Raw genomic sequence first — 113,501 nt, 5'->3', positions numbered from 1 at the left:
GTGGCCGGTCACGGAGCCCGAGCGTGACCGCGGGCTGGATCGCGAACAGACGCTGTTGGAATACTTCGTGTTCCCGCAGAAATTCAACTTCGTCGATCTATGCGGCTTCGATGCGTCGATGCTGCCGATGGGTGAATCGCAAATGACCTTCGAGATCGAACTGAACGCTCGCGTGCCTGGCGACTATCCGGTCAGTCGCGACAGCTTTCGTCTCTTCTGCACGCCCGTGATCAATCTGTTCGAAGTGGACGCGTTGCCGCTGCGGCCGACAGACCGACATGACCGCGAGCATCGCGTACGTCTGCAGCAGGAGGTGGCGGGGCACGTCGAGCCGTATCACGTGCTCGCGGTGACGGCGGCCGATCCGGAAGACAGCGCGCGCCACGCCTACGGCGCATTCACGAGCTTCCGCCATCGCGGCTGGACGCTGCGCTACGAGAAGCCTGAGCGGTATTTCCATACCTCGATGCGCTTTGGCGTAACCGGCCGCGAACTCTGGGTGACGCTTTCCGGTTCGCTCTGGGAGCGCTTCCATGCGGATGCCCGACACGATGAGAATCGTCCAAAGCCGGACGGCTACCTGACGGTTCGCGCGCTCGCGAACAACGGACGCCTGCCGCGCATGGCGCTGTCCGAGGCGACGATCAACGAGACCGTGTCGGGTTTTACCGGCATCGCTTCCGTGCGCAATCTGACAGCGCCGACTTTGCCGCTCTATCCTCCGCGCTATCACCCGGAGTACGACTGGCGCGTGCTCGGGCACTACACGGCAGGCGGCGCGAATGAGTTGAACATGATCGGGATGGGCGGCGTGGTGGTGCTCCGTGAGGCGCTGGAGCTCTACGACTGGTCACACGACGAAAGCATCGCGCGACGCATCGATGCGATTCGAGACGTGCGGCTGTCCGAGCATGAAAGCGTGGGAAAGGGGCATATGCGCTTCGAGATTCGCGTTCACGTCCGGCTCGATGCGAGCGCGTTTGACGGACGCGGCGATGCGACGCTCTTCGGCGATGTGCTGAGCCGCTTCGTTGGCCGCTATGCAAGCTTCCATCACGCGACGCGGCTCGTGCTGAATATCGACGGCAAGGACACGCTTTTTCCGGTCATGGAATTCGAGGGTGCGCCTTTCTAATAGCCGCATCGCTCAGGGTTTTCCTGTATCCCTCCACGCCACAGCAATCCCAACCCAATGCCATACTCCCCGGAATAAATTTCCACGGAGCATCCGGTTTTGTTCGATCTCACGTCGCTGGCTCTCTTTCTGCGCGCCGTCGAAATGGGCAGCCTGTCCAAGGCGGCGCAGCAATCGCATATGTCGCTATCGACGGCGAGCCGGCGCATCGCGCTGCTCGAACATCACTTTCGCGTGGGGCTTCTGAATCGCACGTCGGCGGGTGTCGAGCCCACGCCGGCCGGCGAAGCGCTCGCGCGTCACGCCACGGAACTGCTGCTCAGGACCGACGCGATCTATAGCGAGCTATCCGATTACACGAAAGGCTCCGTCGGCCGCGTGCGCGTGTTCGCCAATATCTCCGCGATCAGCCAGGACTTGCCCGATCATCTGCGTGCGTTCTCCCAGCGCTATCAGGACATCAAGCTGCATATCAGCGAATTGCGCAGCATGGACATTCTTCAGGCGCTGCGCGAAGGGCGCGCGGATGTCGGCGTGGTGACGTCGCAGAGCGGCATGGAAGGCATTCGCCTCGCGCCGTATTGCACGGATCGCATCAGCGTCGTCGTGCCCGAAGATCACGTTCTGCAAGGCGATCAGATCGATTTCGCCGCGCTGCTCGAGCACGATATCGTCGGTCTGGACGATAAGGCCGAAGTCACGCGCATGCTCGTCAAGGAAGCCGCGCTCGCGGGCCGCGCGATCCGCTTTCGCGTACAGGTGCAAAGCTTCGAAGGCATGTGCAGGCTGATCGCGGCGGGGCAGGGCATCGGCGTGTTGCCCGAAGGCGCGGTGCGGCTCTTTCGCGAACCCATGCGTCTGCGCTTCATTCGCCTGACGAATCCGTGGGCCGAGCGCGTGATGTCGGTCGGCATACGCGTGGGCGCGGCGCCTTTGCCCGCGCGCAGGCTCTTCGATTATCTGAGCGGACTCGCGCCCGCATCGCTCGTCGCGCCCGGCGGGGAGCGCGCCGCAAGCTGAGCCCTTGCGGATATTCGAAGACTCCCGTTTCCGGATTCGCACTTCCGCAGCAACAACGCCTCCGCTAGATTTCCCCTCAGATCAAACGTCGAAAACTAGGAGACAGAGCGCAATGGCAACGACACATCACATCGCCGTCATTCCGGGCGATGGCATCGGCAAGGAAGTCATGGTCGAAGGGCTGCGCGTGCTGAAGGCCGCCGCCGCGCGCTACGACATCGCGCTCGATTTCGACGAGTTCGCATCATGGTGCACCGAGCATTACGTCCAGCACGGCACGATGATGCCCGCCGACTGGGACAAGCAGATCGGCAAGCACGACGCGATCTTCTTCGGCGCGGTCGGCACGCCCGACATCGTGCCGGACCATACGGCGGTGTGGGAATCGATCATCAGGATTCGCCGCGAGTTCGATCAATACGTGAACCTGCGTCCCGTGCGGCTGATGCCTGGCGTGCCTTCGCCGCTCGCCAATCGCAAGCCCGGCGACATCGACTTTCTGGTCGTGCGCGAGAACACCGAAGGCGAGTATTCGTCGGTCGGCGGACGCATGTTCGAAGGCACCGAGCGCGAGTTCGCGACGCAGCAGGCGGTCTTCACGCGCACGGGCGTCGATCGCATTCTCGACTTCGCGTTCAAGCTCGCGCGGAGCCGTCCGAAGCAGCAGCTCACCGCCGCGACCAAATCGAACGGCATCTCCATCACGATGCCGTACTGGGACGAGCGCCTTGCCGAAGCGGCGAAGCGCTATCCGGACATCGCGACGAACAAGTTTCACATCGACATTCTGTGCGCCCATTTCGTGCAGCATCCTGACCGTTTCGATGTCGTGGTCGCGTCGAATCTCTTCGGCGACATTCTTTCCGATCTCGGTCCCGCATGCACGGGCACCATCGGCATCGCGCCTTCGGCGAACCTGAATCCCGAGCGGCGCTTTCCATCGCTCTTCGAGCCGGTACATGGATCGGCACCCGATATCGCGGGCAAGGGCATCGCCAATCCGATCGGGCAGATCTGGTCGGCCGCGCTGATGCTCCAGCATCTCGGACGCGGCGACGCGCGCTACGAAGCGGCGGCGAAGACCATCCTGTCGGCCATCGAAAGCGTGCTCGAAAACGGCCCGCGCACGCCCGACATGGGCGGCACGGCGAACACCATCGAAGTCGGCAAGGCGATCGCCGAAGCCGTCACCGAACATGCACTGATCACGGAGTAAGCATGGATTACCGTCACTTCATCGGCAACGCGTGGAAAGCGGGCGACAACGGCGAATCGCTCGATGTCATCGATCCGAGCACCGGCGAGCCGTTCGCGGCGATCGCACGCGGCAACGCCGCCGATATCGCCACGGCTGTCCACGCAGCGCGCAGCGCAATGGGCGATGCGCTCGACGGTCCGTGGGCGAAGCTCTCGCCTGTCGAGCGCTCGAACCTGCTGTTCGCCTATGCGAACGCCGTTCTCGACCACGCCGACGAACTCGCGCAACTCGAAGCGCGCGACACCGGCAAGGCGCTCAAGACCGCGCGCACCGATGCGGCCGTGCTCGCGCGCTATCTGCAGTATTACGCGGGTTGCGTCGACAAGCTGCACGGCGAAACGCTGCCCTATACGACCGGCTTTACCGTGCTGACGGTACGCGAGCCGATCGGCGTGACGGGCCACATCATTCCGTGGAATTACCCGATGCAGATCTACGGCCGCAGCGTCGGCGCGTCGCTCGCGGCGGGCAATGCGTGCGTCGTGAAGCCCGCGGAGGACGCGAGTCTGTCGATCCTGCGGCTCGCAGAAATTGCCGCCGACGTCGGCTTTCCGGCTGGCGCGATCAACGTCGTCACCGGACTCGGCAGCGAGGCGGGCGCGGCGCTGTCGGCGAACGAAGGCATCGGTCATATCTCGTTCACCGGCTCGACCGCGACGGGCGCGCTCGTCGGACGCACGGCGGCGGAACGTCATTGCCCGAGCGTGCTCGAACTCGGCGGCAAGTCACCGCAACTCGTTTTCGACGATGCCGATCTCGACGAAGCCGTGCCCGTGATCCAGAACGCGATCGTGCAGAACGCCGGACAAACGTGTTCGGCGGGCAGCCGTCTGCTGGTTCAGCGCGGCATCTACGAAACCGTGATCGAACGTCTCGCGCAGCGTTTCGAAGCGCTGCGTTCCGGGCCGCCCGCGATGGACCTCGACATGGGCCCGCTCGTCAACGCGAAGCAACATGCGCGTGTGCGCAGCATCGTCGAGCAGGCGGAAGGCGAAGGCATACGCGTCGCGGCGCGCGGCAAGATCGTCGTGGAAGCGTCGCGCAATGGCTTCTTCCAGGAAGCGGTGCTGTTTCGCGACGTGCCGCCGCAAAGCCGGCTCGCGCAGGAGGAAGTCTTCGGCCCGGTGCTCGCGGTAATGCCCTTCGACGACGAAGCCGAAGCCGTGAAGCTCGCCAATGGCACGAACTACGGTCTCGTCGCGGGCGTGTGGACGCGTGACGGTTCGCGCGGCCTGCGACTCGCGCGCAAGCTGCAGGCGGGCCAGGTGTTCATCAACAACTATGGCGCGGGCGGCGGCGTCGAGTTGCCGTTCGGCGGCGTGAAGGCGAGCGGGCATGGACGCGAGAAGGGCTTCGAAGCGCTGTACGGCTTCACGAGCCTGAAGACCATCGCGATCAGGCACGGCTGAGTCTCGCGCGGGTTCACATCATCATGGCGACTCTCAACATCATCGGCGCGGGGCGGGTCGGCGCGACGCTCGGCAATCTGATCGTCGCGAACCGCGTGCTCGATATCGGCGATGTATGCGACAGCGATCTCGCGCATGCGCATGAAGCGGTCGATTTCATCGGCGCGGGCCGGGCGCTCGACGACATCGCCGCGATGCATCCCGCGGATATCTGGCTGCTCTCGGTGCCCGATGCACGCATCGCGGACGTAGCGCAAGCGCTTGCAGCGCATCGCAAGCATGATGCGCCGACGATTGCCGTGCATTGCAGCGGCGCGCTCGACGCCGACACGCTCGCGCCCTTGCGCGCGCTCGGCTGGAGCGTGGCGAGCGCGCATCCGATGCTGAGCTTCGCGAAGCCCGGCACGGCCGTGTTCCAGTTCGAAGGCACGCCATGCGGACTCGAAGGCGATCGCGCCGCCCGCGATGCATGGAGCGAGATTCTCGCGGCCATCGGCGCGCGCTGCTTCGATATCGAGCCGGGCAGCAAGGCGCTTTATCACGCGGCGGCGGTCGTCGCATCGAACTTTCTGCCGATACTGGCGGCGATGTCCGTCGAGATGTGGCAGGCGGCCGGCATTCCGCAAGCGCTCATCGAAGACATGATGCACACGCTCACGCGCAATGCCGCCACCAACGTCGTTTCGCTCGGGCCGAAGGATGCGTTGACCGGTCCGGCGGCGCGCGGCGATCGCGCGGTCGTGGAAGTGCAATCGCAGGCGATCGGCGCGTGGGACACGGTATCGCGCGATGCCTACGACGCGCTCTCGACGCTCGCCACGCGCCTCGCGCTGACGGGCAAGGTGCGAGGGTAATTGGCGCGATCAAACAGCGAAATCCGTCGAACTCGATGACTCACGCCACGCGTCCGTTTCGGCTTCGACATGCGCGTTCTTCTCCGCGATGGGCTTCAGCGTGTCGGTGCCGAGCGCGAGGCGCAGCGGCGGCGTTGCGCATCGGCGAGCGTGATGAGCGGCGTGCGGTCATTGATCAGGGGATATCGCCGCAAGCCACAGCGCCTGTTGCAGAGCGTCGAACCGGCGCTTGCGATGCTCACGTCTGCCATCGCGGATGCGAAGAACGCGAAGGAAGAGATCGCCGGGCCGTTGCGCATCAGCGCGCCGAAAGCGCTCGGTATTTTTTCGCCGTCGCGCATATCCGCGAAGGACGTCTCGTACCCTTGCTCACGCGTCAAATGACGCAGCGCGAATCGATCTACATCTACTATCGGCATCGAACGGAGCGGCCGCTTCGCGTGCGAACGTTCATCGACTTCATGATCGCAAAGCTCGCGGGAAACGCCGATTTCTGCCTTACGCCGACGCGATTGCGCGCGCTAGCGGAATGAGCGGCCCGATTCCCTGCGATATCGCGAAGCGCCGATTAGAATCCATCTTGCCTTTGCATCCTCCATTTCACGCAAGCTACCGGAGCCACGCAATGAAGATGATCAATGCGCTCAGATTTGCCGCCGTTGCATCAGCGATAGCCTTTTCCGTCAACGTATGGTCGCAGACCAGCGATGCGGGATCGACCCAGTCCGCGACGCCTTCGGCGAGCGCGGGAAGCTCCAAATCGACGGCGCGCAAAGCCAACCGCGCGCTCAGCAAGAAGGTGTCTCAGGCATTGCAAAAAGGCGGCATCGACACGAACGGCATGAATGTGATCGCCAAGAACGGCGCGATCACGCTCGCCGGTCACGCAGCCGATGGCGAGCAGATCGACCAGGCGGCGTCGATCGCGAAAGGCGTGGACGGCGTGAAGTCGGTGAAGAATGTTCTGACGATTCAGGAAGGCGGGCAGTAACGCACTGCTTCTGAGCGCGCGCTCGCGCATGTCATGAACTCGTTCCTGGATGTCGGCGATCGCGAACGGCAACGCCTGCCGTTTCGCGAATCGCTGCTCGCGATGCTCGGCATCGCGTTCGTCACGATGCTCGTCGCGCTCGATCAGACCATCGTCGGGACCGCGATGCCGCGCATCGTCGCCGAACTCAAGGGCTTCGATCTGTACGCGTGGGTCGCGACGTCGTACATGCTCGCGTCCGTCATCACGATTCCGATCTTCGGGCGGCTCGGCGACCTTTACGGACGAAAGCCGTTTCTGCTCGCGGCGATCGTGCTGTTCACGCTGGCGTCGGTGCTGTGCGGATTCGCCGACAGCATGCTGTTCCTGGTGATTGCGCGCGGCGTGCAGGGCATCGGCGGCGGCATTCTGCTCGGCACGGTGTTCGCCGCCGTCGCCGATCTCTTTCCCGATCCGAAGCTGCGTCTGCGCTGGCTCGTGCTCGTCACGTCGACGTTCGGCGTCGCCAACGTGATCGGCCCGACGCTCGGCGGCATGCTCACGCAGATGCGCGGCTGGCGGCTCGTGTTTTTCGTCAACGTGCCAATCGGCATCGTCTCGCTAATGTTCGTGCTGATGTTCGTGCCGAACCTGCATCATGCGAAGACGCGTGGACGGATTCAGCTCGACTGGCTCGGCGCGTGCGTCGTCGCGGTGACGCTCGGCGCATTGCAACTGCTGATCGAACTGCTGCCGAAAGAAGGCGTCTCGCGCACGACGATCGTGCTTGCGCTCGTCACGCTCCTGTTCGGCGCGACACTGTACTTCTGGGAAAAGCGCATGGGCTATCCCGTCGTGCCCGTCGACGTGCTGATGGACCGCAAGCTCGCCGCGCTTTTCGCGATCTCCGTGCTCGGCGGCTTCGCGCTCTTCTCGATGGCCTTCTACATTCCGCTGCTGTTTCAGGGCGGCTATGGCATGTCGCCGCACGATTCGGGCATGCTCATCACGCCGCTGCTGCTCGGCACGACCGTCGGCAGCATGATCAACAACCGCATCGTCACGCGCATCCCGCGTGCGAACGTGCTGATGTATGCGGGCTTCGCGCTTTCCGTGGCCGGCTGTCTCGCGCTCGTCTCGCTCGATGGTCACGAACCGCATGCCGTCTGGATGGCGTGCATGGGCGCGAGCGGACTCGGTCTCGGGCTCGTCGCGACGAATCTCACCATCTGCTCGCAACAGATCGTCGCGCGCGAGCAGATCGGCGCGGTCACGGCGTTGCTGCAATCGCTGCGCATTTTCGGCGGCATGCTGGGCACCGCGATCACCGGCGCGCTGCTCGGGCATCTCTATGCGCAAAACGTGCATCGTCCGCTCGATTCGTATCAGGCGACGCAGTGGCTCAAATCGTTCGCGAGCCCGGACCTGCTGATCGACCGTGCGGAACAGTCTGCGCTGATCGAACGCCTCGTCGCGGCGGGCCAAGCGGCCGATGCGATGACGATGATGCACTCGGCGCGCATGGCGCTCGTCGCGTCGATTCACGTCGGGCTCGTGGTCGCCGCGATGGCGGCGTTCGTCGGCCTCTGTCTCGCGTGGTTCGTGCCTGCGGTGCGCGTCGATTATGGCGATGCGAAAGGACAAAGCGCGTGACGTTTGCCGAACGACCATGCGAGAGTCCGATTATGACAAGAGGAGGTCGTGCCAATCGGTGTCAGCGTTTGCCGCCGAGCGCCTTCACAATTTGTCTCGTCGGATCGGTGGTCGCGAGTCGTGAAATTTGCGACATATGAACCCAGCGGCAGCGAGAGATTTCATTGCTCGCGCGCGGCTTTGCGTTCTTCGGCACATCGCAGAAGAAGACGTGATGATGCTTCTGCCTTCCACGATGCTGAAACAGGAATTTCGCCGACTTGCCCGCGAGACGCGTTTCTTCCTTGAGTTCGCGAAGCGCGGCGTCCGAAAGATGCTCGCCTCGCTTGAGCATGCCGCCGGGCAGCGCCCACTTGGTGCGACGTCGCGCCACCAGAAGTATCCGGTTGCCCTTCCGACAAATGACGGTGGCTCGCTTCCTCAAACCGACTCCGTTATCTATAAGCTATGTCCTGTCAACGGACCCAGTGTACCCAACCGTTTTTTCATTGTGGAGCATCCGATGACAGCGGCATTTTCCGTATTGCGCATGAAGCAAGACATGTTCCGCTCGCCCCGCGCAGCGGGTATGCATGTTGCGTAACCGGGTCATTCGGTAACAGGGAGCGATCATGGACGATCGAATGCGCATCACGGCCGAAGCCAGATTCGGCGATCTCGCGTCGCCGCTGATCGACGAGGCGATGCAGCACGCTGCCACGCTCGACGGAAACACGGACCCGGAAGTGCTTCACAAGCTGCGTGTTGCGTTGCGCAGGCTGCGCACTTTGTTCTGGGCATACCGGCCTTTGCTGGACGAAGAATTCGATACGCGTCAGCGCGCGCTGTTCAGGTATCTCGCGACATCGGCGGGCAGCGCGCGGGACTGGGACATTCTGATCGAATTGCTGCATGAACTCGATGTCGAAGGATTCGACGAAACGGTGAAGGCGCATCGGGCTAACGTGCTCGCGACGAGCATCGAAAATCTCGCCAACGCGGACATGAAGCATGTGCTGCTGAGCGGATTGAAGGAAGCGAATCATCAGCTCAACACGGGACCGCAACGCGTGCCGGTCGAACGGTTCGCGAAGAAGCGCATCGGCGCGGCGCGCAGTCAGCTGAAGAAGCGCATCAAGCGGGCGTTGCGCGCGAAACAGTCGGACTATGCTGCGTATCACGAAGTGCGCAAGGCGGGAAAGAAGGTGCGTTATCTGATCGAGTTTTTCGAGCCGGATATCCCGGCGAAACTGCGCGCCGAGGTGAAGAGCCTCAAGCGGCTTCAAAAGCGCTTCGGCGCGTTGAACGATGTCGTTGCGAGCCGCGATTTGCTTTCGAATTCACGAGGCGAATTCGCCGACGATGCCAGCGAAAAGCACGCGTTACGTGCGCTGAAGGCGGAGCAGAAACATCGCTTCAAAGCTGCGAGAAAAGCGATTCGTTGATATCGTCGTGATCGCATATCGGCCGAAAGGATGTTGTCATCATGGCGCGCAACGAATACGTTGTCTTCAAGGGCACGGTCAAGCTCGGCGTCCCCTTTCTTCAGGGCTATAAGGGCGATCCGCATTACGTGATCGTCAGCGAGGACGCGAACGGCAAGCCATTCGACATCGTCACCAACGTGAAATCCGATAGCTCGCTGACGGGGCCAGCGGGTTATCTCGTGCTGTATGTCTGGAATCGATACTTCGATCATCCGATGACGGCCGATCTCGACAAGCTGTCGGCGGGTGTGTCGACAGCGAACTTCCCGAAGCTCGATTACGTGCACGATTCGCGACTCGTCGATCTCGACGCGATGCGCCCGATCCCGCTCGACACCAAGGACGAGAAGAACGATATCAATGCGCTTCTCAACGAGATGCTGCAACTGGACATGTCGGCGAACGGCGTCGATTACGTCTATGAAACGCCGAGCTATAGCGACGATCGCCTCGGATGGAAGCCGACGAAAGACGTGACCGTCTATGGCTTTGGCTTCCTGTTCGAGCCGGGGAAGGACGGGCTGCACGAGACACATATGAATCAGGGCAACCCGAAGCCGGGCAAGGGCACGCATGTCAAGGACCACTCGAACGAGAACGGCGTGTTTCAGGACGGCGCGGTCATGATCGAAGTGGACGGCAAGTTTCAGGCGCTGTTCGTCGCGTTCCAGACGCAGCTCGTGCCGACCGACAGCCGTGGCCGCCCGATACCGGGCCAGTCGCATCCCATCCTGCATGGCAAGACGTGATCGATCGCGCGGGAAACGCGCAGGTTGACGTACGCGCGACGAGGGCTTTGAGCCGATTCGCGCGATGACAGGCACAATACGATGAATCCCCATCCGGATTGGCCCGCAGAGGCCGCCGGCCTTCGCTCATTCGTCGTTGTCATGAACCACGCTCATCCTTCGAAGAATACCCCGCAATTCCTGCTGTTTCTGGTTTGCCTGTTCGCGTCGGCGGGGCAGCTCGCCATCGATATCTACGTGCCCGCATTGCCCGCGATGGCGCGTTACTTCGCCACGTCGCCCCAGGCGATCCAGTCGAGCGTCTCCGGCTACATGGCGGCGTATGCGATCGGTCAACTGGTCTTCGGCCCCATCGCCGATGCGTACGGGCGCAAAAAAGTGCTGGCGTTCGGGCTCGTCGTCTTCACGCTCGGCTGCTTACTGTCGCTCGCGGCGACGAACCTCGAAACCTTCCTGCTCGCGCGGTGCCTGCAAGGCTTCGGCATCGCGGCGACCAACCTGCTCGCGAAGGCGATCATCACCGATTCGTTCAAGGGCCTGGCGCTGCTGCACGCGTTCACCTATATGTCGATCGCGTGGGGGCTCGCGCCGATCGTCGCGCCCGTGATCGGCGCGCACTTGCAGGAATGGTTCGGCTGGAAGTCGTGCCTCGTCTTTCTGCTCATCTATTCGATCGTGATGTGGACGCTCATATGGCGCTATCGCGAGACCTTGCAGAAGCCGGTGCATCTCGCGCCGCGCACGCTGTTCACGAATGCGGGCAAGGTGTTGTCGAGCCGCGTTTTCCAGAGCTGTTTTCTCGCGCAAGGGCTGTGCTACAGCATCCTGCTCGTATTCAACATCGTCGGCCCCTTCATGGTGCAGAACACGCTGCACAAGCCGCCGACGTACTTCGGCTATCTCGCGCTCGCCATCGGCATGATGTATTTCCTCGGCGGGCTGTCGAACCGCGTGCATGGCGCGCGTCTGCCGAGCGCGGAGCAACGGCTGCGCATCGGCGCGCGCGTGATGGCGGGCGCATCGGTCGTCATGCTGCTGCTCTCGCTGACGGTCGGCCTCACCGTATGGACGTTGTCCGCGCCGGTGCTCGTGATGGGCTTCTGCGCCGGCGCGATGTACCCGACGCTGATGGCAAAGGGCAATTCGCTCTTTCCGCATATCGCGGGCCTTACCGCGGCGATTCTCGGCTGCTCGCTCTTGCTCGTGTCGTCGGTGATGATGGGTCTCGCGGGCTTCGTGTCGGTGCAGATTCTCACGCCCCTCGCGGCGTTCTTCGTGATTCTCGCGTTCACCGTCGTCGCGATGGTGACGTTGCTGCTGCGCCATCTGGAGCAGTCGCAGGCCACGGGCACCGTGCGGGAAGGCGTCGACGCAGCCTGATGCGCCAAAGCGGTGCGGCCTGCAATGCATTGCAGAAAAGCTTGTTTGTCCAAGTCTTTTTGAAGGCTTAGATTCGAGCTGTTCATGCATCGAGGAGGCGAGCCATGCCGCACTTCCTGACTCACTACTGGCAGGCGCTTTCGGGCCCTTCGCAGCGTGCGCGTGAGCGTTCGGCCAACGACGCGCACGCCGCGAGCGAAACCACGCGCGCCGAGCAGCTCGAGCACATTTCCGTCTACGCGCGCGCGGGATATTTCAACATGGGCTATACCGTGGATGCGTTTCAGTTGCCCGGAGAATCGCCGCTGCACTGAAGCGCACGAACGAGACTCACCGCGCGGCGCGCATCGACAGGCCGTTCAGCAGCCGTTGCAACTCGTCGATATTGAAAGGCTTCGCGAGTATGGTGAAGCCGGTGCGGCGCGCCTCGTCGAGCTGATCGGCGTAACCCGTCATCAGCGTGACCGGCTGATTCGGGCGCGTCGACTTGATCCATTCCGCGAGCTTGATGCCGTCGTAACTACCGGGCATCTGGATGTCGGAAAGCACGAGATCGAATTCATCGCCGGCTTCGAGCATCTGTCTCGCGGCATCGCCTGACGATGCGTGGCGCGCTTGCCAGCCGAGCACGTCGATCACGGCGCACAGGCCCGCCGCGACTTCCTCGTTGTCTTCGACGATCAGCACGGTGGACGATGGCGCTTCGCGATCGACGGTCTCCACAGGCGGCGCATCCGCAGGCGCATCGACTTCGCCGGTCCAGTGCGGCAGATAGATGTCGACTGTCGTGCCGAAGCCCCATGCAGAATTCACGCGCGCCGTGCCGCCCGCCTGCTCGGACATCGCGAGCACTTGCGCGAGTCCGAGCCCTGTCCCGGCGCCCGCGCCCTTGGTGGTGAAAAGCGGTTCGAACGCTTGTTTTGCGACGTCGGTGCGCATGCCGACGCCGCTGTCCTTGCACGAGATCACGACGTATTCGCCGGCGCCGAGACCTTCATGCGTAGACGTAAAACGCACGTTGTTGCACTCGATGCGAAAGTCGCCGCCGTGAGGCATCGCGTCCTTCGCATTCACGGCGATGTTGATGAGCGCCGAGGTCAGCTCCGTCGCATCGACGCGCACGGTCCACGTCGATGGCGGCACGCGCGAGCCGAACGTGACCTTGTCGCCCACCGACGCGCGCACGAGCGGCTCGGAGTCCATCATCCAGCGATCGAGGCGGATGACCTGCATCTGAAGCGGCTGACGTCGCGCGACGCTCAGCAGGCGGCGTGCGAGCGATTGCGCATTCTTCGATGCGCGCTCGACCGCCGCGACTTCCTTCTCGAGGCCGTTGAAGCCCTTGCGCCGCGCCAGTTCCATGTTCGACGTGACGACCATCAGCAGGTTATTGAAGTCGTGCGCGACGCTCGCGACGAGATTGCCGAGCGCGCCCATGCGTTGAAGCCGCCGCGTGGCCGCGACGGCCGAGCGGCGCAGCGCAAGTTCGCCGCGCCAGTTGTGCCATGCCGCTTCTTCCGCTTTGAGGCGTCGCAGCGAGAAGCCGATCAGCACCCACAGCGCGATGCACGGAATCAGTGCGATCGACGCGATCGATACATCGCGCCGCCACCATGCGAGGCGCACGTCATGAATCGAAAAGCCCGCCGCCGCGTAGACGGGATAGTCGCCGACACGCCGCCACGCCGCGAGCTTTTCATCGTTGTCGAGCGGCGATATGTAACGCATCAGACCCGTGGGCTTGCCTTGCGCGAATGCGCTCGCCAGCACCGAATGGCGATCGGGCGCATTGGGCGCGGACGCTGGCGGAAAACGCGCGAGCACGGCGCCGTCGTCGCGATGTAGCGCGAGCGTGAGCGCGGGATCGCTCACAATGAGTTCGCGATAGAAATCGAACAGATAGTCGCGCCGCACGGCAATCGCGATTTCGCCGAGAAAGCGGCCGTCTTTCGCATAGCGTGCGCTCAGCGTGTTGACGATGTCCGTGTTCTTCACGCGCCCGCGCTCGGGCATGGAAACATGAAAGCTCGAATGCGTATCGCGCGTCGCGATGAAATCCGCACGATCGCTGACGGACACATCGGGCGCGGGAAAAAAGCGGCTGCTGAGCACGAGCCTGCCGCGACTGTCGAGCACGGAGAGCGCCGCGATCTGTTCATGAGCCGCGGCGAGACGCGCGAGCTTGTCGTGCAGCTCCGACTGGCTGCGCGCGATGAAATCCGCGTCGCCGCTGCCGAGCATCTCGTCGATGCGCGAGATCAGTTCGCGGTTGATGCTGAAAACGGTGTTGGCCTTTTCGTCGACGATACGCACGAGCCGTTCGAGCGACTCGCCGGTTTCGGCGAATGTGCGTCCGTAAGTGTAGTAACCGTACAGGCAGAAAAATGCGAAGGGAATGACGATCGACGCAACGAGTGCAGCGAAGAGCCGTCTGCGCGCCGCGCGAAAGTCGAGCGGTGGCAGAGAGGGCAGGGTCTCTGCGGTGCCTGAAGCGGAGTGTTCTTCAGATTCGTTCATGGCGCGTTGCAAGGCGTGCGCGAGCGCCGAAACGCTCGTTTCGATGGTAGCACGCAGGTCTGTCATCGCCATGCATGAGTGCGCATCGGTCGTCGCGCAATCAGGCTGTGGTATAAGCACCGCATGCGCGCGCCCGCTCGGGCGCGCAACGAACGTAACAGGAGCATGCAGTGAGAAGGACCGCCGAAAACAAGCTGAAGGTGGTCGCAGTGCGGGTCGATCCACAATTCGAACAACGGCTGCGACTTCTGGCGGAAGTGACGGGGCGCAAGCAATCGTTCTTCCTCCAGCAGATGATCGAGAACGGCATCGGCGCAATGGAAGAAACCTGGCTGCCGCCGGACGTGCTCGAACAAGTGAGGAGCGGTGCGTTGCCGCCGTTGCAGCAGGATCGCGTCTCGACCGCGGACCTCTTCGGCGATCAGGCCGATGAATGATCGATGATGGCGACGCCCCGATCGCGCTTCATCGCGCATGACGCGACATGCGAAGACGATGTGCTCGCGCGCATCGTCTTCGGTGCGGCGAGCGGCGGGCCGTGCATCGAAAGCGGTGTGCCGACGCTGCGCCTCGCGATGTGCGACGACTCTCACGACGGCTTCGCCGAAATCTGGACAGGCAACGGGCCGATCCGCAGCGGACGCTTCAACGATCTCGTCTTCGCGCACGACGACGAGTTTCTCTTTTGCGCGGGCTTCATCGCGTCGTCCGGCCGCTATACCGAAGCCACGCGACAAGCGTATGGCGATGCGTTCGCGCTCGTCGGCGAGCTGGACTTCCCGAAGATTTTCCGCATGTGGAATTTCATCCCGCACATCAACGGGGCGAATCGGGAAGGGCTCGAGGTGTATCGCGATTTCTGCCGTGGACGCGCCATCGCGTTCGAGCAGGATTACACGGGCGCATCGGGTATGCCGGCGGCGACCGGCATCGGCACGTCGGGCGATGGCGTCGGCTTCTATTTTCTGGCGTGCCGCGCAAATTCGCCGCGGCATATCGAGAACTCGCGACAGACGCCCGCGTATGAATATCCGCAGCGATACGGTCCGAAGTCGCCGAGCTTCGCGCGCGGCACCTTGTTGGACGATACGTTGTACGTCTCGGGCACCGCGAGCATTCTCGGACACGAGACCGTGCACGAAGGCGATCTCGACAAGCAATGGCATGTCGCGATCGGCAATATCGCGCATCTGATCGGCATCGAGAATCTCGAAGCGCAGGACGTGAGCGGCGGCTATACGCTGCGCGACCTCGATCAGATCAAGGTGTATTACCGTCATGCGGCGGACTTGCCGCGCGTGATGAAACTCGCGCAGACCGCGTTTCATGCGGATGCGAACATCCGCTATGTCAAGGCCGATATCTGCCGCGCCGATTTGCTCGTCGAGATCGAGGGCATTGCTTCATATCGTCGTCGATCAGACTGACGCCGATTGCCTGAGCGTCTTCACGAGGAGGCTATACAGGCCGTCCACCGCTTTGGAGCCGCGCGAATCGCGACTGCGATAGACAGCGACTTCCATCGGTTCGAGCGGACCCAGGCCTTCATCGTTGCCCAGAATGCGGAGATGGTCCGGCGCGCTGCATTGCGTCAGCACCGCGACCGCGAGACCGCTGTCGACGGCGGCAATCTGCCCGGCCAGACTCGAACTGTTGTAGACCACCTTGTAGCGGCGGCCTTGCTGCGCGAGCGAATGAATCGCGCTGCGCCGCGCGAGGCTCGCGCTTTCATAGACGGCGATCGGCAACGGATCGCGTCTCCATAATTCGAATTGCGCCGCGCCGACCCAGACCATCGGCTCATGGAACAGCAGCGTGCCGCGCCGGCCGTGATCGCGCGATACGAGCGCGATATCGAGCTCGCTATTCGCGATGCGCGGAATCAGCGATGTCGATTGCTCGCAGATCAACTCGATCTCGACGCCGCTGTGCCGCGGCGCAAAGCGCTTCAGCACGGGTGTCAGATATTTGGCCGCGTAGTCGTCGGGCACGCCGAGGCGCACGCGGCCGGTGAGTTGCTCGCCCTGAAGCGCGACCTGCGCCTCGGCATGCAGATCGAGAATGCGCCGTGCATAGCCGAGCAGCGTTTGCCCGTCGTGAGTCAGTTCGAGCGCGCGCGAGCCGCGTTCGATGAGCCGCAATCCGAGCGCGCTTTCGAGCTTCTTCAATTGCATGCTCACCGCCGATTGCGAACGATGCACTTCGCCCGCCGCGCTCGACAGCGAACCCGCATCGACGACGGCGACGAAGCACTTGAGCCAGTCCATCTGCAAATCGTGTTGTTTCATGGGTCTGATCGGCGATTTCGAAAATCGAATGGACGATCTTCGAATTATGCGCTTTTCGTTCTATCGATCGCGGCACACACTTGGGGCATGAACACGAACGCGTCATCCTCTTCCCGTACAACCGCGCGCAGTGAAGCACGATCTGCGGCAGGCGCGTTGCCCTTTATCGTCGGCTGCGCGCTGCTCGGCACGATCGGTGTTTTCCTGCACGAAGCGAATGCCGATCCGCTGACCGCGACATGGTTTCGCTGCGCTTTCGGGCTTCTGGGCATGAGCGCGTGGCTCATCTCGCGCGGACAGACCCGCTTTCTGCGCCTCACGCGCAGCAACGTTCTTTGGGTGCTCGCGGCGAGCCTGCTGATGGTGTCGAGCTGGGCGCTCTTCTTCAGCGCGGTCGAGCGCATATCGGCGGGCGTCGCCATCGTTCTGTTTCATGTGCAGCCGATGTGGGTGCTGCTATTCGCATCGTTGTGGCTCAAAGAGGCGATCGGCGGGCAGCGCGTCATGGCCGTGGCAGTCGCGATGTGCGGACTCGTGCTCGCGACGGGCATCGCCGGACACGCGTCGGACGGCTCTCTGCGGCCCGCGTACTGGACGGGCGTGGCCGCATGTCTGGCCGGTTCGCTGTGCATGGCGGGCGTGACGATCATCGCGCGACGGCTGCGCGATCTGCCTGCGGGCGTGCTCGCGTGGTGGCAGTGCGCCATCGGCACGCTGTCGTTATGGATCTGGCCGATGCAGCACGGGTGGCCCGCATGGGGCATGTCGTGGGCGTGGCTCGCGGGCCTCGGGCTGATTCACACGGGCTTTGCGTACACACTGATGTATATCGGCATGGCGCGGCTCGACACCGCGCGCGTCGCCGTGCTTCAGTTCGTCTACCCGGCGGTGGCCATCGTCATCGACTGGCTGGTTTTCGATCAGCGTTTGAGCGGCGCGCAGATGACGGGCATTGCGTTGATGTCGGTGGCGATAGGCTTTGCGGAGCGCGTCCGCAAGGCGTGACGCAGATGCTTCAATGACGCCCGCGCCCCGCCATTCGCGCGCGGTCGAGCATGAACTCGATGAACGCCAGCGTCGCGCGCGTGTGATGCCGGTTCGGCATGTAGAGCATGTACATGTGCGTGCCGAAGATGCTGAGCCGCCATTCGTCGAGCGCGGTGACGATCGCGCCGCGCCGCATGTCTTCCGACACGACGTAATCCGGCACGATGCCGACGCCGAGACCCGCGAGGATCGCATCGCGCAAAAACAGGAAGTTCTCGGAGATGAGGCTCGGTTCGAGGAGCACTTCGTGACGTTCATCGTCGAGATAGGCGGCGACGCGCGTCTGCTTGCCGACGACCGTCGCGGTGATCACCGGCACGACGCCCAGTTGCTCGAGCCGCGTGGGCATGCCGTGCGTTTCGGCATACGCGGACGATGCACACGCGACGTACCGCACCGGCCCCATGTCGCGCGCAACGAGACTCGGCGGCGGCTCGGGCATCACGCGCACGGCGATATCGACTTCGTCGCGCAGCAGGTCTTCGACGCGGTTTTCGAACATCACGTCGAGCACGATATCCGGGTACTCGCGCTTGAACGCGATCAGCCATTCCGACATCACGAGCTGTCCATAACCGCTCGGCACCGATAACCTCACGCGCCCCTGCAATCCTTGCCCGAGCGTCGATACCGATTCCTGCGCCGCGAAAAGCGCGTTGCGGATCGAACGGCCGTGCTCGTAGAGCTTGAGGCCGAGCTCGGTCGGCTCGACGCGTCGCGTGGTTCGCCGCACGAGCTGCAGGCCGACGGACTTTTCGAGCTGATTCAGGTGATAGCTGACATTCGCGCGCGTCATCTTGAGGCGGCGCGCCGCTTCGCTCAGATTGCCCGCATCGAGGATTTCGACCAGCAGCGTCAGTTCGTTGACGTCCACGGCATGGTTCGATTGTCAAAAGAGATTTGACAGTCTGTCAATCGAGCCTGTGATTGTCAAGGATGCCTGTCCCCGCGAGAATGCTTCCACGTAAAACAGGAACATCGACTCAGGAGACTTCATCCATGACGCTTTCGAGCGCGCCCGAAACCGCATCCGCGGTTCAACACGAATTGCGCGGCAGCGTTATTGTCGTGACGATCGATCATGCGCCCGTCAACGCACTCAACGCTGCCGTGCGGCGCGGTCTCATCGATGCAATCGAAGCCGCCGATGCAGATGCCTCCGTGCGCGCGGTGCTGATCGTCGGCGCGGGCCGGAACTTCATCGCGGGCGCGGACATTCGCGAGTTCGGCAAGCCCGCCGTGCCGCCGTCGCTGCCGGACGTGTGCAACCGCATCGAGCGTTGCGAGAAGCCCGTCGTCGCGGCGATACACGGCGCGGCGCTTGGCGGCGGACTCGAAGTCGCGCTGGCGTCGCATTACCGGATCGCGGTCGCCGGCGCGAAGCTCGGCCTGCCCGAAGTGCAACTGGGACTCTTGCCGGGCGCGGGCGGCACGCAGCGCTCGGCGCGTCTGATCGGCGCACAGGCCGCGTTGTCGATGATGTTGAGCGGCCGTCACATCGGCGCGGAGGAAGCGCTGCGTCTGGGTCTCGTCGACCGCGTCGGCCAGAGCGACGACGTGTTCGCCGAAGGCCTGGCATTCGCGCACGAACTCATCGCGACGAAGGCCGCGCCGCGCCGCACGAAGAACGCGCGCGGACTCGCGGACAAGGAAGCGAGCGTGGCAGCGATCGCCGCCGCGCGCGCCGAGACGCAGAAGAAGTCGCGCGGATTGCTGTCGCCGCTGAAGATCGTCGATTGCGTGGAAGCGGCGTTGAATCTGCCCTTCGACGAAGGCTTGCGCTTCGAACGCGAGCAATTCCTCGAATGCCGCGAGAGCCCGCAACGCGCGGGTCTCGTGCATGCGTTCTTCGTCGAACGCGAAACGCAGAAGTCGCCCGAAACGCGCGACGCACAGCCGCGCGCGCTCGATCGCATCGGTGTGATCGGCGGCGGCACGATGGGTGCGGGCATCGCCGTCGCGCTGCTCGACGCGGGTCTTGCCGTGACGATGATCGAGCGCGACGAAGCCTCGCTCGAACGCGGAAGCGCGCATGTCGAGAAGGTGTACGACGCGCTGATCGCGAAGGGCCGCCTGACGCACGAAGCGAAAACACGCGCGCTGCAACGCTTTCACGGCGACACGAAATACGACGCGCTCGCCGATGCCGATCTCGTCATCGAAGCCGTGTTCGAGGACATGGCCGCGAAGAAGGCCGTGTTCGCGCAACTCGATCGCGTGTGCAAGCCGGGCGCGGTGCTCGCGACGAACACGTCGTATCTCGACATCGACGAGATCGCGGCGAGCATCTCGCGTCCGCAGGACGTGCTCGGGCTGCACTTCTTTTCGCCCGCGAACATCATGAAGCTGCTCGAAGTGGTCGTGCCCGCGCGCGTGAGCGCCGATGTCGTTGCGACCGGTTTCGAACTCGCGAAGAAGCTGAAGAAGGTGGCGGTGCGTGCGGGCGTGTGCGATGGATTCATCGGCAATCGCATGCTCGCGGCGTATCGCGCGGCGGCGGATCATCTGATGGAAGACGGCGCGTCGCCGTATCAGATCGATCGGGCCGTGCGCGACTTCGGCTTTCCGATGGGACCGTATCAGGTCATCGATCTGGCTGGCGGCGATATCGGCTGGGCCGCGAGAAAGCGCCGCGCCGCGACGCGCGATTCGAACGCGCGTTACGTGCGTATCGGCGATGAACTGTGCGAGCGCGGCTGGTTCGGCCAGAAAACGGGACGCGGTTTCTATCGTTACGAAGACGGTGCGCGCACGGGCACGCCGGATGCGGAAGTCGAGTCGATCATCGATGCCGAGCGCGAGCGTGCGGGCGTCAAGCCGCGACCATTCACCGATGAGCAGATCGTGCGCCGCTACCTGGCCGCGATGATCAACGAGGGCGCGAATATCGTGCACGAAGGCATTGCGCAACGTCCGCTCGATGTCGATGCCACGTTGATGCACGGCTTCGGTTTCCCGCGCTATCGCGGTGGCCCGATGCATTATGCCGATACCGTGGGTCTCGACAACGTGCTCGCAGATATCCGCGCATTCGCGCAGGAAGATCCGCTCTTCTGGCGCGCGTCGCCGTTGATCGTCGATCTCGTGGCGCGCGGGAGGAATTTCGCGAGCCTGAATCAGACGGCCTGACGCGTGGCCTTTCAATCACTCATGGAATCGCAGTCATGGACTTGACATTCAACGCAGACGAAGAAGCCTTTCGCGCCGAAGTCCTAGCGTTTCTGCGCACATCGCTGCCAGAGCATGTTGCGCAGAAGGCGCGCACGGGCGAGCGCCTGACGCGCGACGACATGGCGCAATGGCACGCCACGCTCAACGCAAAAGGCTGGCTCGCGAATCACTGGCCGAAGGAGTATGGCGGCCCGGGCTGGACCGCGGTGCAGAAGTTCATCTTCGAGAACGAATGTGCGATTGCGGGCGCGCCGCGCATCGTGCCTTTCGGTGTGAACATGCTCGGGCCGGTGCTCATCAAATACGGGAGCGAGGCGCAGAAGCGTCACTGGCTGCCGCGTATTCTCGATGGCTCGGACTGGTGGTGTCAGGGCTATTCGGAGCCGGGCGCGGGTTCCGATCTCGCATCGGTGCGTACGACAGCCGTTCGCACGATGGAGAACGGCAGCGAGTATTACATCGTCAACGGACAAAAGACGTGGACCACGCTCGCGCACTTCGCGAACATGATCTTCTGTCTCGTGCGGACGTCGCAGGATGCGCGCAAGCAGGAAGGCATCAGCTTTCTGCTCATCGACATGAATACGCCGGGCGTCGACGTGCGTCCGATCATCACGCTCGACGGCGAGCACGAAGTCAACGAAGTGTTCTTCACGGACGTGCGCGTGCCCGTTGCGAATCTCGTCGGAGAGGAGAACAAGGGCTGGACGTATGCGAAGTATCTGCTGACCTACGAGCGCACGAACATCGCGGGCGTGGGCTTTTCAGTGGCCGCGCTGAGCCGGCTGAAGGCTGTTGCGGGCAAGGTGCAATGCAACGGCCGCGCGCTCATCGACGATCCTTTGTTCGCCGCGCGTCTCGCGCGTGTCGAGATCGATCTGGAGAACATGAAGACGACGAATCTGCGCGTGATCGCGGCGGTCGCGGGCGGCGGCGCGCCAGGCGCGGAAAGCTCGATGCTGAAGATTCGCGGCACGGAGATTCGCCAGGAAATCTCTTCGCTGATGCGTCGCGCGATGGGTCCGTACGCGCAGCCGTTGATAGACGAAGCATTCGAAGATGACAAGGATGCCGAAACATTGGATGCGGCGTCGGAGTACTTCAACAATCGCAAGCTGTCGATCTTCGGCGGCTCAAACGAAATACAGAAGAACATCATCTCGAAGATGATCCTCGGTCTTTAAAGGACGCGCACGATGAATTTCCAGCACACGGAAGACCGGCGGATGCTCGCGGATTCGCTGAACCGCTTCATCGCCGAGCAATATGGCTTCGATGTGCGCGACAGGATCGCGCGTTCGCAAGAGGGCTTCAGCCGCGATATGTGGCGACGGTTTTGCGAGCTTGGCATCGTCGGCGCGTTCTTCGATGAATCGATCGGCGGCTTCGGTGGCGACGGGTTCGATGTGTCCGTCGTGTTCGAAGCGCTCGGTCGCGGGCTCGTCGTCGAACCGTTTCTCGATACGTTGATCGTCGGGCGCGCACTTGCCTTCGCGGGCGATGAGCGGCAGCGCGAGATCGTTGCGAGCATGATCGACGGGACGGCGATCGCAGCATTCGCGCATGACGAACCCGGCTCGCACTACGAGCTTGCACGCGTGAACACGCGCGCGACCCGGCATGGCGATGGATGGATGCTCAACGGCGCGAAGGGCGTCGTGCAGCAGGGCGAACATGCGGACGTGCTGCTCGTGTCGGCGCGCACGTCGGGCAACGAGTACGACGAAGCGGGCATTTCGCTCTTTATCGTGCCGCGCGATGTGCAGGGCGTGAAGATGCGCGGCTATCGCAAGATCGATGGCGGACGCGTGGCGGAAGTATCGCTCGAAAATGTGACGCTCGATGCCAATGCGCTCGTCGGCAATGAAGGCGATGCCTACGCGACGCTCACGCATGCGATCGGATATGGTCTCGTCGCGCTTGTGTCGGAAGCGGTCGGCGCGATGGATGTCGCGAAGGAGCACACGCTCGAATATTTGCGCACGCGTAAGCAGTTCGGCGTGCCGATCGGCGCGTTTCAGGCGTTGCAGCATCGCATGGCCGATGTGCTGCTCGAGATCGAGCAGGCGCGTTCCGCTGCGATCAATGCGGCGGCGGCGGTCGGCGCATCGGGTGTTGCGCGCGAGCGAGCGTTATCGGCGGCGAAGCATTCGGTCGGGCGCATCGGCACGCTCGTCGCGGAAGAGTCCATTCAGATGCATGGCGGCATCGGCATGACGTGGGAGCTGCCGCTTGCTCATTACGCGAAGCGGCTCGTGATGATCGATCATCAATTGGGCGATGAGGATCATCATCTCGCGCGGTATATCGCGCTGGGGCGGGGGGCGCTTCGCTGAAGCTTCACTACTTCAAGCCGGGATCATACAAATAGGAGACAATGACGCCCTAGCTCGCAACCCAAGGACCATGCAGAGCAACAGATAAACTCGCGAGCCAGGTTCCCGGACCTCCAGATAGTGGCAACCGAAAATATCTACAACCCGAGTCTCAACGCACCCGCCCCGGCACGCGCGCGAAGCTCGACGCCGAACGTCATCGTGCTGTGCGGCACGCTCATCGCGCTTCTCATGGTGGCGCTTTGCGCGCTGGTCCTGTATCAGGGCCGGGTCGATGCGCTCGATCGCGCGCGCGACACGTCCCGCAATCTCGCGTTGCTCGCCGAGCGCGACATCGAGCGCAATTTCGAACTCTACGAACTGTCGCTGCAAGCGGTCGTCGAAGGCGTCGAACGCGACGACGTAATGAGCCTTCCGCCCCGCCTGCGCAACGACGTGCTGTTCGACCGGGCGGCCACAGCGCGCGATCTCGGGTCGATCCTCGTGCTCGACGAGAACGGCAAGATCATCATCGATTCGGGCAGCCTCGTGCCCCGGCCGGGCGATTTCGCGGATCGCGGCTATTTCACGGTCCAACGCGACCGGCCAGACGCCGGGCTTTACATCAGCGGCCCGTATGCGTCGCGATTGCGCGGCGGCGCGCCCAGCATCGCGTTGAGCCGCAGACTCTCGCGTCCCGACGGGTCCTTCGCGGGCGTCGCGATGCTCGCCATCAACCTCGAATACTTCCGCAATCTTTTCGCGGGGCTTTCGCTCGGGCCGCACGGCGCGGTGTCGCTCATCAATCACGACGGCCTGATGATCATGCGTCAGCCGTTCGATCCGCGCGTGATCGGCCGCGACATCAGCCAGGCCGATACCTTCAAGAAATTTCGGGCGGCGGAGCAGGGCAGCTTCAGCGAAACATCGTCGATCGACGGGAGGCGCCGCCTCTACTACTTCCGCAACTTCCCGAATCTGCCGCTCATCATCATGGTGGCCGAAGGAGAAGAGGACATCTACGCGGCATGGCGGCGGCGCGCGATCATCATCGGCTCGTCGATGGGCGTGCTCGCTATCGGATTCATCGCGTTGTCGTTCGTGCTCGCCGCGCAATTCAGGCGGCGCATGCGCGCGGAGTCGGAGCTACAGTTGCTCGCGCGCACCGATGGACTCACCGGGCTGCACAATCGCCGCACGCTGGGCGAGATTCTCGATCAGGAATGGCGCAGGGCGCGCCGCACGCGCAGTCTCTTTTCGCTGCTGTTCGTCGATATCGACCGCTTCAAGGCCTTCAACGATGCCTACGGCCATCAGGCCGGCGACGACGCGCTCGCGGCCGTCGCACGCTGCATCGGCGACAACATACGGCGGCCCGTCGATACCGCCGCGCGCTACGGCGGCGAGGAGTTCGTCGTCGTATTGCCCGACACGCCCGCCGACGGCGCCGCGAAAATCGCCGAGAAGATTCGCGCGGCCATCAGCGATCTGTCGATCGAGCACGCGGGCAGCGAGTTCGGCCGCGTCACGGCGAGCATCGGTCTCGCGAGCTGGCGGCCGGAACGCGACGACGACGTAAGCGCGCTCATTCGCGCGGCCGACGAGGCGCTCTACGATGCGAAAGCGCGCGGGCGCAACCGCATCATGCAGGCAAGTTTCGTCTGAGACGGTGGACGAAAGTTCGTCGCGCAACGGCCGGGCATGTGCGTGCACGCAAAATGCTTGTTTTGCCGTAAGCTCTCGACGCCGCGCGGGCCGCCCGCCCACGACGCGACCGACCCGAACCCTTCCGATGACCCAAACGCCCGATCCAGAAGCCCGCCGCCTCGCCACGCTGGCGCGCTACCACACGCTCTTCAACGCGATCGATGACGGCTTTTGCATCATCGAATTCATCGATGGCCCGCACGGACCGCTCAGCGATTATCTGCACGTCGAGGCCAATCCGGGATACGAGCGGCACTCGGGCATTCGCGACATCGTCGGCAAGACCTTGCGCGAGATCGATCCGACCGATGCCGACGGCTGGGTCGAAATCTACGGCGACGTTCTGCGCACCGGCGCGACCGCGCGTTTCGAGCGCTACTTTCTATCGGCGGGGCGGCATATCGAGGTGTCGGCGTCGCGCGTCGAACCGCCCAGCCTGCGGCAAGTGTCGATCCTCTTTCGCGACATCTCCGCGCGCAAGAAAGCGGAGGAAGAACGCGATCGCGCGATCGCGTCGCTGCGCGCGTTCAACGAAACGCTGGAGCAGCGCGTCGCCGAGCGCACGGCGGAATTGATGCGCGCGGAAGAACAACTCCGTCAGGCGCAGAAGATGGAAGCGGTCGGTCAGTTGACGGGCGGCCTCGCGCACGACTTCAACAATCTGCTGGCGGGCGTGTCGGGCTCGCTGCAGTTGCTCGGCATTCGGCTGAGCCAAGGACGGATCGCGGAGGTCGACAAATACGTCGTCGCGGCGCAAGGCGCGGTGCGGCGCGCGGCGGCGCTGACGCATCGGCTGCTGGCGTTTTCGCGGCGGCAAACGCTCGATCCGCGTCCCACGGACGTCAACGCGCTCGTCAACGGCATGACCGAGCTGATCCAGCGCACGGTCGGCCCGGGCATCAAGGTGGAGTCTGTCGGCGCGACGGGCCTGTGGCCCGCGCTCGTCGATTCGGGACAACTGGAAAACGCGCTGCTCAACCTGTGCATCAATGCACGAGACGCGATGCCCGATGGCGGGCGCATCACCATCGAAACGGCCAACAAGTGGATCGACCACCGCGCGGCCCAAAGCCACGACATGCCCGAAGGCCAGTTCCTGTCGCTGTGCGTGACGGATACCGGCACCGGCATGACGCCCGATGTCATCGCGAATGCGTTCGATCCGTTCTTCACGACCAAGCCGATCGGCATGGGCACGGGCCTCGGTCTATCGATGATCTACGGCTTCGCGAAGCAATCGGGCGGCCAGGTTCGGATCTATTCCGAAGTCGGGCAGGGCACGACGGTCTGCATCTATCTGCCGCGCTTCTATGGCGGTGTCGATGACGATGCCGCCGATCAATCCGCATCGCCGATCTCCGGCGCGGAGTCGGGCGAAACCGTGCTCGTCGTCGACGATGAACCGAGCGTTCGCATGCTTATCGTCGATGTGCTGGAAGAGGCCGGCTACGCGGTGATCGAAGCCGCCGACAGCATCGCGGGCCTCAAGCTGTTGCAGTCGAATGTGCGGATCGATCTGCTCATCAGCGATGTCGGCTTGCCCGGCGGCATGAACGGACGCCAGATGGCCGATGCGGCGCGCGAGGCGCGTCCCGATCTGAAAGTGCTCTTCATCACCGGCTATGCGGAGAATTCGGTGATCGGCAATGGACGCCTGGAGCCCGGCATGCAAGTGCTGACCAAGCCGTTCGCGATCGAAACGCTGGCCGCGCGCGTGCGCCAGCTCGTCGACGAGTAAGGACGCCCGCGCGCTACTGCGCCTCGCCGCCCGCCATCGACTCGATGATGCTTTCGAGTTGCGCGCTCATCGGCATGTCGAGGCTTTTTCCCGACGGCAGACGTTGCAGGAACCAGCGCTTGTATTGACGCTCGATTTCGCCATCGGCGGCGAGGTTCTGGAACGTATCCTTCACGACTTGCGCAAGCTGGGGATCGTCCCTGCGATACATGATGCCGTACGGGTCATACGACAGATAATCGCCGATCACCTGATACGCGCCGCCCTTCGCCGCGTTCTCCGCGATGAGGCCGTAGAGCAGCACGTCGTCGGTGGCGAAGGCATCGGCCTCGCCGTTCGCGACGCGCGCGAAGCCTTCCGCGTGATCCGGCACGATCTGCAACTGCAGGCCGAGCGCGAACTTCCGGTCGAGATCGCGCAGCGCCTTCTCGTTCGTCGTGCCTGCCGTCACCGCGACCTTCTTGCCCGCGAGATCGCGAAACGAGCGGATCGGCGACCCTTTCCTGACCATCACCTTGGTGCCGGCCACGAAGAAGATCGGCGAAAAGGCCACGCGTTTCTGCCGCTCGACGTTGCTCGTGGTCGAGCCGCATTCGAGATCGACACGGCCATCGACGACCGCTTCGATGCGATTCTCCGGCGTCACGGGCACCCACCGGATGTTCAGGTTCTTGTGCACCGCATTGCCGATCGCGGCGACGATCGACTTGCAGAGTTCGATCGAATAGCCGATCGGCTCCTTGCGCGCGTTCAGATACGAGAACGGCACCGAGGCATCGCGATAGCCGATCGCGATCGTGCCCGTGTCGCGCGCCTTGGCGAGCGTGCCGGTCAGCGTCGCGGGCGCGTAGGCGTCGTTGTCGGGCGGCGGTGTCTGCACGTCGTCGGCCGCGCGCGCGTTCGGAGCGATCGCGATCAGGCTGGCCGCAGCCAGCGCCGACCAGAAGCGCTGCGTCTTCATGGCTCGCCTCCGTCAGACCTGCGCGGGATGCGCGAGCGACGCGTCCTGTTCGGCCTCGATGCGCGCCGCGTTCTTCGCCGCCTCCGATTCCGTCAGCAGCTCGCCTTCCCACTTCGCGACGACCGCGCTCGCGATCGAATTGCCGACGGCGTTGGTCGCCGAGCGCCCCATGTCGAGGAAGGTATCGACGCCGAGAATCAGCAGCAGTCCCGCCTCGGGAATGTTGAAGTGATTAAGCGTGGCCGCGATCACGACCAGCGACGCGCGCGGCACGCCGGCCATGCCTTTCGATGTCAGCATGAGGATCAGCAGCATCGTGATCTGCGTGCTGATCGGCAGATGAATGCCGTACGCCTGCGCGATGAAGAGCGTCGCGAACGTGCAATACATCATCGAGCCGTCGAGGTTGAACGAGTAGCCCATCGGCATCACGAAGCTGGAGATCTTGCGCTTCACGCCGAAACGATCGAGCGCGTCGAGGATCTTCGGATACGCGGCCTCCGAGCTCGCGGTCGCGAACGAAAGCATGAACGCTTCCTTGATGAGCGACAGCAGCTTGAACACGCGCCGCCGCAGGAACAGGAAGCCCGCGAGCACGAGCAGGCCCCACAGCAGAAAGAGGCTGATATAGAAGTCGGCCATGAAGACCGCGAACTTCAGAAGGATCGTCAGCCCGTTGACCGCGACGGTCGCGGCCATCGCGGCGAGCACGGCGAGCGGCGCGAGCTTCATCACGTAGCCGGTGATCTTGAGCATGACGTGCGACAGCTGATCGATCGCGGCGAGCAGGATCTTGCCGCGTTCGCCGAGCGCGGCGAGCGCGACGCCGAAGAACATCGAGAACACGACGATCTGCAGGATCTCGTTGTTGGTCATCGCTTCGGCAAACGAGCGCGGCACCATGTGACTGACGAAGTCTTTCAGCGTGAACTTCGATGTCGCGAGATTCGCCGATGCGCCGATGTCGGGAAGCGGCAAGCCGAGGTTATCGCCGGGCTTGAGCAAGTTCGACATCACGAGGCCGAGCAGCAGCGAAATGAGCGACGCGGTGAGGAACCAGCCGAGCGCCTTGGCGAACACGCGTCCGACCGAGGCGGCGTCGCCCATGTGCGCGATGCCGACGACCAGTGTGGAGAACACGAGCGGCCCGATCAGCATCTTGATGAGGCGCAGGAACACGTCGGACACGAGGGAGATGTAGCCGGCGATCTCCGTGGCGGTTTTCTTGTCGGGAAAGCTCGTGAAGATCATGTAGCCAACCACTATGCCGATGACCATCGCGCCGAGAATCCAGATGGCTGCGGAGTTCTTCTTCATGTCCAGGCCTCCATTGACTGCATATCGAACGAATGCAATGGCGAATTTCGGATGGATCAGGCGATGCAAAAACGAACGCGGCGCCGCTCAGTATAGAGCGGCGCCGCGGCGTGTGTCCGCGAACACTCGAAATGTTAGCGGCGTAGTTCCATCTTTGCCGGAACTCAGCCCGGCGTGCGCTCCGAAACCGCTTCGCGGCGCGCGTTGTAGGACGGCGCGCTGCCGTCGTCGGGCAGCGTCGAGCTTTGCGCCGCCGCGAGCAGTCTTTCGACGGACGGGCCCATCGCGTCCGTGAAGGTCTTCGGATGCACGCCGATACCCAGCACCAGCACGGCCATCGCGCCGAACAGCACGAGTTCGCGCTTGCCGAGATCGCGCAGACCGGCGACGCGCTCGTTCTTCACCGCGCCGAAAATCACGCGCTTGACCATCCACAGCGTATAGGCCGCGCTCAGGATCAGCGACGTGGCCGCAGCCGCGCCGATCCAGAAGTTCAGGCGGATCGCGCCCATCAACACTAGAAACTCGCCGACGAAACCCGAGGTGCCCGGCAGGCCGACATTGGCCATCGCGAACAGCATCGCGCAGACCGCGAAGCGGGGCATCGTGTTGGCGACGCCGCCGTAGGCATCGATCGAGCCATTTTTCGTGCGCTCGACGAGCACGCCGGTGCACAGCAGCATCGCGCCGGACACGATGCCGTACGACAGCATCTGCACGACCGCGCCTTCGGTGCCGAGGCGGTCGAAGGTAAAGAGGCCGAGCGTCACGAGACCCATGTGCGCGACTGCCGAGTAGGCAAGCAGCTTGCGCATGTCCGTCTGCGCGAGCGCGACGAGGCTGCCGTAGATCACCGCGACGAGCGACAGCGCGATCATCGCCGGGGCGAAGAAGTGCGATGCGTCGGGCACGATCGGCAACACGTAGCGCAACATGCCGTAGCCGCCGATCTTCAGCATGCCGAGCAGTACCGCCGCGCCCGTCGGGCCTTCCGAGTTCACGTCGGGCAGCCAGGTGTGGACCGGCCACATCGGCACCTTGACCGAAAACGCCGCGAGGAAGCAGACGAAGACGACGATCTGCGGCGTGAAGCCGAGCTTCAGGTTGCGCCATGCGTCGATATCGAAGGTATGCGCCTGCGTCCACAGATAAACGAGCGCGGCCAGCATTGCAAGCGAGCCGAGCAGCGAGAAAAAGAAGAAGCGAATCGCCGCGTACACGCGCCGCTCGCCGCCCCACGTGCCGATCAGCAGATACAGCGGAATCAGCGAAGCCTCGAAGAACACGAAGAACAGCATGCCATCCAGCGACGCGAACACGCCCTGCATGCAGCCCGACAGCACGAGGAACGCGCCGTAGTATTGCGCGACCTGCTTCGTGACCGAGCGCCACGACGCGACGAAGATGATGAGCGTGGTGACGGCCGTCAGCACCGTGAACCACAGCGAAATGCCGTCGACGCCCAGATGGTACGAAATGCCGAACTGCGGCAGCCACTCGACGCGCTCGACGAACTGCATCGCGCTGGACGACGCGTCGAAGCGGGAGAGCAGCGGCACGACGGGCAACAGGCTGAGAATCGCGCCGAACAGGGCGACGGCGCGCGAGAGCGTCGCGGATGCGCTGAACGTCAGCACGAAGATGCCCGACACCACTGGAATCCAGATAAGAAAACTGAGAACTGACGGCAGATGCATAGCTCGGTCGAAATCGGGCGCAAAGCACGGCCAGCACGCGAAGAAACGTGCTCGCTGGAAAGGCGCTGACAGTGGAATGTAAGGCAGGACGAGTGCGCGGAGGCTTGAATCCGGCGCGCAGCCCGAATGACTTAGGCGTATTCCTAAGGGTTAACGAGGATAACTCAAAAGAATAGTTTTTTGTGCATTGCGGCGTATCAAATTCATTGCGCCGAACGGCCTTGACTTTTTTACCGATTCCGGCTCGGCGGCACGTCGACGTGAATGAATCGTTCGTTCGCTTCGGGCTTGCCCTGATTTGCCGGAAGCCGCGTGGCCCTTAGCCTAGAACGCAAGGAAGGAGACAAGCATGAAGAAAACATTCAAGGCCGTCGTCTTTGCGCTCGTCGCGTATCTCGTCGCCGATCGCGCCATGCTCCACGCGCAGGGACGCGACCTGGCCGCGTCGTCGTGCGCGCAGAGCGCGGCGCAGATCGAATTCGACGCCCTGAGCAAGGGCTTCAGCCACGCCGCCGCGAGCAGCCAGCGCGACGCGTTCCGGTCGCAATGCCTCGTGTCGGGCCGCGCCGAGTCCGGCACGGCCGTCGCAATGCGCTGAATCGGCGTCAGTTCAGCTTCACGGTAGGCCGCACGCGCTCGCGCAGCCATTGGCTCGCGGCGTACATCAGCGCCCGCTTGACGCCCGTCAGCCCCATGATGTGCCGGCGATACAGATGCCGGTAGCACGACGCCGCGAACCATCCGTCGATGAACAGCGGCCGGCGCAGCAACTCGCTCATCAGCGCGCCCGCCGCGCCTGCGCGTCCGAAGGAGACGAGCGTGCCCTGATCGCGGTACGCGAAGAGCGGCACGGCGCGTTCGTCGAGGCGGCGCGCGAGGGCATCGGCGAGATAGACGGCCTGCTGAAACGCGGCCTGCGCGCGCGGCGGCACGAGCGCGTCGCCTTTCGCTGCGGCGCACGCGGCGCAGTCGCCCATCGCGTAGATGCCTGAGCCGGGTTCGACCTGCAAGGTTGCATCGACGATCACCTGTCCCAGCCGGTTCAGCGGCAATCCTTCCAGCGTGCGCAACACCGGCGCGCCTTCCACGCCCGCAGCCCAGATCGTGATGTCGCTTGTGAGCGTTTCGCCATCCGCGGTCGATACGGCCTGCTCGTCCACCGAACGCACGCGGCAACCCAGCCGCACTTCCACGCCGAGCTTGGCGAGCACGTCCTGAGCGCGCGTCGAAATGCGTTCGGGCAGCGCGGGCAGCACGCGCGGCGCGCCTTCCAGCAGACGAATGCGGATGTCGCTGGCCGGGTCGATCGACGCGAGGTGATACTCGCGCAGCATTTCCGCCGATCCGCGCAGCGCGGCGGCCAGTTCGACGCCCGTCGCGCCGCCGCCGATCACCGTCACCGAAACCGGCGTGCGCGCCGCGCCGGGCGTCGCCTGCCGCGCATGACTCGAACGCAGAAGGCTCGACAACAGACGCCGCCGGAACGTTTCCGCCTGCTCCACCGTTTCGAGCGTCAGCGCATGCTGCGCCGCGCCGGGAATCGAGAAGAAGTTCGTCACGCTGCCGAGCGCGAGCACGAGCGAATCGAAGGCGAGCGTTCGCTTCGGCAGGAGCGGACGTCCGTCGATATCGGTCGTCTCGTCGATGACGATCTCGCGGCGTCCACGATCGATGTTCGCGAGCGCGCCCTGCTCGAAGCGAAAGTGATTCCACTTCGCGTGCGCGGCGTAATCGATCTGATGACTCGATGCATCGATCTGTCCCGACGCGACTTCATGCAGAAGCGGCTTCCAGAAGTGCGTCGGAAAGCGGTCGATGAGGATCACCTCGGCGCGCCGCCGCTTGCCGACGCTATTGCCCAGACGCGTCGCGAGTTCCAGCCCCGCGGCGCCGCCGCCGACGATCACGATGCGATGAGGCGAATCGACCTGCCGTTGCGCGTAAGGATTCAACATCATGGCTCTCCCGGAAGTGCTGTGTGGATGCTTGACGACCTCGTTGGAAAAAATATAAGGTCCCGAAAACATATGCGCTATTTAGTATTTATCGCCGACTCATAAGTTTTCACTAATGTTAAAGACCACGACCTTCCGTCAGTTGCGCACGCTGCAGACCGTCGCGCGCGTGGGCAGCATCTCGGGCGCCGCCGATGAACTGCATCTCACGCAGCCGGCGGTCTCGTTGCAAATCTCGTTGCTCGGCGAAGCCGCGGGCACGCCGCTTTTGCGCCGCGTCGGCCGCGAAGTGCAGCTCACGGCTGCGGGCGAAGTAATGGCGCGTTACGCGAACGAAATCCTGAGCCTTTGGAACGAAGCGGGCGAAGAAGTGGCGGCGTTGCGCGGCGAACTGGGCGGCACGTTGCGCATCGGTGCGATCACGACGGCGGAATATCTCGTGCCGCCGCTGCTCGTGCGCTTCACGAAAGAGCGGCCCGGCGTGAAGCTGCAGTTTCGCATCGGCAATCGCGATGACATCGTCCGCATGCTCGCGACGAATGAAATCGATCTCGCGATCATGGGACGGCAGCCGCGCGAACTGCGCACGAGCGCCGCCGCATTCGCGAAGCATCCGATGGCGTTCGTCGCCGCGCCTTCGCATCCGCTGATGCGCGCGAAGCGCCTGCGTCTGACCGATCTCGAATCGGCGAATCTGCTTGTCAGAGAGCGCGGCTCGGGCACGCGCGTCGCGATCGAAGGGCTGTTCAAGGAAGCGGGTCTGAAGCTGCATGCCGCGTCCGAGTTATCGAGCAATGAAGCGATCAAGCAGCTCGTCGAAGCGGGACTCGGCGTGGCGTTTCTTTCGCTGCACGCGTGCGCGCTCGAAATGCAGGCGGGCTTGCTCGCGACGCTTCCCGTGCCTTCGACGCCGATCGAGCGCGCTTGGCATGTCGTGCATATGTCGGAGCGACGCCTGCCTCAGGTCGCCAATGCGTTCAGGGAATTCTTGATTCAGTCGGGAGCGGCCGTCGCGGGCCTGACTGCGCCGCCGGAAACGCACAAGCTGCGTTCGACGCGCAGAGAGAAGAAAACAGAAGTCGTTGCGGATGCAACTGGTGCCCAGGTCGGGACTCGAACCCGAACGCCTCGCGGCGCTACCCCCTCAAGATAGTGCGTCTACCAATTCCGCCACCTGGGCAAGGGGACCGAATTGTAGCGGGAAAATCGGGAAATGCGAAGGGCTTCGATCATCGCGTGCATCGTCGCGACGCTACTACAATATTCGGCAAAGCAACGGTCTCGTCGGATTCGCCTGAATAATCACATCGGTTCGCCCATACGGGAGCGTCCATGTTCGGCAACAGCTTGCGTTTCGAAGTGGGACCCGACTGGCAAGTCAACGTCGCCACCGATAGCTGGCTCATCGCGACGCTTCTCGTGATCGCCATGCTGCTGGCGATTTTCCTCGCGAGCGTCATCTGCTACTACCTGACGCGCTGGATCATGCTCGTGATCGTCAACCGGCTCGCACGCAAGGAAGGGCGCAAGTGGCTGATCGCGGCGGAGCGACATCGCGTGTTTCATCGGCTTGCGCCGCTCGGCCTGCCGCTATCGTCTATGCCGCGGCGCCGTTGCTCACGGGGCTCACGTTTCCGGTGATCCCGGCGCTCGGCAAGCCGCTCGCCATACTCGCGGCCTGCTACATGGTCTACACGATGGTGCGCGCGGCGCTTGCATTGCGCGACAGCATCGACGAGCGCTATAGCCACTTTCCTTCGGCGAGCGAGCGGCCCATCAAGAGCTTTCTGCAGATCGCCACGATCGTCGTGTATCTCGTCGCGCTGATCGCGGTCGTTTCGCTGCTGCTCGAGCGTTCGCCCGTTTATCTGCTCACCGGTCTCTCCGCGATCACGGCGCTGCTCATCATCATCTTTCGCGACTCGCTGCTCGGCTTCGTCGCCAGCATCCAGCTCGCCGCGTACGACATGCTGCGCGTGGGCGACTGGATCGAAGTGCCCGGATATGTCGCCGATGGCATCGTCATCGATATTGCCTTGAACACGATCAAGGTGCGCAACTTCGACAACACCGTCGTCATGTTGCCGAGCCAACTGCTGCTGACGAACAGCGTGAAGAACTGGCGCGGCATGGTCGCGTCGGGCGCGCGACGCTTGCGGCATGCGATTCACTTCGACGTGGACACGATCCGCTATCCCGACGACGCGTTGCTCGCGCAATTGCACGCAGCGATAGAACAGCCGCTCGTGACCGTCGAAGGCGAGCGCCGCACGAACCTCGGTTTGTATCGGCACTATCTCAGCGGATATTTGCGCGCGCACCCGGCCGTGCGTCGCGACATGCCGCTCGTGATTCGCCACGTCCAGTCCACGACGGCGGTCGTGGCACTGGAGATCTGCGTGTTCATCGACGAGATTCGCTGGGAGCGCTACGAGGCGTTGCTATCGGACATGCTCGATCACGCTTATGGCGTCGTGCCGTTTTTCGGCCTGCGCTGCTGGCAGCGCGAGCGTTCGGTGTCCGCGCCCTCAGGAAGGTGATCGAGCCATGCTTGCGTGATCGGCGCGGTGCTTGGGCACCGCTTTCAGCGGCGCGAGCACGCTACGAGCATCCTCGAGTTCCTTCCTCATTTCGTCGATGAGCCATTGCGCCACCGCGCGGGTGCTTTCCGACGGATTCGACGAGCGATGTTCGAGCACGTAATTGCAGCCCGTTTCGATGTATCGGTCCCACGCGGGAATGACCTTGCCCTCGTTCAACGGCGCCGCGATCGCGAGCAGCCAGCCGAGCACGACGCCTTGTCCGAGCATCGCGCATTGCACGGCGAGTCCGGGATCGGTGTGATGCACCGCTTCGCCGATGCCCTTGTCGGACAGCCCCGTCGCACGATGAAAATCCGCCCAGGAAAGCGTGGTCACGTCGAGATGAATATAGGCGTGACCTTCGATGCTCGCCGGCGTATCGAGCGGGCCGAATTCGGCGCGATAGTTCGGACTACAGACAGGGACGATGATCTCCGGACAAAGAAGAAGCGGTTCCTTCTCCGAACCCGGACCATGCAGCCGGATGCCGAGGTCCGCATCTTCGAGCGGTCCGTAGAGCCGCCCGGCCATCACTTGCAAGCGCAGATTGATGGAAGGAAACGCGCGGCGAAACCCCGCATAACGCGGCAAGAGCCACAAGGCGGCGAAGCCGCTCGCGAGCGACAGCGTGACGATCTCGCCTTGCGCATGATCGCGCTTGAGTTCATCGATGGTGTCGCCGATCTGCCCGAAACCCGATGCAACGGCGCGCTGCAATGTTGCGCCGCGATCGGTCAGGGTAAGCCCTAGCTTCGTGCGATCGAAGAGCCTGAAGCCGAGCGCGTCTTCGAGACGCGCCACCATGCGGCTCACGGCGACGGGCGTCACGTTGAGTTCGCCGGCCGCCTTGGTGAAGCTCAAGAGCCGCGCGGAAGTTTCGAAGACGAGCAGTGCCTGAAGGGACGGAAGTCGCAGACTCATACAACACCATGTTAAGGGGCGTGCATCCATTTGTAATTTGACGGCGCATATTGACCTCCTTACCTTGAGTCCGACGCTTACTTCTTCTCGCAGGCCATGACCACTGCTTCGTCGGACCCGTTGCTTCAGCCCTTTGCCCTCAGGCATCTCGTACTCAGAAACCGTGTGATGAGCACGAGTCACGCGAGCCGTCTCACGCGTGATGAATTCCCTCAGGAGGTTTATCAACGGTATCACGAGGAAAAGGCGAAAGGGGGTATCGCGCTGACGATGTTCGGCGGCTCGTCGAACGTCAGTCTCGACAGTCCCAATACGTTCCAGCAGATCAACGTCTCGACCGATGCCGTGGTGCCGCATCTGCGGCGCTTTTCCGATCGCGTCCATACGCACGGCGCAGCGCTCATGTGCCAGATCACACATCTCGGGCGGCGCGGCGATGCATACACGGAACCGTGGCTGCCGATGATCGCGCCATCGGCCGTGCGCGAAACGCTGCATCGGGCGATGCCGCAGGCTATCCACGATGCCGACATCAAACGCGTGATCCGCGACTTCGGCCTTGCGGCGAAGCGCTGCCGCGATGGCGGTCTGGACGGCATCGAAACCCATGCGGGCGGGCATCTCATCGGCCAGTTCATGGACCCGACCGTGAACCTGCGCACCGATAAATACGGCGGTTCGACGGCGAATCGCGTGCGCTTCGCAATCGAGGTTCACGAAGAAATACGCAAGCAGGTGGGCGACGATTTCATCGTCGGCTTTCGCTTCGCGCTCGAAGACGGATGCAGCTTCGAGGAAGGGCTGGAGATGTCGCGCATCCTGCAGAGCACGGGTCTGTTCGATTTCTTCAACGTCACGTTCGGGCGCATGGACACGAAGATGTCGCTCGCGGTCAACTCGATGCCGGGCATGTTCGTGCCGTCTGCACCGTGGCTGCCCAAAGCGGCCGCGTTCAAGCGCGCGGTCGATCTGCCCGTCTTCCACGCAGCGAAGATCGCCGATCTCGCCACGGCGCGTTATGCGATACGCGAAGGTCTGCTCGACATGGTCGGCATGACGCGCGCGCATATCGCGGAGCCGCATCTCGTGAAGCTCGTCGAAGCAGGCAAGGAGGATGAAGCGAGGCCGTGCGTCGGCGCATCGTTCTGCCGCAACTTTCGCGCGACGTGCATTCATAACCCGGCGACATCGCGCGAGACGTATCTCACGCATGACATACCGGAGGCCGAGCAGAAGAAGCGCGTGCTCATCGTCGGCGCGGGACCTGCGGGCCTCGAAGCCGCGCGCATCTGCGCGACGCGCGGCCATGACGTCACCGTGCTCGAGGCGAACTCGGAGGCGGGCGGACAGATGTTGCTCGCGGCGACGGGAAGCTGGCGGCGCGATCTTATCGGCATCGTCGACTGGCGCGTGGCGCAACTCGACAAGCTCGCTGTCGATGTGCGCTACAACCACTACGCCGAGTTGAGCGACGTGCTCGATCATGGCGCGGATGTGGTCATCGTCGCGACGGGCGGCCTGCCGAATCTGGATGCGTTGCCGGGCGGCGAGCTCTGCAAGTCCGTCTTCGATGCGCTCACCGAAACGCCGCCGCGCGAAGGCAGCGTGCTCGTCTACGACGGCACGGGCCGGCATAACGCGTATCTCTGCGCCGAGCGTTATGTCGATGCGGGCCTTGCTGTATCGCTCGCGCTCATCGACAGCGTGCCCGCGCAGGAAACCGGCGGACGCGGCGACGATCAGGTCTGGATGCGCAATATCGCGCGCTGGGATGTGCCGGTCCGCACGAACATCGAATTGATCGAAGTGATCGCGACCGATGGCGGCAAGCGCCGCGCCGTGTTCCGTCATCATCTGACGAACGAGCTCGTCGAGATGGAAGCGGATCATGTCGTGGTCGAGCGCGGCATGCTCGCGGTCGAGGATCTCTTCGAAGCGGCGCGCATGTATTCGGCCAATGACGGCTACACCGATCTCGAAGCATTCGCGACAGGCAAGCCGCAACCCGAAGCGAGGGAACGCGAGGAAGGACAGTTCCACTTGTACCGCATCGGCGATGCCAGCGCGTCGCGCGATATCCATACGGCCATCTATGACGCCTATCGGCTTTGCATGGCGCTGTGAAGGCAGGTTGCATCTCATCCGTTGAAACGACAATGAACGAGCGAGGCTCACATGACATTGCCGAAGGACTTCGTAGTTGCCGATCCGAGCCGCCGCAAGGCGATCAAAACGCTTGCCGCGGCGGGTGCGGCGACGCTGATCTTGCCGGGCGCATCGTCGCTTGCATTCGCCGCGAACGAGCCCGCGCCGCAACGCGGCGGACGCATCCGCGTGGCGCTCGCGAATCAGTCGCTGATGGACTCGCTCGATCCCGCGAAGGGAACGCATACCGGCGATTACGCTCGCGCGTACATGTTCTATAGCGGCCTCACCGAACTCGACGCCGACTTCAAGACGCAGAACGCGCTCGCGGAGAAGCTCGAATCCGACGACTTCACGACATGGACCGTCACACTGCGGCCCAACGTGCATTTCCACGACGGCAAGCCGCTGACATCCGACGATGTCGTGTTCTCGTTGATGCGCCACAAGGACCCGGCGACCGGCTCGAAAGCGAAATCGATAGCGGATGGCATCAGCTCGGTGAAGGCGGCGGGACCGTTGAAAGTCGAGATCACGCTGACCGAGCCGAACGTCGATCTTCCCGCGCTGCTCGCGATTCCGCATCTCGTGATTGTCGCCGCGAACACGACCGATTTTTCGAAGGGCAACGGCACGGGACCGTTCACATGCAAGGAGTTCACGCCGGCGCAACGCTGCATCGGCGCGCGCAATGCGAACTTCTGGAAGCCGGGGCGTCCGTATCTGGATGAAGTGGAGATCATCGGCATCGGCGATGATGCAGCGCGCACCAATGCGCTGCTCGCGGGCGATGTGCAGCTCATCTCGCCACTGCCCGCGCGCGATGTCGACCGCGTGAAGCAGACCGGCAAGGTGACCGTGCTCGAAAGTCCGTCTCAACTCTATTCCGATCTCGCTCTGCGGCAGGACATGCTGCCGACGAAGAGCGCGGACTTCAACGAAGGCATCAAGTATCTGCATGATCGCCAGCGCATCGTGAACGTGATGTTGCGCGGACACGGCACGCTCGCGAACGATCATCCGGTGCCCGAGTGGCATCCATACTTCATGAAGGGATTGCCTCAGCGCACGTTCGATCCGGACAAGGCGCAGTTCCACTTCAAGAAGGCCGGCACGCCGGGCGCGCGTGCGGAGATCATCGCGCCGCCATCCGTCGAGACCGCGCTCGATTCCGCGATGCTGATCCAGCAGGCGGCGAAACAGGCGGGCGTCGACATCAACGTGCGCCGCGTGCCCGCCGATGGTTACTGGACGACCTACTGGATGAAGTATCCGATGACCTACGGCTCGATCCTGCCGCGCCCGACGCTCGATCTGCTGTACACGCAGTTCTTTCGCTCGAACGCGAACTGGAACGAGTCCGGCTGGAAGAACGAGCAGTTCGATCAACTGTTGATACAGGCGCGCCGCGAACGCGACGAAGCGAAGCGCAAGCAGATGTACGGCGACATGCAGACCATCGTCTACGAGAAGAACAGTCTCGTGATTCCGGCCTTCATCAACTTCATCGACGCGCAAAGCTCGAACTTGCGCGGCTTGAAGGGGACGCCGTCAGGACGCGTGATGGGCTATCGGTTCGCGGAGTTCGCGTGGCTCGCGAAGGCGTGACGATCGATTACCACACGGCCTGGCTCGTCAGCGCAAATTGCGTGAACGTCGCATCGGTGGATGGCTTGCCGTTGAGCGCCATCTGCTCGATGGTATCGACGAGCGGCAGGCCGAGTCCTTCCAGCCACGAGGAAAGGCCGTAACGCAAGGGCGTATCGATGCGCACGAACATGCCCGCGTTCAGTGCGAGCCAATAGCTGATCAGCGCTTTGGCGCGGCTCTGGTCCGCCGACTCGGGCGCGACGACCGGGCCGATCACGTGACCATCGCCGAAACGTCGGAAGAGCGCGAAGCCGATCAGTTCGCCATCGCGATCGAGTGCGATGCCGCTCGCGACATCGAGCAATTGCGGCATGAGTTCCGTGCGATCCAGCCCGCTTGCGCGCGATGCCAGCGCGGCAAGACGCGGCGTATCCTTCGCGCCGATCGGACGGAGCCGTTCGCCCGGCGGCAGCGAAACGAGCGGCGGCTGAAAGGCCGCGCCCTGATGTTGATGAATGGTGTCGATGGTTTCGAAGCCGCGTTCCACGCAAAGCGGTTTGCCTTCGTTCGATGCGTGGATCAGCAGCATGCGCGGACCGAGCTTCGCACGCAGGCGGTCGAGCAGTCCGCGCCCGATGCCGCGCCGCTGATGTTCCGGCGACACGATGAACATGCCGAGCGTCGCCGCATCCGCGCCGAACTGGAACGCGAGCGCCGTACCGACGAGCGCACCGTTCTGATCGACCGCCGCGAAGCCGCTGCCGATACGCGCCGCGAAACGCCAATCGTCCGCGCGATGCCGCCATTTCACGGACGCGGACAACGCGTGCGCTGCAGGAAGGTCGTCGAGCGTGAAAGCCCGGTATTCGACCACTTCGTTATTGTTCGAGTCAGGCACGCGGCCTCCTCAGTTTGAAGACATTTACCGTGACTTTGACACCGCGCAGCGCGCATGGCTAGGACGATCTTCCTGTCCCGCACGGCCCGAGATTCCGCCGCGTGGTGCAACGCAAAACCGCAGGTTATCGCGGCAAGAACGCGCGCGCTGTGCTGAATCGGCAATTTTGTCGGCGAAATATGCCGGCGCGCTGGCCCTACGATGGAGTCATGTCAACGCAACATGCCGAGGAGGACTCACGCATATGGACCGGTTCGATCCTGCCAGCATCGTCATCAGAAGCGGGCACTTCATCGGCGGCGAACTGATCGATGCGGGCGCGTCGCGTATCGAGGTAACGCGTCCGTCGGATGGCGTCGCGTATGCCTCGGTGCCCGTCGCCGATGACGCGATGATCGACTACGCCGTGCAGAACGCCTACAGCGCGTTCAAAAAGAGCGACTGGGCCCGCCGCGCGCCACGCGAGCGCGCACGCGTGCTGCGCAGGTTCGCCGATCTCGTCGCTGCCGACGCTGCGAATCTCGCGCCGCTCGAAGCGATCGGCTCGACGCGGCCGGTGCGCGACGCATACAACTGGGACGTGCCGTTCACCGCCGAGAGCATCCGCTTCTATGCGGAGCTTGCCGACAAGATCGGCGGCGATGTTGCGGCAACGGATCATCGACATCTCGGCATGACGATCGCGGAGCCGTATGGCGTGATCGGCGCGATTGCTCCGTGGAACTTTCCGCTCGTGATGGGCATATGGAAGACCGCGCCCGCGCTCGCGGCGGGCAACGCGGTCGTGCTGAAGCCTTCGGAGATGACGCCGTTCAGCGCGTTGCGTCTCGCCGAGCTCGCGCTCGAAGCGGGCGTGCCGCCGGGCATCTTCAACGTCGTTCAGGGCGATGGCCGCACCACCGGCGATGCGCTCGTGCGTCATCCCCGCATCGGCAAAGTGACGTTCACCGGATCGACGCACACCGGCGCCGCGATCATGGCCGCATGCGCGCAAAGCGGCACGAAGCCGGTCACGCTGGAACTGGGCGGCAAGAGCCCGCAGATCGTGTTCGCCGACGCACCGCGCATCGATGAGGTCGCACGTCGCATCGCGGGCGCGATCACGGGGAATGCGGGGCAAGTGTGCGTCGCGGGATCGAGGCTGCTCGTGCAGCGCGGCATCGCCGAAGAACTGACGGATCGCATCGCGCAAGCATTCGGCGAACTGAAAGCGGGCGCGACCTGGGCTGCGGGCACGACCTTGCCGCCGATCATTTCGGAGCCGCAGGCGCAGCGCATCGATGCGATCGTTCAGCGCAGCATCGCGAACGGCGCGACCATGCGTTGCGGCGGAAAGCGTGCCGATGCCGCGACGCCCGGCGCGTTCTATTCGCCAACGTTGCTGTGCGACGTCACGCAGGAGAGCGACGCCGTGCGCAATGAAATCTTCGGCCCGGTGCTCACCGTGCAGTCGTTCGACACCGAAGAAGAAGCGTTGGAACTCGCAGCGCATCCGGACTACGGCCTTGCTGCGGGCGTGCATACCGCGGACATCGGTCGCGCGTTGCGCATGGTACGCGGCATCGAAGCGGGCACGGTATGGGTGAATCGCTATGGACGTACCAGCGATTTCGTGATTCCGACGGGCGGCTACAAGCGCTCTGGCATTGGCAAGGATCTCGGACGGCAGGCTTACGAAGCGAATCTGCGCTTCAAGAGCGTGCTCATCGATACGGAAGTCTGAAGCGCACGATCGTTCCAAACGTGCGCCGCATTTTCTGCTGTGGCGACGCCTCAAAACGCATGACTTGTATCGTCGCGAGGCACGCATTCAACGCCATCAGTCATTTTTGCCTTGTTTAAATTTTCTCGACACTTCGCTGTTTCTTGTTTCAACCAACACACGACAGGACTGACATCATGATCGATTTCGAGCCGAAGTACATCACGTTCGACTGCTACGGCACGCTGACGAAATTCCGCATGGCCGACATGACCCGCGAGATGTACGCAGACCGCCTGCAGGGCGACGACCTCGAACAATTCGTCAAGTTCTTCGCGGGCTATCGCCGCGACGAAGTGCTCGGCGCGTGGAAGCCGTATCGCGACGTGATCGTCAATTCGGTGCGCCGCGCGTGCGAGCGCATGAACGTCGAATTCAACGAAGCCGAAGCCGAAAAATACTACCTCGCCGTGCCGACGTGGGGCCCGCATCCGGATGTGCCGGAAGGTCTCTCGCGTCTCGCGAAGAAGTACAAGCTCGTGATTCTGTCGAACGCATCGGACGATCAGATTCAGAGCAACGTCGACAAGCTCGGCGCGCCGTTTCATCGCGTGTTCACGGCGCAGCAGGCGCAGTCGTACAAGCCGCGCATGCAGGGCTTCGAGTACATGTTCGATCAATTGAACTGCAATCCGGAAGACGTGCTGCATGTGTCGTCGAGCCTGCGCTACGACCTGATGACCGCGCACGACATGGGCATCAAGCACAAGGCGTTCGTGAAGCGCGGCCACGAGCCGGGCACGCCGTACTACGAGTATTACGAAGTGGACACCATCGGCGATCTCGCCGGTCAACTCGGTCTGTAATCGAAGCCACTTCACGCGAGCAATGCCGATGAAACTCGACTCCTACTGGCTCGATACCGCGCCTTCGATCATCTCGACGTGCGAAGGCCCGGCGGATGGCCAGGCCGATGTCGCCGTGATCGGCGGCGGGTTCACCGGTTTGTCGGCGGCGCTCGCGTTGGCGAAGCGCGGCGCGTCGGTCGTCGTGCTCGATGCCGGGCGCATGGGCGGCGGCGCGTCGGGACGCAACGGCGGTCAATGCAATACGGGCGTCGCGCAGGATTATGCGGCGCTGCGCTCGCAACTCGGCGCGGAGCGCGCGCAAGGCTGTTATCGCGCGTATGCGGCGGCGGTGAGCACGGTCGAACGTTTGATCCGCGAAGAAAACATCGATTGCGACTATCTCGCGTCGGGCAAGCTGAAGCTCGCCGCGAAGCCGCATCATCTCGAACATATCGCGAAGACCGCCGAGTTGATCCGGCGCGAAGTCGATCCGGATATCGATGTGCTCGATCGCGAGCAGGTCCGCAATGAAGTGCAGTCCGATGCCTTTCACGGCGGGCTGTTGCAACGTCACGGCGGACAGATGCATATGGGCAAGTTCGCCGTCGGCCTCGCGAATGCAGCGGCGAGGCAAGGCGCGCGTCTCTATGAGCACGCTGAAGTCACGGCGATCGCGAAGGAAGGCGGCGCCTATCGAATCGATTCGAAGCGCGGCACGTTGCGCGCAAGGCAAGTGCTGATCGCGACAGGGCCTTCGAAGCATGGACCGTTCGCGTGGTATCGGCGCAGGCTTGCACCGGTCGGCTCGTTCATCATCGTGACGGAGCCGCTGCCAGCGGAACAACTGAAGCAACTGTTGCCGCAGCGCCGCTCGTACACGACGAGCCGCCTGATGCACAACTATTTTCGCGTGACGCCCGATTCACGTTTGCTGCTCGGCGGACGCGCGCGCTTCACCGCGTCGGAACGTCCATCGGACGCGAAGAGCGGACGCATCCTGCAGGCGAATCTCGCAGCTATTTTCCCGAGTCTCGCCAGTGCGCGCATCGACTATTGCTGGGGCGGTCTCGTCGATATCACCGCGGATCGCCTGCCACGCGCGGGCCAGCACGATGGCATCTATTTCTCGATGGGCTACAGCGGCCACGGCACGCAGATGTCGACGCACATGGGCCAGATCATGGCCGACGTGATGAACGGCAACGCCGATGCGAACCCGTGGCGCGATTTCGACTGGCCCGCGATTCCGGGCCATACGGGCAAGCCGTGGTTCCTGCCGCTCGTCGGCGCGTATTACTCGATCAAAGACGTTTTCTATTGAAGCATCGAAAGCAAAGACAGACGGCCTTCATCCAATAACCAAGCCGTCGAACATTCACAGTCCCTATCGCGGAGAAGTTCATGAGCATCGACAAATCGCCTGAAGCACTCGTTCACGCCGATGCCGGCAAACGCCTGGAAGAACTGACGCGCCGTGGCGCGTCCCGGCGCAATGTCCTTCGCGCGATGGCCGCGGGCGGACTCATGTCAATGACGGGCGCGGGTCTGCTCACCGCGAGCGGCGCGGCTTTCGCGCAGGACAAGCCGAAGCAGGGCGGACGCATTCGCGTGGCGACGCAGTCGTCGTCAGCCGCCGATACGCTCGATCCGGCGAAGGGCGCGCTCGGCACGGACTACGCGCGCGGCTTCATGTTCTACAGCGGCCTGACCGAACTCGACAATCATCTCGGCGCGAAGATGGCGCTCGCCGAATCGCTCGAAACGAAAGACGCGACCGTGTGGGTCGTGAAGCTGCGCAGCGGCGTGCAGTTCCACGATGGCAAATCGCTCGCGCCGCAGGACGTCATCTATTCGCTGATGCGCCATAAGGATCCGGCGGTCGGCTCGAAGGCGAAGACGCTCGCCGATCAGTTCAAGGAAATCAAGGCGACTGGCCCGAACGAGCTCACGATCACGCTGACGGGCGCGAACGCGGACCTGCCCGTGATTCTCGCGGACTCGCACTTCCTCATCATCAAGGACGGCACGACGGACTTCAAGACGGCGGTCGGCACGGGCCCGTTCAAGCTGAAGGAGTTCTCGCCGGGCGTGCGTACCGTCGGCGTGCGCAACGAGAAGTACTGGAAGCCGGGCATGCCGCATCTGGACGAAGTGGAGCTGATCGGCATCGCGGACGAACCCGCGCGCGTGAACGCGCTGATGTCCGGCGACGTGCAGCTCATCAATGCAGTGAGCGCGCGCTCGACCGAGCGGATCAAGGGCACGCCGGGCTTCGCGGTGCTGGAAACGAAGACGGGCCAGTACACCGATCTCATCATGCGCGACGATGGCGGCATCACCGGCAATGCGGATTTCCGCCGCGGCATGATGTACCTGATGGATCGCGAGCAGATGCGCAAGACGATCTTCCGCGGCTATGGCGCGATCGGCAACGATCAGCCTATCGATCCGAGCAACAAGTACTACATGTCGGGTCTGCCGCAACGCGGCTTCGATCCGGACAAGGCGAAGTTCCACTTCCAGAAGGCGAAGCTGGGCAGCACGCCGATTCAACTGTACGCATCGCCGGCGGCGGAAGGTTCCGTGGAGATGGCCGTGCTGATGCAGCAGGTCGCGCCGCAAGCGGGCATCAATCTGCAAGTGACGCGCGTGCCGGCGGATGGTTACTGGTCGAATCACTGGATGAAGCATCCGCTCGGCTTCGGCAACATCAACGCGCGCCCGAGTGCGGACGTGATCTTCACGCAGTTCTTCAAATCCGATGCGCCATGGAACGAAGCGAACTGGAAGAGCCCGCAGTTCGACCAGATGCTCGTCGCCGCGCGTGGCGAACCGGACGATGCGAAGCGCAAGAAGATTTACGGCGACATGCAGGAGCTCGTGCATACGGACGGCGGCATCGGCATTCCGATGTTCCAGAGTTCGCTCGACGCGCATACGACGAAGCTGAAGGGCTTGGGCGGCATTCCGCTCGCGGGCCTGATGGGCTGGATGTTCGCGGAGAACGTGTGGCTCGAGGCATGAGCATGCTTTGAAGCGGGATGTGCGCCATCTTCCGATGGCGCGCGCAGTCAAACCTTCAACGAGAGAGAGGCGTTTATCCGATGAAAGCTCATGCGCAACGACTCGTCGCCGCGCGCCTCGGCCTCGCGCTGCTCACGCTGCTGATCGTGTCGATGGTGGTGTTCGGCATCACCGGTCTCTTGCCGGGCGATGCCGCGCAACAGGCGCTCGGTCAGGCGGCGACGCCCGAACAGGTGGCCGCGCTGCGGCATCAGTTCGGCCTCGATCAGCCTGCCGTCACGCGTTATCTGCAATGGCTTCTGCATGTGGTGACGGGCAACTTCGGCACGTCGCTGTCGAACAATCTGCCGGTCAGTGAACTCATCTCGACGCGTCTGCCGAATTCGCTCGTGCTCGCGGGATTGACCGCGCTGGTGTCGGTGCCGATCGCGTTGTTCATCGGCATTCTCTCGGCGATGTATCGCGGCTCGCTCGTCGATCGCGTGCTCAACGTGCTCACGCTTTCGACGGTGGCGGTGCCCGAGTTTCTCGTCGCGACCATCGCGGTGCTGATCTTCGCGGTGAAGCTGCGCTGGCTGCCGGCGTTGTCGTATCTGTCGGATGTATCGTCGTTCGGCGCGCTCGTGCGGACCTATGCGATGCCAGTGATGACGCTCTGCTGCGTGATCGTCGCGCAGATGGCGCGCATGACGCGCGCGGCGGTGCTCGATCAGCTCAACGCTTCGTATGTGGAGATGGCGGTGCTGAAAGGCGCCTCGCCCATGCGCGTCGTGTTGCGGCATGTATTGCCGAACACCATCGGGCCGATTGCAAATGCGGTTGCGCTCTCGCTCTCGTATCTGTTCGGCGGCGTGGTGATCGTCGAATCGATCTTCAACTATCCCGGTCTTGCGAGCCTCATGGTCGACGCCGTCACCAATCGCGACATGCCGCTCGTGCAAGGCTGCGTGATGGTGTTCTGCGCGGCTTATCTCGCGCTCGTGCTCATCGCCGATCTGGCTCAGATCGTCTCCAACCCGAGGCTGCGTCAACGATGAATCGGAACGTCACTTCTCACGCCACGACCGTGCTATACGATCAGCCGCCCGCCGATGCCCCGCAGGAGCAAGCGCCCGTCGTCGTCAGGCGCGGCCTCATGAGCCGCCTCGTCAACCGCTTTTCGGTGCTGGGTCTCATCGGTCTGTTCATCGTCGTCTTCTGGCTCGTGGTCGCGTTCGTCGGGCCGGTTGTCGCGCCTTATAAAGGCGGCGCGTTCACATCGACGGAAGTGTTCGGCTCGTATAGCGCGGCACATCTGCTCGGCACCGACTATCTCGGCCGCGACATGCTGAGCCGCATTCTTTACGGCACGCAATACACGGTCGGCCTCGCGCTCGCCGCGACGGTGGCCGCGAGCGTCATCGGCACGTTCTTCGGTCTCGTGGCCGCCGTGTCGGGACGCTGGGTCGATGAAGCGCTGAGCCGCCTGTTCGATGCGCTCATTTCGATCCCGAGCAAGATTCTTGCGCTCGTCGTGATTGCCGCATTCGGCTCGTCCATTCCGATGCTGATGATGGTCGCCGCACTCGCCTATATCCCCGGTGCCTTCCGCATCTCGCGCTCCCTCGCGGTGAACATCATGACGCTCGAATACGTGCAGGTCGCGAAGGCGCGCGGCGAGAAGCTCTTCTATATCGCACGCGTCGAAGTGCTGCCCAACATGATTCACCCGATGCTCGCGGACTTCGGCCTGCGCTTCGTGTTCATCGTGCTGCTGCTTTCGGGCCTGAGCTTTCTCGGTCTCGGCGTGCAGCCGCCGAACGCGGACTGGGGCTCGCTCGTGCGCGAGAACATCGGCGGGCTGGCGGAAGGCGCGCCCGCGGTGCTGATGCCGGCAGTCGCGATCGCGACGCTGACTGTAGGCGTGAATCTGCTCATCGACAGTTTGCGTCGTCATGGCGCGCGTTCGCATGGAGGCGGCCAATGACATCGAACACAGGCACGAACATGATCGAAGTGAAAGGCTTGCGCGTCGTTGCTGGCGCGGCGCCGGATCCCGTCGTCGAGATCGTGAAGGGCGTCGACTTCACGGTGAAGAAGGGCGAAGTGCTCGCGCTGATCGGCGAGTCGGGATCGGGCAAGACGACCATCGCGCTCGCGCTGCTCGGTCATGCGCGCGGCGGTTGTTCTATCGCGGGCGGCTCGGTGAAGATCGGCGATACCGATGTGTTGTCGCTCGACGCGAAGGGCCGTCGCGCATTGCGTTCGCGCACCGTCGCGTATGTCGCGCAGAGCGCATCGGCGGGCTTCAATCCGGCGCGCACGATCATGGATCAAGTCACGGAACCCGCGCTGCTGCACAAACTCATGACGCCCGCTGTCGCGCGTGAGAAAGCGATCAGCCTGTTTCGTTCGCTCGCGTTGCCGAATCCCGAGACCATCGGCGATCGTTATCCGCATCAGGTGTCTGGCGGCCAGTTGCAGCGCTTGATGGCGGCAATGGCGCTGATCACCGATCCCGCCGTCGTCGTGTTCGATGAACCGACCACCGCGCTCGACGTGACCACGCAGATCGAAGTGCTCGCCGCATTCAAGGGCGTGGTGCGCGAGCTGGGCACGACGGCCGTGTATGTGTCGCACGATCTCGCGGTCGTCGCGCAGATGGCGGATCGCATCGTCGTGTTGAACGGTGGACGCGTGCGCGAGAACGGCGCGACCGCGCAAGTGCTCGACGCGCCGGCCGACGAGTACACGCGCCAGTTACTCGCGGCAACGCGCCGTCCCGAAGTGGAACGCGCAACGCCCGACGATGCACGCAAAGTGCCGCTGCTCGAAATCCGCAATCTGAGCGCGGGCTATGGACGCATCGATGCGAACGGCGTGCCCGCCGTGCGCGTGCTCGATGATGTGAGCCTGAAGATCGCGCGCGGCAGCACGCTTGGCGTGATCGGCGAATCGGGCTCGGGAAAGACGACGCTCGCGCGCGTGATCGCGGGTCTCGTCGATCGCGCGCACGGCGACGTGCTGCTCGACGGCAAGTCGTTGCCAGCGAAACTATCGGAACGCACGCTGGATCAATATCGTCGCGTGCAGATCGTGTTTCAGAACGCCGATACCGCGTTGAACCCGAGCCGCACCATTGCCGATATTCTCGCGCGGCCCATGAACTTCTATCACGGTCTGCGGGGCGCGGCCGCGCAAAAGCGCATGCTGGAGCTGCTCGATCTCGTGAAGCTGCCTGCATCGATCGCGAAGCGTCAGCCGGGCGGCCTGTCGGGAGGGCAGAAGCAGCGTGTGAATCTTGCACGCGCGCTCGCGGCGAATCCCGAGCTCATTCTCTGCGATGAAGTGACGTCCGCGCTCGATACGGTCGTCGGCGCGGCGATTCTCGATCTGCTCGCCGAGCTGCGTCGCGAACTGAATGTGTCGTACATGTTCATCAGCCACGACATCTCGACCGTGCGCGCCATCTGCGATGAAGTCATCGTGCTGTATGCGGGCCAGTGCGTCGAAGCGGGCCAGCGCGATGCGCTTTCGCATCCGCCGTATCACCCTTATACGGGCTTGCTCGTCGATTCGGTTCCTGCGTTGCGTCCCGGCTGGCTCGATTCACGTCGTGCGATGGCGCTCGGCGCATTGCCCGCGCTCGGTCCGGAAAGCGATGCGCCCGAGTTGTGCAGCTTCCGTTCGCGCTGTGCGGCGCGCATCGACGGCAAGTGCAACGTGACGCCGCCCGCGAAGAAGACTTTGCCTTCGGGCGCGCACATCCTGTGTCATCACAGCGCCGACGATCTCGCCCGCATGCAGTCGATGGAAACGGTGACGGCATGAGCGGACGCTTCGTGAGAGTCGCCGAGAAAGGACGCAGGACGTTCGAGATCGTCATCGACGGCAAGCGTGCGCTCGCAGCGGAAGGCGACACGCTGATGGTCGCGCTGCTCACATCGCAGGAAGCATTGCGCGACTCCGAGTTCGGCGATGGCCGCCGCGCGGGCTTCTGCGTAATGGGCGCATGCCAGGACTGCTGGGTGTGGACCGCTAACGGCGAGCGCGTGCGCGCGTGCACGACGCAGGCGGCCGAAGGCATGTCGATCGTCACGCGTCTTGCAGAAGCGCAGGAGGGCGTATGGCCGCGACTGTGATCGTGATCGGCGCAGGACCGGCGGGCGTGCGTGCGGCGCAGGCGCTCGTCGAAGCGGGCTTGCGTCCCGTCGTTATCGATGAAGGCAGACGCGACGGCGGGCAGATCTATCGTCGTCAGCCGGAAGGATTCAAGCGCACGTACGAGACCTTGTACGGTACGGAAGCAACGCGCGCGCGTGCATTGCACGATGCGTTCGATGCGTTGCGCCCGAAGATCGACTACGTGCCCGATACGCTCGTCTGGAACATCGAGCCGAATGCACTGCACACGGTGAGCAGCACGCGTCATCGCAAGCTCGCGTTCGATGCGCTCATCATTTGCAGCGGCGCGACCGATCGGCTGATGCCCGTTCCCGGCTGGCATCACGCGGGCGCGTATAGCCTCGGCGGCGCGCAGGTCGCGCTCAAATCGCAGGGCTGCGCGATCGGTTCGCGCGTCGTGATGATGGGCACCGGTCCGTTGCTCTATCTCGTCGCCGCGCAATACGTGAAGGCGGGCGCGACAGTAAGTGCGGTGCTCGATACATCGACGTTCGCGCAGCGTCTGCGCGCGTTGCCGCAACTGCTCGCGATTCCATCGGCGTTAAGGAAGGGCGTCGCGTTGATGCGCGTGCTAAAAGATGCGCGCGTGCCGGTTCATCGCGGCATCACGCCGGTCGAGATTCGAGGCACGCCCGAGCATGGCGTGCAAGGCGTGCGCGTCAGGCAAGCCGATGGCGCGATGCTGCAAGTCGGATGCGATGCCGTCGCGCTCGGCTATCACTTGCGCCCTGAAACACAGCTAGCCGATCTCGCGGGCTGCGAGTTCCGCTTCGATCAGGCGTTGCAACAGTGGCTTCCCATCGCCGATGTGGATGGCCGCAGCAACGTGAAAGGCATCTATCTTGCCGGCGATGGCGCGCGCGTGCGCGGCGCGGATGCCGCCGAGCGCGCGGGACGTCTTGCGGCGCTCGCGGCGTTGAAGGACATCGGCATGACGTGCAGCGAAGACGAAGCCAACAAGTTGCGCTTGCAACTAAATCGCTTCACGCGTTTTGCTTCCGGCTTGCGCACCGCGTTTCCGTGGCCCGCGCGCTTTGCCGCCGCCTTGCCGGATGAAACCATCGTGTGCCGATGTGAAGCGATAACGGCAGGCGACCTGAGGCGCGTCGTGAACGACATGGGCGCGAAGGAAGCGAATCGCGCGAAGGCTTTTTCGCGCGTCGGCATGGGCCGATGCCAGGGCCGCTTCTGCGCACATGCGGGCGCGGAAGTCATTGCAGCCGAAGCACGCGTGCCGCTGGAAGCGGTCGGCCGCTTGCGCGGGCAGGCACCGGTGAAACCTCTGCCCATGGCGCTCGCGCCGCACAAGGATCTGGAGACCAGCGAATGAACGAGCGCGCCGATGTGATCGTGATCGGCGGGGGCATCGTCGGCACGACGACCGCTTTCTTTTTGCGCCGTCGCAAGCGTTCCGTGATCCTGCTCGAACGCGGCTTGACCGGACAACAGGCGAGCGGCGTGAACTTCGGCGGCGTGCGTCGCCAAGGCCGCGCGCTGGAGCAACTCGCAATGTCGAATCGCGCGCTGCAAACGTGGCGGCGTTCCCGCGAACTGCTCGGCGAAGATGTCGAGTTCTTGCCATCGGGGCATACGCGGGTGTGCTATCACGCGCATGACGCGGAATACTTTCATCGCTATGCCGCCGATGCGCGCGCTTACGACCTCGATCTAGAAGTGCTCGAAGGCGCGGCCATGTTCGAGCGCTTTCCTTTTCTGGGCCGCGACGTGATCGCCGCATCCATCTCGCCGCTCGACGGCCACGCGAATCCGCGTCTTGCCGCGCCCGCGTTCGGGCGTGCTGCCGCGCGGCTCGGCGCGCGCGTCGTCGAGAGCACGGAAGTGGTGCGCGTAGAAAAGGAAGCGGGCGGCTTTCGCGTGGAAAGCGCGGCGGGCGATGTGTATCGCGCGGAGCAAGTGCTGATTTGCGCGGGCGCGTGGGCCAATACGCTATCGACGCAATTCGGCGAACCCGTGCCGCTCGTCGCGCGCGGCCCGCAAATGGCGGTGACCGAACCCGTGCCTTACGTGTTCAAGGCTTCGATGGGCGTGTACACGTCGATCAAGGAAGAGAGCGTTTATTTCCGGCAAGTGGAGCGGGGCAATATCGTGCTCGGGGGCGGACCGCCCGGACCCGCGGACGCAGACACGCGACGCGCTTCCGTCCTGCCCGAGAACACCGTCGCGCAACTGGCGCAGTTCCGCCGCATGGTGCCCGCGATGCGCCCGCTGCATGTGATTCGCGTGTGGAGCGGTGTGGAAAGCTATCTGCCGGATTCGGAGCCGGTGATCGGTCCGAGTTCGAAGGCCGATGGCCTGTTCTACGCGTTCGGCTTCAGCGGATCGGGCTTTCAGATCGGACCGGGCGTGGGCGAGACGCTTGCCGAATTGCTCGATGCGGGCAGCACGCCGATCGATCTTTCTTCGTTTTCCATCAGACGATTTCAGCGCGCTTCGTCGACGCACGCGCAATCGCTTACCTCCGAGACTTCGCCATGAGCCAAGCCAATCTGGTCGACGCGCTCGCCTACATCGAAGCCAATTTCGACAAGACCGTGAGCCTCGCGCAACTCGCGGATCTTTCGGCGCTGAGCGTGTCGCGCTTCGCGACCGTGTTTCGCGAGCAATTCGGACTTTCGCCGTACAAGTACCTGTGCGAGTTGCGCGTGCGGCGCGCGCAGACGTTATTGCTCGCGGGCGTGCCGGGATCGGTCGTCGCGACGGAAGTGGGCTTCTTCGATCAGAGTCATCTGGCGCGGCATTTCAAGCGCCTGTGCGGCATGACGCCGAGCGCGTTCGTCGAGCGCGCGCGCAGAAAAGCGCGCTCAGCCGAGCTCGATGCCGGTCTGGGCAAGCGCGTCACGCAAGCCCAGCCGCGGGTATTTGCTTTCGACGGAGCGCATGTCGCTTAGCGCTTCCTGGATGATCCATTCGCGCACGCTGGCGACGATGGGCCGCATCGACTTGTTCGGCGGCGTGAGCAGACAGCAACGCCGGCTCGTGACCACCAGTTCTTCTTCGGCGGGCACGAGCGCGCCTTGCGCGAGCCAGTGCGACGTCACGTTGAGCCATCCGAGCGCGATGCCTTGTCCGAGCAACGCCGCCTGCACGACGATCGCGTAATCGTTGAAACGCAACATGCCCGCTGCATGGCGCTCCTTTGAAGCGAACGCATGAAAACGCTCGTGCCAGCCGCGTTCTTCATCGTCCATCACGATGACGGTATCGCCATGCGCGCGCGCCGCATCGGTCTCTGCGAGTTCGTGATAACGCGGATTGCAAAGCGGCAAGAGCATCTCGGGCATCACGAGCACCGCGTGCTCGTCGATCTCTTCGTCGTGAACAAAGCGCATGCCGAGATCGACATCGACGAGCGGCCCGCCGATGCGCCCCGATATCAATTGAAACCGCAGATCGACCGATGGAAACGCCTGATTCAGACGGCTCATGCGCGGCATGAGCCAATGCGTGGTGAAGCCGGTCGATACGGAAAGCGTGACGGTCTCGATGCCCGTCGCGCGCGCCTCGATTTCGCGGATCGCACTTTCGATGCCGCTGAAGCCTTCGGAAATCTTGCGATAAAGAATCTCGCCGCTCTCCGTGAGTTCGATGCCGCCGCGCACGCGCTCGAAAAGCCGCACGCCGATATGGTCCTCCATGCGCGCGAGCATGCGGCTCACCGCGGGCTGACTCACATAAAGCTCCTGCGCGGCGCGCGTGAAATTACCGCAGCGCGCGGCCGCTTCGAATACGAAAAGCGCATTGGCGCTCGGCAGTTTCTTGCGAAGGTTTGGCATGACTTCATGTTATGCCCGATCCAACAATTTTGGAATTGCCGTCAAAAACATCGCGACTTAGTATTTTCCCAACCCCTCTATTTCCGACGAGACGAACGACATGGACGCACGCGCTAAAACGGGAGTGTCGATCAGGTCCGCGACGAAGCGCTATGGCGCGGTGACGGCGCTCGATGACGTATCGCTCGATATCGCGCCGGGCGAATTCGTCTCGCTGCTCGGGCCTTCTGGCTCGGGCAAGACGACGCTGCTCGGCATTCTCGGCGGCTTCGTGCAGCCGAGCTCGGGCAGCGTGTGGGTCGGCGAGCGTGACATTACATTTGCGCCGCCGCACAAGCGCGATATCGGCATCGTGTTTCAGAACTACGCGCTCTTTCCGCACATGACGGTAGGCGAGAACGTCGCGTTCTCGCTGCGTGCGCGGCGCGAGCCGAAATCGACATGGGCGAAGCGCGTCGCCGAAGCACTCGCCATGGTCGAACTCAAAGGTTATGAAAGCCGCAGCATCCATCAGCTTTCGGGCGGACAGAAGCAACGCGTGGCGCTTGCCCGCGCAATGGTGTTTCAACCGCAACTCATTCTGATGGACGAGCCGTTGTCCGCGCTCGACAAGCAACTGCGCGAGACCATGCAAATCGAATTGCGCAGGCTGCATCGGCAGCTCGGGGCGACCATCGTCAACGTGACGCACGACCAGCGCGAAGCACTCACGATGAGCGATCGCGTCGCCGTGTTGAAGGACGGCAGGCTCGTGCAGATCGACACACCCGAGCGCCTGTACGACCGTCCTTGCGATGCGTTCGTCGCGAGCTTCATCGGCGAAGCGACGATGCTCGATGTCACGCGCGCCGGCGACGATGCCGTGCGTCTCGGCGATACGATTCTGCGCACCGCGCATCCATTGCCGCGCGGCGAGAAGCTATTGCTCGCGGTGCAAACGGAAAAGCTCGTCATCGACGGCGAGAACCGTCATGCGGATGCGAACCGTCTTTCATGCCGCGTGACCGAAGTGCTCTATCAAGGCGAGAGCCTGCGCGTGTTCGCCGCGCTCGCCGACGGCACGGCGATCAGTCTTCGGCAACCCGGCAGCCACGACGCGCGCAAGCGCATCCCCGAGCCGGGCGCATCGATGACGGTCGCGCTCGATCCGCAAGACACGATCGTCGTGTCGGCCTGATTTCTTCTCACCGCCTGTGCACGGGCGATTTCGACTGCAAACGTAGATACGCAACCCGTAAAGGATGACGCAATGAATCTCACCGATTTCAAGGTCCTGACCTTCGATGTCGTCGGCACGCTGATCAACTTCGAAAAGGGCGTGCTCGATTCCGTGCGCCGGCTGGGCGGAGCGAAGGCAAAGGACCTGACCGACGATCAGATCTTCGAGCCGTACATGGAAGGGCGCGCGAAGTATCCGGGCAGATCCAGTCATGAAATGGCGAACGTGTATCTGCATCTCGCGAGCAAACTCGGCTTGCCCGACGATGCGCAATCCGCCGCGGCATTCCAGCGCGATGTGCTCGAATGGCCCGCATTCGAAGACTCGGTCGCGGCATTGAAGCGTCTGCGCAAGCACTTTCGTCTTGTCGCGATGACCAACGCGGATCGCGTTGCGTTGTCGGCCTATGCTCACACGCTCGGCAATCCGTTCGACGATACGGTCTGCTGCGATGAGACCGGCGTCGCCAAACCCGATCCGCAATTCTTTGCCTATAACCGTGGACGTCAGGCGGCGTTCGGCTATAAGTTCGAAGAGATCCTGCATACGGCGCAGAGCCAGTATCACGACATCGGCATCGCAACGAAGCTCGGTTATTCGACATGCTGGATCGAGCGGCGCCAGGGCATGAAGGGCTTCGGCGCGACACCCGTGCCCGAGAGCGTGACGACGCCGACGTGGAAGTTCGCGACGCTCGCCGCGCTCGCGGATGCCGTCGACGACGAACTCCGCGCCGCCGCCTGACCATGCGCGCCCCGACGACACCGCTGCGCCCGCAACCGGACTCGTTGTGGCGGGCGATAGCCGCGCCGATGAGCACCGGCGCACCGCTCGCACGCGATATCGATGTCGAAGTGGCGATCATCGGCGCGGGCTATTCGGGCTTGAGCGCCGCGTATGCGCTGCAAAAGCGCGGCGTCGAATGCGCGGTGCTCGATGCGAATCCGATCGGCTGGGGCGCAAGCGGACGCAATGGCGGCGTGGTGTCGTCGAAGTTTCGTCTCTCGTTTCCGACGATCGCGAGCACGCATGGCATCGATGTCGCGAAGCGCATGCATCGGCTCGCGCACGATGGCGTGCGCACCGTCGAGGCGTTCGTCGACGAGTTCAAGCTCGAACGCGCGCGCTTCGAACATACGGGCAGCCTGCGTTGCGCGCATACGGAACGTGCGCTCGCATCGATATGCGCCGAGGCGGACTGGGTTCGCACGACGCTCAACGATACGTCCATGAGCGTGCAATCTCGTGCTGAAGTCGAACATGAGACAGGCTCGAAGGGCTTCGTCGGCGGCGTGTTGAGCGCGGACGCGGGCACGATCCTGCCGCTCGAATACGTGCGCGGCATCGCGGCCGGTCTGATCGCGCGCGGCGTGCCGATCTACGAAGCGACGCCTGTCATCGACATGTCGCGCGAACAGGACGGCCGCGTGCTGTTGACGGCGCCCGGCGGCACGGTGCGCGCGAAGCAGGTCATCGTCGCGACGAACGCCTATTCGAATCTGACCGAGGCAACCGCTTCATATCATCGCGAGCTCGTGCCGTTCAGAAGCGCGATGATCGCGACCGCGCCCTTATCTCCGCAACTCGATGCGCAGTTGATGGTGAACCGCCGCAGCTACACCGAAACGCGCCGCATGATGAAGTGGTTCCGCAAGGTCGATGGCCGCATGTTGTTCGGCGGCCGCGACGCGTTCGGCAAGGAAGGCGAGCCGACCGGCTTCGATGCGCTGCAACGCGCGATGGTCGCGCTCTTTCCGCAATTGAAGGACGTGCCGGTGGAATTTCGCTGGTCGGGATATGTCGGCATGACCTTCAACGCATTGCCGCACGTGGGCCGCAGCGACGATGCGACCACGTTCTGTCTCGGCTATAACGGCGCGGGTGTCGCGATGGCGAGCCTGATCGGTCAGCATGCCGCTGCGCTTGCGCTCGGTGAGAAGCCCGAACTCGCGCTGCTCGCGCAAGACGGCTTGCGGCCCGTACCGTTTCATGCGTTGCGCGCGCCGGGTGTGCGGCTCGTCGCTGCGTGGTATCAGTTCCTCGATGCAGTAGGTGCATGATGACGACAGCCAAACGGATTCTCCAGGACCCCGCCGTGATGCAACCCGCGACGATCGATCCATCGGTGCGGCATCAGCGACGCGAAGACCGCGCGATGCTGCTGTTGATGGCGCCCGCGCTGTTCGTGGTCGTCGTATTGCTCGTCGTGCCGCTCGCGTGGCTGTCGTGGCAATCGTTCTATCACGACGGCGTGTTCTCGCTCGTCAATTACAAGCGTGTCTTTACCGGTGCCTATCTCGACACCTTTCTGCTGACGTTCAAGCTCAGTTTCATCGTGACGGCGATTACGCTGCTGCTCGGCTATCCTGTCGCGTATTTCGCGGCATCGATATCGCCGCGATGGAGCGCGCTCGTGCTCGGCATGGTGATTCTTCCGTTCTGGACGAGCGTGCTCGTGCGAACGTATGCGTGGCTCGTGCTCTTGCAACGCACCGGTCTCATCAACAAGGCGCTGCTCGGCATGGGTCTGATCGAGCGCCCCTTGCAGCTTTCGTATAACCAGTTCGGCACGATCATCGCGATGGTGCATATCCTGTTGCCGTTCATGGTGCTGCCGCTCTACTCCGCGATGCAGAAGATTCCGCCGAATCTCTCGCAAGCAGGTGCGAGTCTCGGCGGTTCGCCGCTGCATGTGTTCTTGCGCGTGTTTCTGCCGCTGTCCATGAGCGGCGTGCTCGCGGGCGTCACGCTCGTCTTCGTGCTGTGCCTCGGCTTCTATATCACGCCCGAGCTGATGGGCGGCGGCAAGTCGATGATGGTCTCGATGATCGTGAGCCGCAACGTCGAGATCTACAACAGTTGGGGCGCGGCAAGCTCGGTGAGCGTGGTGCTGCTTATTTGCGTGTGCGCGATCTTCTATTGCGTGAGCCGCGTGATTCCGCTCGAAAAGACACTGGGGGCGAAATGAATACCTTATCGTTCGGCCGCGTGACGCTCGGTGCATCGGTGATGCTGATTCTCGCGTTTCTGATGATTCCCGTGGTCATCGTCGTGCCGCTGTCTTTCTCGGATGCGCGTTTCCTCACGTTTCCGCCGCCTGCGTATTCGTTGCGCTGGTATCACGCGTTCTTCTATAATCCCGCGTGGATCGATGCGGCGAAGACCACCTTTGCGGCCTCGACGTGCGCGGCCTTGATCGCGACGCCGGTCGGCATCGCGGCGGCATACGGCATCCAGTACGGATCGCACTGGTCGTTGCGCTATCTGCGCACATTGCTGATGCTGCCGCTGATGGTGCCGATCATCATCGTTGCAGTGGGCGTGTTCTTCGTCTTCACGCAGATGGGTTATGTGAACACGCTTGGCGGTCTCATCATCGCGGATACGATGCTCGGCCTGCCGTATGTGCTCATCTCCGTCGGCGCGGACTTGCGCACGTTCGATCGCACGCAGGAGATGGTCGCGCGCAGTCTCGGCATGAATCGCTTTCGCGCGTTCATGGCGGTGACGTTGCCGCAGATCAAGGCGAGCGTGATCTCGGGTGCCGTGTTCGTGTTCATTCAGGCGCTCGATGAAACCGTCGTTGCGCTCTTCATTTCGGGCGGCAACAATCAGACGCTCACGCGCCGCATGTTCGTCACGCTGCGCGATGAAATCGATCCGACCATCGCCGCCATCAGCACGATGCTGACGGCGTTGACCTTGTGTCTCGTGATGGTCGTCGTCGTGAGCCGGCGATCTTCGGCTGCGGCGCGAGCCTGAATCTTTCACAACGAAAAGCCATGCGACATCTACAGCAGTTCTATATCGACGGCGAATGGGTCGAACCGTACGGCGATACACGTTTGCCGGTCATCGATCCATCGACTGAAGAAGCGATCGGCGAGGTCGCGCTCGGCGATGCGCGCGATGTCGATCGCGCGGTCGCGGCGGCGCGGCGTGCGTTCTCATCGTTTTCACGGGCGAGCGTCGCAGAGCGCGTTGCGTTGCTCGAGCGTTTGCTCGAAGCGTATGTCGCGCGTTACGACGAGATGGCCGATGTCATCTCGCGCGAGATCGGCGCACCGGCGAAGCTCGCTCATGCATGGCAGGCCGCGCTCGGCAAGCGTCATATCGAAGAGACGCTGCGCACGGTCGAACGCTTTCAATGGCAACGCAAGAAGAACACGACGCTCGTCAATCACGAGCCCGTGGGCGTGGCCGCGCTCATCACGCCGTGGAACTGGCCGATCAATCAGATTGTCTGCAAGGTCGCGCCTGCGCTCGCGGCGGGATGCACGGTGGTGTTGAAGCCGAGCGAAGTGTCGCCGATGAACGCCGTGCTTTTCGCCGAAATCATCGATGCGGCCGGCGTGCCCAAAGGCGTCTTCAATCTCGTCAATGGCGATGGTCCGACCGTCGGCGCGGCATTGAGCGCGCATCCGGATGTGGATATGGTGTCGTTCACCGGATCGACGCGCGCGGGCATCGAGATCGCGAAGCTGGCCGCGCCGACAGTGAAGCGCGTGCATCAGGAACTCGGCGGCAAGTCGGCGAACATCCTGCTGGACGATGCCGATTTCGAAGTAGCCGTCACGGCCGGCGTGAATTCGTGCTTCAGCAACAGCGGTCAATCCTGCAATGCGCCGACGCGAATGCTCGTGCCCGCATCGCGGCACGACGAAGTGGTGCAGATCGCGTTGCGCGCGGCGCAGAAGCAGCGCGTCGGCTCACCGAGCGATCCGGCGACGACGATGGGCCCCGTCGTCAGCGACGTGCAGTTCGAACGCGTGCAGCGGATGATCGATGTCGGCATAGAAGAGGGCGCTGCACTGGTGACGGGCGGCGCGGGGCGTCCCGCTGGACTCGAACGCGGTTATTACGTGAAGCCGACCGTGTTCGCTAACGTGAATCCTTCGATGACCATCGCGCGCGAGGAAATCTTCGGCCCGGTGCTCGCGATCATGCCGTATCGCGATGAAGAAGAAGCGATCGCCATCGCGAACGACACGCCTTATGGCCTGGCGGCTTACGTGCAATCGCAGGATCAGGAGCGCGCGCGCCGCGTGGCGATGAGAATGCGCGCGGGCAGTGTCTACGTGAACTATCCGGCGTGGGATCCGGGCTCGCCGTTCGGCGGCTACAAGCAGTCGGGCAATGGGCGCGAATATGGCGAGTGGGGACTGGAAGCGTTTCTCGAAGTGAAGGGCATCGTGGGTTACGGCGCCTGAGTCACGGCGTGCGCGGCCGGTTCATGCTTGTCGAGGACCGTGCCGCGCAATGCATCCGCCACGCGCTCGGCGATCATGATCGTCGGCACGTTCGTATTCGCGCATGGAATCGACGGCATCAACGACGCGTCGCATACATGCAGACCTTCGATGCCATGCACCGCGCCGCGCGCATCGGTCACGGCCAGCGGATCGCTCGATGAACCCATGCGGCACGTTCCCGACGGATGCCATGTCCCGCCGACATGGCGCATGACGAACTCGGTCATCTTTCGATCGTCGGCGAGCAGTTCGTCGATCGTGATGCCTTGCGTCACGACGCCTTTGATCAACGCACCACGCAACGGCCCGGCGATATCGAGCAGCGCGCTCAACGCGCCGCGCTGGAGCGCATTCCATGTTCCCGGCACCGCCACCGCTGCAACGCGCGGTGAATAGCTCGATGGAAAGATCGCATCCATCGAAGCCGATGCAAGCGTTGCAGCGCCGAAACGCAGCGCGAGCTTGAGCCGTTCGAGATCGCGGGAATCGGAGAGCATCGCGAAGTCGACGTTGGGTTCATCGAATGCATTCGCCGATGCCAGCGTGACGCGTCCGCGCGAATAGGACTTGTTGACCCAGAAGAAGATCGTGCCCAGCCGATAACCCACCGAATGCCAGCCCGAACGCGACAGGATCGCGCCGTGCATGTCGCCTTGAACGGTGTCGGCCAGGCCGGATGAAAAGCGCACGATCGCCTGCTCGTGATGTTCATCCGGAAACGGCGTGCGTGCGGCGCGCGGCAAAAACGCGGAGACCGCTATCGAAGGATGTTCCATCAGATTGCGCCCGACGCCGGGACGATCGGCCACTACGTCGATGCCGAGCGCGGCGAGTTCATCGCCGGGGCCGATGCCGCTTCGCATCAGCAATGCGGGACTGTGAATCGCGCCCGCCGATACGATCACGCGATGCGCGCGCAAGTCTTCACGCGTGCCGTCGGCGCGAACGATGCGCGCACCGATCGCGCGCTTGCCATCGAACAGAATGCATTCGACGACATCGCCGGTGCGTATCGTCAGATTGCTGCGAGCGCGCGCGGCATCGTCGAGATAGCAAACCGAGGTCGGTATGCGTTCTCCGTTCGCGCTGACCGCGATCGCACCGATGAACGTGCCGTCTTCCCAAGGTCCGTTCTGATCGTCGCGCAAGGCGTGGCCGCTGCCGGCAAGCGAGGCGAGCACCGTGCGCACGAACGGCGAAATGCGCGGCCATGCCGTGCGTTGAATGCGTAACGGGCCATCGCTGCCGTGCAGCGGGCCGGTGACATCGCAATCGGTTTCCAGCTTGCGAAAGTAGGGCAGACACGCTTGCCAGTTCCAGCCATCGGCGCCAAGCGCTTCCCATTCATCGTAATCGGATGAAGAGCCGCGATTGGCCATTAACGCATTGATCGCGGAGCCGCCGCCGAGAAGCCGCGCCTGTTCATAGCGTCGCAGCGCGGCGCGTTCGCTCATGCGCGCTTTCAATGCCTGCCAGATGTTGCGCGTGTCGAGATATGCGCGGCCCGGATAGCGGCTGCGGATGGCATCGGGCATCGTGCGCGCGGAGATGTCGCGGCCCGCTTCGACGAGACACACGGTCGCGCGCGCATCTTCGGAAAGGCGCGCGGCCAGCACGCAGCCGGCCGAGCCGCCGCCAAGAATCAGAAAGTCGAACACGTCGGCGTTATTGCATGAACTTGAGCCAGCGCGCCTTCGCCTGAATGCCGGACTCGGAAGCCCACCATTCTTCGGAAAGCAACGCCTGCTTCGCCGCATTCGCGGGCGCGCTCGGCAATTCGGATGCGCGCTTGTCGGTGATCTTGCCGGTCTTGAATGCAGCCGGATTGCCCGGACCGTAATCGATATAAAGCGGCAGATTCGCCTGCAATTCCGGCGATACGGCCGCGTTAAGGAAGCGTACGGCTTCGTTCATGTTCGGCGCGTTCTTGAGGATGCAAAGCTGCGTGTTCTGCAAAATGCCGTCGTTGAACGTGAAGGCGACATCCGGATTGTCCTTCATTACGGCGCTCGCGCGGCCGTTCCAGATCATCGTCATGTCGACTTCGCCGTCGTGCAGCAATTGCGCCGACTGTCCGCCCGAAGTCCACCACACCGTGACGTTCGGCTTGATCTCTTCGAGCTTCTTGAACGCGCGATCCACGTCGAGCGGATAGAGCTTGTCGCGCTGCACGCCATCCGCGAGCAGTGCGGCTTCGAGCACCGTCATCGGATCGTTGCGCAGTGCGCGCGTGCCGGGGAAGTTCTTGACGTCCCAGAAGTCCTTCCAGCTTTGCGGCACTTTCTTCAGCGACTTCTTGTTATAGCCGATGACCGTCGAATAGAACTCGTACGCCACCGAATAGGGCGTGCGGTATTTTTCGGGAATGGCTGCGGCGTTGGGTAACTTCGAGAAGTCGAGCTTTTCGAGCAGCCCTTCGCGCCCGCCGCGCAAGCAGTTCGACGTGGGCGTATCGACGACGTCCCAGATCGGCTTGCCGGTTGAGCCTTGCGCCTTGATCTGCGGCCACGCATCCGGAATGCTGTCCTGGTTGATCGTGATGCCGAGCTCTTTCGCGGCGGGATCGAGAATCGCCTTGGTTTGCGCTTCCTGATACGCGCCGCCTTGCGATACGAACGTGATCTTGCCCGCTGCGAACGACGGCGCCGCGCTCGCGATGGAGAGCAGCAATGTCATGGCCAGCGGACGAACGGGAAAGTGCGGACAGCGGAATCTTGCAATCTTCATCACGGCGTTTTCCTCGACAAGATTGAAGCAGTGGACGTCCTGCAGATCGCGGTCCCGTCCGGCTTCGAGCGAAGACGAGGACGGCGCGCGGATGACTAAAAATATATTGAGTCAAATACGCGGGGGCAACGCCGGAATTGTTGGAGTGACCATGACCTGATGTTATGTCAGCGCAATGGCCACGTCCGATGCACGTTCAGAAGATCACGTAGACCTTGCGCATGGTTTCATCGACTTCCCATGTGCCTTCGGTGTTCGCCGCGAAGAAGAGCGTATCACCGCCGGTGAAGTGGATCGTGTCCTCGCCATCGGGCGTGAAGCGGCCACGGCCGGCCAGAAAATGCATGACCTCCGCTTCCTTCACCGAACGCCGGTACGTGCCCGGCGTGCATTCGAATACGCCCGTATCGATTGCTTCGCTGCCGGGAATCACTTTTTGCACGCCGGATATCTTTATTTCCTGCGTGCCGGGAAGTCCCGCCGTGCCCCAGTCTTCCAGTCCTTCGATTGCTATGCTCTGTTTGAGTTGCTGTACTTTCATTTGCTTTCTTGCCTCTTGATGGTTTTGGGTGATGTCGGTCTATTAGCACTGCCCCTGTGCGGGGCGGCAGTCACTTTCTTTGCCGTCGACCAGAGTTAGCGCTTTAGCGCTTACTCTGGCCCTTTCAAAGAAAGTAACCAAAGAAAGCAGCTCCCGATACGCCCGCGGTCACACGCAGTTTGGGTAGTCCTCTCGTCGTTCGTGGGCTGCCTAAAGAGTGCCCTCATAGGCCCCATCGGGCTTGGCTCGCGCACGGTCTGCCACATCGCACCACCCAACAAACTGGTTCAGCACCAAATAGCTCCAGCCCGCTTCGCGGCCGATGGGTCCATCGGGAATGCGCGTGCTTCTCTAAGAACGTCTCCATCTCGCCGCCTTCGCCGGACGTTGGTTTCCCTTGCATACCCGGCGGCAGCGCGTAGCGCTGTGCCGAAGCTGTTTCGTGCTGAACCAGCGCGCTCAACGTATTCGGGCGGCAGACCGTGCGCGAGCCACGCCCGATTAGGTGTTTGAGGGCACTCTTTAGGCGAGTGCCGTCTGTGACGAGAGGACTACCCAAATTGCGTGTGACCGCGGGCCTGAAAAGCTGCTTTCTTTGCTTACTTTCTTTGCAGCAGCAAAGAAAGTGAGTGCCGCCCCGCACAGGGGCAGTGCTGATAGACCGACAAGTACACGGGATCCGGCGACCTCACATCACAACCGTAGAACAGCGCTTCAACGAGCCAAACCACCTGCCACGGTTCTAAACAGCTCGAATGCGCCGTTCGACCTTGCCGAGCCGCACGACCGTCACGCCCGGACGCAACTGCCGCAGCGACGGCATCACGAGCATGCAATCGTCATAGGGCGTTTCGACCGCAACGCCCTCCGCCCAGCCGATCACGCTGCCCGCTTTCGGAAACACTTCGAGCCCCGTGTAGGCATCGGCGAAACGGAAGTCCATGCTCCTGGCTACGACCGGTTCCGTCACACGGACAACGAGCATTTCCTGCGGCGATGGCTGAACCCATCCGGCGGGCAAGTCTTCTTCGTCGATCACGCCGGATAGCAAAAGAAAGCGCGCGGTCACGTCGCGCGCGACGGTCACGGCATTCGCTTCCCAGTGCTGTCCGCATTCGATGAGCAACGCGTTCTTGTCGCTCGAAGGATCGCCGAAGCCTTCGTAATCGCGCATGCGCCGTCCTTCCGGATGACCTTCGTCGCAGATCACGGTCGCAGGCGTGCCGAGCCTCGCCGACAAGTCGATGCCTTTATCGAGCGGTCCCGCGACGATCAACGGCTTGCTCTTCTCGTGCATCGAATGAAGATCGAGCAGGAGGTCCACCGTATCGATGACGGGCCGCATCGCGCGGGCGCGGCGCAGCTCGCTCGAATCGCGCGACATGTCATCGAGCGCTTGCGCGGTCCATACACGATTGAAGTCCTGATCGACGAAGCGCGATGCATCGGGCTTGCTCGCATCGAAACGCGCGTAAGCATCGACGTTCGCGAACGCGAGCGTGAGCTTGCCGCGCCACGGGCGCAGTCCGGCACGCAGCAAGGCATCGACGACGATCGCGCCGCACACTTCGTTGCCGTGCGTGAGCGCGTTGATCATCACATGCGGACCGTCGATGCCCGAATCGAACGTATGCACATACGGCACGCCCGCGTTGCCCGAGGCATGCGCGCCGATATCGGGGAACGCGATCTCGATCGGGTATGCGTTGGAATGCGCGTTCATTCGAGCCCGCCCTGGCAGAGATATTTGATCGAGAGGTAATCGTCGAGGCCGTACTTCGAGCCTTCGCGACCATAGCCCGATTCCTTGACGCCGCCGAACGGCGCGGCCTCGCTCGCGATCGCGCCTTCGTTGATGCCGACGAGTCCCGATTCGAGCAGACGCGATACGCGATCGATGCGCTTCAGGTTTTGGCTATAGAAATACGCTGCGAGGCCGAAAGGCGTGTCATTGGCGGCGCGGATCGCCTCGGCTTCGTCGTCGAAGCGAAACAGCGGCACGACCGGGCCGAAGGTTTCTTCGCAGCTCAACTGCATGTCGGACGTTGCATCGGCGAGCACGGTCGGCGCGTAATAGTTGGGGCCGAGTTCCGCGAGACGCCTGCCGCCCGTCAGCGCGCGTGCGCCGCGCTTCAACGCGTCGTCTACATGACGCTCGATCTTTTCGACCGCGCGCGCGTTGATCATCGGGCCGATCTGCGCATCGGAATCAGTTGCAGGCGCAACTTTCAATGCGGCGACGCGCTTCGCGAGCAGGTCAGCGAACTTGTCATACACGGACGACTGCACATAGACGCGATTCGGGCACACGCAAGTCTGTCCGCCATTGCGGAATTTCGATGCCATCAATCCGGTGACGGCGGCATCGAGATCGGCATCGTCGAATACGATGAAAGGCGCATTGCCGCCGAGTTCCAGCGACAGCTTCTTCAACGTGCCCGCCGATTCCCGCGCGAGATACTTGCCCACCGGCGTCGAGCCGGTGAAGGTGATCTTGCGCACGCGGCCATCTTCGAGCCAGTCGGCGACCGCGTCCTGCGCGTTTTCGCGCGATGCGCTGATGAGATTCAACGCGCCCGCCGGCACGCCCGCTTCATGGGCGAGCATCACGAGCGCGAGCGCCGTGAGCGGCGTATCTTCGGCCGGCTTGCCGACGACCGTGCAACCCGCCGCGAGCGCGGGCGCGATCTTGCGCGCAATCATCGCGAGCGGGAAATTCCACGGCGTGATCGCAGCGACGACGCCGACCGGTTCCTTCACCGCGCTCATGCGCTTGCCGCGTTGCTGCTGCGGAATGATGTCGCCGTAGATGCGCGTGGCTTCGTCCGCGAACCACGCGACGTAAGACGCGCCGTACATCACCTCGCCGCGGCCTTCCGCGAAGGGCTTGCCCTGTTCGAGCGAGATGAGACGTCCGAGCGCATCGGCATGCTCGACGATCAGCGCGTGCCAGCGATGCAGGACCGCGGCGCGATCTTTCGGCAGCGTATCGCGCCACGCGGGGAAGGCGCGCGCGGCGGCATCGGTGGCGGCGCGGGCATCGGCGGGGCCGCTGTCGGCCACTTGCGCGATGACGTCGCCCGTCGCGGGATCGGTGACGGCGAAGCGTCGGCCGCTTGCAGCGGCAACCCATTTGCCGTCGATGAAGTTATCGGCGCGAATCAGATCGCTCAGTTCATATCGTTGCGTCATGATGGTCTCCAGAAAAGTCAGGCGAGCATTTGCGCAATGGCCGCGCCGACTTCCGTCGTCTTCGCCTTGCCGCCGAGATCGCCCGTATGCGGACCTTCCTTCAATACCGCCGTGATCGCGGCAAGCATCGCATCGTGTGCTTCCCGTTCGCCGAGGAAGTCGAGCATCATCGCCGCCGACCAGATCATCGCGACGGGATTCGCGATGCCCTTGCCCGCGATATCCGGCGCGGAGCCATGCACCGGTTCGAACAACGACGGGAAGTTGCGCTCCGGATTCATGTTGGCCGAAGGCGCGATGCCGATCGTGCCCGTGCAGGCCGGACCGAGATCGGAAAGAATGTCGCCGAAGAGATTGGTGGCGACGACCACATCGAAGCGATCCGGGCTCAGTACGAAGCGCGCGCAAAGAATGTCGATGTGCTGCTTGTCCCACTTGATCTCGGGATACTGCGCGGCGATTTCGGCGGCGCGCGTATCCCACCACGGCATGCTGATCGAAATGCCGTTGCTTTTAGTTGCGACCGTAACTTTCTTCTCGCGCTTTTGCGCAAGATCGAATGCGAACTTCAACACGCGCTCCGCGCCCTTGCGCGTGAAGATCGACGTCTGCGATACGAACTCGCGTTCGGTGCCTTCGAACATCGTGCCGCCGACCGATGAATACTCGCCTTCGGTGTTCTCGCGCACGATCATGAAGTCGATATCGCCCGCCTTGCGATTCGCGAGCGGCGAGGGCACGCCATCGAAAAGACGAGCGGGGCGCAGATTGATGTATTGATCGAACTCGCGCCGGAATTTGAGCAGCGAGCCCCACAGCGAGATATGGTCGGGAACGGTATCGGGCCAGCCGACCGCGCCGAACAGGATCGCATCGGCATCTTGCAACTGCGCCTTCCAGTCGTCCGGCATCATCTGGCCGTGCTGCGCGTAGTAATCGCAACTTGCCCATTCGATATGCCGGTACTCCAGTTCGATACCGAAGCGCTTGCTCACCGCGTCGAGCGCGCGCACTGCTTCGGGCATCACTTCCTTGCCGATGCCGTCGCCCGGAATCACGGCAATACGATATTTGCTGGACATGTGCTACTCCGCGTGAAAATGATCGACGATAAAAAGCACGCACGTGCATAAAGCGCGTGCGTCCGTTGAATGCATGAGAATGAGAGGCGCGCGCCTCAGTGATGGTTCTGCGAGAAGAGCGTTTCGAGCGGGTAATGCGTCTTCACGAACGACGTCTTGATGATGACGTAGCTGAAGTACTTCTCGATGCCGATGCCGCGCTCCAGCAGCCCTTCGATAATACTTTGATAGTGACTCACGCTGCGCGTGACGAACTTGAGCAAATAGTCGTAACCGCCGCTCGCGAGATGACATTCGACGATCTCGTCGACATCCTTCACGGCATTCACGAAGTTGATGAAGTCTTCGCGGCGATGATCGGCGAGCGTGACTTCGGTGAAGACCACCTGCACGTCGCCGAGCTTTTCGAGCTGAATCTGCGCGCCATAACCGACGATATAACCCGCCTTTTCCAGCCGTTTCACGCGAATCAGGCAAGGGCTGGGCGAGAGGCCGACCGCATCGGCGAGTTCCACGTTCGTGATGCGCCCGCGCTTCTGCAATTGCGAGAGGATACGCAGATCGATTCGGTCCAGCTTGCTGTCGGTGCTCATCGCGGCGGGTTCGGTCTCGCATGTCGGCGGTCGGTCGATGTTATCACGCAGCCGCGCGCGAACTAAAGCCCGATGCGCCTTTCAATGCATCGCGCACGTCGCTTTGCGCGAGTACATCGTCGAGTGTCTTCGTGAGGCGCTCGAACAGCATGTCGAAGTTCGCTTCGGTATAACAAAGCGCGGGCGCGAAGCCGAGAATGTTATCGCCGAATGCGCGGAACACGAGGCCGTTTGCATAAGCTGCGGCGGCAATGCGGTCGGGCAGCTTGAGCGATGCATCGAAGCCGCGCTTGCTGTTTTTATCGGCGACGAGTTCGAGCGCGCCGAGCAAGCCGCGATGCCGCGAATCGCCGACGAGCGGATGATCGAGCAACGCATCGAGCCCTTGCGCGAAACGCGGCGCCAGCGATTGCGCATTCGCGAGCAGGCCGCCTTCGTGATACAGCCGCATCACTTCGAGGCCGATCGCTGCGCTCACCGGATGCGCCGAATACGTATGTCCATGACCGATGACCGCCGACACATCTCCGCCATCCGCGATGCCCTGGTAGACCGCATCGGACATGAGGACCGCGCCCATCGGCGCATAACCCGCGGTGAGTCCCTTCGCGACCGTCATCAGATCGGGCTCGACGCCTTCGCCTTCGCACGCGAAGAGCGGGCCAGTGCGGCCGAAGCCCGTGATGACTTCATCCGCGACGAAGAGGATATCGAGCTTGCGGCACGCTTCGCGCATCGCCTTCAGCCAGCCTTTGGGCGGCACGATCACGCCGCCCGAGCCTTGAATCGGCTCGCAGAAGAATGCGGCGACGTTGTCCGCGCCGAGTTCCGCGACCTTGGCTTCGAGCGCTTGCACCGAAGCGGCGATGAGCGCGGCGTCATCGGCGTAATCGTTGCGGTACGCGTACGGCGAAGGAATGTGATGCTGCGTCGGCAGCGGCAAATCGAAGTTGCGATGGAACGCAGGCAACGCGGTCATGCCCGCGCCGATCGACGACGATCCGTGATAGCCGCGTTGCAGCGCGATGAAATGCTTCTTCGACGGACGGCCCGTCGCGTTGTAGTAGTGCGTGATGAAGCGCAGCGCGGAATCGACGGCATCGGAGCCGCCGAGCGTGAAGTACACATGTTGCAGCGAAGCAGGCGCGAGCTCGACGAGCTTCGCGGCGAGTTCGATGGCAGGCTCCGAGCCGAAATGAAAATAGCCCGTGGCGTAGGGCAGTTTCGCCATCTGCTTCGCGGCGGCCTCGACGATGCTCGCGTGTCCATAACCCGTGTTCACGCACCACAGGCCGGAGAACGCATCGAGCAGTTCGCGGCCTTCGATGTCGCGCAGGAACACGCCATCGGCGGAATCGAGCACGGTGACGCCGCGCGCTTCATGCGCGCGATAACTGACGACTGGATGAATCAGATGCTTACGGTCGGACTCGACAAGCGACTTGATCGACATGATGCGGCTCTCTCTTCGCGAAGGGGGCGGAATGGCTCTTGACCGTTTCATACTATCGGCAGAGCCGCATCGCGTGCATCGCCAAAAAAATCGCCAAAAAGCGAATCCGCAGCGTTTTGCGGGGGGCGCGCAGCATTTTCTGCTGCGGCCTTCGCGGTCTTTGCCCGACGATTCAATAGCCGCGCGTGCGGTCGATTTCGCCGATCATGCGCTCGCCCGCGCGATGACGGCGCAAGTTCTCCAACACCATTTCGACGGCGGTTTCGGGCCGCGTGGCGCTCGCGATATGCGGCGTGAGACGCACACGCGGATGCGTCCAGAAAGGATGCTCGCGCGGCAAGGGCTCGGGATCGGTGACGTCGAGAATCGCGGCGTTCAGATGCCCGCTATCGAGCGCATCGAGCAGATCCTGCTGGATCACATGCGGACCGCGCCCGACATTGATGAACGATGCGCCCTTCGGCAAGGTCTCGAACACGCGTTTGCCGATAAGCCCGCGCGTCGCATCCGTGAGCGGCAGCAGGCACACGAGGATATCGGTGCGCGCGAGAAACGCATCGAGCGATGCCGCGCCCGCATGACATTCGACGCCTTCGATCTCATGCGGCGAACGGCTCCAGCCCGCGCAATCGAAGCCGAACGCACGCAGCGTGTTCAGCACGGCGGTGCCGAGCATGCCGAGACCGAGCACGCCGACGCGCCGCGTCGAAGCCGCGCGCACCGGCATCTCGCGCCACACGCGCTCGCGTTGCTGCGCGGCGTAATTGAAAAGATCGCGATGAATCGTGAGCACGGCTTGCGTCACATACTCGACCATGCCTTCGACGATGCCCGGCTCCGTCATCCGCACGACCGCGACATGCGGCGGCACGCCGGACAGATCGAACTGATCGATGCCCGCGCCGACCGAGAAGATCACGTCGAGATTGGGGAATGTCTGCATGACATCCGCGGGCGGCTGCCACGCGGCGAGATAGTGCACGGCATTGGCATCGCCGATATCGGGCCATACGCGAAACGGCACGTCGGGCGCTTTCAGCGCGAAGTGCGTGGCCCATTGCTTGCCGCGTTCGGGATCGGCTTTATAGAGGATCGTCATCGTGTTCAACCCAGCGCCTGGTTGATGATCGCAAACTGCGCTACCGATGCGTCACGCGGCGGCGTGCCATTGCGCGCCATCTTGATGACGGTATCGACGCGTTTCATGCCGATGCTTTCGAGCCACGCCGACAAGCCGCTTTCATCGGGCGTGTCGATGCGCGTGAACTTGCCTTCGTCACGCGCGAGCCAATGGGCGATGAGCGCTTGCGCGCGGCGCGCGTGCTGCGCGTCGGCGGTGACGGAAACCACCGGACCGATTGCATGGCCGCGCCCGAATTCGCGGATCAGCGCGAAGCCCAGCACTTCGCCGTCGCGTTCGAGCACGATGCCGTCGGCAACTTTCAGCAACGCAGGCAGGAGCGTGCTTCGATCGAGTCCGCTTGCGCGCGATGCAAGCGCGACGAGTGCATCCGTATCGCGCGGATCGATCGCACGCAGGCGCTCGCCTTGCGCGAGATCGATGCGCGGCACGGCGAAATCGGCGGATTGATGCTGATGAATCGCACCGATGCGCGCGAACCCGAGCTTCGCGTAAAGCGGCTCGCCTGCGGGCGTCGCGTGCAGCACGGTGATGCGCTTGCCGAGCGCTTCGAGCAGCAGTTCCATCAGCTTGCGGCCGATGCCTTTGCCCTGGCAGTCCGGCGCGACGATCACCATGCCGAGCGATCCGCCATCGTCGCCGTACTTCCAGCACAGCGCGGTGCCGACGACACGCTCGCCTTCCTGCGCGATGAAGCCCGCGCCGGCGTCGAGCACGAAGCGCCAGTCGTCGGCGCGATGCGGCCATTTGACTTCGACCGAAAGCGCGTGAGCGGCGGCGATGTCATCGGCGGTGAAAGGGCGATACAGCAGAGTGGATGTTTCGGCAGCGGACACGGCATGCTCCACGTCAGAGGATGCCCGCCACTGTGACACGCGGCCCGCGCGCGCGGATAGGACGATCCTGTTGCTTACGCGGCGCTTGCCTTGTTGCGCATTCCGAGCCACGTCAATCCGGCCGCGCCGAATCCAAGCGCCGCGACCGCGATCCACAGCGCGATGGAAAACGATCCGGTGTGCGCGGCGATCGGTGCGGCGACGAGCGGTCCCGCGATCTGACCGAGCCCGTATGAGGCGGTCGCGTATCCCATCAATCCGGCTGCGGCTTCGCCACGCAGACGGCGCGCTTCGCGCATCGCGAACAGGGTGATGGCCGTGAACGGCAAGCCCAGCAGCAGACTGCCGATGCCGAAGCCGAGCGCGCTCGGAAACACGATGCCGAGCAAGATGCCGAGCGCCTGAAGCAGATAGCACGCAGCGCAAAGCAGCCGGTTATCCCACGACAGCGGCAGCCGCGCGGCGACCAGCGCGCCGGCGATCAGCGCCAGTCCGAAGGCAGGCCAGAAGAGATCGGGCCACGGCGAGCCCGGCACGGCCTGTCGCGCGATGACGGGCAGAAACGTCGCGGTGATGATGTAGCCGAACCCCGCGAGACCGTAAAGGCCGACGAGCCCGATCGAATCGACGCGCGCCGATGCGTTCGCCACGCTTTTGGCGGCATGCGCCGGGCTGCGCGCGACCGGCGCCCGATGCGCGAACGCCTGCCACACGAACACGCCCGCCACCGCCGAGCAGAGCGCGAATCCGATCCATACCGATGGCGCGGGCACGCCGAGCGCCGCGGCGGCCGCGCCGAGCAAACCGGTCGCGACGATGCCCACGCCCGGCCCCGCGTAGATGACGCCGGCGAGACCGTGCGCATCGAGTTCCGCGAGCCGCCGCAATCCCCATTGCGACGCGAACACGAAGGCCCACGCGCTGACGACGCCCGCCGCGAAGCGTATCGCGGCCCACATCCAGAAGAGATGGATGACGCCCATCGCGAGCGTCAGCGCGATGGTCCACGCGAGCGCGAGACGCACCATGCGCGCGTGATCGATGCGGATCGCCGCGCACGACAACGCGCCGATCAGATAGCCGGCGTAATTGGCCGATGCGAGCCAGCCGCCGTGCCGGATATCGAGCCCGCCGCTGTTGAGCATCAGCGGAAGGAGCGGCGTGAAGGCGAACCGGCCGACGCCGAGCGCCACCGCCAGCACGACGGCGCACGCGAGCGCGGCGTTTCGGGCGTGATGCGCGGGCAGCGGCGAAGCGTGAGCGTGCGAGGCCATGAGTCGGTCGGCGAAGAAGGGATAAACCCCATCGTAGCTTGACCGATCCATCTTGAAAAATGAATAATCGAGATGCGATCAATCTTCGGAAAAGATCATGGATTTGTCTGCATTGAACATTTTCAGGGCCGTCGTGCGCGAAAACGGCGTGACGCGCGCGGCCGCGAAGCTCAATCGCGTGCAGTCGAACGTGACGACGCGCATCCGTCAACTGGAGGAGACGCTCGGCACCGATCTCTTCATCCGCGATGGCCGCCGTCTCGTGCTGACGCCCGCCGGCGAAACCCTGCTGCCGTATGCCGAACGTCTGCTCGCGCTCGCGGAGGAGGCGCGTCATGCGGTCAGCGAGGATCGTCCGCAGGGGCGGCTGCGGCTCGGGACGATGGAGAGCACCGCCGCGAGCCGTCTGCCGCGCGTGCTGGCCGCGTATCACCAGCGCTGGCCGCAGGTCACGCTCGAACTGACGACGGGCGTGACGCGCGCGCTCATCGACAGCGTGCGTGCGTTCGAAGTCGACGCGGCGGTGATGGCGCGGCCGATCGAGCCCGACACGCTGCCCGCCGAGCAATTCGAGTCCGTGCCAGTGTTCGAGGAGGAACTGACGCTCGTCACGCCGCGCGGGCAGCATCCGTCGACGATGGCGCAGGCGAGCGCCGGCCTCACGCTCATCGCGTTCGAGCGTGGCTGCGCGTATCGCTCATACGCGACGCGCTGGTACGAGCAGCAGGGCATCCGTCCCGCGCGGGTGCTGGAACTGGGTTCGTATCACGCGATCGTCGCGTGCGTGGCGGCCGGTGCGGGCGTCGCGGTGGCGCCGCGCTCGGTGCTCGAACTCGCGCGTCTGGATGACGAAGTGGATCTGCATCCGATGGGCGAATTCGGTCGCATCGACACCTTGCTCGTCTGGCGCAAAGGGCATTTTTCGGCCGCGCTCAACGCGATGCGCGAGCTTCTGGCGGAACGTCCCGATGACGCAAAGGCGGCGTGACGATGTCGTCTGGCATCAGTTAGCTATCGAATGACGCGGGCGAAGCTCATTTCACGAGCGCCTTGATGGCCAGTTTCTTTGCCATCTGGAATGTCTTGGGAAAGGTCGTTTCGATGCCCAGCACGACGCGGCTCGATAACCGCTCCATGTCCTTCGGGCAATTGAACGCCATGCCGTTGAACTCGCGCAGATTCAGCGGCTTGATCTTCGACTGGAACTGCAGGAAGCGGTGAGAAACCGGAATGAAATGCGACGTCAGAGAGCTGCGCGAAAATTGCGGACGCGTCGTGCGCAGACTGCCGTGAATCGTTTTCGAATTCCATAGAAGCACGTCGCCCTTTTGCAGGAATGGCGCGCGAAATTCGAGCCGTTGTTCGGAGAGGATCTTCTTGACCAGCTCCTTGTACTGGCCGTGATTGAACGCGACGTCGAAGTTTTTTCCGTTCTTCACCATGTCGATGCGATGACTTTGCGGCACGACGAAGAAACGCCCGGCTCCCGCGTCGATATCTTCGAGCGCGTACCAGCATCCGACCATCGTGCCGATCAGTTCGCTATCGAGGTAATACGTGTCCTGATGCGGCCACGTCTCCGCGTTGCCTTCGAAATACATGCTCTGCACGAGCTTGCCTTCTTCCGAAAAAATCTCGCGTGTAATGGCTTTGACAGGCGTGCTCGCGAACGCCTTCACCGCGAGATTCTTGAGCGGCGCGAACGCTACGTCGCCGAGCGACTGAAGGTTGAGCAGCGGATTCATCACGAAGCCGTATTCGTTGATCCGGTTTTTTTCCGGATTCGCAGTGGCCTGCCGGTAGATGTATCCGGGGTACTGCTTGACCGTTTTATCGAATGCATTGCGGATCGAATCGCACGCGGCCCCGTCCACGACGCGGCGCACGACCACATAGCCGTTTTCCTCGTAGTATTGCTTTGCGCCAGCGAGGTCGGTCAGGTCGAACGTGGCCGAATTTTCTTCGACCGTTTCCGGAATTTCTATCTCGGTTCCAATCGGACTGAGGATTTTGTACATGATGGCCCCAAAGGCGGAATAGACCGGCTGCACGCGGACTCAATGTTCCGCACAAGCCTATGCCGGGCGATCGGACTCACGTCGCACCTGACCGATTCCGCCAAGGGATTGGCCTCAAGCGGCAATAAGCTGCAATAAGCGGCAATAAGCGGCCGCTCACTCGAACTCGAAGTTGCGCCGCGAGTAAAAGCGCTGAAGCTCGTGTTGCTGCGGCCGCACGCCGGTGAAAACTTCGACGTATTCCGGAATGCGCGACATGCGCACCGCCATGTCTTCGTGGAGCTTCATCGACACATAGCCGGCCTGCGTGTAATACGCGACGCGCGCGCGGACGTCGGCGGCGCGCGGTTCATAGTCGAAGCGCACGAACAGCGCCGTCAATGCCGCGATGCGTTGCGCATCGTCCTGCGCCATCTGCTCCGCGATCTCCTGCGATTGCTGCGACCAACTGCGCATCGCGGCTTCGAAGCGCGAGTCGAAGAGCGAATCGTCGAACCAGCAGTCGAAGACGTTGAGCATCGCTTCGCACACGCTGTCCGCGTATGCCTCGGTTCGTTCGATCCAGTGGCCGGTGTTCTTCTGCTTCCATCGGCCGAGCAACGCGGCAAGCAGTTCCTCGCGGTCCTTGAAGAACCAGTAAAAACTCGTGCGCGAAAGATTCAGCTTCTTTGCGAGCGGAAGTATGCGGACCGCATCCACGCCTCCTTCGAGAAGCCCTTCGTACGCCGCGTCCAGCCACATGTCGGCGGAGCCGCGCACCGCGTCGAGGGTCTGATCCATTTCGTTTTTTCCTGTATGCGTTCCGCTGTACACCATTGTCTCTCTACTTGACACATGTGTACAGAGCTTCTACGCTTGATTCACAACCGGCGTTCGTTCCCACTTGCTTCGAAGAGGCGCTCATGTCCACGGATCCGCTGCTGCAGCCCTATACGCTGAAACATCTCACGTTTCGAAACCGGATCATGACGACCTCGCATGAACCGGCTTACGCCGACGACGGGATGCCGAAGGAGCGTTATCGGGCGTATCACGTCGAAAGGGCGAAAGCGGGAATCGCATTGACGATGACAGCCGGCTCCGCAGCGGTTTCGAAGGACAGTCCGCCGGTCTTCAACAACATCCTCGCGTACAAGGACGAAGTGGTGCCGTGGATGAAGGATCTCGTCGACGAATGTCACGAGCACGGCGCGAAGGTGATGATCCAGCTGACGCATCTGGGCCGGCGCACGCGCTGGGACACGGGCGACTGGCTGCCCGCGGTGTCGCCTTCGCATTGCCGCGAGCCTGCGCACAGGACCTTCCCGAAGAAGCTGGAAGACTGGGACATCGAACGCATCGTGCGCGATTTCGCGGATGCGGCCGAGCGCATGAAAGCAGCCGGGCTCGACGGGATGGAGATCGAATCGTATGGTCATTTGATGGACCAGTTCTGGTCGCCTCTGACGAATACGCTCGAAGGTCCATATGGCGGTTCGCTCGATAACCGCATGCGCTTCACGTTCGATGTGTTGCGCGCGATTCGCGAGCGCGTCGGGGAGCGCTTTCTCGTCGGCCTTCGCTATACGGCCGATGAAATGCTCGCGGGCGGCATCACGAAGGAAGAGGGCATCGAGATTTCGATGCGCCTCAAGAACAGCGGTCTCGTCGATTTTCTCAACGTCATTCGCGGGCATCTGGAAACGGATGCCGCCCTGACCGACGTGATCCCGATCATGGGCATGAAGAGCGCGCCGCATCTGGAGTTCGCGGGCGAGATCAGGCGGGCGACGGACTTTCCGACGTTTCATGCCGGGCGCATTCAGGACGTCGCCACGGCGCGCTATGCGATCGAAGCCGGCAAGCTCGACATGGTCGGCATGACGCGCGCGCACATGACCGATCCGCATATCGTGCGCAAGATCATCGAGCGCAGGGAGGACGACATCCGTCCGTGCGTGGGCGCGAACTATTGTCTCGATCGCATCTATCAGGGCGGCATGGCGCTGTGCATCCACAATGCCGCGACGGGCCGCGAACTCGAGATGCCGCACACCATCGCGCCGGCCGCGACGAAGCGCAGGATCGTCATCGTCGGCGCGGGGCCGGCGGGACTCGAAGCGGCGCGCGTCGCGGGCGAGCGCGGGCATGACGTCGTCGTGCTCGAAGCGATGAACGATCCCGGCGGCCAGATTCGTCTCACCGCGCAGAACGTCCGCCGCAAGGAGATGATGGGCATCATCGACTGGCGCATGGCGCAGTGCGAAAAGCTCGGCGTGCGGTTCAAGTTCAATACGTGGGCGGATACGGAAACGGTGCTCGCGGCGCAACCCGATGTAGTGATCGTCGCGACCGGCGGCATGCCGCACACGGAGGTTTGCAGCGAAGGCAACGAGCATGTGGTCTCGTCGTGGGACATCATTTCCGGCGACGTGAAGCCCGGCGCGAACGTGCTCATCTTCGACGATGCCGGCGATCACGCCGCGCTTCAGGCTGCCGAAACGATCGCGCAGGCGGGCGGCAAGGTGGAAGTGATGACGCCCGACCGCTCGTTCTCGCCCGAAGTCATGAGCATGAATCTCGTGCCCTACATGCGCTCGCTGCAAAAGCTCGCGACCACCTTCACGGTGACGTTCCGGCTGGAATCGGTGCGTCGCGAGGGCGGTGAACTGGTGGCGACCATCGGCAGCGATTACGGCGGCGTGACGAAGGAGCAGCGTCACGATCAGATCGTCGTCAATCACGGCACGATTCCGATGGACGAGCTTTACTTCGAGCTCAAGCCGCTATCGAAAAACCGCGGCGCGGTGAATTACGACGAACTCATCGACGGCAGGCCGCAGAGCGGAGAGACGAATCCCGAAGGACAGTTCCAGCTTTTCAGAATCGGCGATGCGGTATCGGCGCGCAACACGCACGCCGCGATCTATGACGCGCTTCGTCTGGTGAAGGATCTGTGAGCGCGGTTACGGACTCAGCCGGCTGACCTTCGTGCCTTCGAGCGACACGCCGGCCATGAGACCGGCATTCGTCAGCACGAAGACCTCGACGGGATTGGTGGCCGTGGTCGTATCGAGCTGGCCGTTCGCGCCGAGCCTGGCGACCGCGACGGTCGCATCGGTGCCGGCCGCCCAGCCGTCGCGCCGACGGAATTGCGCGAGCGCATCGTCGGTCAGGAACACATAGATGATCACTTTCGATTGCGCGCCAATCTGCAAGCCGAACGAGCCGCCCGCCGTGCTGTAGTAGCCGTCGGTGCGGCCATCGATACGCAATGCGCCTTCGCCATATTGCGCGCCGAACCAGAAGCCCGCCGCGATCACGCGAGGAAAAACGAGCACGCCGCGCGCCTTGCTCACGAGTTCGCGCGAGCCGTTCACGGAAACATATAACCGTTGCAGCGTCGCATCGACGGCGGCGTCGATGGCGCGATCGCGATCGGCCGTGCCGGCTGCGGTTTCGCCGGACGACGGACCCGTGGTCGTGCATCCGGCAATGCACAGCGCCGCCGCCGCCATGCCGCCGGTGAGCAAAAGACGCCTCTTGTTCTTCTGATTCATACGGTTCCTCTCATCGACAGTATCGTGGGCTCTCGCACTATACAAGCGTATTGCGCAGAGGGAAACGGTCCGAAGTCTGCTACGCCGATGCAAAGTCGAGACATCGGATTCGAGAGGATAAGAACATGAAGCGGCTTCGGGCATTCGTATGCGTGTTGATGTCGACGTGTTTGAGCAGCGCTTATGCGGCGCACGAGACGGCATCGCCGAATCATCATCGTCATCACACCAAGGCGAAGGCCGCGCATGCAAGCGGGATCGATCGCTCAGGCAAGCCGCGCAAGGGCGAGGCTTCGTACTACGGCCGCAAGTTCTACAAGAAAAAAATGGCCGATGGCACACACATGGATCCGCAGTCCAACGCGGCCGCGAGCAAGACCCTTCCGCTCGGCACCAAGGCGCGCGTCACGAATCTCGAGAACGGCAACAGCGATGTCGTCGAGATCAAGGACCGCGGTCCTTATGCGAAGAACCGGATCGTGGATGTATCGCCGAAGACGGCGGACAAGCTCGGGATCAAAAAGGATGGCACCGCACCCGTCGAAGTAAAGCCGATCGAAGTTCCGCAGGCGGAAACAAAGTAGGATGGCGAAATAAATCACATCGCGCTTCGCGCGGGTCCGCTGACGGGGAAATCCGCGAAAAGCCTGCATACCGCAGTCGCATTGCGGCAGAGATGAAGTTGCTCGCGGAACCGATGATCGCAAAAGTGCTCCGCGACTTCACCGAGCAAATGCAGATGCGTCATGCTCACGCGCTCGGGAACGAAGAGGGCGATCACATCCGTCACCGGCTTTCCATCGGGCGCGGCGTAGGGAATCGGCGCTGCGGGGCGGATATATAGCGCCATCGCCTGATTCACTTCTTCGAGTTGTCCGTGCGGGACGGCAACGCCTTCGCCAAGCGCGGTCGAACCGAGCGCCTCGCGGGCCGCGAGGCATGACGTGACTTGATCCGCCGCGAATCCATATCGATCGTCGACGAAGCGCCCGATCGTGCTGAAAAGCGCGTCCCGATTCGCGATATCCGCGCCGAGCAATATGTGCTCCGGCGTCAGCAGGCCGGATAGCGAAGTAGGTTCGTCGCGCGGCTTGACGATATGCGCCGCCGAATCACCGCCGATCGAAACGCTGCGTTCCATGAGGTTGCGCCAGGCATCGGAAGGCGTGTCCGGAACTTCGAGCAAGCCGCTTACTTTTGCCGATGGCGCGACGTCGGACAGACGATCGATCGCGCCGTGGAGGGCCGTTCGCGGCAGGATCAGCGTGAGCCGGACGCGATCGCGTTCGTGCAGTGGCGTGACGCGTATCGTCCACGGTTCGCCCACGCAGTCGCGCACGAGCGAGCGGCGCAGCGGCGTGGCATGTTTTGCGTCGATGGTTACGTGAACCATCACATGACGGCTCTCGCCGAATGGCGCGACGCGGCCCGGCGCGGTTCTCGCGAAGCCCAATCGCGCGATGAAGGCTGACAGCGCGCTGACCATGTCGACTCCTTTACGGACGCGTGGCGAAGCAAGCACTTCAGCATAAACCCGCGCACATGAAGACGACGTAAAAATGCTCAGGCGTGTGGAGAGCGAGACTCGTATGAAGCGCTCACGGCGCTTTGCATCGTGATCAGAGGGACGGAAGGGACAAATCGCGCACGTCGGAAGAGCAAAACGCGACGCGCGCGCCGATCAGTGCATGCAGGTTATGTTGCAGGCAGCGTAGAAGATACGCGGAAGACTGATCTTCGCGTCCGAGTTGCCTTTGCTTTGCGAGGCGCGTCTGCTGCCGGGCGATCATCCCCTTGCAGTCTTGAATATGGCGGTCGATTACCGTCAATTCTTTGCTCAATCTGTCACCGATACGAGAAAAAGCCCGCCGTGAGAGAGGGCGGGCCATGGTGTTGCGAGCGCGCCGAGGCGGGGGCCAAAGCGCCATTTCAGAATAGCCGGGTTCGTCGATGGAATGGCCGTCCGTAACTGATCCCAAACGGGCGGCTCATGGCGTTTTTCGGGCTCGCCGCCCTCCAGTTCCCGCCGGGGTTGCCGATAAACCAGCGATCCGCGTCCCAAAGCGCTCGCAGCGTCTATCCACACTTTCCCGATGAAACTCAGTCTCAAGATTCCCCTCGCATTCGCCGCCGCGCTCGTTTTGATGTTCGCCGGCGCCCTCTATGGCATTTTCGCGCTCAACGGCTCCATCGACGCGTACCGCACCGAAGTCGCGGCCAACGTCGCCAGCGAGCGCATGGTTTCGGAGATGCTCGTCACGTTCAAGCTGCAGGTGCAGGAGTGGAAGGACACGCTCCTGCGCGGCAAGGATCCGCAGAAGCTGGAGAAGTACTGGAGCGCTTTCGAAACCCGCGAGCGCACCGTCAACAAGCTCGCGGACGAACTCAAGCGCACGCTGCCCGCAGGAGAAGGCCGCGATCTGATCGAGCGATTCGCGTCCGCGCACCTCGCGATGGGCACGGGATACCGGCGCGGCTTCGAAGCGTTCAAGTCGGCGGGATTCGAGGCATCTGCCGGGGATAGCGCAGTTGCAGGCGTCGACCGTGAACCGGCCGAGCTGCTCGAACAGGCCGCGAGGAAAATCGCCGCCGACAGCGCCCGCGTCTCCGCGCAAGCCGACGCCGATGCGCGGCAGGCATCGTTCGCCAGCATCGCGTTGATGCTCGTCGTGCTGGCGCTCGCGCTCATCGGCGGATATGTGTTCAGCCGCAGCGTGTCGCGTCCGCTCAATCGTGCGCTGGGCTGCGCGCAGGCTGTTGCAACGGGCGATCTGTCGCTCGAGTTCGATGCGCGCGGCAAGGACGAAATCGCGGAACTGCTCGTCGCGCTCAAGCACATGCAGACGAGTCTCGCGAAGGTGGTCGGGCAGGTGCGTCATAACGCGGAAGGCGTCGCGACCGCGAGCGCGCAGATCGCATCGGGCAATCTCGATCTGTCCTCGCGTACCGAGGAACAGGCCGCATCGCTGCAGGAAACCGCGGCCAGCATGGAAGAAATCACGGCGACCGTGCGGCAGAACGCGGAGCACGCGGCCGCTGCGTCGTCGCTCGCGCAAACCGCATGGCAAACCGCTGCGTCCGGTGGCGACACGATGGAGCAGGTCATCGAGACCATGCAAGGCATCTCCGAAAGCTCGGGCAAGGTGAGCGAGATCATCGCCGTCATCGATGCTATCGCATTCCAGACCAACATCCTCGCGTTGAACGCGGCCGTGGAAGCAGCGCGCGCCGGCGAGGAAGGGCGCGGCTTTGCGGTCGTCGCGGCCGAAGTCCGCTCGCTCGCGCAACGCAGCGCGTCGGCGGCGAAGGAGATCAAGGTGCTGATCGAACAGTCGACGGGCCGCGTCGAAACCGGCGCGGCGCTGGTGCGCGATGCGGGCGCGATCATCGCCGATATCGTCGGTTCGGTGCAACGCGTGACGGGCGTCGTCGGCGAGATTTCGGCGGCGTCGGAAGAGCAGCGCAGCGGCATCGAGCAAGTCAATCTGGCCGTGACGCAAATGGACGAAGTCACGCAGCAGAATGCCGCGCTGGTCGAGCAGGCGTCCGCGGCCGCGCACGCGCTGGCGGAACAGTCCGCGTCGCTGCGTGACGCGGTGGCGGTGTTCAGATTGCGCGGTGACGCGGTTCAGGCTGCATGAGCACGCGCGATAAACTGTGCCGCATGAACGCAACGAAACGGAAAGACTCTCTGACGATGCAACGAAAGGAGCGAGCCCCCACGCGCAATCACGACCAGGCGCGGCCGGCCACGCTGATCGACTCTGTCTGGCGCGTGATGCTTCGCGTCGCGTTCCGGCTCGCGCGCGCGTGGTGGAGCCTTCGACAGCCTGAGCACGAAGGCGCGCTCGTGGCGATCTACGTCGGATCGATGCTCCTCCTGGTGAAGCCGTCGTATCGGCTCGAATGGAACTTGCCCGGCGGAAGTATCGACCCGGGCGAGACGCCTCATGCCGCGGCGCTGCGCGAACTCGAAGAAGAGATCGGCCTCACGTCGCATCCGCTACACCCTGCGGGCAGCGCGTGCGGCATATGGGACGGGCGGCGCGACACCGTGCATTTCTTCGAACTGCATCTCGATGCGATGCCCGAATTGCGGCTCGATAATCGCGAGATCATCGCCGTGCATTGGGCGTCGCCGGAAGAATTGCGCGGCCTTGCGTTGACGGACGCAGCGGCCGCGTATTGCGAGACTCAGCTTTGATCGCCCCAGAGGTCGTCGACCGCGCGGATCGCGAGCAAGTAGCCGTTCGCGCCGGCTCCGCAGATGACCGCGGTGGCGGCCACCGAGATCGTCGAATGGCGATACTCCTCTGAGCGCCGATGAATGTTCGTGATGTGCACTTCCACCACCGGCCGGCGAATCAGCTTGACCGCGTCGAGCACCGGAATCCGCCCGAACGAAAAACCTGCCGGGTTGATGATCAGCGCGGCGTCCTGCAAGAACGCCTCCTGAATCCAGTCGATCAGTTGACTTTCGCTGTTGGTCTGACGGAATACGCAGTCGAACTTGAGCGTCTCGCCGAGCGCGAGACAGTTCTGTTCGATGTCCTTTAGCGTCGTATGCCCGTAGATGTGCGGCTCCCGTGCGCCGAGCATGTTCAGATTGGAGCCGTTGAGAATGTAGAGTTTGCGAGCCATGGTGTCAGTGGGTGGCGCTGCGTTCGAGGGACGTGTCTTTGGTTTCCCGCGACGTCGCGATCATGAGGAAGGAAAGCAGGTTCAGCGAGCCGCAGACAGCGACGATGGCCCACGGTGAACCGTGAAAGGCATTGAGCAGCGCGACCGCGACGATCGGCATCGGTCCGCCGGTGAGCAGATTGGCGCCGGAGTAGGACAGCGCGGAGCCCGTGTAGCGCGCTTCGGTCGGAAACGATTCTGCGAACCACACCGGCTGAATGCCGCTCTGGAACTGTGTGAAGCCGAGGAAGGCGCCCATCACGGCCATCGTCATGGCGATGGAGTGCTGATTGAGGATCGGAAAGTAGATCAGGCAGCAGATCAGCGTGCAGAAGGAGCCGATCATCAGCGCGCGCTTGCGCCCGATCCGGTCGCTCAGATAGCCGCCCGCCAGAGCGCCCACGATGGCGCAGACATTGGCGACCATCAGCAGCATGAAGCCGGTCTGTTTGGGCACGCCGAGGTTCTTCGTCAGATAGCTGAGCGAGAACACCACGATCAGATAGAACAGCGCAGCCGGGCCGCAGAAGAACAGCGTGAGGCGCAGCGCGGTGCGCCAGTGGAACTTGAATACGACGCCGAGGGGATTCGCGGCGCGCGCGCCTTCGCCTTTCTTCCTGAGCGCCTCGAATGCCGGCGTCTCGCTGACCTTCATGCGGATATAGATGCCGAGCAGCACGAGCACGAAACTCGCGAGGAACGGGATTCTCCATCCGAACGATTCGAAGTCATCGGCCGACAGCAAGGCGGACAACGTGAAGAGCGCGAGATTGGCGAGTATCTGGCTGAGCGGCGAGCAAATGCCGAGCAGGCCCGAATACAGCCCGCGCTTCGAAGCGGATGCGTGTTCGACGGCCATCAATTGCGCGCCCGTCGATTCCCCGCCGAGCGCGAAACCCTGAACGATGCGCAACGAGACCAGCAACGTGGGCGCGAGGATGCCGACTTGCTGATAAGTGGGCAGCAGTCCCATCAGGAACGACGCGCCCATCACCGAGACCGTTATCAGCATGAGGTTGCGGCGTCCCCAGCGATCGCCGAGCATGCCGCAGATCACCGCGCCGAGGGGCCGCGCGGCAAGCCCGGCCCAGAAGCTCGCGAGCGATGCGAGCAGTGAGGCGGTCGGGTCGAGGGACGGGAAGAACAGCTTGGGAAAGATCGTGGCCGCGACCACGCCGTACAACGCGAAGTCGAACCATTCCAGCGCCGTACCGACGGTTGCGCCCGCCACGGCGCGACGCGCCATCAAGTGAGCCTGTGCGGATCGTTCGCTCGCGGCAATGTTTGGGTCAGCGATGACTGACATGACGTCTCCTGAGTTTTCGGTATCTTCAAACGTTCGTTTCTGGTGACGAACAGATGCTATTGTTTGCGCTGCCAAAGCGAGGCGTTCCGCACCGGAACTGCGTTTCATATCACGAAAATAGCCAAACGATGTCGCTGAAAAACGGTCTGCGTGTCCTCGACTTTCTCGCGTCGCAAGGCGAAGGCGCGGGCCTTTTGGCCATCGCCGATGCGCTCGGCTTGCCGCGCAGCACATGCCACCGCGTGCTCGTCGAGCTCGTCGAAGGCGGCTATGTCAGGCAGATGGCCGATCAGGGCCGCTACATCCTGACCATGCGGATGACATCGAACGGGCTGGAATTCCTGAGCCTCACGGGCATCGCGGATATCGCCCAGCCGATCATCGAACGCGTCGCCGCGCGGACCGGCGAACTGGCGCGTCTGTCGCTGGTGGACGGTGAAGCGATCATCTGGGTAGGGAAGGCAGACGGGCAACGCACCGGCTTTCGCTACGATCCCGACATGGGCCAGGCAGCGCAGCTTTCGTGCACATCGACCGGACACGCATGGCTCATGACGATGTCCGATGAACGCGCGGCCGCGCTCGTGCTGAAGCAGGGCTTCGGGCAGCCGAACGAGTTCGGACCCAATGCGCCGACGACGCTCAAGGCGCTACTCGGTTTCCTGCACGCGGCGCGCGTGCGTGGCTACGCGATGATCGACGAGGTGTTTGCGCCGCGCATGTCGGCGGTGGCCGTGCCTGTGGTCAGCGGCTCGCGCTGCGTCGGCGTGATCAGCCTGGCCGGTCCGCGCGTGCGGCTGACCGCCGAGAAGATTCACGAGTATTCGGTCCTGCTGCTCGAAGCTTCCAATGAGCTGGCCCAGTTGAGCAATCTCGCGGGATTTCCGAGCCGGCCGCCGCTCGGCAAGGGATGAGCGTTCGGCCCTTTCGGTCGCGCCCGGCAGCGACTCGCGCGGCATCGGGATCGGCCTGGTGCACAAGTTCTGATCGCGACGGCGTTCTGTCGACGATCGAACGCACATCTCACCGATTCGCTTGCTGCGCCGCTACCAGCGCACGCCAAAAGCCGCGCACAAGTCAGCGATGGCGGACTGATCCAGCGGAGCGGGACGCGGCGTCGTCATGAGCCACAGACGCGCGGTTTCTTCGAGTTCCTCGAGCGCATACGAAGCGTGCGAGACGCTGCGTTCCCACACTACCGGCCCGAGCCGTTCGAGCAATACGGCCCGCACGGACGACGCACGCCGCGCGATTTCCGCGGCCACCTGCGGGTCGCCCGGACGCCGGTATCGCACGAGCGGCACATGCCCGACCTTCATCACGTAGTACGGCGTGATGGGCGGCAGCACGTCTTCATCGCTCCATACGCCCGCGAGCGTCAGCGCGACGAGCGAAGTGGAATGCGTATGCACGATGCCGCGCGTGTCGGCGTTGTTTTCGTAGATTCGGCGATGCAGTTCCAGCGTCTTCGATGGCCGCGCGCCCGACACATGCCGGCCTTGCGCATCGACCTTCGCAATGTCCGCCGGATCGAGCCGCCCGAGACAGGCGTCGGTCGGCGTGATGAGCCAGCCATCGTCGCAGCGCGCGCTGATATTGCCCGCGCTGCCCACGGTATAGCCGCGCGCATAGAGGCTCGCGCCGACCGCGCAGATTTCCTCGCGCAATTTCGCGTCGGTCATCACGAACGTTCTCCTTCGGCATAGCGCAGGGCCTTCGCGAAGAAATCGCGTGCGCCGAAGTTGCCCGACTTGAGCGCGAGCACGAGCGGCGTCTCGCCGAGCGCGACCGTGACGGGCACGCCCGGATCGATCGGCGGTCCGATCTGCAGCATGTCGACGCCGAGCGCCTGCACCACCGCGCCCGAGGTCTCGCCGCCCGCCACCACGAACTTGCGCACGCCGCGCGCCTTCGCCTCGCGGGCGATGGCGGCGAGCGCATCCTCGACGAGCTTGCCCGCCGCCGCGACGCCCAGCTCGCGTTGCACTTCGCTCACTTCGTCGGGCGCGGCGGTCGCATAGACCAGCACCGGCTGCATCGCGTGCGTATCGATGAAAGCGAGCGCTGCCTCGACGACGGCTTCGCCACGCGCGAGCGCACGCGGATCGATGCGGTACGCGGGGCGCGTCTCGAGCCATTCCGCGACCTGCGCGTTGGTTGCCTTCGACGCGCTGCCTGCCAGAACGAGCGCCGGGCCGCTGACGGCCGGAAGATCGGCGGCCTTGTCGTTCGGCTCGATCAGTCCCGCGCGGCGGAAATTTTCCGGCAATCCGATGGCGACGCCCGAGCCGCCCGTGACGAGCGGCAACTCAGCGCACGCTTCGCCGAGCGTGCGCAGGTCGGCATCGGTGAGCGCATCGGCGATGGCGAGGCGCACGCCGTCGGCGCGCAGCTTCGCGATCGCGTCGCGCACGGCATCGGCGCCCGCCGCGACCGTCGCGCTCGCGATCAGGCCGACTGTCGACTTCGACTGACGCTGCAGCACGCGCACGAGGTTGGGATCGCGCATCGGCGTGAGCGGATGGTTCTCCATGCCGGATTCGTTGAGCAGCGCGTCGCCGACGAACAGATGTCCGCGATACACGGTGCGCCCGTTCTCCGGAAACGCCGGGCAGGCGATCGCGAAGTCGCCTTTGCCGCCGTCGGCGAGCGCATCGAGCAGCGCCTCGGCAACCGGTCCGATGTTGCCCGCATCGGTCGAATCGAAGGTCGAGCAGTACTTGAAGAAAAACCGACGGCAGCCCTGGCCGCGCAGCCAGTCGAGCGCGGCGAGCGACTGCGCGATGGCGTCGTCCGCAGCGATGGTGCGCGATTTGAGCGCGACGACGAGCGCGTCGACATCGTCGAGCACGGCGGATGCTGGCACGCCGATGGTCTGGATCGTACGCATGCCGCCGCGCACCAGCGTGCTGGCGAGGTCGGTGGCGCCGGTGAAATCGTCGGCGATGCATCCCAGAACGGGACGGCGATGGCTTGTTTGCATGGTGTTCCCTCCGGCGGCCGATTGTACGGCGCAGTGAACATTCCGTGTTAATCGATGTTAAAAAAATTGACTGTAATGATAAAGAGCGTTAACGTCTGCTCCATCGGGCGCGGGCTGTGTCCGCGACCTGTCACCCCATTCGCCGGCTAACGTGCGTCGGCAACGCTTTTTTGCGCGGATCCCAAGATGAACTTCGAACTTCTGTTTTCCCCGGCTTCGTCGGCGCACGCGGGCCAGCCGGTGCGTTACGCGCTGACCGGCGCGAAGGGCGGTTTCGCCCGCACGCTGCTCGCGCAGACGCGGCTGATGGCGCGCCTCTTTCCGGCGGTCCTGTGCGATCTCGACGTCGCCGGGTTGCGCGCGATGTGCATCGAGCTGGGTTTCGATGAAGCCGCGCTCGTCGAATGCGCCGATGCCGCGAGCGTCGCCGCGCTCGACGCCGGCAAGATCGCGCTCGTCGCCGACGTCGCGCTGATCGCCTCGGCGCAGTACGACATCCTCGTCGAAGCGACCGGCAATCCGTCGGTGGGCTATCGCGTGGCGGTCGCGGCGCTCATCGCGAAGCGCCACGTCGCGATGGTGAGCAAGGAAGTCGATTCGGTCGCGGGCGTGTCGCTCGCGCGGCTCGCCCAGCGCCAGGGCGTCGTCTACACGACGGCGGACGGCGATCAGCCGTCGAACCTGATCGGCTGGGTGACGTGGGCGCGCGTGCTGGGGCTCGATGTCGTCGCGGCGGGCAAGTCGAGCGAATACGACCTCGTGTTCGACGATGCGACCGGCAAGGTCACACAGCTCGATCAGACGTTCGAAGCGCCGGAACTCGCCGGCCTCATGTCGCTCGGCGACGACATTCCCGCGACGCTCGCCGCGCGCCGCGAAGCGCTGCGCGGCCGCAAGACATCGGCGACGGCGGATTACTGCGAGATGAGCGTCGTCGCGACGAACACGAACCTCGTATCCGACGTCGAACTGCTGCATTACCCGGTCGCGCGCACGACCGAACTTGCCGACATCTACGCGCTGCGCGAAGACGGCGGCGTGCTGTCGCGCTCGGGCGTCATCGACGTGTTCAACATGCTGCGCCGTCCCGACGAGGCGAGCTTCGCGGGCGGCGTGTTCGTCGTCGTGCGTACCTTCGATGCGCCGACGTGGGAACTGCTCGCGCAAAAGGGCCACGTCGTGAGCCGCAACGGCCGCTACGCGTGCCTGTATCTGCCGTATCACTTCATGGGCGTCGAGACGCCGATCACGCTGCTCGACGCGGTGCTGCACGGGCGTCCGTCGGGCGCGGCGAAGCCGGCGCAATGCGTCGTGCTGGCGGGCCGCGCGAACGTGGATATCGCCGCGGGCACGGTGCTCCACATGGGCGGCCATCATCACGACGTGACCGGCGTGCAGGCCGTGCTGCTCGATCGCAGGAACGCCCCCGCCGATGTCGCGCCGCTGTATCTCGCGGCTCACACGACGCTCGCACGCGATGTGAAGGCGGGCGAACTCATCACGATCGCCGATCTATACAACCCCGACGAAGCGCTGTTGAGCGCATGGACGACGGGCTGCGCCTGAGCGCCGCACGTTCCGATAACGACGAAATCATTCGAACACTGAATCAGGAAGGGGACACCATGCGGGGAGAATTCGGGACGATCACGATGGCCGTGATCGCGATTGTCGTGCTGATCGTTTTGATCGCGCGATACAGGCTGAGTCCGTTCATCGCGCTGACGCTGGTCGCGCTCGGACTCGGGCTCGCGGCGGGCGTGACGCCGGAGCACGCGATCGACAGCTTCACGAAGGGCTTCGGCGGCGCGCTGGCGCGCACCGGGCCGGTCGTGGGTCTGGGCGCGGTGCTGGGCGGCATCATGATCGGCACGGGCGGCGCGGACCGCATCGCGAATGCGTTCGTCGGCAAGCGGCCGTTGTGGCTCGCGCCGTGGACGGTCTGCGCGGCGGCGCTCTTGATCGGCATGCCGCATCTGTTCGACGTGAGCTTCATCATGCTCGCGCCGCTCGTCTATACGATCGCGCGGCGCACCGGCAGCCATCTGCTGTATATCGGCTTGCCGCTCGCAGCCGGCCTTTACGTGTCGCACGGTCTGCTGCCGCCGCATCCGGCGCCGACGCTCGCCGTGACCGCGTATCACGCCAACACCGGCCTCACGCTGCTTTACGGTCTCATCATCGCGATTCCGGCGGCGGTGATTACCGGTCCGCTCTTCACCGCGTTCGCGCGACGCAGCTTCGGCCCGGCGCCCGATCTTTCGAAGGGCCCCGGCGGCACGCGCACCGATGCGGAGAACGCCACCGACGTGTCGCTCGCGCTGTCCGTGCTGTGCCTGCTGATTCCGCCCGGACTGATGCTCGCGGGCACCGTCGGGATGGACTACAGCACCAAGGGCACCGGGCAATACGTGTTCTTCCAGTCGCTCAACGATCCGATCCTGTCGCTGCTTGCCGCGGTGATCTTCGCGTTCTTCGCGCTCGGCATCAAGGCGCGATTCCCGCTCGCGGACATGCAGAAGATGATCGGCAAGGGCATCGCGCCGCTCTCGGCGATCCTGCTGATTCTCGGCGCGGGCGGCGGCTTCAAGCAGATGCTGACATCGATCCATCTGGACACCATCATCGTCACGCACACGGCGAGCTGGGCCGTGAGCCCGCTCGTGCTGGCATGGGTGATCGCCGCGCTGCTGCGCGTGTGCGTCGGCTCGGCGACGGTCGCGACGGTGGCGGCTTCGGGCATCGTCGCGCCGCTGCTTATGTCGCATCCGGGCGTCTCGCCGGAACTGATGGTGCTCGCGACCGCATCCGGCGCGGTGATGCTGTCGCATGTGAACGACTCCGGCTTCTGGCTTTTCAAGGAGTATTTCCAGCTGACGGTCTCGCAGACCCTGCGGACGTGGACGCTGATGCTGTGCGTGCAGTCGCTGGTCGGGCTCGCGGGGGTGCTGCTCATCAACATGTTCATCGGCTAAGATAGGCGACCCCCGGCGAGCCCGCGCGCCGGGGCGCTTAATGAAGGTTTTCTCATGTCGAGCCAGGCCAAACCCGATGCATCCGATGTCCCGCTGATTCCCGATCAGCGGCGCGAGGCCATGCTGCGCCAGTTGCGCCGGGACAAGGTGCTGTCGGTGCATCAGCTGATGGAATCGTTCAACTGTTCGCACATGACGGTGCGGCGCGATATCGCCGCACTCGAGGAAGCCGGATTCGTCTATACGGTGCCGGGCGGCGTGCGGATCGCGAGTCATCTGAACAGCGAGCCGAGCCATCAGTCGAAGGCGGTCGTCGAACAGCCGCAGAAGCAGGCCATCGCGCGCCGCGCCGCAGAAGGTCTGCGCTCCGGCATGTCGATCTATCTCGATGCCGGCACGACCATGCTGTCGTTCGTGCCGCATATCGTCGAGCTGTCGGACATGACGGTCGTGACCAACGACTTCCAGATCGTGCGCGAACTCGCCAGCGCGACGCATGTGAACGTCATACACATCGGCGGACAGCTCGATCACCGGAACCTTTCGAGCGTCGGCACGCTCGCGGCGGCGACGCTGCGTCAGGTCGTGCTCGACGTCGCGTTCATCTCGGCGAGTTCGTGGGACTTGCGCCGTGGCGTGACCACGCCTTCCGCGCCGAAAGTCGAAGTCAAGCTCGCTGCGATGGAAGCCGCCTCGCGCAACGTGCTCACGGTCGCGAGTTCGAAATACGGCACGGTCGGGCTATACAAGGTAGCGAGTCTCGAAAGCTTCGATCAGGTCATCACCGACGATGGCCTCGCCCCGGCTGCCGCAACGGGCATCCGTCAATCGGGAATCGATCTGGCGCTGGCCGCGGTCGAGTGATCCCGGCGGCTCGCCGCACGCATCCATTTTCGAAAGCGCGTTTCACATCGCGGGACACGCGTCGCGCGTGCGGCGCTTTGACTTTTCGCGGCTTGAAAGCGTGTTTTGCATCGCAAAAACGGTCGGCTATATCGTTGATATAAAAGGATAAATGCTGTCTTGTGTCTTATATAAGACTTGGCTCGCCAGCGAAGAAAGGGCGTTACCATGTAGTCATGCGGTTTCGCTTCGACTATTCATCTAACGCGCTTTGTTCTTAGGAGAGTCACATGGCCCAGTATCAAGACGACATCAAGGCAGTTGCCGGTTTGAAAGAGAATCACGGCAGCGCGTGGAGTGCCATCAATCCCGAATATGCCGCGCGCATGCGTGCGCAGAACAAGTTCAAGACGGGCCTCGACATCGCGAAGTACACGGCGAAAATCATGCGTGCCGACATGGCCGCCTACGACGCTGACCCGTCGAAGTACACGCAGTCGCTCGGTTGCTGGCACGGATTCATCGGCCAGCAGAAGATGATCTCCATCAAGAAGCACTTCAACAGCACCGAGCGCCGTTACCTTTATCTGTCCGGCTGGATGGTCGCCGCGCTGCGCTCCGAGTTCGGTCCGCTGCCGGATCAGTCGATGCACGAAAAAACCTCGGTCAGCGCGCTGATCCGCGAGTTGTACACGTTCCTGCGCCAGGCCGACGCGCGTGAGCTCGGCGGCCTGTTCCGTCAGCTCGATGCGGCCGAAGGCGCTGCCAAGGCCGCCATTCAGGAAAAGATCGACAACCACGTGACGCACGTCGTGCCGATCATCGCCGACATCGACGCGGGTTTCGGCAACGCGGAAGCGACGTACCTGCTTGCCAAGCAGTTCATCGAAGCGGGCGCGTGCTGCATCCAGATCGAAAATCAGGTGTCCGACGAGAAGCAGTGCGGTCACCAGGACGGGAAAGTCACCGTGCCGCACGAGGATTTCCTCGCCAAGATTCGCGCGATCCGTTACGCGTTCCTGGAACTCGGTGTCGACGACGGCATCATCGTGGCGCGTACCGATTCGCTCGGCGCGGGCCTCACCAAGCAGATTGCCGTGACGCGCACACCGGGCGACCTGGGCGATCAATACAATTCGTTCCTCGATTGCGAAGAACTGACGGCGGACGAACTGGGCAATGGCGACGTCATCATCAAGCGTGACGGCAAGCTGCTGCGTCCCAAGCGCCTGCCGAGCAACCTGTTCCAGTTCCGTGCCGGCTCGGGCGAGGCGCGCTGCGTGCTGGATTGCGTCACCGCGCTGCAGAACGGCGCCGACCTGCTGTGGATCGAAACCGAGAAACCGCATATCGCGCAGATCGGCGGCATGGTCAGCGAGATCCGCAAGGTCATTCCGAACGCCAAGCTGGTGTACAACAACAGCCCGTCGTTCAACTGGACGCTGAACTTCCGCCAGCAGGCGTACGACGCGATGAAGGCCGCGGGCAAGGATGTTTCGGCCTACGACCGCGCCCAGTTGATGAGCGTGGAATACGATCAGACCGAACTCGCGCAGCTCGCCGATGAAAAGATCCGCACCTTCCAGGCCGACGCGTCGCGCGAAGCGGGCATCTTCCATCATCTGATCACGCTGCCGACGTATCACACGGCCGCGCTGTCGACCGACAATCTCGCCAAGGAATACTTCGGCGACCAGGGCATGCTGGGTTATGTGGCGGGCGTGCAGCGCAAGGAAATCCGTCAGGGCATCGCGTGCGTGAAGCACCAGAACATGTCCGGCTCGGACATCGGCGACGATCACAAGGAGTATTTCAGCGGCGAAGCGGCTTTGAAGGCGGCGGGGAAAGACAACACGATGAACCAGTTCTGATCGCGCTCGTACTTCACGCGAAATGACAAATGGCCCGATCGGCTTGCGCTGATCGGGCCATATTTGCGTCCATCAAGACTTTCCGGGGAACGCGCCGCGCTGAATCAGGAATTCGTCCAGTTGCTCGAACGTTTCGGGCATTGCTTCGTCCATTCCCTCGATGGCGACGTCGAGCGCTTCCTTCGACGGATACAGCTCGTGCATCACGAGCAGCGTCTTGCCATCCTTCTCTTCGAAGGTCACGGTCGTGACGGCGCCATCGTCGCTTTCCTCGTTGGTCCAGACGAGGCGCGCATCCGGAACCACGTCGAGGTATCTGCCGAAGAACGCCATGGGCGCCGATGCCTCGGGATGAGCGAACGCCAGCCGATAGCGCCCGCCGACACGCACGTCCTGTTCGCACGAGAGCAGGGTCGCACCGCTCGACTTCGGCACCCACCATTGCCTGAAAAGCTCGGGCGTGGCCCACGCTTCGAACACGAGCCGCGGCGGCGCGTCGAAGATTCGCGTGATGACCATCTCGCGCTCGGACTTGCGCTCCGATGCCGTGCGGTTGCTCGTGCGGTTGTTCGTGCGGGCGGGCTCATTTTCTCTGCTTGCGACCATCACGTTTCTCCTTGCGTTTGAGTTCCTCGATGACCGTGTCCAGCGCGTCGAAACGTTCATGCTTTCATGCACTGTCGATGCTCCGGCCGTTCGCCGCCACGAATGCGATGGTGAATTGTGCGCCACCTTCTTCTCGATTGACAGCCGCGATCCGCGCGCCGAATCCGTCGACGATGGGCGACGTGATCGCGAGCCCGAGGCCGGGTCCGTGTCCGCGCGGCTTGGTCGTGACGAGCGGATCGAACAGATGCGCGAAGTTTTCCGAAGGCGAGGTTCGCGGCACGCGCCGCATTCCGAAATTTTAGAATCGCTCGATTTTCGATGGCCGAGCTTTTAGACTGCGAGTTGCCCTTTCACGCAACGGAGCGCTTCACGCATGACGAGAACCAACGAATATCAGCAGCCGATCGGCGAAGCGGTAACGGACTGGAAAACGCGTGAGCGCCCGGCGCGCATCGGCATCGACGGCAGGCATTGCCGCATCGAGCCGCTCGACTTGGATCGCCACGCGGCCGATCTCTTCGATGCCTACGGCCGCGCGCCGGACGGCAGCGACTGGACTTATCTTTTCGTCGGGCCGTTCGCGGATTTCGAAACCTTTCGCGACTATCTGGCGAAAGCCGCCGCGTCCGCCGATCCGCTGCATTACACGGTCATCGATTCGGCGAGCGGCAAGGCGGTCGGCACGCTCGCGCTGATGCGGATCGAGCCTGTGCATGGCGTCATCGAAATGGGCAGCGTCACGTTCTCGCCCCTGCTCAAGCAGACGCGCATATCGACGGAAGCGCAATATCTGCTGATGCGCTATGTTTTCGACGATTTGGGCTACAGGCGCTACGAATGGAAGTGCGACAGCCTGAACGCGCCTTCGCGCAAGACGGCGCTTCGGCTCGGCTTCGAGTTCGAAGGCATCTTCAGGCAGGCGATCGTCTACAAGGGACGCAATCGCGATACGGCGTGGTACGCGATCATCGATAAGGATTGGCCGCGCATCCGGCGCGGCTTCGAACGCTGGCTCGCCGACGATAACTTCGACGCGAACGGCAGGCAGCGTGCATCGCTCGCGCAATTGCGGGACGAGGCCGCTTAGAAAGCTCATCGTCCGCGATTGCGCGTGCGTCGATTACTTCTTGATCTCGAGCAGTTCGACTTCGAACGTCAGGTCGCTGTTCGGCGGAATCGTGCCGACGCCGCGGCTGCCGTAGGCGGTTGCGGCCGGGCAGGTCAGCTTCGCCTTGCCGCCGACCTTGATCTTCTGCACGCCTTGCGTCCAGCACGGAATCACGCGGTTGAGCGGGAAGGTCGCGGGGCCGCCGTGCTTGCTCGAGCTGTCGAATTCGGTGCCGTCGGCGAGCGTGCCGCGATAGTTGACGCTCACGGTGTCGTCGGCGGTGGGTTGCGCGCCGGTGCCTTGCTTGAGGTGCTCGACGACGACACCCGACGGCAGCTTCTCGGTGGTGTTGGCGGCGAACGCGGTGGTTGCGATGGCGGATGCGGCGAGCAGAGCGATGACTGATTTCATGCGATAACCTCGTTGAACGGAAGGGCCATTATATCGACAGCCCTTTGGCCTCAATTCGTCCGCGCCTCCGGGCATTCCGTCCGGTACCAGATATCGACCTGACGTTGCGCCGCATGCAGATCGTCGGGATAGTACGGGTCGAAAAATTTCGACGGATCGTAGCCCGCTCGTTCGAGCGCGGCCAGTTCGCTCAGATTGCGCTCGCGCGTCAGCGGCGCGTGGTTTCTGAGCGCGGTGAGATCGCGGCATTGCGCAGCGCTCAGATTCGGCGCGCCTGGCTGCGAGCCGCCTGCGGCACAACCGGCGAGCGCAATGGCGAGCGCCGGGATCATCGAAAGTGTTTTCATGTTGCGTTTTCCTCCGGTTCGGGGCGTCTATCGGAAGTATCCCTAGTTGAGCGGAAATCCGCTCGAACTGCTTCGCGCAGCCCGGCGAGCGCTGCAGCCGCGCCATTGTTTGCGAATCGCGAATGACGCATTCGGCGGTTCGCCCGTTCTTTTCGAAGCGCGTCTGAGTCACCCTCTGTTGCGTCGACGATGCCGCATTTCAACCACGCGGCGCGCGATTCTGACTCAGGAGACAAAGATGACCTCGAACCGGTGGGATACGTCCTACGAATGGAAAGCCGTGACGCTGCTTGCGCTCGGATTCGGCCTTGTCGGCCTCGATCGATGGCTGATCGCGCCGCTCTTTCCGGCAATGATGAAGGACCTGCATCTCACCGCGCAGGATGTCGGCAACTGCATCGGCATACTGGGGCTGTCGTGGGGCGTGTTCGCCGCGCTGATGGGCGGCATCTCCGACAAGATCGGACGTCGCAAAGTGCTGATTCCCGCGATCATCGCGTTTTCGCTGCTATCCGGATTTTCGGGCGTCGCGGGCGGCCTCGCCAGCCTGCTCGCCGTGCGCTCGCTGATGGGCGTCGCCGAAGGCTCGTTCTGTCCGACGAGTTTCGCCGCGACCGCCGACGCCTCGCATCCGAAGCGGCGCGGCTTCAATCTCGGGCTGCAGCAAAGCGGATTCGCGCTCTTCGGGCTTGCGCTTTCGCCGATCATCGCGACGCAACTGCTCAACGTCGTGTCGTGGCGCTGGGTGTTCGCGCTCGTGTCCATTCCCGGCTTGATACTCGGCGTGCTGATGTTCTTCGTGATTCGCGAACCGGCGTCGGCGCCTGCGCAACAGCAGGCCGCGAAGGGCAACTGGCGCGACGTGCTGAAGAGCCGCAACATTCCCGTCGCGATGGTCGCGCTCTTCTGCGCGATGACGGGCGTCTTCGTGCTCGGCGCGATGCTGCCGCTTTACCTCACCGACTATCTCGCGCTCGACACGCAGCGCATGGGCATCGTCGTATCGGCGATTGGCTTTGGCGGATTCGTCGGCCAGTTCGCGTTGCCGGGACTCTCCGATCTCGTCGGACGGCGGCTTGCGAGCATCGCCGGTTTCGCGGGCACGGCCGTCATGCTGTACGTGTTTCGGGGCGTCGGGGCGCAGCCGCTCGTTCTGTTCATCGTGCTGTTCGTGGCGTCGTTCTTCACGCTCGGCCTCGTTTCGCTGCTGTCCGGGCCGGTCGCGACGGAAGCGGCGCCGATCGGCATGGTGTCGACGGCGATCGGCATCGTCGTCGGCGCGGGCGAGATCTTCGGCGGCGGCGTGGCGCCCGCGATCGCGGGTTTCGTCGCTACACGATTCGGAATCCAGAATATTCTCTGGCTCCCGATCTGCGCGGTGATTCTGGGCATCGGCGTGAGCCTGCTGCTCGAAGAGACCGCGCCCGCCCGCGTGCGCGGAAAAGCGCGCGGCGTGGGGCTCGTCGGAGGCGAGCAGCCCGAGTAAGCGCATACGCGCGCTGCGGATACACTGACATGCTGGACACGCTCGAAAGGGACCAGCATGGATCGTTTTCTCAGCATAGAGGCCTTCGTGCGCGTGGCGGAGACCAGCAGCTTCGCGGAAGCGGCGCGGCAGCTCGGCGTCGCCAGTTCGGTCGTCACCACGCGCATTCAGCAGTTGGAGAAATTCCTCAATGTGCCGCTGTTTCATCGCAGCACGCGGCACGTCAGGCTATCCGATGTCGGCGAGGCGTTCTATCGGGACTGCGCGGAAGTGGTGGGGCGCGTCAACGAACTGACCGACCAGATGCGCGAGTTGCGCGCGACACCGACCGGGCGGCTGCGCATTCAGATGTTGCCGGGCTTCGCGCTGGGTCACTTCGGCGCATCGCTGGCCGAATTCAATCGACGGTATCCCGGCATCCAGCTCGACGTGATCGTCAACGACCGTGTCGTCGATCCGATCGAAGAGGGCTTCGACGTCGCGTTCCAGATCTTTCCGGCGATCTCCGAATCGCTGATCGAGCGGCGTCTCTTCACCGTCCGGCGGCTCTTTTGCGCCGCGCCTTCCTACGTGAACGAACATGGCGCGCCCCGGCATCCGCGCGAACTGCTCGATCACAGGACGGCGCTTTACTCGGGCTATCCGTCGCGCAATCGCTGGACGATGACGCGCGGCAGCGAGGTCGTCGAAATAGAACTGCCGGGCATCGTGCGTTCGAATTCGGTGCACTTGCTGCACGACTACGCGCTGACGGGCGGCGGCGTGGTGTGTCTGCCGACGCTCGTCGCGAGCGCGTCGCTGCTCAATGGCTCGCTCGTGCCGATTCTGCCGGACTACGCGCTCTCTCCAATGAACTTCGCAGCCGTCTATCCCGCGACGCAGCGGCAAGGGCTCAAGGTGAAAGCGCTGGTCGAATTTCTCGCCGAGCGGCTGGGTCCGGAGCCGGCGTGGGACGTGCCGCTCATCGAACGAGGATGGGTTAGTTAGCCATGCAACTAACTGTCCTTTCGCGCCCGCCCCTTGAACAACGCGCTCAACGACGCTGCGGCCCGAACATGCGCGACAAGGCCCGCGCGAGTTCCTTCACAACGGCATCGGCAGTCGGGCGATGCAGCAGCGCGATATCCATTGTCTCGATGGCGGGCAAGCCGCTCTTCGCTGTCAGCACGACGTGATCCGGCGATACGGCGCGCGCCGGAAGCAGGCTGATGCCCAGACCATCGGCGACGGCCGCCTGGATGCCGCTCAGACTCGAACAGATGAACGCGAGCCGCCAGCGTCGGCCGATGCTTTCGATCGCATGGGTCATGTCGTCGCGATACAGCCCGCGCGGCGGAAACGCGACGAGCGGAATCGGATCGAGTTGAATCGACGGATTCGTCGCGCTGTCGATCCATCGCAATTGCTCGGGCCATGTCGCGACGGCTTCGCGGCTATTGCGCCGCTGCTTCACGAGGACGAGATCGAGATCGCCGCGATCGTAGCTGTTGCTCAGATCGCGGACCAGTCCGCTCGTCACTTCGAGCTTCACTTGCGGATGCTTGCGATTGAAGGCCGCGAGCATGTGCGTCGTCGGTCCGCCGACGAAGTCTTCCGGCACGCCGAGCCGGACCGTCACGCCGACGTTCGCGCCCGATAGCGCCTCGATCATTTCGTCGTTGAGCGCGAGCATGCGGCGCGCGTAGGCGAGCAGGGTTTCACCGGCGTCGGTCGGGCGAACATCGCCGCTGCCGCGTTCGAGCAGCTTGTGCCCCGCCATGTCCTCGAGCCGGCGCACCTTCTGGCTGATCGTCGATTGCGTCGAATGAAGCCGCGCGGATGCGGCGGTGAAGGTGCCGCAATCGGCCACCATGACGATGGCCTTCAACAAGTCGAGGTCGAACAGCGGCGTGCGTGCGTTGGGAAGGTGTTTCATCGACCCGATGGATCTTCGAATGGGACATCGACTTCTATCACGCGCGAAGGGCGCTGGCAATCGCGTGATAGTGTTCCGGTAGGGCAGTGCGTCCGCTTACCGATATCGCCGACATGACTCGTTCTCTCTATCTCTGCAATGTCCGCCTGGCCGATGGCCAACGGGTTTCCGTATCCATCGTCGATGGCCGTATCGACGCGCTCGGCGCAGATGCCGCCGCCCCACGCGATGCGCAGATCGAAGACGGCGGCGGCGCGTTGCTGCTGCCGGGCTTCGTCGAAGGTCATACGCATGTCGATAAGAGCAACTGGGGGCGTCCGTGGTATCGCAACGAAGTCGGCCCGCTGCTCACCGATCGCATCGGCAACGAACGCGAATGGCGCAGGACATCGGGACACGATGCGGCCGCGCAATCGCTCGCGCTGTCGCGTGCATTCGTGGCTGCGGGCACGACGCGTCTGCGCACGCACGTCGATATCGACACCGACGCACGCCTGCGCCATCTCGAAGGCGTACTCGCAACACGGCAGACGATGCGCGATACGCTCGACATGCAGATCGTCGCGTTTCCGCAGTCGGGCATGCTGATTCGTCCGGGCACCGTCGAGCTGCTCGGCGAAGCGCTCGCAGAAGGCGCCGATGTGCTCGGCGCGCTCGATCCCGCGTTGATCGACGGCGATCCGGTCGCATCGTTGAACGCGACCTTGGCGCTCGCGCAACGCTATCGCAAGCCGATCGACATCCATCTGCACGAACCGGGCGAGATCGGCGCGTTCACGCTGAAACTGCTGCTGGATCGCGTGCAAGCGTCGGGCATGCAGGGACAGGTCGTCGTCAGTCACGGCTTTTGTCTTGGCGCGCTGCCGGAGCGCGAGCGCGATGTGCTGCTCGATCGCATCGCTGATTTGCGCGTGGCGCTGCTGACGAGCGCGCCGCCTTCGTGCACGGTGCCGCCGCTCAAGCTATGCCACGAGAAGGGCATCACGATGTTCGGCGGCAACGACGGCATCCGCGATACATGGACGCCGTACGGCGTGCCCGACATGCTCGAACGCGCGATGCTGATCGGCATGCGCTACGACTTGCGGCGCGACGACGATCTCACGATCGCGTTCGATTGCGTGAGCGATGCGGCAGCGCGCGGCTGCGGTTTCGCGGACTACGGCCTGCGCGTGGGCGCGCGCGCGGATCTCGTGCTCGTCGATGCCGAGACCGTCGCCCATGCGGTCGTGACGCGGCCCGTGCGCAAGCTCGTCGTTGCGAACGGACGTATCGTCGCGCGCGACGGCGTGCTGACGCCGCCTCGCGCATGACGCTCAACGCGGTGCGTTGAGCGTCAGCTTCATATGGCGGTTCACGTCCTTGTACAGCAGATAGCGGAAGCGGCTCGGTCCGCCCGCATAACAGGCTTGCGGACAGAATGCGCGCAGCCACATGAAGTCGCCGGCTTCGACTTCGACCCAGTCCTGATTCAGCCGATACACCGCCTTGCCTTCGAGCACATACAGGCCGTGCTCCATCACGTGCGTTTCTGCGAACGGAATCACGCCGCCCGGCTGGAACGTAACGATGTTGACGTGCATGTCGTGACGCATGTCGCTGGTATCGACGAAACGCGTCGTCACCCAGCGGCCTTCGGTGCCCGGCATCGGAATCGGCTCGATGTCCTGCTCGTTCGTGACGAACGCTTCGGGAAGCGGCACGCCATCGACGGCTTCATAGTGCTTGCGAACCCAGTGAAAACGCGCCGCATCCTTATGACGATTGCGCAACTGCCAGTTCGTGCCGGGCGGAATGAACGCATACCCGCCTGTCTTCAGAACATGCAAGGTGCCTTGCAAAGTCAGTTCGATCTCGCCTTCGACGACGAACAGCACGCCTTCGGCATTCGGGTCCTGTTCGGGCTTTTCGCTGCCGCCGCCCGGCGCCACTTCCATGATGTATTGCGAGAACGTCTCGGCGAATCCGGTAAGCGGACGCGCGAGCACCCAGAGACGCGTCTTGTCCCAGAACGGCAGATGACTCGTGACGATATCGCGCATCACGCCTTTGGGAATGACGGCATACGCTTCAGTGAACATCGCGCGATCGGTGAGCAGCTCGGTCTGCGATGGATGACCGCCGTGCGGCGCGTAGTACGTGTTGCTTGACATACGAAAGTCTCCGTTAGGTTCACGCCGTCGTCGTGATTTCGACGCCTTGGTCGTCCGGCTTTCCCGGACGCTAATGACAGGCGCGACGAATTTACCCGGCAGAACACATACAAAATATCGGAGATGCGCGCTATCGACAAATTAAATGTTCGAATGTAGGGTATCCATTTCCTGAATGGGGCAGCGAACGATTCTTTATGCAGACGCTTACGAAGATCAGCGAAGAACATGCCCGAGCACGATCACATACACCGCCGTGATCGCAAGCTGACATAAGGTGAACGGCAATCCATAGCGCAGAAAGCGCCCGAAGCTGACCGGCGCGCCTTCCTGCGCGCAGATTCCCGCTGCCACGATGTTCGCCGCCGAGCCGACGAGCGTCGCGTTGCCGCCGAGCGTCGCGCCGTACATCATGCCGATGAAGACCGGAATCACCGCGTCGGGCCACTGCGTGAACTGGTCGGAGAGCGCGGCCTCCGGCACGAATTCCGCCGTGACGAGATAGCCCTTGACCATCACGATCGACGCAGCCGCGACCGGCACGTTCGCGAGCACGGAAGAGAGCAGGCCGATGCCGCCGATCATCGCGAGCGCGACGAGCGTGAGTCGCGTGCCGAACACTTCATACAGCTTGAGCGACATGACTTGCAGCAGTCCCGTCTTGGCCATGCCCTGCACGAGACAGAAAATGCAGGTGAGGAACAGCAGCGTCTTCCAGTCGACGTCGCGCAGCACGCGATCGGTCGGCTCGACCCTGAACGCATACGCGACGAGCAGCGCGAGCGCACTCGCGATCACGGCGACGACGGGTGGCACGATGCGCGTCGGCAACTCTTCGCCGAGCACGAAGAGGACCATCATCAGCGCGAGCACGACGACGGCGAGCGCCGCGTACACGGGCCGCTTGAGCTTCGTTCCCGGGCTGCGCGGCGGTAGCGGCGTGACGCTGCGCCAGATGCCGCGCATGAGGATCGGCAAGAGCGGAATCACGACGATGATCGCGAGCAGACCACCGAGGCTCGCGCGCCGCAGATACTCGCCGAAGCTCATGCCGATCGAACTGCCGACGAGAAACGTCGCCGGATCGCCGACGAGCGTCAGCAGGCCGGCGGCGTTGCTGAGCAGGGCGGTGAGGATCAGCGGCGGCACGATATCGAGTTCGAGCGCGCGCGCGACGCGAACGATGATCGGCGCGAGGAGGATCACCGTCGTCGCGTTGGGAAGCAAGGCGCATAGCGGCGCGACGATCACGATCAAGAGAAGCAGGAAGCGCTTGCCGCTGCCCGCCGTCGCGCGCAGATAGTATTCGCCGACGAGATCGAAGAGACCCGTCGTCGAAAGAATCCGCGCGACGATCATGCCGCCGAACAGCAGGCTGATCGGTCCTGCCGCGGTGCGCGCGGTCGCGATCAGATCCTGCTCGTCGATGATGCCGAGCGCGATCAGCACGCTTGCACCGACGAGCGCGGCGACGGCCATGTCGATCAGATCGAAGGCGATCACGAGGATCACCGCCGAGAACACGCCGACTACGAGATAGATTTGCCAATCGCTCATGATGGGCTCGCGCGGGCGCTATTGCATCGGCGGCGCGTACATCAGGCCGCCGCGTCGGTAGAGTTCGTTCAGTCCGCGTTCGAGTTTGAGCGGACTTCCGGTGCCGAGATTGCGGTCGAACATTTCTCCGTAATTGCCGGCGCTTTTCAGCGCACGAATCGTCCAGCCGGGGTCGATGCCGAGCGTCGCGGTGACGCTCGCATCCGGCACGAGCGCGCGGGCCACGATCGGATCGCGGACGCGCTCCGCTTCGTTGCTCCGCGTCACGCCGACTTCTTCGGCGGTGATGAGCGTGAAGAGCACCCAGCGGACGATAACGAGCCAGCGGTCATCGTCGCCGCGCACGGCGGGCGCGTGCGGCTGCTTCGAGATTCGCTCGGTCAGGATCGTCATGGACGACGGGCCGCCCGGCGCGCGGCTGCGCAGCGTGGCGAGCAGGGAGGTATCGGCGGTCACGGCGCCGCATCGGCCGGAGACGAACGCGTGCTCCAGTTCCGTCACCGAGCCGAGCACGAGCGGCTTCAGGTCGAGCGCGTTCGCATTCGAATAGCCGGCGAGATTGCTTTCGCTCGTGGTCTCGCGTTGCACGCAGACCGTGGCGCCCCTGAGCGACGCGAGCGTGCGAATGCCGCTCTTCGCCGGCACCATGAACGCCTGAGCGTCATAGAACAGCACGCCCGCGAACTGCACGGCGAGCGTGCCTTCGCGCAGCAGCGTCCAGGTCGTGTTGCGCGCGAGCAGATCGACGCGGCCCGTCCTGAGCGCCGGAAAACGCGCGGACGTCCTGAGTGGAACGAAGGCGACCTTGTTCGCGTCGCCGAGCGTCGCGGCGGCCACCGCGCGGCAGAAGTCCGCGTCGATGCCCGACCAGTGCCCGGACGCATCCTGCTGTGAAAAGCCCGCGATGCCGTCGCTGACGCCGCATCGCAGAACGCCGCGCGCCTTGACTTGCGCGAGCGTGTCCGATCCCGCCGCGAGGACGGGCGCGCCCGATGTCAGCAGCGCGAGCAGCACGGCGCCGACGATCGCGATGAATCTCCCCGATGCGTTTGCCATCGTCTTCTCTTGTTGAAGACTTCCGTTCACGGCGTATTGCCACGCAGTTCATGCTCGAAAGGCGAGCGTGTGATATTGCTTGTTTCTACCCGTTCGAAGAGACACGTGACAATAAGGTTGTAGACGAAAACGGATTCAGTTCAAGCGGTCATTTACCGGATACTGTTGCCCCGCCAGGGGCTGGGAGAATTCGATGCGCGCCTTCGTCTCGCTGCCGGTTCTTGCGTTGCCGATCCTTCTCGCCGCGTGCAACACGCCGCCGATTCCGCCGGGCAAATCGGTGGACATACCCACGGCGCTCCAGAACGTCCTCGATGGCGTGTGCAACTTCCGGAAGACGCAGGCCGAGCGCAAGCAGAACTACGGCGTGGCGATCGATTCGATCACCGTCGAACTCGATCTGACCGTCGATGGCGCGCAGACTCCGCCCGTCGCCGTCGCGCCCGATATCAAGTTCATCCCGACCGTCAGTTACGGGCACATCATCACGGCGAACACGGGAAGCAGGCTGCTCGTATCGCTGAAGAATCTCGATGGCGCGAAAGGCGCGGACATGCAGTGCCCGCCGCCGCCGCCGCCGCCCGCCAGCCCCGCTAAGTAAGCGAGGGTTTACCGCAATCCATTCCTGCTTGACGTCGGCTGCGCTGCGCCTGATACTTTGTCCGTACAAAGCGATGTTTAAGACAGGAGGCATGACGCAATGCATTCGGACAGAGTAGGCAAGCAGCGATATCGGGCGAGTTACGGCCGTTATCTGGAGGATTTCACAGTCGGCGATATATACGAGCATCGCCCGGGCCGCACGATCACGGACGCGGACAACATTCAGTTCTCGCTGCTGACGATGAACTTTCATCCGATGCACTGCGACGCGCATCACGCCTCGAAGAGCGAGTTCGGCAAGCTTCTCGTGAGCAGCGGCCTCACGGTCGCGATCGTGCTCGGCATGTCGGTGAACGACGTGAGCGGCAAGGCCATCGCCAATCTCGGCTGGAAGGAAATTCGCCTGACGGGCCCTGTTTTTGCGGGCGATACGCTTTATGCGGAGTCGGAAGTGCTCGAAGTGCGCGAATCGAAATCGCGCCCGACGCAGGGCATCGTCACAGTGCACACGCGCGCGTTCAATCAGGACGGCAAGCCCGTCATGGATTTCATCCGTACCGCGCTGATCGCCAAGCGCGGCCACGGCACCGCCGAAGACTGACCGCACATATCGCCGGCGTTGTCGCGCGCCGGCGTCCCGTTTCCGTTTCGCATACAAGACCGTTCGATTGCATCGATGCATCGGCGCACGGCGGCGAGACGGTTCATCGTCACAGTACTGGAGACAACTGTGAGTCATTACGTTAGCTCGGGCGCCCGGCTGGACCGGCTGCCGATGTCGCGTTTTCACTGGAAGATTCTGGGCCTCATCAGCGCGGGCGCGTGCCTCGACGCGTTCGACGTCTATCTCGCGGGCGGCGTATCCGCCGCGATGCTCAAGGCGGGTTTCTCGACGATGCAGCTCAACGCATTGTTCGTGTCGTCGGGCTTTTTCGGCATGGTGATCGGCGCGGGCTTGTCCGGCTATCTCGGCGATCGCTTCGGACGCCGCTCGTCGTATCAGTTCAATCTCGCGCTCTTCGGTTTGATGTCGTTCGTCGCCGCGTTCGCACCGAATATCCAGTGGCTGATCGGCGCGCGCTTCGTCATGGGCATCGGGCTGGGCGCGGAGCTGGTCGTCGCGGCGGGCGCGTTGTGCGAGTTCATTCCGCCCGCGTATCGCGGACGCTGGATTTCGCTGCTCGGTCTCATCGTCAATTCGGGTCTCGTGCTCGCGACGAGTGTCGGTTACGTGGTGATTCCGCATCTCGGCTGGCGCTGGATGTTCGGCATCGCGGGCATCGGCGCGGTGATCGTATGGGCGCTGCGTCATCGCATGCCGGAATCGCCGCGCTGGCTCGAATCGGTCGGACGCACGCAGGAAGCCGAGGACACCGTGAGCGCGATCGAAGCGGAAGTCGCGCATCAGAAGGGACCGCTGCCCGACTGTGCGCGCACGCAGAATCTCGAAGTGCCGCGCGCGCCGCTGTCGGCGCTGTTTCGCCGCGGCATGATCGGACGCACGCTGACGGCCGCATTGACGGCGATCGCGGTGAACGTCGCGGTGTACGGCTTCGTCGCGTGGCTGCCGACGTTCTTCGTCCACGAAGGGCGCGATATTGTCACGTCGCTCGGCTTCACGACGCTGATGTCGTTCGGCGCACCGTTCGGCGCAGTGCTCGGCTACCTCACCGCCGACCGCCTCGGACGCGCGAAAGGTCTCGTGTTCTATAGCGTCATCGCGATCGTGCTGGGCTTCGTCTATCCGCAGATGACGGCCAACGCGGCGATCGCCATCGTCGGCTTCACGCTCGTCAGTTGCATCTTCGGCATCGTCACGCTGGGTCTCTTCGGCTACGTGCCCGAGCTCTTCCCGACCGCGCTGCGCCTGCGCGGCACCGGCGTGGCGGGCGTGTGCGGACGTATCGCGTCGATGCTCACGTCGTATGCCGCCGTGATCCTGTATGCGCAACTCGGGCTGTTCGGCGTGCTCGGCATGGTCGCGGGCGTTCTGATCCTGCTCGTGATCGCCGTGCTGAGCCTCGGCGTGGACGCGAACCAGTTCTCGCTGGAAGAAGTCTCGCCCGATGAAGAAGCCAACGCAGACGATCTGCCGCTCAACCATCAGGGAGCCACGCGATGAACGCACGCAACGACATGCAGCAGGCGCAAACCGTATCGCAACGCCTTGCATCGTTTTCGACGCATCTGCAATTGAGCGACGTGCCGCAAAGCGTGCGCGAGCGCGCGAAGCATCTGATTCTCGACAGCATCGGCCTGGCTTATGCGACCTTGAAACTGCCGTACGCGACCTCGACGCTCGCCGCGATGCAGGAGCTCGGCAGCGGCGAAGCGACGGTGTTCGGCCACACGCAGAAGCTCGCATTGCGCGATGCGATGCTGCTCAACGGCCTTCTGATTCACAGCCTCGACTTCGACGACACGCATGCACGCGGCGTGATCCACTCGACGGCGAGCGCGTTTCCGGTCGCGTTCAATCTCGCCGAGCGCGAGAACGCGAGCGGCGCGGATCTGCTCACCGCGTATCTCTGCGCGATGGAAGTATCGACGCGCGTCGGCTCGGCGGCGAAGAGCGGCTTTCATCACGCGGGCTTTCATCCGACGGGACTCGTCGGCGCATTCGGATGCGCGCTCGGCGCGGCGCGTCTTCTGGGTCTGCCGATCGAAGCGGCGCAGCATGCGCAAGGCATCGTGCTGTCGATGGCATCGGGCAATCTCGAGTTCCTGCAGGACGGCGCGTGGACCAAGCGTCTGCATCCGGGATGGGCGGCGGTAGCGGGCGCGACTTCGGCGACGCTCGCGAAGCATGGTTATATCGGTCCGGGCGCGGCTTATGAAGGACGCTTCGGTCTCTATGCGCTTTACATGAAGACGCCGCTCGAAGCGGGCGATATCGATATCGCAACGGCGGGCCTCGGCGAGACATGGGAGATCGAGGGCGTTGCGTTGAAGCCGATTCCCGCGTGTCACTTCACGCATGCTTCGTCGGATGCGGCCATCGCGCTTCATCGCGCACATGGTTTGCAAGCCGACGACATCGAGCGTGTGATCGTGCGCGTGCCCGGCCCGACGATTCCCATCGTGTGCGAGCCGGTCGCGCCGAAGCAAAAGCCGTCGAACAGCTATGACGCGCAGTTCAGCATTCCGTACATCGTCGCGACGGGGTTGTTGCGCGGCCGCTTCACGCTCGACGATCTCGAAGCCGAAGCGCTCGCCGATGAAACCGTGCGCGCCGTCGCGGCCCGCGTCACGCACGAAGCGGATCAGGACTCGACGTTTCCGCGTCACTACACCGGCGAAGTGATCGTCCATACGCGGGACGGCCGCATGCTGACGCATCGCGAGTCGATCAATCGCGGCTCGTCCGACAGGCCGCTCACGAATGAGGACATCGTCGCGAAGTTCTTCGACAACGCGCAGCGCAACGTTTCGCGCGATGCCGCCGAGCGCATCTGCGAAGCGGTGCTCTCGCTCGACACGCGACCGGCGCGCACGCTTGCGCAAGCGCTCGCATAAGACGTACACACGAATACAGGAGAAGCAATGGCCACCATCGACGCCGATCAACAGCAGGACATGAGCAATTACGAAGAGAACGAGACGCTCATTCTCGACATGCTCGACCGCTTCCTCAAGACGGAAGTGAAACCCTACGTGCACGAACTCGATGCGAAGGACGAGTATCCGCACGAGATCGTCGAGAAGATGAAGGACATGGGACTCTTCGGCTGCCTGATCTCGCCCGAGTACGGCGGCCTCGGTCTCACGACTTCGACGTACGCGAAGATCGTCGATCGCATTTCCGCGGTATGGATGTCGGTGAGCGGCATCATCAATTCGCATCTCATCATGGCGATGACGATCCAGCGCAACGGCACCGAAGCGCAGAAGCGCGAGTTCCTGCCGCGCATGGCGACGGGCGAGTTGCGCGGCGGCATCGGCCTGACCGAACCGGATTGCGGCACGGACCTTCAGGCGATCCGCACGGTCGCGAGGCGCGACGGCGATCACTATGTCGTCAACGGCAGCAAGACGTGGATCACGAACAGCAAGTACGGCAACATCCTCGCGCTGCTCGTGAAGACCGATCCGGAAGCGCAGCCGCGTCACAAGGGCATGAGCCTTCTGATCGTCGAGAAGGGACCGGGCTTCGAAGTGAGCCGTCAGTTGCAAAAGCTCGGCTATAAGGGCATCGATACGTGCGAGCTTACGTTCACCGATTTTCGCGTGCCGGTGTCGAGCGTGATCGGCGGGCAGGAAGGGCTCGGCCTCAAGCAGATTCTGAGCGGGCTGGAGCTGGGCCGCATCAATGTCGCCGCGCGCGGGGTCGGTGTTGCGCAAGCCGCGCTCGATGAAGCGGTCGCGTATTCGCAGCAGCGCAAGACCTTCGGCAAGCCGATCTGCGAGCATCAGGCGATTGCGCTCAAGCTCGGCGAAATGGCGACGCGCGTGGAAGCCGCGCGCCTTCTGACGGACTCGGCCGCGCGCGCATACGACAAAGGTCTGCGCTGCGACATGGAAGCGGGCATGGCGAAGTACTTCGCAACCGAAGCGGCTGTCGAGAACAGCATGGAAGCAATGCGCATTCATGGCGCGTATGGCTATTCGAAGGAATACAACGTCGAGCGGCTGTATCGCGATGCGCCGCTTCTGACCATCGGCGAAGGCACCAACGAGATGCAACGCCTGATCATCGCCAAGATGCTGATTGCGAGGAACCCTGCATGAGCCTGCCTCTTTCCGGCGTACGCATCGTCGCCATAGAACAATACGGCGCGGGTCCGTTCGCGACGCAACATCTCGCCGATCTCGGCGCGGAAGTCATCAAGATCGAAAACTTCCGCGAAGGCGGCGATGTGGGCCGCAACGTGGGACCGCATTTTTTCGGCGAAGGCGATAGCCACTTCTTCGAAGCGTTCAATCGCAACAAGTGCAGTCTGACGCTCGATCTGAAGAAGCCCGAAGGGCGCGACGTGCTGCTCGATCTCGTCAAGTCGAGCGATGCCGTCTTCAACAATCTGCGCGGCGATCTGCCCGTGAAGCTGAGTCTCACTTACGATCAGTTGAAGGACGCGAATCCGGCTATCGTATGCGCGCATTTGTCGGCATATGGACGCACCGGCAGCCGCGCATCGTGGCCCGGCTACGACTATCTGATGCAGGCGGAAGCGGGTTATCTCTCGGTCACTGGCGAGCCGGACAGTCCGCCGGCGCGCTTCGGCCTGTCGATCATCGATCTGATGACGGGCACCACCGCCGCGATGGCGCTGCTCGCGGGTCTCGTGCAGGCGCGCACGACGGGCATCGGCCGCGACATGGACACGAGTCTCTTCGATGTCGCGCTGCATAACCTCGCGTATGTCGGCACTTGGTATCTGAACGGCGGCACGGTGACAGGACGGGACCGGCGCTCCGCCCATCCGTCGCTGACGCCGAGCCAGCTGTACAAGACGAAGGACGGCTGGATCTTCCTGATGTGCAACAAGGAAAAGTTCTGGGGCGTGCTGGCGGAGATACTCGACAAGCCTTCGTGGATCACCGATGAACGCTTCTGCAATTTCAAGGCGCGGCTCGCGAATCGCGATCTCGTCGAACAGGAACTCGATGCGGCGCTTTCGCGCGCGACGACCGCCGAATGGCTCGCACGTCTGGGCGGACGCGTGCCCGCCGCGCCGGTGTACGACATCAAGCAGGCGCTCGACAATCCGTTCGTCGCGGAGCGGCAAGGCGTGACCGAAGCGGAGCATCCGCGCTTCGGCAAGGTGCGCAACGTGGCGGCGCCGGTTCGCGTGAACGAGACCTTGCCCGCGCGTTCGGCGCCCGAACTGGGACAGGACAACGCGAGGCTTTTCGCCGAACTCGGTTACGATGCTGGTCGGATCGCCCGGTTGCGCGAGAGCGGTGCGGTGCAATGACGATGCTCGCACCGGATGATGTCGCGCGACAGGCGGATCCCTCCGTCAATCCTTCATCGTGCGTGCAAAAGATGGTCAACGTGCTCGGTCAGCAGCCGCGCTATCTGCAATTGGCGCAGACGCTCATCAACGAAATACAGAGCGGGCGCTTTCCGGTGGGCTCCACCATTCCCACCGAATTCGAACTCTGCGAGCAGTTCGGCGCGAGCCGCTCGACCGTGCGCGAGGCAGTCAAGCAGCTCGTGCAGCTCGGCATGGTCGTGCGGCAGGCCGGCATCGGCACGACCGTCAAGGCCGTGAATTCGGAAGGCAGCTATCGGCAGGTCATGCAGCAGTTGAGCGACCTGCATCGCTATTCCGCCGATACCGCGCTCGAGGTCCTGAAGAAAGAGACCGTCGAAGTGAGCGATGCGTCGCTCTGCAAGATGTTGCAGGCGAAGCCCGGCGAAACGTGGTTGCGTCTCGAAGGCATTCGTCGTTCGCCGGAGAGCGTCGATCCGATCTGTCATACCGAGGTCTATATCCAGCCGGCGTTTCGTTCGCTGACAGGCATCGAGGATGATCCACACACGCCGATCTTCACGATGATCGAGCGTCAGTTCGGCGAGCAGATCGCGCGCGTGGAGCAGGAGATTCGCGCGGTGGCGCTGCCCGCGAACATCGCGCGTCTCGTCAACGCGAAGGCGCGTTCGCCCGCGCTATGGCTGTCGCGCCGCTACTTCAACAAGCGCGGCGAGATCGTCGAAGCGGCGGTCAGCATTCATCCCGCCGACCGCTTCAGTTATTCGGAGACGTTCCAGCGCGGCTGGAGCGGCACCTGACGCATTCGAGGAAATCCGCATGATTGCACGCAGTTTTCTGTTCGTTCCGGGCGATCGTCCGGAACGGTTCGACAAGGCATTGGCGACGCACGCGCATCGCGTGGTCATCGATCTGGAAGATGCCGTGGCCATCGATGCCAAGGCGCAAGCTCGCGCGCAGATCGCGCATTGGTTACGTGAGACGCATGAGCGCGTCGTGATTCGCGTCAACGCTTTCGGTACGCCATGGCACGAAGAAGACGTCGCGATGATTCGCGCGGCGAACGTGCGCGCCGTGATGGTGCCGAAGGCCGAAGATGCGGCGCAACTCGCGGATATCGCGGCACGTTGCGCCGATGAGGTCGAGTTGATCGCGCTGGTTGAGAGCGTTGCGGGCGTGGTGCGTATGCGCGAGATCGCGCAATGCGGGCGCGTTGCGCGGCTCGCGTTCGGCTCGTTCGATTTCGGCGTGGACGCGGGCATCGACGGCACCGGGCGCGAACTGGACTACGTGCGTTCGCAGTTTGTCATCGAGTCGCGGTTTGCGGGCCTGCCGCCGCCGATCGATGGCGTAACGCTCGCGACGGGCGACCTCGACGCGATCAACGCCGACGTGCTCGATGCGCGCCGCTTCGGTTTCGGCGGCAAGCTATGCATTCATCCGAAGCAGGTGGACGCCGTGAATGACGGCTTCGCACCGAGCGCCGCCGAACGCGAATGGGCGGCACGCGTGCTCGCTGCGCTGGAAGCGAATCCGCGCGGCGCGATCTCGGTGGACGGGAAACTGGTCGACAAGCCGATCGTCGATCGCGCGCGAAGAATTCAAGCCGCGTGAACGCGGTTCAACGGAGAGCAAGCGAATGAAGGTATTGGTTCCAGTGAAGCGCGTCGTCGATTACAACGTGAAGGTCCGCGTGAAATCGGACAACACGGGTGTCGATATCGCGAACGTGAAGATGTCGATGAACCCGTTCGATGAAATCGCTGTTGAGGAAGCGGTGCGATTGAAGGAAGCGGGCGTCGCTACGGAAGTGATCGCCGTGTCGTGTGGTGTTACGCAATGTCAGGAGACGTTGCGGACGGCGTTGGCTATCGGTGCGGATCGCGCGATTCTGGTCGAATCCGCCGATGAACTGCAGCCGCTGGCGGTCGCGAAGATCCTGAAGGCATTGGTCGATCAAGAGAAGCCTGAGCTCGTCATCCTGGGCAAGCAGGCCATCGACGACGACTCGAATCAAACCGGCCAGATGCTCGCTGCACTGGCGGGTTTGCCGCAAGCGACGTTCGCATCGAAGGTCGTCGTTGCCGATGGCAAAGCCACGGTATCGCGCGAAGTCGATGGCGGCGCCGAAACGCTGTCGCTGAAATTGCCCGCAGTCGTCACGACCGATCTGCGTCTGAACGAGCCGCGCTATGTGACGCTGCCCAACATCATGAAGGCGAAGAAGAAGCCTTTAAGCGCGATGACGCCTGCCGATCTTGACATCGATGTTACGCCGCGTCTGAAGACGCTGAAAGTCGTCGAGCCGCCGAAGCGCAGCGCGGGCATCACGGTGCCCGACGTGAAGACGCTGGTCGAAAAACTGAAGAACGAAGCGAAGGTGATCTGATGACGACTCTTGTTATTGCAGAACACGACAACGCGTCGATCAAGGCAGCGACGCTGAACACGGTTGCAGCGGCATCGAAGATTGGTGGCGATGTGCATGTGCTGATCGCGGGCTCGAACGCGCAGGGCGCG

The 113,501-nt window shown here is 63.3% G+C and carries 102 protein-coding genes, 1 tRNA gene and 5 pseudogenes (1 of these 108 only partly in view); 68 read left to right on the top strand and 40 right to left on the bottom strand.

Features of this window, described 5'->3' with window-relative positions:
- The 5 genes from tssF to QCE49_RS16055 all read left to right on the top strand — a co-directional run.
- Positions 1-1,135, top strand: partial view of a type VI secretion system baseplate subunit TssF gene (gene tssF / locus QCE49_RS16075; protein ID WP_250458284.1) — the 3' portion only. Its footprint begins 725 nt before the window's first position; only the last 1,135 of its 1,860 coding nucleotides appear in the window; its start codon lies off the left edge, out of view; it ends in the stop codon at positions 1,133-1,135.
- Between the two features lie 99 nt (positions 1,136-1,234).
- Entirely contained in the window at positions 1,235-2,155 is a 921-nt protein-coding gene (locus QCE49_RS16070; protein ID WP_008347062.1) for a LysR family transcriptional regulator, read from the top strand.
- A gap of 112 nt (positions 2,156-2,267) precedes the next feature.
- Positions 2,268-3,371 carry a tartrate dehydrogenase gene (locus QCE49_RS16065; protein WP_250458283.1) on the top strand — a complete coding sequence of 368 codons (1,104 nt, stop codon included), beginning with the start codon at positions 2,268-2,270 and terminating at the stop codon, positions 3,369-3,371.
- A 2-nt stretch (positions 3,372-3,373) separates the two neighbouring features.
- Entirely contained in the window at positions 3,374-4,822 is a 1,449-nt protein-coding gene (locus tag QCE49_RS16060; protein WP_250458282.1) for an aldehyde dehydrogenase family protein, read from the top strand.
- Positions 4,823-4,845: 23 nt separating this feature from the next.
- The gene (locus QCE49_RS16055; protein WP_008347056.1) at positions 4,846-5,676 is read left to right on the top strand and encodes a Rossmann-like and DUF2520 domain-containing protein; all 831 of its coding nucleotides are present in this window, start codon (positions 4,846-4,848) and stop codon (positions 5,674-5,676) included.
- Between the two features lie 9 nt (positions 5,677-5,685).
- Here the strand turns inward: QCE49_RS16055 and QCE49_RS16050 are convergent.
- Positions 5,686-5,811, bottom strand: a pseudogene (locus tag QCE49_RS16050) (short-chain dehydrogenase/reductase); the annotation flags it as partial.
- 188 nt (positions 5,812-5,999) lie between these two features.
- Between QCE49_RS16050 and QCE49_RS34550 the strand changes: the two are divergent.
- The 3 genes and pseudogenes from QCE49_RS34550 to QCE49_RS16040 all read left to right on the top strand — a co-directional run.
- A pseudogene (locus QCE49_RS34550) lies at positions 6,000-6,209 on the top strand (LysR family transcriptional regulator); the annotation flags it as partial.
- A gap of 92 nt (positions 6,210-6,301) precedes the next feature.
- Positions 6,302-6,667, top strand: a complete 366-nt coding sequence (locus tag QCE49_RS16045) for a BON domain-containing protein (protein ID WP_250437445.1) — start codon at positions 6,302-6,304, stop codon at positions 6,665-6,667.
- A 33-nt stretch (positions 6,668-6,700) separates the two neighbouring features.
- A complete protein-coding gene (locus QCE49_RS16040; protein ID WP_008347047.1) occupies positions 6,701-8,299 on the top strand; it encodes an MFS transporter in 1,599 nt (532 codons plus the stop codon).
- Between the two features lie 61 nt (positions 8,300-8,360).
- Here the strand turns inward: QCE49_RS16040 and QCE49_RS16035 are convergent, their stop codons facing one another.
- A complete protein-coding gene (locus tag QCE49_RS16035; RefSeq protein WP_309806158.1) occupies positions 8,361-8,723 on the bottom strand; it encodes an NUDIX domain-containing protein in 363 nt (120 codons plus the stop codon).
- Positions 8,724-8,910: 187 nt separating this feature from the next.
- Between QCE49_RS16035 and QCE49_RS16030 the strand changes: the two genes are divergently transcribed.
- From QCE49_RS16030 to QCE49_RS16015, 4 genes are all read left to right on the top strand, one after another.
- Positions 8,911-9,723, top strand: a complete 813-nt coding sequence (locus QCE49_RS16030) for a CHAD domain-containing protein (protein ID WP_250458280.1) — start codon at positions 8,911-8,913, stop codon at positions 9,721-9,723.
- A gap of 41 nt (positions 9,724-9,764) precedes the next feature.
- The gene (locus QCE49_RS16025) at positions 9,765-10,514 is read left to right on the top strand and encodes a DUF2278 family protein (protein ID WP_034470221.1); all 750 of its coding nucleotides are present in this window, start codon (positions 9,765-9,767) and stop codon (positions 10,512-10,514) included.
- 141 nt (positions 10,515-10,655) lie between these two features.
- The gene (locus tag QCE49_RS16020) at positions 10,656-11,894 is read left to right on the top strand and encodes a multidrug effflux MFS transporter (protein WP_250458279.1); all 1,239 of its coding nucleotides are present in this window, start codon (positions 10,656-10,658) and stop codon (positions 11,892-11,894) included.
- 104 nt (positions 11,895-11,998) lie between these two features.
- Complete coding sequence (locus QCE49_RS16015) at positions 11,999-12,208, top strand: hypothetical protein (RefSeq protein ID WP_008347038.1); 210 nt, start codon at positions 11,999-12,001, stop codon at positions 12,206-12,208.
- Positions 12,209-12,224: 16 nt separating this feature from the next.
- On the opposite strand, the gene QCE49_RS16010 is transcribed toward QCE49_RS16015, so the two are convergent.
- Entirely contained in the window at positions 12,225-14,411 is a 2,187-nt protein-coding gene (locus tag QCE49_RS16010; protein ID WP_250458278.1) for a hybrid sensor histidine kinase/response regulator, read from the bottom strand.
- A 170-nt stretch (positions 14,412-14,581) separates the two neighbouring features.
- On the opposite strand from QCE49_RS16010, the gene QCE49_RS16005 reads away from it, so the two are divergent.
- Positions 14,582-14,848, top strand: a complete 267-nt coding sequence (locus tag QCE49_RS16005) for a hypothetical protein (RefSeq protein WP_033536447.1) — start codon at positions 14,582-14,584, stop codon at positions 14,846-14,848.
- Positions 14,849-14,854: 6 nt separating this feature from the next.
- Positions 14,855-15,838: an FkbO/Hyg5 family chorismatase gene (locus QCE49_RS16000; protein WP_250482043.1), complete on the top strand. Its 984-nt coding sequence runs from the start codon at positions 14,855-14,857 to the stop codon at positions 15,836-15,838.
- Here QCE49_RS16000 and QCE49_RS15995 read toward each other — a convergent pair.
- Complete coding sequence (locus tag QCE49_RS15995; protein WP_250458276.1) at positions 15,830-16,699, bottom strand: LysR family transcriptional regulator; 870 nt, start codon at positions 16,697-16,699, stop codon at positions 15,830-15,832. The two genes, QCE49_RS16000 and QCE49_RS15995, sit on opposite strands and share 9 nt — an antisense overlap.
- Before the next feature lie 156 nt (positions 16,700-16,855).
- Between QCE49_RS15995 and QCE49_RS15990 the strand changes: the two genes are divergently transcribed.
- Positions 16,856-17,704, top strand: coding sequence for a DMT family transporter (locus QCE49_RS15990; protein WP_250458275.1), 849 nt, complete (start codon positions 16,856-16,858; stop codon positions 17,702-17,704).
- Between the two features lie 10 nt (positions 17,705-17,714).
- Here QCE49_RS15990 and QCE49_RS15985 read toward each other — a convergent pair whose 3' ends face one another.
- Positions 17,715-18,620 (bottom strand): LysR family transcriptional regulator, encoded by a 906-nt coding sequence (locus QCE49_RS15985; protein ID WP_175981409.1) that lies wholly within the window; start codon positions 18,618-18,620, stop codon positions 17,715-17,717.
- Between the two features lie 125 nt (positions 18,621-18,745).
- On the opposite strand from QCE49_RS15985, the gene QCE49_RS15980 reads away from it, so the two are divergent.
- The 5 genes from QCE49_RS15980 (at position 18,746) to QCE49_RS15960 (ending at position 26,677) form a co-directional block, all read left to right on the top strand.
- Complete coding sequence (locus QCE49_RS15980) at positions 18,746-20,875, top strand: 3-hydroxyacyl-CoA dehydrogenase NAD-binding domain-containing protein (RefSeq protein ID WP_250458274.1); 2,130 nt, start codon at positions 18,746-18,748, stop codon at positions 20,873-20,875.
- Between the two features lie 35 nt (positions 20,876-20,910).
- Complete coding sequence (locus QCE49_RS15975) at positions 20,911-22,101, top strand: acyl-CoA dehydrogenase family protein (protein ID WP_250458269.1); 1,191 nt, start codon at positions 20,911-20,913, stop codon at positions 22,099-22,101.
- A gap of 12 nt (positions 22,102-22,113) precedes the next feature.
- Positions 22,114-23,253, top strand: coding sequence for an acyl-CoA dehydrogenase family protein (locus tag QCE49_RS15970; protein WP_250441545.1), 1,140 nt, complete (start codon positions 22,114-22,116; stop codon positions 23,251-23,253).
- Between the two features lie 120 nt (positions 23,254-23,373).
- Entirely contained in the window at positions 23,374-24,897 is a 1,524-nt protein-coding gene (locus QCE49_RS15965; RefSeq protein ID WP_051996395.1) for a sensor domain-containing diguanylate cyclase, read from the top strand.
- Positions 24,898-25,024: 127 nt separating this feature from the next.
- Positions 25,025-26,677, top strand: a complete 1,653-nt coding sequence (locus QCE49_RS15960) for an ATP-binding protein (RefSeq protein WP_008347018.1) — start codon at positions 25,025-25,027, stop codon at positions 26,675-26,677.
- A gap of 13 nt (positions 26,678-26,690) precedes the next feature.
- Here QCE49_RS15960 and QCE49_RS15955 read toward each other — a convergent pair whose 3' ends face one another.
- From QCE49_RS15955 to QCE49_RS15945, 3 genes are all read right to left on the bottom strand, one after another.
- Positions 26,691-27,638 carry an amino acid ABC transporter substrate-binding protein gene (locus QCE49_RS15955; protein ID WP_008347016.1) on the bottom strand — a complete coding sequence of 316 codons (948 nt, stop codon included), beginning with the start codon at positions 27,636-27,638 and terminating at the stop codon, positions 26,691-26,693.
- A 12-nt stretch (positions 27,639-27,650) separates the two neighbouring features.
- Positions 27,651-28,955 carry a dicarboxylate/amino acid:cation symporter gene (locus QCE49_RS15950; RefSeq protein ID WP_008347015.1) on the bottom strand — a complete coding sequence of 435 codons (1,305 nt, stop codon included), beginning with the start codon at positions 28,953-28,955 and terminating at the stop codon, positions 27,651-27,653.
- 164 nt (positions 28,956-29,119) lie between these two features.
- The gene (locus QCE49_RS15945; RefSeq protein ID WP_033536446.1) at positions 29,120-30,652 is read right to left on the bottom strand and encodes a NuoM family protein; all 1,533 of its coding nucleotides are present in this window, start codon (positions 30,650-30,652) and stop codon (positions 29,120-29,122) included.
- Positions 30,653-31,001: 349 nt separating this feature from the next.
- On the opposite strand from QCE49_RS15945, the gene QCE49_RS15940 reads away from it, so the two are divergent.
- On the top strand, positions 31,002-31,250 hold the full coding sequence (locus tag QCE49_RS15940) for an adhesin (RefSeq protein ID WP_175981421.1): 249 nt from the start codon (positions 31,002-31,004) through the stop codon (positions 31,248-31,250).
- Positions 31,251-31,257: 7 nt separating this feature from the next.
- Here QCE49_RS15940 and QCE49_RS15935 read toward each other — a convergent pair whose 3' ends face one another.
- Positions 31,258-32,610 carry an NAD(P)/FAD-dependent oxidoreductase gene (locus tag QCE49_RS15935; RefSeq protein WP_250437431.1) on the bottom strand — a complete coding sequence of 451 codons (1,353 nt, stop codon included), beginning with the start codon at positions 32,608-32,610 and terminating at the stop codon, positions 31,258-31,260.
- A gap of 112 nt (positions 32,611-32,722) precedes the next feature.
- On the opposite strand from QCE49_RS15935, the pseudogene QCE49_RS15930 reads away from it, so the two are divergent.
- Positions 32,723-33,652: pseudogene (locus tag QCE49_RS15930) on the top strand (LysR family transcriptional regulator); the annotation flags it as partial.
- 50 nt (positions 33,653-33,702) lie between these two features.
- Here the strand turns inward: QCE49_RS15930 and QCE49_RS15925 are convergent.
- Positions 33,703-33,787: transfer RNA gene (locus QCE49_RS15925), tRNA-Leu, on the bottom strand.
- Between the two features lie 152 nt (positions 33,788-33,939).
- Here QCE49_RS15925 and QCE49_RS15920 point away from each other — a divergent pair.
- Both QCE49_RS15920 and QCE49_RS15915 read left to right on the top strand, forming a co-directional pair.
- A complete protein-coding gene (locus tag QCE49_RS15920; RefSeq protein ID WP_250458267.1) occupies positions 33,940-34,248 on the top strand; it encodes a hypothetical protein in 309 nt (102 codons plus the stop codon).
- Positions 34,221-35,147 carry a mechanosensitive ion channel family protein gene (locus QCE49_RS15915; protein ID WP_250458266.1) on the top strand — a complete coding sequence of 309 codons (927 nt, stop codon included), beginning with the start codon at positions 34,221-34,223 and terminating at the stop codon, positions 35,145-35,147. Before QCE49_RS15920 ends, QCE49_RS15915 begins: the two co-directional genes overlap by 28 nt.
- On the opposite strand, the gene QCE49_RS15910 is transcribed toward QCE49_RS15915, so the two are convergent.
- The gene (locus QCE49_RS15910; protein WP_250458264.1) at positions 35,136-36,110 is read right to left on the bottom strand and encodes a LysR family transcriptional regulator; all 975 of its coding nucleotides are present in this window, start codon (positions 36,108-36,110) and stop codon (positions 35,136-35,138) included. The genes QCE49_RS15915 and QCE49_RS15910 overlap by 12 nt on opposite strands.
- 96 nt (positions 36,111-36,206) lie before the next feature.
- Between QCE49_RS15910 and QCE49_RS15905 the strand changes: the two genes are divergently transcribed.
- Together QCE49_RS15905 and QCE49_RS15900 are read left to right on the top strand one after the other, a co-directional pair.
- Entirely contained in the window at positions 36,207-38,234 is a 2,028-nt protein-coding gene (locus QCE49_RS15905; protein ID WP_409017234.1) for an FAD-dependent oxidoreductase, read from the top strand.
- Between the two features lie 51 nt (positions 38,235-38,285).
- The gene (locus QCE49_RS15900) at positions 38,286-39,863 is read left to right on the top strand and encodes an ABC transporter substrate-binding protein (RefSeq protein WP_008347001.1); all 1,578 of its coding nucleotides are present in this window, start codon (positions 38,286-38,288) and stop codon (positions 39,861-39,863) included.
- Between the two features lie 7 nt (positions 39,864-39,870).
- Here QCE49_RS15900 and QCE49_RS15895 read toward each other — a convergent pair whose 3' ends face one another.
- Positions 39,871-40,743, bottom strand: coding sequence for a GNAT family N-acetyltransferase (locus tag QCE49_RS15895; protein WP_008346999.1), 873 nt, complete (start codon positions 40,741-40,743; stop codon positions 39,871-39,873).
- A 244-nt stretch (positions 40,744-40,987) separates the two neighbouring features.
- Between QCE49_RS15895 and QCE49_RS15890 the strand changes: the two genes are divergently transcribed.
- The 11 genes from QCE49_RS15890 to QCE49_RS15840 all read left to right on the top strand — a co-directional run bounded on the left by QCE49_RS15890 (position 40,988) and on the right by QCE49_RS15840 (position 53,390).
- Positions 40,988-42,466 carry an aldehyde dehydrogenase gene (locus QCE49_RS15890; RefSeq protein ID WP_250458262.1) on the top strand — a complete coding sequence of 493 codons (1,479 nt, stop codon included), beginning with the start codon at positions 40,988-40,990 and terminating at the stop codon, positions 42,464-42,466.
- Between the two features lie 176 nt (positions 42,467-42,642).
- A complete protein-coding gene (locus QCE49_RS15885; protein WP_008346995.1) occupies positions 42,643-43,311 on the top strand; it encodes a haloacid dehalogenase type II in 669 nt (222 codons plus the stop codon).
- A gap of 28 nt (positions 43,312-43,339) precedes the next feature.
- Positions 43,340-44,614, top strand: coding sequence for an FAD-binding oxidoreductase (locus QCE49_RS15880; RefSeq protein WP_250458261.1), 1,275 nt, complete (start codon positions 43,340-43,342; stop codon positions 44,612-44,614).
- An 80-nt stretch (positions 44,615-44,694) separates the two neighbouring features.
- Positions 44,695-46,317 (top strand): ABC transporter substrate-binding protein, encoded by a 1,623-nt coding sequence (locus QCE49_RS15875; protein WP_008346991.1) that lies wholly within the window; start codon positions 44,695-44,697, stop codon positions 46,315-46,317.
- Positions 46,318-46,397: 80 nt separating this feature from the next.
- Positions 46,398-47,354 carry an ABC transporter permease gene (locus tag QCE49_RS15870; RefSeq protein WP_008346990.1) on the top strand — a complete coding sequence of 319 codons (957 nt, stop codon included), beginning with the start codon at positions 46,398-46,400 and terminating at the stop codon, positions 47,352-47,354.
- On the top strand, positions 47,351-48,283 hold the full coding sequence (locus QCE49_RS15865; protein ID WP_250458260.1) for an ABC transporter permease: 933 nt from the start codon (positions 47,351-47,353) through the stop codon (positions 48,281-48,283). Before QCE49_RS15870 ends, QCE49_RS15865 begins: the two co-directional genes overlap by 4 nt.
- Positions 48,280-50,127: an ABC transporter ATP-binding protein gene (locus QCE49_RS15860; protein WP_250458258.1), complete on the top strand. Its 1,848-nt coding sequence runs from the start codon at positions 48,280-48,282 to the stop codon at positions 50,125-50,127. The genes QCE49_RS15865 and QCE49_RS15860 overlap by 4 nt, the downstream gene beginning before the upstream one ends.
- Positions 50,124-50,438 (top strand): (2Fe-2S)-binding protein, encoded by a 315-nt coding sequence (locus QCE49_RS15855; RefSeq protein WP_008346985.1) that lies wholly within the window; start codon positions 50,124-50,126, stop codon positions 50,436-50,438. Before QCE49_RS15860 ends, QCE49_RS15855 begins: the two co-directional genes overlap by 4 nt.
- Entirely contained in the window at positions 50,423-51,811 is a 1,389-nt protein-coding gene (locus QCE49_RS15850; RefSeq protein WP_250458257.1) for an NAD(P)/FAD-dependent oxidoreductase, read from the top strand. The genes QCE49_RS15855 and QCE49_RS15850 overlap by 16 nt, the downstream gene beginning before the upstream one ends.
- Positions 51,808-52,977, top strand: coding sequence for an FAD-binding oxidoreductase (locus QCE49_RS15845; protein WP_250458256.1), 1,170 nt, complete (start codon positions 51,808-51,810; stop codon positions 52,975-52,977). The genes QCE49_RS15850 and QCE49_RS15845 overlap by 4 nt, the downstream gene beginning before the upstream one ends.
- Positions 52,974-53,390 (top strand): helix-turn-helix domain-containing protein, encoded by a 417-nt coding sequence (locus QCE49_RS15840; RefSeq protein ID WP_175981448.1) that lies wholly within the window; start codon positions 52,974-52,976, stop codon positions 53,388-53,390. Before QCE49_RS15845 ends, QCE49_RS15840 begins: the two co-directional genes overlap by 4 nt.
- Here QCE49_RS15840 and QCE49_RS15835 read toward each other — a convergent pair.
- Positions 53,304-54,275, bottom strand: a complete 972-nt coding sequence (locus QCE49_RS15835; RefSeq protein ID WP_008346980.1) for a LysR family transcriptional regulator — start codon at positions 54,273-54,275, stop codon at positions 53,304-53,306. The two genes, QCE49_RS15840 and QCE49_RS15835, sit on opposite strands and share 87 nt — an antisense overlap.
- 100 nt (positions 54,276-54,375) lie before the next feature.
- Here QCE49_RS15835 and QCE49_RS15830 point away from each other — a divergent pair, with 100 nt between their 5' ends.
- From QCE49_RS15830 to QCE49_RS15805, 6 genes are all read left to right on the top strand, one after another.
- Positions 54,376-55,452, top strand: a complete 1,077-nt coding sequence (locus QCE49_RS15830) for an ABC transporter ATP-binding protein (RefSeq protein ID WP_008346979.1) — start codon at positions 54,376-54,378, stop codon at positions 55,450-55,452.
- A gap of 72 nt (positions 55,453-55,524) precedes the next feature.
- A complete protein-coding gene (locus tag QCE49_RS15825) occupies positions 55,525-56,238 on the top strand; it encodes an HAD-IA family hydrolase (RefSeq protein ID WP_008346978.1) in 714 nt (237 codons plus the stop codon).
- Positions 56,239-56,240: 2 nt separating this feature from the next.
- Positions 56,241-57,554, top strand: a complete 1,314-nt coding sequence (locus QCE49_RS15820) for an FAD-binding oxidoreductase (protein ID WP_250458255.1) — start codon at positions 56,241-56,243, stop codon at positions 57,552-57,554.
- A complete protein-coding gene (locus tag QCE49_RS15815; RefSeq protein ID WP_008346976.1) occupies positions 57,551-58,462 on the top strand; it encodes an ABC transporter permease in 912 nt (303 codons plus the stop codon). The genes QCE49_RS15820 and QCE49_RS15815 overlap by 4 nt, the downstream gene beginning before the upstream one ends.
- Complete coding sequence (locus QCE49_RS15810) at positions 58,459-59,256, top strand: ABC transporter permease (protein WP_250458254.1); 798 nt, start codon at positions 58,459-58,461, stop codon at positions 59,254-59,256. The genes QCE49_RS15815 and QCE49_RS15810 overlap by 4 nt, the downstream gene beginning before the upstream one ends.
- A 20-nt stretch (positions 59,257-59,276) precedes the next feature.
- The gene (locus tag QCE49_RS15805) at positions 59,277-60,704 is read left to right on the top strand and encodes an aldehyde dehydrogenase family protein (RefSeq protein ID WP_250437408.1); all 1,428 of its coding nucleotides are present in this window, start codon (positions 59,277-59,279) and stop codon (positions 60,702-60,704) included.
- On the opposite strand, the gene QCE49_RS15800 is transcribed toward QCE49_RS15805, so the two are convergent.
- From QCE49_RS15800 to QCE49_RS15750, 11 genes are all read right to left on the bottom strand, one after another.
- Complete coding sequence (locus QCE49_RS15800) at positions 60,692-62,404, bottom strand: GMC family oxidoreductase (RefSeq protein WP_250458253.1); 1,713 nt, start codon at positions 62,402-62,404, stop codon at positions 60,692-60,694. The genes QCE49_RS15805 and QCE49_RS15800 overlap by 13 nt on opposite strands.
- A gap of 7 nt (positions 62,405-62,411) precedes the next feature.
- Complete coding sequence (locus QCE49_RS15795) at positions 62,412-63,473, bottom strand: ABC transporter substrate-binding protein (RefSeq protein WP_008346971.1); 1,062 nt, start codon at positions 63,471-63,473, stop codon at positions 62,412-62,414.
- 196 nt (positions 63,474-63,669) lie between these two features.
- Positions 63,670-64,014, bottom strand: a complete 345-nt coding sequence (locus QCE49_RS15790; protein ID WP_008346969.1) for a cupin domain-containing protein — start codon at positions 64,012-64,014, stop codon at positions 63,670-63,672.
- 742 nt (positions 64,015-64,756) lie between these two features.
- A complete protein-coding gene (locus tag QCE49_RS15785; RefSeq protein WP_250458252.1) occupies positions 64,757-65,737 on the bottom strand; it encodes a M14 family metallopeptidase in 981 nt (326 codons plus the stop codon).
- Positions 65,734-67,206: an NAD-dependent succinate-semialdehyde dehydrogenase gene (locus QCE49_RS15780; RefSeq protein ID WP_250458251.1), complete on the bottom strand. Its 1,473-nt coding sequence runs from the start codon at positions 67,204-67,206 to the stop codon at positions 65,734-65,736. Before QCE49_RS15780 ends, QCE49_RS15785 begins: the two co-directional genes overlap by 4 nt.
- Before the next feature lie 17 nt (positions 67,207-67,223).
- A complete protein-coding gene (locus tag QCE49_RS15775) occupies positions 67,224-68,288 on the bottom strand; it encodes a tartrate dehydrogenase (protein ID WP_008346962.1) in 1,065 nt (354 codons plus the stop codon).
- Positions 68,289-68,383: 95 nt separating this feature from the next.
- Entirely contained in the window at positions 68,384-68,881 is a 498-nt protein-coding gene (locus QCE49_RS15770; protein ID WP_008346961.1) for an Lrp/AsnC family transcriptional regulator, read from the bottom strand.
- Positions 68,882-68,924: 43 nt separating this feature from the next.
- A complete protein-coding gene (locus QCE49_RS15765) occupies positions 68,925-70,334 on the bottom strand; it encodes an aspartate aminotransferase family protein (RefSeq protein WP_175981466.1) in 1,410 nt (469 codons plus the stop codon).
- A 172-nt stretch (positions 70,335-70,506) separates the two neighbouring features.
- Entirely contained in the window at positions 70,507-71,433 is a 927-nt protein-coding gene (locus QCE49_RS15760) for a glyoxylate/hydroxypyruvate reductase A (protein WP_250458295.1), read from the bottom strand.
- A gap of 5 nt (positions 71,434-71,438) precedes the next feature.
- The gene (locus QCE49_RS15755) at positions 71,439-72,311 is read right to left on the bottom strand and encodes a GNAT family N-acetyltransferase (protein WP_250458250.1); all 873 of its coding nucleotides are present in this window, start codon (positions 72,309-72,311) and stop codon (positions 71,439-71,441) included.
- Positions 72,312-72,385: 74 nt separating this feature from the next.
- On the bottom strand, positions 72,386-73,585 hold the full coding sequence (locus tag QCE49_RS15750; protein ID WP_250458248.1) for a YbfB/YjiJ family MFS transporter: 1,200 nt from the start codon (positions 73,583-73,585) through the stop codon (positions 72,386-72,388).
- 97 nt (positions 73,586-73,682) lie between these two features.
- Here QCE49_RS15750 and QCE49_RS15745 point away from each other — a divergent pair, with 97 nt between their 5' ends.
- Complete coding sequence (locus QCE49_RS15745) at positions 73,683-74,573, top strand: LysR family transcriptional regulator (protein WP_250458247.1); 891 nt, start codon at positions 73,683-73,685, stop codon at positions 74,571-74,573.
- A 46-nt stretch (positions 74,574-74,619) separates the two neighbouring features.
- On the opposite strand, the gene QCE49_RS15740 is transcribed toward QCE49_RS15745, so the two are convergent.
- Together QCE49_RS15740 and QCE49_RS15735 are read right to left on the bottom strand one after the other, a co-directional pair.
- Complete coding sequence (locus QCE49_RS15740; RefSeq protein ID WP_008346952.1) at positions 74,620-75,603, bottom strand: phytanoyl-CoA dioxygenase family protein; 984 nt, start codon at positions 75,601-75,603, stop codon at positions 74,620-74,622.
- Between the two features lie 156 nt (positions 75,604-75,759).
- The gene (locus tag QCE49_RS15735) at positions 75,760-76,383 is read right to left on the bottom strand and encodes a TetR/AcrR family transcriptional regulator (protein ID WP_175981473.1); all 624 of its coding nucleotides are present in this window, start codon (positions 76,381-76,383) and stop codon (positions 75,760-75,762) included.
- A 122-nt stretch (positions 76,384-76,505) separates the two neighbouring features.
- Here QCE49_RS15735 and QCE49_RS15730 point away from each other — a divergent pair, with 122 nt between their 5' ends.
- Positions 76,506-78,542 (top strand): NADH:flavin oxidoreductase, encoded by a 2,037-nt coding sequence (locus tag QCE49_RS15730; protein ID WP_008346949.1) that lies wholly within the window; start codon positions 76,506-76,508, stop codon positions 78,540-78,542.
- 6 nt (positions 78,543-78,548) lie between these two features.
- Here the strand turns inward: QCE49_RS15730 and QCE49_RS15725 are convergent, their stop codons facing one another.
- Entirely contained in the window at positions 78,549-79,142 is a 594-nt protein-coding gene (locus tag QCE49_RS15725; RefSeq protein ID WP_250458246.1) for a YSC84-related protein, read from the bottom strand.
- 125 nt (positions 79,143-79,267) lie between these two features.
- Between QCE49_RS15725 and QCE49_RS15720 the strand changes: the two genes are divergently transcribed.
- Positions 79,268-79,726, top strand: coding sequence for a septal ring lytic transglycosylase RlpA family protein (locus QCE49_RS15720; protein WP_250458245.1), 459 nt, complete (start codon positions 79,268-79,270; stop codon positions 79,724-79,726).
- Positions 79,727-79,740: 14 nt separating this feature from the next.
- Here QCE49_RS15720 and QCE49_RS15715 read toward each other — a convergent pair whose 3' ends face one another.
- Positions 79,741-80,628: a PTS sugar transporter subunit IIA gene (locus tag QCE49_RS15715; protein WP_309806147.1), complete on the bottom strand. Its 888-nt coding sequence runs from the start codon at positions 80,626-80,628 to the stop codon at positions 79,741-79,743.
- A gap of 133 nt (positions 80,629-80,761) precedes the next feature.
- A complete protein-coding gene (locus QCE49_RS15710) occupies positions 80,762-80,983 on the bottom strand; it encodes a hypothetical protein (protein WP_175981483.1) in 222 nt (73 codons plus the stop codon).
- A 252-nt stretch (positions 80,984-81,235) separates the two neighbouring features.
- Between QCE49_RS15710 and QCE49_RS15705 the strand changes: the two genes are divergently transcribed.
- Both QCE49_RS15705 and QCE49_RS15700 read left to right on the top strand, forming a co-directional pair.
- Entirely contained in the window at positions 81,236-82,783 is a 1,548-nt protein-coding gene (locus tag QCE49_RS15705; protein ID WP_250458244.1) for a methyl-accepting chemotaxis protein, read from the top strand.
- A gap of 56 nt (positions 82,784-82,839) precedes the next feature.
- The gene (locus QCE49_RS15700) at positions 82,840-83,346 is read left to right on the top strand and encodes an NUDIX domain-containing protein (RefSeq protein ID WP_250458239.1); all 507 of its coding nucleotides are present in this window, start codon (positions 82,840-82,842) and stop codon (positions 83,344-83,346) included.
- Here QCE49_RS15700 and QCE49_RS15695 read toward each other — a convergent pair.
- Together QCE49_RS15695 and QCE49_RS15690 are read right to left on the bottom strand one after the other, a co-directional pair.
- A complete protein-coding gene (locus QCE49_RS15695; protein WP_008346936.1) occupies positions 83,337-83,783 on the bottom strand; it encodes a type II 3-dehydroquinate dehydratase in 447 nt (148 codons plus the stop codon). The two genes, QCE49_RS15700 and QCE49_RS15695, sit on opposite strands and share 10 nt — an antisense overlap.
- Before the next feature lie 4 nt (positions 83,784-83,787).
- Positions 83,788-85,068, bottom strand: coding sequence for an MFS transporter (locus QCE49_RS15690; RefSeq protein ID WP_250458294.1), 1,281 nt, complete (start codon positions 85,066-85,068; stop codon positions 83,788-83,790).
- A gap of 188 nt (positions 85,069-85,256) precedes the next feature.
- Between QCE49_RS15690 and QCE49_RS15685 the strand changes: the two genes are divergently transcribed.
- Positions 85,257-86,042: an IclR family transcriptional regulator gene (locus tag QCE49_RS15685; protein ID WP_250437389.1), complete on the top strand. Its 786-nt coding sequence runs from the start codon at positions 85,257-85,259 to the stop codon at positions 86,040-86,042.
- A 132-nt stretch (positions 86,043-86,174) separates the two neighbouring features.
- On the opposite strand, the gene QCE49_RS15680 is transcribed toward QCE49_RS15685, so the two are convergent.
- Positions 86,175-86,810, bottom strand: a complete 636-nt coding sequence (locus tag QCE49_RS15680; protein ID WP_008346930.1) for an aldolase — start codon at positions 86,808-86,810, stop codon at positions 86,175-86,177.
- The gene (gene otnK, locus QCE49_RS15675) at positions 86,810-88,111 is read right to left on the bottom strand and encodes a 3-oxo-tetronate kinase (RefSeq protein ID WP_175981494.1); all 1,302 of its coding nucleotides are present in this window, start codon (positions 88,109-88,111) and stop codon (positions 86,810-86,812) included. The genes QCE49_RS15680 and otnK overlap by 1 nt, the downstream gene beginning before the upstream one ends.
- A gap of 186 nt (positions 88,112-88,297) precedes the next feature.
- On the opposite strand from otnK, the gene QCE49_RS15670 reads away from it, so the two are divergent.
- From QCE49_RS15670 to QCE49_RS15655, 4 genes are all read left to right on the top strand, one after another.
- Positions 88,298-89,677 (top strand): homoserine dehydrogenase NAD-binding protein, encoded by a 1,380-nt coding sequence (locus QCE49_RS15670; RefSeq protein WP_008346927.1) that lies wholly within the window; start codon positions 88,298-88,300, stop codon positions 89,675-89,677.
- A 59-nt stretch (positions 89,678-89,736) separates the two neighbouring features.
- Positions 89,737-91,086 carry a gluconate:H+ symporter gene (locus QCE49_RS15665; RefSeq protein WP_033537184.1) on the top strand — a complete coding sequence of 450 codons (1,350 nt, stop codon included), beginning with the start codon at positions 89,737-89,739 and terminating at the stop codon, positions 91,084-91,086.
- A gap of 54 nt (positions 91,087-91,140) precedes the next feature.
- Positions 91,141-91,950 (top strand): DeoR/GlpR family DNA-binding transcription regulator, encoded by an 810-nt coding sequence (locus QCE49_RS15660; protein ID WP_008346923.1) that lies wholly within the window; start codon positions 91,141-91,143, stop codon positions 91,948-91,950.
- Between the two features lie 269 nt (positions 91,951-92,219).
- Entirely contained in the window at positions 92,220-93,800 is a 1,581-nt protein-coding gene (locus QCE49_RS15655) for an isocitrate lyase (RefSeq protein WP_008346921.1), read from the top strand.
- A gap of 72 nt (positions 93,801-93,872) precedes the next feature.
- Here QCE49_RS15655 and QCE49_RS15650 read toward each other — a convergent pair whose 3' ends face one another.
- Positions 93,873-94,319, bottom strand: coding sequence for an SRPBCC family protein (locus QCE49_RS15650; protein ID WP_250458293.1), 447 nt, complete (start codon positions 94,317-94,319; stop codon positions 93,873-93,875).
- On the opposite strand from QCE49_RS15650, the gene QCE49_RS34545 reads away from it, so the two are divergent.
- Both QCE49_RS34545 and QCE49_RS15640 read left to right on the top strand, forming a co-directional pair.
- Complete coding sequence (locus QCE49_RS34545) at positions 94,309-94,743, top strand: hypothetical protein (protein WP_409017232.1); 435 nt, start codon at positions 94,309-94,311, stop codon at positions 94,741-94,743. The genes QCE49_RS15650 and QCE49_RS34545 overlap by 11 nt on opposite strands.
- A gap of 39 nt (positions 94,744-94,782) precedes the next feature.
- Positions 94,783-95,493 (top strand): annotated as a pseudogene (locus QCE49_RS15640) (GNAT family N-acetyltransferase); the annotation flags it as partial.
- Between the two features lie 36 nt (positions 95,494-95,529).
- Here the strand turns inward: QCE49_RS15640 and QCE49_RS15635 are convergent.
- Both QCE49_RS15635 and QCE49_RS15630 read right to left on the bottom strand, forming a co-directional pair.
- Positions 95,530-95,928 carry an FKBP-type peptidyl-prolyl cis-trans isomerase gene (locus QCE49_RS15635; RefSeq protein ID WP_008346914.1) on the bottom strand — a complete coding sequence of 133 codons (399 nt, stop codon included), beginning with the start codon at positions 95,926-95,928 and terminating at the stop codon, positions 95,530-95,532.
- Between the two features lie 50 nt (positions 95,929-95,978).
- Positions 95,979-96,275, bottom strand: a complete 297-nt coding sequence (locus QCE49_RS15630) for a DUF4148 domain-containing protein (RefSeq protein WP_175981500.1) — start codon at positions 96,273-96,275, stop codon at positions 95,979-95,981.
- A 238-nt stretch (positions 96,276-96,513) separates the two neighbouring features.
- Between QCE49_RS15630 and QCE49_RS15625 the strand changes: the two genes are divergently transcribed.
- Both QCE49_RS15625 and QCE49_RS15620 read left to right on the top strand, forming a co-directional pair.
- A complete protein-coding gene (locus QCE49_RS15625; protein WP_008346909.1) occupies positions 96,514-97,761 on the top strand; it encodes an MFS transporter in 1,248 nt (415 codons plus the stop codon).
- Between the two features lie 57 nt (positions 97,762-97,818).
- A complete protein-coding gene (locus QCE49_RS15620; RefSeq protein WP_008346907.1) occupies positions 97,819-98,748 on the top strand; it encodes a LysR family transcriptional regulator in 930 nt (309 codons plus the stop codon).
- A 46-nt stretch (positions 98,749-98,794) separates the two neighbouring features.
- Here QCE49_RS15620 and QCE49_RS15615 read toward each other — a convergent pair whose 3' ends face one another.
- Positions 98,795-99,676 (bottom strand): LysR family transcriptional regulator, encoded by an 882-nt coding sequence (locus tag QCE49_RS15615; RefSeq protein ID WP_250458238.1) that lies wholly within the window; start codon positions 99,674-99,676, stop codon positions 98,795-98,797.
- Positions 99,677-99,789: 113 nt separating this feature from the next.
- On the opposite strand from QCE49_RS15615, the gene QCE49_RS15610 reads away from it, so the two are divergent.
- Positions 99,790-100,989 carry an amidohydrolase family protein gene (locus QCE49_RS15610; protein ID WP_250458237.1) on the top strand — a complete coding sequence of 400 codons (1,200 nt, stop codon included), beginning with the start codon at positions 99,790-99,792 and terminating at the stop codon, positions 100,987-100,989.
- A gap of 3 nt (positions 100,990-100,992) precedes the next feature.
- Here the strand turns inward: QCE49_RS15610 and QCE49_RS15605 are convergent, their stop codons facing one another.
- The 3 genes from QCE49_RS15605 to QCE49_RS15595 form a co-directional block, all read right to left on the bottom strand.
- The gene (locus tag QCE49_RS15605) at positions 100,993-101,829 is read right to left on the bottom strand and encodes a bifunctional allantoicase/(S)-ureidoglycine aminohydrolase (protein ID WP_008346903.1); all 837 of its coding nucleotides are present in this window, start codon (positions 101,827-101,829) and stop codon (positions 100,993-100,995) included.
- A 216-nt stretch (positions 101,830-102,045) separates the two neighbouring features.
- Positions 102,046-103,386 carry an SLC13 family permease gene (locus QCE49_RS15600; RefSeq protein WP_250458236.1) on the bottom strand — a complete coding sequence of 447 codons (1,341 nt, stop codon included), beginning with the start codon at positions 103,384-103,386 and terminating at the stop codon, positions 102,046-102,048.
- An 18-nt stretch (positions 103,387-103,404) separates the two neighbouring features.
- Entirely contained in the window at positions 103,405-104,442 is a 1,038-nt protein-coding gene (locus QCE49_RS15595; RefSeq protein WP_175981507.1) for an amino acid ABC transporter substrate-binding protein, read from the bottom strand.
- 193 nt (positions 104,443-104,635) lie between these two features.
- Between QCE49_RS15595 and QCE49_RS15590 the strand changes: the two genes are divergently transcribed.
- From QCE49_RS15590 to QCE49_RS15545, 10 genes and pseudogenes are all read left to right on the top strand, one after another.
- Complete coding sequence (locus QCE49_RS15590) at positions 104,636-105,043, top strand: hypothetical protein (protein ID WP_250458235.1); 408 nt, start codon at positions 104,636-104,638, stop codon at positions 105,041-105,043.
- Positions 105,044-105,142: 99 nt separating this feature from the next.
- Positions 105,143-105,646, top strand: coding sequence for a MaoC family dehydratase (locus QCE49_RS15585; RefSeq protein WP_008346896.1), 504 nt, complete (start codon positions 105,143-105,145; stop codon positions 105,644-105,646).
- 174 nt (positions 105,647-105,820) lie between these two features.
- The gene (locus tag QCE49_RS15580) at positions 105,821-107,167 is read left to right on the top strand and encodes an MFS transporter (protein ID WP_284508425.1); all 1,347 of its coding nucleotides are present in this window, start codon (positions 105,821-105,823) and stop codon (positions 107,165-107,167) included.
- On the top strand, positions 107,164-108,561 hold the full coding sequence (locus tag QCE49_RS15575; RefSeq protein ID WP_250458233.1) for an MmgE/PrpD family protein: 1,398 nt from the start codon (positions 107,164-107,166) through the stop codon (positions 108,559-108,561). Before QCE49_RS15580 ends, QCE49_RS15575 begins: the two co-directional genes overlap by 4 nt.
- A 27-nt stretch (positions 108,562-108,588) precedes the next feature.
- Positions 108,589-109,773 carry an acyl-CoA dehydrogenase family protein gene (locus QCE49_RS15570; protein ID WP_008346890.1) on the top strand — a complete coding sequence of 395 codons (1,185 nt, stop codon included), beginning with the start codon at positions 108,589-108,591 and terminating at the stop codon, positions 109,771-109,773.
- Positions 109,770-110,960: a CaiB/BaiF CoA-transferase family protein gene (locus QCE49_RS15565; RefSeq protein WP_250458232.1), complete on the top strand. Its 1,191-nt coding sequence runs from the start codon at positions 109,770-109,772 to the stop codon at positions 110,958-110,960. The genes QCE49_RS15570 and QCE49_RS15565 overlap by 4 nt, the downstream gene beginning before the upstream one ends.
- Positions 110,961-111,031: 71 nt before the next feature.
- A complete protein-coding gene (locus QCE49_RS15560) occupies positions 111,032-111,781 on the top strand; it encodes a GntR family transcriptional regulator (RefSeq protein ID WP_051078976.1) in 750 nt (249 codons plus the stop codon).
- A gap of 19 nt (positions 111,782-111,800) precedes the next feature.
- Positions 111,801-112,595, top strand: a complete 795-nt coding sequence (locus QCE49_RS15555) for a CoA ester lyase (RefSeq protein ID WP_250458231.1) — start codon at positions 111,801-111,803, stop codon at positions 112,593-112,595.
- A 25-nt stretch (positions 112,596-112,620) separates the two neighbouring features.
- Positions 112,621-113,370 carry an electron transfer flavoprotein subunit beta/FixA family protein gene (locus tag QCE49_RS15550; protein WP_309806143.1) on the top strand — a complete coding sequence of 250 codons (750 nt, stop codon included), beginning with the start codon at positions 112,621-112,623 and terminating at the stop codon, positions 113,368-113,370.
- Positions 113,370-113,501 (top strand): annotated as a pseudogene (locus QCE49_RS15545) (electron transfer flavoprotein subunit alpha/FixB family protein); the annotation flags it as partial. The gene QCE49_RS15550 and the pseudogene QCE49_RS15545, both read left to right, overlap by 1 nt.

The sequence above is a fragment of the Caballeronia sp. LZ008 genome (assembly GCF_031451435.1).
Taxonomy (GTDB): Bacteria; Pseudomonadota; Gammaproteobacteria; order Burkholderiales; family Burkholderiaceae; genus Caballeronia; species Caballeronia zhejiangensis.
The sequence above is the reverse complement of the archived record's forward strand: the minus strand, read 5'-3'. Positions and strand labels throughout refer to the sequence as shown.

What these genes read in the sequence shown, in the direction of transcription:
- QCE49_RS16065 (WP_250458283.1), top strand. Translation starts at nt 2,268, where the DNA reads ATGGCAACGACACATCACATCGCCGTCATTCCGGGCGATGGCATCGGC.
- QCE49_RS16060 (WP_250458282.1), top strand. Translation starts at nt 3,374, where the DNA reads ATGGATTACCGTCACTTCATCGGCAACGCGTGGAAAGCGGGCGACAAC.
- QCE49_RS16055 (WP_008347056.1), top strand. Translation starts at nt 4,846, where the DNA reads ATGGCGACTCTCAACATCATCGGCGCGGGGCGGGTCGGCGCGACGCTC.
- QCE49_RS16045 (WP_250437445.1), top strand. Translation starts at nt 6,302, where the DNA reads ATGAAGATGATCAATGCGCTCAGATTTGCCGCCGTTGCATCAGCGATA.
- QCE49_RS16040 (WP_008347047.1), top strand. Translation starts at nt 6,701, where the DNA reads ATGAACTCGTTCCTGGATGTCGGCGATCGCGAACGGCAACGCCTGCCG.
- QCE49_RS16030 (WP_250458280.1), top strand. Translation starts at nt 8,911, where the DNA reads ATGGACGATCGAATGCGCATCACGGCCGAAGCCAGATTCGGCGATCTC.
- QCE49_RS16025 (WP_034470221.1), top strand. Translation starts at nt 9,765, where the DNA reads ATGGCGCGCAACGAATACGTTGTCTTCAAGGGCACGGTCAAGCTCGGC.
- QCE49_RS16020 (WP_250458279.1), top strand. Translation starts at nt 10,656, where the DNA reads ATGAACCACGCTCATCCTTCGAAGAATACCCCGCAATTCCTGCTGTTT.
- QCE49_RS16015 (WP_008347038.1), top strand. Translation starts at nt 11,999, where the DNA reads ATGCCGCACTTCCTGACTCACTACTGGCAGGCGCTTTCGGGCCCTTCG.
- QCE49_RS16010 (WP_250458278.1), bottom strand. Translation starts at nt 14,411, where the DNA reads ATGAACGAATCTGAAGAACACTCCGCTTCAGGCACCGCAGAGACCCTG.
- QCE49_RS16000 (WP_250482043.1), top strand. Translation starts at nt 14,855, where the DNA reads ATGGCGACGCCCCGATCGCGCTTCATCGCGCATGACGCGACATGCGAA.
- QCE49_RS15995 (WP_250458276.1), bottom strand. Translation starts at nt 16,699, where the DNA reads ATGAAACAACACGATTTGCAGATGGACTGGCTCAAGTGCTTCGTCGCC.
- QCE49_RS15980 (WP_250458274.1), top strand. Translation starts at nt 18,746, where the DNA reads ATGACGCTTTCGAGCGCGCCCGAAACCGCATCCGCGGTTCAACACGAA.
- QCE49_RS15975 (WP_250458269.1), top strand. Translation starts at nt 20,911, where the DNA reads ATGGACTTGACATTCAACGCAGACGAAGAAGCCTTTCGCGCCGAAGTC.
- QCE49_RS15970 (WP_250441545.1), top strand. Translation starts at nt 22,114, where the DNA reads ATGAATTTCCAGCACACGGAAGACCGGCGGATGCTCGCGGATTCGCTG.
- QCE49_RS15960 (WP_008347018.1), top strand. Translation starts at nt 25,025, where the DNA reads ATGACCCAAACGCCCGATCCAGAAGCCCGCCGCCTCGCCACGCTGGCG.
- QCE49_RS15955 (WP_008347016.1), bottom strand. Translation starts at nt 27,638, where the DNA reads ATGAAGACGCAGCGCTTCTGGTCGGCGCTGGCTGCGGCCAGCCTGATC.
- QCE49_RS15950 (WP_008347015.1), bottom strand. Translation starts at nt 28,955, where the DNA reads ATGAAGAAGAACTCCGCAGCCATCTGGATTCTCGGCGCGATGGTCATC.
- QCE49_RS15945 (WP_033536446.1), bottom strand. Translation starts at nt 30,652, where the DNA reads ATGCATCTGCCGTCAGTTCTCAGTTTTCTTATCTGGATTCCAGTGGTG.
- QCE49_RS15940 (WP_175981421.1), top strand. Translation starts at nt 31,002, where the DNA reads ATGAAGAAAACATTCAAGGCCGTCGTCTTTGCGCTCGTCGCGTATCTC.
- QCE49_RS15935 (WP_250437431.1), bottom strand. Translation starts at nt 32,610, where the DNA reads ATGATGTTGAATCCTTACGCGCAACGGCAGGTCGATTCGCCTCATCGC.
- QCE49_RS15920 (WP_250458267.1), top strand. Translation starts at nt 33,940, where the DNA reads ATGTTCGGCAACAGCTTGCGTTTCGAAGTGGGACCCGACTGGCAAGTC.
- QCE49_RS15910 (WP_250458264.1), bottom strand. Translation starts at nt 36,110, where the DNA reads ATGAGTCTGCGACTTCCGTCCCTTCAGGCACTGCTCGTCTTCGAAACT.
- QCE49_RS15905 (WP_409017234.1), top strand. Translation starts at nt 36,207, where the DNA reads ATGACCACTGCTTCGTCGGACCCGTTGCTTCAGCCCTTTGCCCTCAGG.
- QCE49_RS15900 (WP_008347001.1), top strand. Translation starts at nt 38,286, where the DNA reads ATGACATTGCCGAAGGACTTCGTAGTTGCCGATCCGAGCCGCCGCAAG.
- QCE49_RS15890 (WP_250458262.1), top strand. Translation starts at nt 40,988, where the DNA reads ATGGACCGGTTCGATCCTGCCAGCATCGTCATCAGAAGCGGGCACTTC.
- QCE49_RS15885 (WP_008346995.1), top strand. Translation starts at nt 42,643, where the DNA reads ATGATCGATTTCGAGCCGAAGTACATCACGTTCGACTGCTACGGCACG.
- QCE49_RS15880 (WP_250458261.1), top strand. Translation starts at nt 43,340, where the DNA reads ATGAAACTCGACTCCTACTGGCTCGATACCGCGCCTTCGATCATCTCG.
- QCE49_RS15875 (WP_008346991.1), top strand. Translation starts at nt 44,695, where the DNA reads ATGAGCATCGACAAATCGCCTGAAGCACTCGTTCACGCCGATGCCGGC.
- QCE49_RS15870 (WP_008346990.1), top strand. Translation starts at nt 46,398, where the DNA reads ATGAAAGCTCATGCGCAACGACTCGTCGCCGCGCGCCTCGGCCTCGCG.
- QCE49_RS15865 (WP_250458260.1), top strand. Translation starts at nt 47,351, where the DNA reads ATGAATCGGAACGTCACTTCTCACGCCACGACCGTGCTATACGATCAG.
- QCE49_RS15860 (WP_250458258.1), top strand. Translation starts at nt 48,280, where the DNA reads ATGACATCGAACACAGGCACGAACATGATCGAAGTGAAAGGCTTGCGC.
- QCE49_RS15855 (WP_008346985.1), top strand. Translation starts at nt 50,124, where the DNA reads ATGAGCGGACGCTTCGTGAGAGTCGCCGAGAAAGGACGCAGGACGTTC.
- QCE49_RS15850 (WP_250458257.1), top strand. Translation starts at nt 50,423, where the DNA reads ATGGCCGCGACTGTGATCGTGATCGGCGCAGGACCGGCGGGCGTGCGT.
- QCE49_RS15845 (WP_250458256.1), top strand. Translation starts at nt 51,808, where the DNA reads ATGAACGAGCGCGCCGATGTGATCGTGATCGGCGGGGGCATCGTCGGC.
- QCE49_RS15840 (WP_175981448.1), top strand. Translation starts at nt 52,974, where the DNA reads ATGAGCCAAGCCAATCTGGTCGACGCGCTCGCCTACATCGAAGCCAAT.
- QCE49_RS15835 (WP_008346980.1), bottom strand. Translation starts at nt 54,275, where the DNA reads ATGCCAAACCTTCGCAAGAAACTGCCGAGCGCCAATGCGCTTTTCGTA.
- QCE49_RS15830 (WP_008346979.1), top strand. Translation starts at nt 54,376, where the DNA reads ATGGACGCACGCGCTAAAACGGGAGTGTCGATCAGGTCCGCGACGAAG.
- QCE49_RS15825 (WP_008346978.1), top strand. Translation starts at nt 55,525, where the DNA reads ATGAATCTCACCGATTTCAAGGTCCTGACCTTCGATGTCGTCGGCACG.
- QCE49_RS15820 (WP_250458255.1), top strand. Translation starts at nt 56,241, where the DNA reads ATGCGCGCCCCGACGACACCGCTGCGCCCGCAACCGGACTCGTTGTGG.
- QCE49_RS15815 (WP_008346976.1), top strand. Translation starts at nt 57,551, where the DNA reads ATGATGACGACAGCCAAACGGATTCTCCAGGACCCCGCCGTGATGCAA.
- QCE49_RS15810 (WP_250458254.1), top strand. Translation starts at nt 58,459, where the DNA reads ATGAATACCTTATCGTTCGGCCGCGTGACGCTCGGTGCATCGGTGATG.
- QCE49_RS15805 (WP_250437408.1), top strand. Translation starts at nt 59,277, where the DNA reads ATGCGACATCTACAGCAGTTCTATATCGACGGCGAATGGGTCGAACCG.
- QCE49_RS15795 (WP_008346971.1), bottom strand. Translation starts at nt 63,473, where the DNA reads ATGAAGATTGCAAGATTCCGCTGTCCGCACTTTCCCGTTCGTCCGCTG.
- QCE49_RS15790 (WP_008346969.1), bottom strand. Translation starts at nt 64,014, where the DNA reads ATGAAAGTACAGCAACTCAAACAGAGCATAGCAATCGAAGGACTGGAA.
- QCE49_RS15785 (WP_250458252.1), bottom strand. Translation starts at nt 65,737, where the DNA reads ATGAACGCGCATTCCAACGCATACCCGATCGAGATCGCGTTCCCCGAT.
- QCE49_RS15780 (WP_250458251.1), bottom strand. Translation starts at nt 67,206, where the DNA reads ATGACGCAACGATATGAACTGAGCGATCTGATTCGCGCCGATAACTTC.
- QCE49_RS15775 (WP_008346962.1), bottom strand. Translation starts at nt 68,288, where the DNA reads ATGTCCAGCAAATATCGTATTGCCGTGATTCCGGGCGACGGCATCGGC.
- QCE49_RS15770 (WP_008346961.1), bottom strand. Translation starts at nt 68,881, where the DNA reads ATGAGCACCGACAGCAAGCTGGACCGAATCGATCTGCGTATCCTCTCG.
- QCE49_RS15765 (WP_175981466.1), bottom strand. Translation starts at nt 70,334, where the DNA reads ATGTCGATCAAGTCGCTTGTCGAGTCCGACCGTAAGCATCTGATTCAT.
- QCE49_RS15760 (WP_250458295.1), bottom strand. Translation starts at nt 71,433, where the DNA reads ATGACGATCCTCTATAAAGCCGATCCCGAACGCGGCAAGCAATGGGCC.
- QCE49_RS15750 (WP_250458248.1), bottom strand. Translation starts at nt 73,585, where the DNA reads ATGGCCTCGCACGCTCACGCTTCGCCGCTGCCCGCGCATCACGCCCGA.
- QCE49_RS15745 (WP_250458247.1), top strand. Translation starts at nt 73,683, where the DNA reads ATGGATTTGTCTGCATTGAACATTTTCAGGGCCGTCGTGCGCGAAAAC.
- QCE49_RS15740 (WP_008346952.1), bottom strand. Translation starts at nt 75,603, where the DNA reads ATGTACAAAATCCTCAGTCCGATTGGAACCGAGATAGAAATTCCGGAA.
- QCE49_RS15735 (WP_175981473.1), bottom strand. Translation starts at nt 76,383, where the DNA reads ATGGATCAGACCCTCGACGCGGTGCGCGGCTCCGCCGACATGTGGCTG.
- QCE49_RS15730 (WP_008346949.1), top strand. Translation starts at nt 76,506, where the DNA reads ATGTCCACGGATCCGCTGCTGCAGCCCTATACGCTGAAACATCTCACG.
- QCE49_RS15725 (WP_250458246.1), bottom strand. Translation starts at nt 79,142, where the DNA reads ATGAATCAGAAGAACAAGAGGCGTCTTTTGCTCACCGGCGGCATGGCG.
- QCE49_RS15720 (WP_250458245.1), top strand. Translation starts at nt 79,268, where the DNA reads ATGAAGCGGCTTCGGGCATTCGTATGCGTGTTGATGTCGACGTGTTTG.
- QCE49_RS15715 (WP_309806147.1), bottom strand. Translation starts at nt 80,628, where the DNA reads ATGGTCAGCGCGCTGTCAGCCTTCATCGCGCGATTGGGCTTCGCGAGA.
- QCE49_RS15705 (WP_250458244.1), top strand. Translation starts at nt 81,236, where the DNA reads ATGAAACTCAGTCTCAAGATTCCCCTCGCATTCGCCGCCGCGCTCGTT.
- QCE49_RS15700 (WP_250458239.1), top strand. Translation starts at nt 82,840, where the DNA reads ATGCAACGAAAGGAGCGAGCCCCCACGCGCAATCACGACCAGGCGCGG.
- QCE49_RS15695 (WP_008346936.1), bottom strand. Translation starts at nt 83,783, where the DNA reads ATGGCTCGCAAACTCTACATTCTCAACGGCTCCAATCTGAACATGCTC.
- QCE49_RS15690 (WP_250458294.1), bottom strand. Translation starts at nt 85,068, where the DNA reads ATGGCGCGTCGCGCCGTGGCGGGCGCAACCGTCGGTACGGCGCTGGAA.
- QCE49_RS15685 (WP_250437389.1), top strand. Translation starts at nt 85,257, where the DNA reads ATGTCGCTGAAAAACGGTCTGCGTGTCCTCGACTTTCTCGCGTCGCAA.
- QCE49_RS15680 (WP_008346930.1), bottom strand. Translation starts at nt 86,810, where the DNA reads ATGACCGACGCGAAATTGCGCGAGGAAATCTGCGCGGTCGGCGCGAGC.
- otnK (WP_175981494.1), bottom strand. Translation starts at nt 88,111, where the DNA reads ATGCAAACAAGCCATCGCCGTCCCGTTCTGGGATGCATCGCCGACGAT.
- QCE49_RS15670 (WP_008346927.1), top strand. Translation starts at nt 88,298, where the DNA reads ATGAACTTCGAACTTCTGTTTTCCCCGGCTTCGTCGGCGCACGCGGGC.
- QCE49_RS15665 (WP_033537184.1), top strand. Translation starts at nt 89,737, where the DNA reads ATGCGGGGAGAATTCGGGACGATCACGATGGCCGTGATCGCGATTGTC.
- QCE49_RS15660 (WP_008346923.1), top strand. Translation starts at nt 91,141, where the DNA reads ATGTCGAGCCAGGCCAAACCCGATGCATCCGATGTCCCGCTGATTCCC.
- QCE49_RS15655 (WP_008346921.1), top strand. Translation starts at nt 92,220, where the DNA reads ATGGCCCAGTATCAAGACGACATCAAGGCAGTTGCCGGTTTGAAAGAG.
- QCE49_RS15650 (WP_250458293.1), bottom strand. Translation starts at nt 94,319, where the DNA reads ATGGTCATCACGCGAATCTTCGACGCGCCGCCGCGGCTCGTGTTCGAA.
- QCE49_RS15635 (WP_008346914.1), bottom strand. Translation starts at nt 95,928, where the DNA reads ATGAAATCAGTCATCGCTCTGCTCGCCGCATCCGCCATCGCAACCACC.
- QCE49_RS15630 (WP_175981500.1), bottom strand. Translation starts at nt 96,275, where the DNA reads ATGAAAACACTTTCGATGATCCCGGCGCTCGCCATTGCGCTCGCCGGT.
- QCE49_RS15625 (WP_008346909.1), top strand. Translation starts at nt 96,514, where the DNA reads ATGACCTCGAACCGGTGGGATACGTCCTACGAATGGAAAGCCGTGACG.
- QCE49_RS15620 (WP_008346907.1), top strand. Translation starts at nt 97,819, where the DNA reads ATGGATCGTTTTCTCAGCATAGAGGCCTTCGTGCGCGTGGCGGAGACC.
- QCE49_RS15615 (WP_250458238.1), bottom strand. Translation starts at nt 99,676, where the DNA reads ATGAAACACCTTCCCAACGCACGCACGCCGCTGTTCGACCTCGACTTG.
- QCE49_RS15610 (WP_250458237.1), top strand. Translation starts at nt 99,790, where the DNA reads ATGACTCGTTCTCTCTATCTCTGCAATGTCCGCCTGGCCGATGGCCAA.
- QCE49_RS15605 (WP_008346903.1), bottom strand. Translation starts at nt 101,829, where the DNA reads ATGTCAAGCAACACGTACTACGCGCCGCACGGCGGTCATCCATCGCAG.
- QCE49_RS15600 (WP_250458236.1), bottom strand. Translation starts at nt 103,386, where the DNA reads ATGAGCGATTGGCAAATCTATCTCGTAGTCGGCGTGTTCTCGGCGGTG.
- QCE49_RS15595 (WP_175981507.1), bottom strand. Translation starts at nt 104,442, where the DNA reads ATGGCAAACGCATCGGGGAGATTCATCGCGATCGTCGGCGCCGTGCTG.
- QCE49_RS15590 (WP_250458235.1), top strand. Translation starts at nt 104,636, where the DNA reads ATGCGCGCCTTCGTCTCGCTGCCGGTTCTTGCGTTGCCGATCCTTCTC.
- QCE49_RS15585 (WP_008346896.1), top strand. Translation starts at nt 105,143, where the DNA reads ATGCATTCGGACAGAGTAGGCAAGCAGCGATATCGGGCGAGTTACGGC.
- QCE49_RS15580 (WP_284508425.1), top strand. Translation starts at nt 105,821, where the DNA reads ATGTCGCGTTTTCACTGGAAGATTCTGGGCCTCATCAGCGCGGGCGCG.
- QCE49_RS15575 (WP_250458233.1), top strand. Translation starts at nt 107,164, where the DNA reads ATGAACGCACGCAACGACATGCAGCAGGCGCAAACCGTATCGCAACGC.
- QCE49_RS15570 (WP_008346890.1), top strand. Translation starts at nt 108,589, where the DNA reads ATGGCCACCATCGACGCCGATCAACAGCAGGACATGAGCAATTACGAA.
- QCE49_RS15565 (WP_250458232.1), top strand. Translation starts at nt 109,770, where the DNA reads ATGAGCCTGCCTCTTTCCGGCGTACGCATCGTCGCCATAGAACAATAC.
- QCE49_RS15560 (WP_051078976.1), top strand. Translation starts at nt 111,032, where the DNA reads ATGGTCAACGTGCTCGGTCAGCAGCCGCGCTATCTGCAATTGGCGCAG.
- QCE49_RS15555 (WP_250458231.1), top strand. Translation starts at nt 111,801, where the DNA reads ATGATTGCACGCAGTTTTCTGTTCGTTCCGGGCGATCGTCCGGAACGG.
- QCE49_RS15550 (WP_309806143.1), top strand. Translation starts at nt 112,621, where the DNA reads ATGAAGGTATTGGTTCCAGTGAAGCGCGTCGTCGATTACAACGTGAAG.